Source organism: Priestia sp. FSL H7-0729 (genome assembly GCF_038005685.1).
In the GTDB taxonomy this organism is placed as follows: domain Bacteria; phylum Bacillota; class Bacilli; order Paenibacillales; family Paenibacillaceae; genus Paenibacillus.
Genome location: NZ_JBBOTQ010000017.1, coordinates 1 through 105,696, shown reverse-complemented (window position 1 = coordinate 105,696; position 105,696 = coordinate 1). Strand labels below are relative to the sequence as shown.

The 105,696-nt window shown below is 46.3% G+C and carries 108 protein-coding genes and 2 other annotated features; of the genes, 12 read left to right on the top strand and 96 right to left on the bottom strand.

Annotated features, from left to right (window positions below):
- The 9 genes from MHH93_RS25435 to leuC all read right to left on the bottom strand — a co-directional run.
- On the bottom strand, positions 1-1,450 hold a 1,450-nt coding region (locus MHH93_RS25435; protein WP_500056281.1), incomplete at its 3' end, for a dynamin family protein.
- Positions 1,451-1,757: 307 nt separating this feature from the next.
- Positions 1,758-2,030 carry a hypothetical protein gene (locus tag MHH93_RS25430; RefSeq protein ID WP_017687779.1) on the bottom strand — a complete coding sequence of 91 codons (273 nt, stop codon included), beginning with the start codon at positions 2,028-2,030 and terminating at the stop codon, positions 1,758-1,760.
- A gap of 23 nt (positions 2,031-2,053) precedes the next feature.
- Positions 2,054-2,749, bottom strand: coding sequence for an endonuclease III (nth, locus tag MHH93_RS25425; RefSeq protein WP_253438436.1), 696 nt, complete (start codon positions 2,747-2,749; stop codon positions 2,054-2,056).
- Between the two features lie 163 nt (positions 2,750-2,912).
- Positions 2,913-5,651, bottom strand: a complete 2,739-nt coding sequence (locus MHH93_RS25420) for an S-layer homology domain-containing protein (RefSeq protein ID WP_500056280.1) — start codon at positions 5,649-5,651, stop codon at positions 2,913-2,915.
- Positions 5,652-5,723: 72 nt separating this feature from the next.
- On the bottom strand, positions 5,724-6,401 hold the full coding sequence (locus MHH93_RS25415; protein ID WP_500056279.1) for a GerMN domain-containing protein: 678 nt from the start codon (positions 6,399-6,401) through the stop codon (positions 5,724-5,726).
- A gap of 35 nt (positions 6,402-6,436) precedes the next feature.
- Entirely contained in the window at positions 6,437-7,846 is a 1,410-nt protein-coding gene (locus MHH93_RS25410) for an N-acetylmuramoyl-L-alanine amidase family protein (RefSeq protein WP_500056278.1), read from the bottom strand.
- Positions 7,847-8,105: 259 nt separating this feature from the next.
- Positions 8,106-9,512, bottom strand: coding sequence for an N-acetylmuramoyl-L-alanine amidase family protein (locus MHH93_RS25405; protein ID WP_500056277.1), 1,407 nt, complete (start codon positions 9,510-9,512; stop codon positions 8,106-8,108).
- 409 nt (positions 9,513-9,921) lie between these two features.
- On the bottom strand, positions 9,922-10,524 hold the full coding sequence (leuD, locus tag MHH93_RS25400; protein WP_500056276.1) for a 3-isopropylmalate dehydratase small subunit: 603 nt from the start codon (positions 10,522-10,524) through the stop codon (positions 9,922-9,924).
- Between the two features lie 31 nt (positions 10,525-10,555).
- Positions 10,556-11,977 (bottom strand): 3-isopropylmalate dehydratase large subunit, encoded by a 1,422-nt coding sequence (gene leuC / locus MHH93_RS25395; protein ID WP_253442662.1) that lies wholly within the window; start codon positions 11,975-11,977, stop codon positions 10,556-10,558.
- A gap of 376 nt (positions 11,978-12,353) precedes the next feature.
- On the opposite strand from leuC, the gene MHH93_RS25390 reads away from it, so the two are divergent.
- Complete coding sequence (locus tag MHH93_RS25390) at positions 12,354-13,274, top strand: LysR family transcriptional regulator (RefSeq protein WP_500056275.1); 921 nt, start codon at positions 12,354-12,356, stop codon at positions 13,272-13,274.
- A 510-nt stretch (positions 13,275-13,784) separates the two neighbouring features.
- Here MHH93_RS25390 and MHH93_RS25385 read toward each other — a convergent pair.
- The 3 genes from MHH93_RS25385 to MHH93_RS25375 all read right to left on the bottom strand — a co-directional run bounded on the left by MHH93_RS25385 (position 13,785) and on the right by MHH93_RS25375 (position 17,523).
- Positions 13,785-14,606 carry a carbon-nitrogen family hydrolase gene (locus tag MHH93_RS25385; RefSeq protein WP_500056274.1) on the bottom strand — a complete coding sequence of 274 codons (822 nt, stop codon included), beginning with the start codon at positions 14,604-14,606 and terminating at the stop codon, positions 13,785-13,787.
- Positions 14,607-14,679: 73 nt separating this feature from the next.
- Complete coding sequence (locus MHH93_RS25380) at positions 14,680-16,302, bottom strand: ABC transporter substrate-binding protein (protein ID WP_500056273.1); 1,623 nt, start codon at positions 16,300-16,302, stop codon at positions 14,680-14,682.
- A gap of 201 nt (positions 16,303-16,503) precedes the next feature.
- Positions 16,504-17,523, bottom strand: a complete 1,020-nt coding sequence (locus MHH93_RS25375; protein WP_500056272.1) for an ABC transporter substrate-binding protein — start codon at positions 17,521-17,523, stop codon at positions 16,504-16,506.
- A 260-nt stretch (positions 17,524-17,783) separates the two neighbouring features.
- On the opposite strand from MHH93_RS25375, the gene MHH93_RS25370 reads away from it, so the two are divergent.
- The 7 genes from MHH93_RS25370 to MHH93_RS25340 all read left to right on the top strand — a co-directional run bounded on the left by MHH93_RS25370 (position 17,784) and on the right by MHH93_RS25340 (position 25,432).
- Positions 17,784-18,992 (top strand): pyridoxal phosphate-dependent aminotransferase, encoded by a 1,209-nt coding sequence (locus MHH93_RS25370; protein WP_500056271.1) that lies wholly within the window; start codon positions 17,784-17,786, stop codon positions 18,990-18,992.
- Between the two features lie 64 nt (positions 18,993-19,056).
- Positions 19,057-19,271 (top strand) — a binding site (T-box leader).
- Between the two features lie 82 nt (positions 19,272-19,353).
- Positions 19,354-20,457: a glutamate 5-kinase gene (gene proB / locus MHH93_RS25365; protein WP_500056270.1), complete on the top strand. Its 1,104-nt coding sequence runs from the start codon at positions 19,354-19,356 to the stop codon at positions 20,455-20,457.
- 277 nt (positions 20,458-20,734) lie between these two features.
- Positions 20,735-21,982, top strand: coding sequence for a glutamate-5-semialdehyde dehydrogenase (locus tag MHH93_RS25360; RefSeq protein WP_500056269.1), 1,248 nt, complete (start codon positions 20,735-20,737; stop codon positions 21,980-21,982).
- A 36-nt stretch (positions 21,983-22,018) separates the two neighbouring features.
- Positions 22,019-22,885, top strand: a complete 867-nt coding sequence (gene proC, locus MHH93_RS25355; RefSeq protein ID WP_500056268.1) for a pyrroline-5-carboxylate reductase — start codon at positions 22,019-22,021, stop codon at positions 22,883-22,885.
- Positions 22,878-24,101, top strand: coding sequence for a 2,3-diketo-5-methylthiopentyl-1-phosphate enolase (locus MHH93_RS25350; protein WP_500056267.1), 1,224 nt, complete (start codon positions 22,878-22,880; stop codon positions 24,099-24,101). The genes proC and MHH93_RS25350 overlap by 8 nt, the downstream gene beginning before the upstream one ends.
- On the top strand, positions 24,098-24,775 hold the full coding sequence (locus MHH93_RS25345) for a 2-hydroxy-3-keto-5-methylthiopentenyl-1-phosphate phosphatase (protein ID WP_500056266.1): 678 nt from the start codon (positions 24,098-24,100) through the stop codon (positions 24,773-24,775). The genes MHH93_RS25350 and MHH93_RS25345 overlap by 4 nt, the downstream gene beginning before the upstream one ends.
- Positions 24,776-24,778: 3 nt before the next feature.
- Complete coding sequence (locus MHH93_RS25340; RefSeq protein ID WP_133385324.1) at positions 24,779-25,432, top strand: methylthioribulose 1-phosphate dehydratase; 654 nt, start codon at positions 24,779-24,781, stop codon at positions 25,430-25,432.
- A gap of 152 nt (positions 25,433-25,584) precedes the next feature.
- Here the strand turns inward: MHH93_RS25340 and MHH93_RS25335 are convergent, their stop codons facing one another.
- The 25 genes from MHH93_RS25335 to MHH93_RS25215 all read right to left on the bottom strand — a co-directional run bounded on the left by MHH93_RS25335 (position 25,585) and on the right by MHH93_RS25215 (position 50,245).
- The gene (locus tag MHH93_RS25335; RefSeq protein ID WP_500056265.1) at positions 25,585-26,880 is read right to left on the bottom strand and encodes a multi-tm2 domain protein; all 1,296 of its coding nucleotides are present in this window, start codon (positions 26,878-26,880) and stop codon (positions 25,585-25,587) included.
- Positions 26,881-26,908: 28 nt separating this feature from the next.
- The gene (locus MHH93_RS25330) at positions 26,909-27,361 is read right to left on the bottom strand and encodes a hypothetical protein (RefSeq protein ID WP_500056264.1); all 453 of its coding nucleotides are present in this window, start codon (positions 27,359-27,361) and stop codon (positions 26,909-26,911) included.
- The gene (locus MHH93_RS25325; protein WP_500056263.1) at positions 27,354-27,854 is read right to left on the bottom strand and encodes an RNA polymerase sigma factor; all 501 of its coding nucleotides are present in this window, start codon (positions 27,852-27,854) and stop codon (positions 27,354-27,356) included. The genes MHH93_RS25330 and MHH93_RS25325 overlap by 8 nt, the downstream gene beginning before the upstream one ends.
- A 246-nt stretch (positions 27,855-28,100) precedes the next feature.
- A complete protein-coding gene (locus MHH93_RS25320) occupies positions 28,101-28,805 on the bottom strand; it encodes a DnaD domain protein (protein ID WP_500056262.1) in 705 nt (234 codons plus the stop codon).
- Positions 28,806-28,825: 20 nt separating this feature from the next.
- On the bottom strand, positions 28,826-30,121 hold the full coding sequence (asnS, locus tag MHH93_RS25315; protein ID WP_017687752.1) for an asparagine--tRNA ligase: 1,296 nt from the start codon (positions 30,119-30,121) through the stop codon (positions 28,826-28,828).
- 101 nt (positions 30,122-30,222) lie between these two features.
- Positions 30,223-31,428 carry an acetate/propionate family kinase gene (locus tag MHH93_RS25310; RefSeq protein ID WP_036607607.1) on the bottom strand — a complete coding sequence of 402 codons (1,206 nt, stop codon included), beginning with the start codon at positions 31,426-31,428 and terminating at the stop codon, positions 30,223-30,225.
- Positions 31,425-32,297, bottom strand: a complete 873-nt coding sequence (locus MHH93_RS25305) for a 3-hydroxyacyl-CoA dehydrogenase family protein (protein ID WP_500056261.1) — start codon at positions 32,295-32,297, stop codon at positions 31,425-31,427. Before MHH93_RS25305 ends, MHH93_RS25310 begins: the two co-directional genes overlap by 4 nt.
- A 133-nt stretch (positions 32,298-32,430) precedes the next feature.
- A complete protein-coding gene (locus tag MHH93_RS25300) occupies positions 32,431-33,933 on the bottom strand; it encodes an AAA family ATPase (RefSeq protein ID WP_500056260.1) in 1,503 nt (500 codons plus the stop codon).
- The gene (locus tag MHH93_RS25295) at positions 33,926-34,453 is read right to left on the bottom strand and encodes a hypothetical protein (protein WP_500056259.1); all 528 of its coding nucleotides are present in this window, start codon (positions 34,451-34,453) and stop codon (positions 33,926-33,928) included. The genes MHH93_RS25300 and MHH93_RS25295 overlap by 8 nt, the downstream gene beginning before the upstream one ends.
- Before the next feature lie 301 nt (positions 34,454-34,754).
- Positions 34,755-35,285 carry a hypothetical protein gene (locus MHH93_RS25290; RefSeq protein ID WP_500056258.1) on the bottom strand — a complete coding sequence of 177 codons (531 nt, stop codon included), beginning with the start codon at positions 35,283-35,285 and terminating at the stop codon, positions 34,755-34,757.
- Between the two features lie 39 nt (positions 35,286-35,324).
- Positions 35,325-36,629, bottom strand: coding sequence for an amidohydrolase (locus MHH93_RS25285; protein ID WP_500056257.1), 1,305 nt, complete (start codon positions 36,627-36,629; stop codon positions 35,325-35,327).
- Entirely contained in the window at positions 36,616-37,269 is a 654-nt protein-coding gene (locus tag MHH93_RS25280) for a redox-sensing transcriptional repressor Rex (protein ID WP_500056256.1), read from the bottom strand. Before MHH93_RS25280 ends, MHH93_RS25285 begins: the two co-directional genes overlap by 14 nt.
- Positions 37,270-37,487: 218 nt before the next feature.
- Entirely contained in the window at positions 37,488-40,349 is a 2,862-nt protein-coding gene (dinG, locus tag MHH93_RS25275) for an ATP-dependent DNA helicase DinG (RefSeq protein ID WP_500056255.1), read from the bottom strand.
- A 141-nt stretch (positions 40,350-40,490) separates the two neighbouring features.
- The gene (locus MHH93_RS25270; RefSeq protein WP_500056254.1) at positions 40,491-41,138 is read right to left on the bottom strand and encodes a tetratricopeptide repeat protein; all 648 of its coding nucleotides are present in this window, start codon (positions 41,136-41,138) and stop codon (positions 40,491-40,493) included.
- Between the two features lie 93 nt (positions 41,139-41,231).
- Entirely contained in the window at positions 41,232-41,615 is a 384-nt protein-coding gene (gene panD, locus MHH93_RS25265; protein WP_017687742.1) for an aspartate 1-decarboxylase, read from the bottom strand.
- Positions 41,608-42,504 (bottom strand): pantoate--beta-alanine ligase, encoded by an 897-nt coding sequence (gene panC / locus MHH93_RS25260; RefSeq protein ID WP_500056253.1) that lies wholly within the window; start codon positions 42,502-42,504, stop codon positions 41,608-41,610. Before panC ends, panD begins: the two co-directional genes overlap by 8 nt.
- The gene (panB, locus tag MHH93_RS25255; protein WP_339307347.1) at positions 42,501-43,376 is read right to left on the bottom strand and encodes a 3-methyl-2-oxobutanoate hydroxymethyltransferase; all 876 of its coding nucleotides are present in this window, start codon (positions 43,374-43,376) and stop codon (positions 42,501-42,503) included. The genes panC and panB overlap by 4 nt, the downstream gene beginning before the upstream one ends.
- Positions 43,377-43,723: 347 nt before the next feature.
- Entirely contained in the window at positions 43,724-44,701 is a 978-nt protein-coding gene (locus MHH93_RS25250) for a biotin--[acetyl-CoA-carboxylase] ligase (protein WP_500056252.1), read from the bottom strand.
- Entirely contained in the window at positions 44,688-45,986 is a 1,299-nt protein-coding gene (locus MHH93_RS25245; protein ID WP_500056251.1) for a CCA tRNA nucleotidyltransferase, read from the bottom strand. The genes MHH93_RS25250 and MHH93_RS25245 overlap by 14 nt, the downstream gene beginning before the upstream one ends.
- Before the next feature lie 63 nt (positions 45,987-46,049).
- Positions 46,050-47,210 (bottom strand): N-acetyl-alpha-D-glucosaminyl L-malate synthase BshA, encoded by a 1,161-nt coding sequence (gene bshA / locus MHH93_RS25240; protein WP_500056250.1) that lies wholly within the window; start codon positions 47,208-47,210, stop codon positions 46,050-46,052.
- A gap of 99 nt (positions 47,211-47,309) precedes the next feature.
- Positions 47,310-48,008 carry a bacillithiol biosynthesis deacetylase BshB1 gene (gene bshB1, locus MHH93_RS25235; RefSeq protein ID WP_500056249.1) on the bottom strand — a complete coding sequence of 233 codons (699 nt, stop codon included), beginning with the start codon at positions 48,006-48,008 and terminating at the stop codon, positions 47,310-47,312.
- The gene (gene mgsA / locus MHH93_RS25230; protein WP_017687735.1) at positions 48,005-48,445 is read right to left on the bottom strand and encodes a methylglyoxal synthase; all 441 of its coding nucleotides are present in this window, start codon (positions 48,443-48,445) and stop codon (positions 48,005-48,007) included. Before mgsA ends, bshB1 begins: the two co-directional genes overlap by 4 nt.
- 12 nt (positions 48,446-48,457) lie before the next feature.
- On the bottom strand, positions 48,458-49,261 hold the full coding sequence (dapB, locus tag MHH93_RS25225) for a 4-hydroxy-tetrahydrodipicolinate reductase (RefSeq protein ID WP_500056248.1): 804 nt from the start codon (positions 49,259-49,261) through the stop codon (positions 48,458-48,460).
- Positions 49,262-49,340: 79 nt separating this feature from the next.
- Entirely contained in the window at positions 49,341-49,865 is a 525-nt protein-coding gene (locus MHH93_RS25220) for a tetratricopeptide repeat protein (protein ID WP_500056247.1), read from the bottom strand.
- A 50-nt stretch (positions 49,866-49,915) separates the two neighbouring features.
- Entirely contained in the window at positions 49,916-50,245 is a 330-nt protein-coding gene (locus tag MHH93_RS25215; RefSeq protein WP_017687732.1) for a nucleotide pyrophosphohydrolase, read from the bottom strand.
- Positions 50,246-50,418: 173 nt separating this feature from the next.
- On the opposite strand from MHH93_RS25215, the gene MHH93_RS25210 reads away from it, so the two are divergent.
- Positions 50,419-51,288, top strand: coding sequence for a YitT family protein (locus MHH93_RS25210; RefSeq protein ID WP_500056246.1), 870 nt, complete (start codon positions 50,419-50,421; stop codon positions 51,286-51,288).
- 114 nt (positions 51,289-51,402) lie between these two features.
- On the opposite strand, the gene MHH93_RS25205 is transcribed toward MHH93_RS25210, so the two are convergent.
- The 32 genes from MHH93_RS25205 to mtrB all read right to left on the bottom strand — a co-directional run bounded on the left by MHH93_RS25205 (position 51,403) and on the right by mtrB (position 79,625).
- Positions 51,403-52,272: a sporulation protein YpjB gene (locus tag MHH93_RS25205; protein WP_500056245.1), complete on the bottom strand. Its 870-nt coding sequence runs from the start codon at positions 52,270-52,272 to the stop codon at positions 51,403-51,405.
- Between the two features lie 144 nt (positions 52,273-52,416).
- A complete protein-coding gene (locus tag MHH93_RS25200; RefSeq protein WP_500056244.1) occupies positions 52,417-53,043 on the bottom strand; it encodes a DUF1405 domain-containing protein in 627 nt (208 codons plus the stop codon).
- Between the two features lie 111 nt (positions 53,044-53,154).
- Positions 53,155-54,039, bottom strand: a complete 885-nt coding sequence (locus MHH93_RS25195) for a menaquinol-cytochrome c reductase cytochrome b/c subunit (protein WP_076209928.1) — start codon at positions 54,037-54,039, stop codon at positions 53,155-53,157.
- A 22-nt stretch (positions 54,040-54,061) separates the two neighbouring features.
- Positions 54,062-54,733 (bottom strand): menaquinol-cytochrome c reductase cytochrome b subunit, encoded by a 672-nt coding sequence (gene qcrB / locus MHH93_RS25190; RefSeq protein WP_017687726.1) that lies wholly within the window; start codon positions 54,731-54,733, stop codon positions 54,062-54,064.
- 15 nt (positions 54,734-54,748) lie between these two features.
- Complete coding sequence (locus MHH93_RS25185; RefSeq protein WP_278294411.1) at positions 54,749-55,291, bottom strand: QcrA and Rieske domain-containing protein; 543 nt, start codon at positions 55,289-55,291, stop codon at positions 54,749-54,751.
- A gap of 192 nt (positions 55,292-55,483) precedes the next feature.
- Positions 55,484-55,906, bottom strand: coding sequence for a DUF2487 family protein (locus tag MHH93_RS25180; RefSeq protein WP_500056243.1), 423 nt, complete (start codon positions 55,904-55,906; stop codon positions 55,484-55,486).
- A 152-nt stretch (positions 55,907-56,058) separates the two neighbouring features.
- The gene (locus MHH93_RS25175) at positions 56,059-56,238 is read right to left on the bottom strand and encodes an IDEAL domain-containing protein (RefSeq protein ID WP_017687723.1); all 180 of its coding nucleotides are present in this window, start codon (positions 56,236-56,238) and stop codon (positions 56,059-56,061) included.
- A gap of 23 nt (positions 56,239-56,261) precedes the next feature.
- On the bottom strand, positions 56,262-56,768 hold the full coding sequence (locus MHH93_RS25170) for a gamma carbonic anhydrase family protein (RefSeq protein WP_500056242.1): 507 nt from the start codon (positions 56,766-56,768) through the stop codon (positions 56,262-56,264).
- Between the two features lie 44 nt (positions 56,769-56,812).
- Entirely contained in the window at positions 56,813-57,931 is a 1,119-nt protein-coding gene (locus tag MHH93_RS25165) for a hypothetical protein (protein WP_500056241.1), read from the bottom strand.
- Between the two features lie 275 nt (positions 57,932-58,206).
- The gene (locus tag MHH93_RS25160; protein ID WP_500056240.1) at positions 58,207-58,806 is read right to left on the bottom strand and encodes a histidine phosphatase family protein; all 600 of its coding nucleotides are present in this window, start codon (positions 58,804-58,806) and stop codon (positions 58,207-58,209) included.
- Positions 58,807-58,849: 43 nt separating this feature from the next.
- Positions 58,850-59,485: an anti-sigma factor family protein gene (locus MHH93_RS25155; protein WP_500056239.1), complete on the bottom strand. Its 636-nt coding sequence runs from the start codon at positions 59,483-59,485 to the stop codon at positions 58,850-58,852.
- The gene (locus MHH93_RS25150) at positions 59,482-60,075 is read right to left on the bottom strand and encodes an RNA polymerase sigma factor (protein WP_062835180.1); all 594 of its coding nucleotides are present in this window, start codon (positions 60,073-60,075) and stop codon (positions 59,482-59,484) included. Before MHH93_RS25150 ends, MHH93_RS25155 begins: the two co-directional genes overlap by 4 nt.
- A gap of 710 nt (positions 60,076-60,785) precedes the next feature.
- Positions 60,786-61,880 (bottom strand): prephenate dehydrogenase, encoded by a 1,095-nt coding sequence (locus MHH93_RS25145; protein ID WP_500056238.1) that lies wholly within the window; start codon positions 61,878-61,880, stop codon positions 60,786-60,788.
- Between the two features lie 26 nt (positions 61,881-61,906).
- Positions 61,907-63,007, bottom strand: a complete 1,101-nt coding sequence (gene hisC / locus MHH93_RS25140) for a histidinol-phosphate transaminase (protein ID WP_500056237.1) — start codon at positions 63,005-63,007, stop codon at positions 61,907-61,909.
- Between the two features lie 86 nt (positions 63,008-63,093).
- Positions 63,094-63,900 carry a tryptophan synthase subunit alpha gene (gene trpA, locus MHH93_RS25135; protein ID WP_500056236.1) on the bottom strand — a complete coding sequence of 269 codons (807 nt, stop codon included), beginning with the start codon at positions 63,898-63,900 and terminating at the stop codon, positions 63,094-63,096.
- A complete protein-coding gene (trpB, locus tag MHH93_RS25130; RefSeq protein WP_215076005.1) occupies positions 63,897-65,096 on the bottom strand; it encodes a tryptophan synthase subunit beta in 1,200 nt (399 codons plus the stop codon). Before trpB ends, trpA begins: the two co-directional genes overlap by 4 nt.
- A complete protein-coding gene (locus tag MHH93_RS25125; RefSeq protein WP_500056283.1) occupies positions 65,093-65,776 on the bottom strand; it encodes a phosphoribosylanthranilate isomerase in 684 nt (227 codons plus the stop codon). The genes trpB and MHH93_RS25125 overlap by 4 nt, the downstream gene beginning before the upstream one ends.
- Before the next feature lie 53 nt (positions 65,777-65,829).
- Positions 65,830-66,618 (bottom strand): indole-3-glycerol phosphate synthase TrpC, encoded by a 789-nt coding sequence (trpC, locus tag MHH93_RS25120; RefSeq protein ID WP_500056235.1) that lies wholly within the window; start codon positions 66,616-66,618, stop codon positions 65,830-65,832.
- Positions 66,608-67,648 (bottom strand): anthranilate phosphoribosyltransferase, encoded by a 1,041-nt coding sequence (gene trpD, locus MHH93_RS25115; protein ID WP_500056282.1) that lies wholly within the window; start codon positions 67,646-67,648, stop codon positions 66,608-66,610. The genes trpC and trpD overlap by 11 nt, the downstream gene beginning before the upstream one ends.
- Before the next feature lie 68 nt (positions 67,649-67,716).
- Positions 67,717-69,285, bottom strand: a complete 1,569-nt coding sequence (gene trpE / locus MHH93_RS25110; protein WP_500056234.1) for an anthranilate synthase component I — start codon at positions 69,283-69,285, stop codon at positions 67,717-67,719.
- Positions 69,286-69,976: 691 nt separating this feature from the next.
- Complete coding sequence (gene aroH / locus MHH93_RS25105) at positions 69,977-70,354, bottom strand: chorismate mutase (RefSeq protein ID WP_047843558.1); 378 nt, start codon at positions 70,352-70,354, stop codon at positions 69,977-69,979.
- A 5-nt stretch (positions 70,355-70,359) separates the two neighbouring features.
- Positions 70,360-71,454, bottom strand: a complete 1,095-nt coding sequence (gene aroB / locus MHH93_RS25100) for a 3-dehydroquinate synthase (RefSeq protein WP_500056233.1) — start codon at positions 71,452-71,454, stop codon at positions 70,360-70,362.
- Position 71,455: 1 nt separating this feature from the next.
- A complete protein-coding gene (gene aroC, locus MHH93_RS25095; protein WP_500056232.1) occupies positions 71,456-72,625 on the bottom strand; it encodes a chorismate synthase in 1,170 nt (389 codons plus the stop codon).
- Between the two features lie 178 nt (positions 72,626-72,803).
- Positions 72,804-73,598 carry a CheR family methyltransferase gene (locus tag MHH93_RS25090; RefSeq protein ID WP_339307322.1) on the bottom strand — a complete coding sequence of 265 codons (795 nt, stop codon included), beginning with the start codon at positions 73,596-73,598 and terminating at the stop codon, positions 72,804-72,806.
- A 25-nt stretch (positions 73,599-73,623) separates the two neighbouring features.
- The gene (gene ndk, locus MHH93_RS25085; protein WP_500056231.1) at positions 73,624-74,067 is read right to left on the bottom strand and encodes a nucleoside-diphosphate kinase; all 444 of its coding nucleotides are present in this window, start codon (positions 74,065-74,067) and stop codon (positions 73,624-73,626) included.
- 154 nt (positions 74,068-74,221) lie between these two features.
- Positions 74,222-75,196, bottom strand: a complete 975-nt coding sequence (locus MHH93_RS25080) for a polyprenyl synthetase family protein (RefSeq protein WP_017687703.1) — start codon at positions 75,194-75,196, stop codon at positions 74,222-74,224.
- Between the two features lie 345 nt (positions 75,197-75,541).
- Positions 75,542-76,162: a UbiX family flavin prenyltransferase gene (locus tag MHH93_RS25075; protein WP_017687702.1), complete on the bottom strand. Its 621-nt coding sequence runs from the start codon at positions 76,160-76,162 to the stop codon at positions 75,542-75,544.
- Complete coding sequence (locus MHH93_RS25070) at positions 76,163-77,029, bottom strand: UbiA-like polyprenyltransferase (RefSeq protein WP_500056230.1); 867 nt, start codon at positions 77,027-77,029, stop codon at positions 76,163-76,165.
- Entirely contained in the window at positions 77,022-77,750 is a 729-nt protein-coding gene (locus MHH93_RS25065; RefSeq protein WP_421886674.1) for a demethylmenaquinone methyltransferase, read from the bottom strand. The genes MHH93_RS25070 and MHH93_RS25065 overlap by 8 nt, the downstream gene beginning before the upstream one ends.
- A 15-nt stretch (positions 77,751-77,765) precedes the next feature.
- Positions 77,766-78,629, bottom strand: coding sequence for a heptaprenyl diphosphate synthase component 1 (locus MHH93_RS25060; protein ID WP_500056229.1), 864 nt, complete (start codon positions 78,627-78,629; stop codon positions 77,766-77,768).
- Positions 78,630-78,730: 101 nt separating this feature from the next.
- The gene (locus MHH93_RS25055; protein WP_500056228.1) at positions 78,731-79,282 is read right to left on the bottom strand and encodes a hypothetical protein; all 552 of its coding nucleotides are present in this window, start codon (positions 79,280-79,282) and stop codon (positions 78,731-78,733) included.
- 121 nt (positions 79,283-79,403) lie between these two features.
- Entirely contained in the window at positions 79,404-79,625 is a 222-nt protein-coding gene (mtrB, locus tag MHH93_RS25050; RefSeq protein ID WP_017687697.1) for a trp RNA-binding attenuation protein MtrB, read from the bottom strand.
- Between the two features lie 147 nt (positions 79,626-79,772).
- Between mtrB and MHH93_RS25045 the strand changes: the two genes are divergently transcribed.
- Positions 79,773-79,934: a hypothetical protein gene (locus tag MHH93_RS25045; protein ID WP_500056227.1), complete on the top strand. Its 162-nt coding sequence runs from the start codon at positions 79,773-79,775 to the stop codon at positions 79,932-79,934.
- Positions 79,935-80,000: 66 nt separating this feature from the next.
- Here MHH93_RS25045 and hbs read toward each other — a convergent pair whose 3' ends face one another.
- From hbs to MHH93_RS24930, 23 genes are all read right to left on the bottom strand, one after another.
- A complete protein-coding gene (hbs, locus tag MHH93_RS25040; RefSeq protein WP_024630670.1) occupies positions 80,001-80,273 on the bottom strand; it encodes a non-specific DNA-binding protein Hbs in 273 nt (90 codons plus the stop codon).
- 217 nt (positions 80,274-80,490) lie between these two features.
- The gene (locus tag MHH93_RS25035; RefSeq protein WP_062835197.1) at positions 80,491-81,477 is read right to left on the bottom strand and encodes an ABC transporter permease; all 987 of its coding nucleotides are present in this window, start codon (positions 81,475-81,477) and stop codon (positions 80,491-80,493) included.
- Positions 81,474-82,991, bottom strand: a complete 1,518-nt coding sequence (locus MHH93_RS25030) for a sugar ABC transporter ATP-binding protein (protein WP_500056226.1) — start codon at positions 82,989-82,991, stop codon at positions 81,474-81,476. The genes MHH93_RS25035 and MHH93_RS25030 overlap by 4 nt, the downstream gene beginning before the upstream one ends.
- 114 nt (positions 82,992-83,105) lie before the next feature.
- Positions 83,106-84,203, bottom strand: a complete 1,098-nt coding sequence (locus tag MHH93_RS25025) for a sugar ABC transporter substrate-binding protein (RefSeq protein WP_500056225.1) — start codon at positions 84,201-84,203, stop codon at positions 83,106-83,108.
- A gap of 217 nt (positions 84,204-84,420) precedes the next feature.
- A complete protein-coding gene (spoIVA, locus tag MHH93_RS25020) occupies positions 84,421-85,899 on the bottom strand; it encodes a stage IV sporulation protein A (RefSeq protein WP_091018048.1) in 1,479 nt (492 codons plus the stop codon).
- 454 nt (positions 85,900-86,353) lie between these two features.
- Positions 86,354-87,133 carry a YphF family lipoprotein gene (locus MHH93_RS25015; RefSeq protein ID WP_500056224.1) on the bottom strand — a complete coding sequence of 260 codons (780 nt, stop codon included), beginning with the start codon at positions 87,131-87,133 and terminating at the stop codon, positions 86,354-86,356.
- A 27-nt stretch (positions 87,134-87,160) separates the two neighbouring features.
- Positions 87,161-87,511: a 2Fe-2S iron-sulfur cluster-binding protein gene (locus MHH93_RS25010; protein WP_442032111.1), complete on the bottom strand. Its 351-nt coding sequence runs from the start codon at positions 87,509-87,511 to the stop codon at positions 87,161-87,163.
- 17 nt (positions 87,512-87,528) lie between these two features.
- Positions 87,529-88,146: a hypothetical protein gene (locus MHH93_RS25005; RefSeq protein ID WP_500056223.1), complete on the bottom strand. Its 618-nt coding sequence runs from the start codon at positions 88,144-88,146 to the stop codon at positions 87,529-87,531.
- 83 nt (positions 88,147-88,229) lie between these two features.
- A complete protein-coding gene (locus tag MHH93_RS25000; RefSeq protein ID WP_500056222.1) occupies positions 88,230-88,409 on the bottom strand; it encodes a DUF2768 family protein in 180 nt (59 codons plus the stop codon).
- Positions 88,410-88,582: 173 nt separating this feature from the next.
- The gene (locus tag MHH93_RS24995) at positions 88,583-88,858 is read right to left on the bottom strand and encodes a stage VI sporulation protein F (RefSeq protein WP_500056221.1); all 276 of its coding nucleotides are present in this window, start codon (positions 88,856-88,858) and stop codon (positions 88,583-88,585) included.
- 102 nt (positions 88,859-88,960) lie between these two features.
- Complete coding sequence (locus MHH93_RS24990; protein ID WP_500056220.1) at positions 88,961-90,001, bottom strand: NAD(P)H-dependent glycerol-3-phosphate dehydrogenase; 1,041 nt, start codon at positions 89,999-90,001, stop codon at positions 88,961-88,963.
- Positions 89,994-90,617 (bottom strand): glycerol-3-phosphate 1-O-acyltransferase PlsY, encoded by a 624-nt coding sequence (plsY, locus tag MHH93_RS24985; RefSeq protein WP_500056219.1) that lies wholly within the window; start codon positions 90,615-90,617, stop codon positions 89,994-89,996. Before plsY ends, MHH93_RS24990 begins: the two co-directional genes overlap by 8 nt.
- Positions 90,618-90,628: 11 nt before the next feature.
- Positions 90,629-91,951: a ribosome biogenesis GTPase Der gene (gene der, locus MHH93_RS24980; RefSeq protein WP_500056218.1), complete on the bottom strand. Its 1,323-nt coding sequence runs from the start codon at positions 91,949-91,951 to the stop codon at positions 90,629-90,631.
- Positions 91,952-92,136: 185 nt separating this feature from the next.
- Entirely contained in the window at positions 92,137-93,351 is a 1,215-nt protein-coding gene (gene rpsA, locus MHH93_RS24975) for a 30S ribosomal protein S1 (protein ID WP_062835205.1), read from the bottom strand.
- A gap of 142 nt (positions 93,352-93,493) precedes the next feature.
- Positions 93,494-94,081, bottom strand: a complete 588-nt coding sequence (locus MHH93_RS24970) for a lysophospholipid acyltransferase family protein (RefSeq protein ID WP_433744824.1) — start codon at positions 94,079-94,081, stop codon at positions 93,494-93,496.
- Complete coding sequence (gene cmk, locus MHH93_RS24965; protein WP_091028913.1) at positions 94,078-94,782, bottom strand: (d)CMP kinase; 705 nt, start codon at positions 94,780-94,782, stop codon at positions 94,078-94,080. The genes MHH93_RS24970 and cmk overlap by 4 nt, the downstream gene beginning before the upstream one ends.
- 103 nt (positions 94,783-94,885) lie before the next feature.
- Entirely contained in the window at positions 94,886-95,110 is a 225-nt protein-coding gene (locus MHH93_RS24960) for a hypothetical protein (RefSeq protein WP_500056217.1), read from the bottom strand.
- Between the two features lie 64 nt (positions 95,111-95,174).
- A complete protein-coding gene (locus tag MHH93_RS24955) occupies positions 95,175-95,828 on the bottom strand; it encodes a flagellar brake protein (protein ID WP_500056216.1) in 654 nt (217 codons plus the stop codon).
- A gap of 148 nt (positions 95,829-95,976) precedes the next feature.
- Entirely contained in the window at positions 95,977-97,323 is a 1,347-nt protein-coding gene (gene ypeB, locus MHH93_RS24950) for a germination protein YpeB (RefSeq protein ID WP_500056215.1), read from the bottom strand.
- 121 nt (positions 97,324-97,444) lie between these two features.
- Entirely contained in the window at positions 97,445-97,615 is a 171-nt protein-coding gene (locus MHH93_RS24945; protein ID WP_165980215.1) for a hypothetical protein, read from the bottom strand.
- 113 nt (positions 97,616-97,728) lie between these two features.
- Positions 97,729-98,424, bottom strand: a complete 696-nt coding sequence (prsW, locus tag MHH93_RS24940; RefSeq protein WP_500056214.1) for a glutamic-type intramembrane protease PrsW — start codon at positions 98,422-98,424, stop codon at positions 97,729-97,731.
- 43 nt (positions 98,425-98,467) lie between these two features.
- Positions 98,468-99,082, bottom strand: coding sequence for a genetic competence negative regulator (locus tag MHH93_RS24935; protein ID WP_076209900.1), 615 nt, complete (start codon positions 99,080-99,082; stop codon positions 98,468-98,470).
- A gap of 187 nt (positions 99,083-99,269) precedes the next feature.
- On the bottom strand, positions 99,270-99,623 hold the full coding sequence (locus tag MHH93_RS24930; protein WP_500056213.1) for a hypothetical protein: 354 nt from the start codon (positions 99,621-99,623) through the stop codon (positions 99,270-99,272).
- A gap of 94 nt (positions 99,624-99,717) precedes the next feature.
- Between MHH93_RS24930 and MHH93_RS24925 the strand changes: the two genes are divergently transcribed.
- Positions 99,718-100,614, top strand: a complete 897-nt coding sequence (locus MHH93_RS24925) for a polysaccharide deacetylase family protein (RefSeq protein WP_500056212.1) — start codon at positions 99,718-99,720, stop codon at positions 100,612-100,614.
- A gap of 45 nt (positions 100,615-100,659) precedes the next feature.
- Here MHH93_RS24925 and MHH93_RS24920 read toward each other — a convergent pair whose 3' ends face one another.
- Genes MHH93_RS24920 through MHH93_RS24910 form a run of 3 tightly spaced genes read right to left on the bottom strand, consistent with a single transcriptional unit; the run spans position 100,660 to position 102,529 of the window.
- A complete protein-coding gene (locus MHH93_RS24920; RefSeq protein WP_500056211.1) occupies positions 100,660-101,460 on the bottom strand; it encodes a metallophosphoesterase in 801 nt (266 codons plus the stop codon).
- A 26-nt stretch (positions 101,461-101,486) separates the two neighbouring features.
- Complete coding sequence (locus MHH93_RS24915) at positions 101,487-101,939, bottom strand: hypothetical protein (protein ID WP_500056210.1); 453 nt, start codon at positions 101,937-101,939, stop codon at positions 101,487-101,489.
- On the bottom strand, positions 101,936-102,529 hold the full coding sequence (locus MHH93_RS24910; RefSeq protein WP_500056209.1) for a CPBP family intramembrane glutamic endopeptidase: 594 nt from the start codon (positions 102,527-102,529) through the stop codon (positions 101,936-101,938). The genes MHH93_RS24915 and MHH93_RS24910 overlap by 4 nt, the downstream gene beginning before the upstream one ends.
- A 335-nt stretch (positions 102,530-102,864) precedes the next feature.
- Positions 102,865-103,095: a binding site (T-box leader), on the top strand.
- Positions 103,096-103,294: 199 nt separating this feature from the next.
- On the opposite strand from MHH93_RS24910, the gene serA reads away from it, so the two are divergent.
- Positions 103,295-104,890: a phosphoglycerate dehydrogenase gene (gene serA, locus MHH93_RS24905; protein ID WP_500056208.1), complete on the top strand. Its 1,596-nt coding sequence runs from the start codon at positions 103,295-103,297 to the stop codon at positions 104,888-104,890.
- Between the two features lie 115 nt (positions 104,891-105,005).
- On the opposite strand, the gene MHH93_RS24900 is transcribed toward serA, so the two are convergent.
- The coding region (locus MHH93_RS24900) for a BclA C-terminal domain-containing protein (RefSeq protein ID WP_500056207.1) at positions 105,006-105,696 on the bottom strand (691 nt) is incomplete at its 5' end.

Here is a 105,696-nt window from a genome sequence, read left to right as displayed (position 1 = left end):
GCATGCGGTCGGCCAGCATCATGGCCGACCTGCGATAGCGGGCCTCAATCTCGCCCCGCACATCTTTACTGAACTGGATCACATACTCTGGAGATACCTCAGCACTGGCACTGCGTTTCATCTCCAATAGTGCTTCATCCACAGCAGGAAGCTCCGTATTGAGCGCCTGCTCCCACTCAGCTCCCCATAGCTGATGGGATTCACCTAACTGCCTCAGCATCGTACGAATATGTACTTCCACTTGTCCGGAAGCCTGATCCTGTAATAACCGCACCAGCTCAGAAGCACGGCGTTGCTTTTCCTGTTCGGTTTTGCCGCCTGAGAATAATAAGCCTACCCTGAAACCCGGTTTGCGGCTCTCCAAATAGGCAGCAGCCGACGTACGAATATCCGCAGGAGTAAGATTTGCATTCGCCAGAAGTGGCTCAAGCTCTGCCCGGAATTTCTCACGCACTCGCGAAGGTCCGGTAAGAATGTCTTCTGCTTGTTGATCGAGAAGCTCCAGCTCCCGTTCCAAGCGTTCAATTCCTTCCTTGCCACCGATCTCATCCAGCAGAGATTGTTCTTCATCCTCACGTTTCTCCGCTTCTCTCGTCAGGTGCTGCTCCGTTACATGACTGGCCGAACTTGCCAAACTGTGCGTAATTAACGCTTCCTTCTCTTGCCTCATGTGTCCAATGAGTTCCGGTAACATATCCCACTGGTTGTAGCGATGCTCCTTGTCACGGAGGGAAGTAAACAACAATCCGTCATATCTCACTTCCCAGGCTGCAAATATAGCTTCGACCCCTTCGGTATATTGTTCAAAAGAAAGCTCACGTTCCCGATGCTTGTCGATCTGGTTCACGATCAAAAACAATGGTTTGCCCCAATCCGACAGACTTTTGGCAAATGAAAGATTCGTCTCAGACTGAACATGATTATAGTCCATAACATAGAAGACCACATCCGCAAGATGTAGCGCGGAATGGGTCGCGAGGCTGTGTCCACGATCTGTTGAATCCACACCTGGTGTATCCAGCAGAACAGCATCATCTTTCAGCAGTGGAATATCATCCCATACCTCAATGGAGCTGTAGGCTCCCCCATTTTTGCAATACGCCTCCAATTCCTCTGGAGAAACTTCAAGTGTTCCAGCTCCATTGTCAGCGCTTACGTTTGGCGTAGTATAGATGAGCGCTCTCGGCTTACCATTGCGTATGGATACGACATTCGCACTTGTTGGCACTGGACTTGAAGGCAGTACCCGTTTACCGCACAAACTGTTGATGAGACTCGATTTGCCTGCAGAGAAATGACCACAGAACGCAATCGTCAGATGTTTCGTTTCTGCCTTGCTGATTAAATCCGTTAAAGCCTGTACAGCCGTATGGTCCCCTGTCTGCTCCATTGCTTCCCGCAGCGGAAGCAGAGGTTTGGCCATTTCTTTTGGGTAATCTGTTCTGGACATGACTGGCCTTCCCCCTGGCTCCTCTAATTTGACATCCGTTTCGATGTCTATCTCTTTTACCACATTTATTTTAACATTATCATGTTTAAATTTGAACGGTTGGAATCGAATATACATGACACCTACATTGCTTATATAAAAAAATAAAACCGAACAAGTCGGTTTTATCTTTAATAAGGTCTATTCTATATTGGGCATTTATCAAAATGCTTACGCCAAGTGTCTGTTGCATGAATGCGATGCGATCACTTTAACCAAAACGATCCTCATGACATTAACACAACAGACCTTACAGTATAATTACTTCTTAGGAAACTGCATTCTCCATGGAAGGCAGCAAGATTTCAAATACTTGTCCATGTTGCAGAATTGTAATGTCTCTGCCTTTGTCTCTCATAACCACAACTTCTGGTTTAACGGACATACGCTCCAGATAGTGTTCAGGCACGTCACCAGAATGGCTTACTGTGATACCTTCTACTTCTTTTTCTTCATTTTCAGCCATTTCCTGTTCAACGATTTGTTCAAAAATATCGGAGAAGGCCTCAAAATTGTCAGTGTACACGGAAATGCATTTCATGATTATTCATCCTTTTCTGCTCATTAATTTATTTTTCGTTTTCGGGTGATGACACGTTCCTTATCTTTCCTGATTTGGGACGTTTTCATACGTTTTTTTCCTTCCCTGCATATGTCCAGCAATGGACAGATATGACACGCAGGGTTCTGTGCCTTGCAATGGTAGCGTCCAAAAAATATAAATCGGTGGTGAGTTAAAGTCCACTCATCCCGAGGTACGCGCTTCATTAGTTTCTTTTCGACTTCAAGTACGGAGTCATCCCAACCTGCAAGCGCCAGCCGCTTGGATACACGTTCAACATGAGTATCTACCGCAATTGCTGGTACACCAAACGCATTGGAAACAACTACATTCGCGGTTTTCCGCCCGACACCTGGTAGTGTCACAAGCTGATCATGTTCCTGCGGTACATCACCGCCATACTGCTCTATTAGAATTCGGCACATGTTCTGAATATGCTTGGCCTTGTTTCGGTACAAACCGATTCGCCGAATATCCTGTTCCAACTCTTCGAGAGGAACCGCCAGATAATCTGCCGGGCTTCTGTACTTCTGGAACAAATCTGCGGTTACCTTGTTCACCGTTTCATCAGTGCACTGGGCAGACAAAAGGACAGCTACCGTCAATTCAAATGCATTGCTGTGATTTAATTCGCAATGTGCATCAGGAAACATTGCTTCCATAGTTTCGAGTATATGCCTAACCGTCGCTGCATTCATGAAGAGCTACCTCCCACAAAATGACTCCACTCTGCGGAGCCTTACTTCGAAGCTTCATCCGAATACTTTGCGGGGACCTCAAAAAGCTTGCAAAAAAAACGTCTTGATGCGGGAAAGATCCCGTATCAAGACGGTCATTCTTTTGATCCTCGAAAAGAAACGATTACTGTTTTTGAATCTCCATAATAACATTGTTCAGGAGATACAATACAATATTATCATTATCTCTGAGAGATTGCACGCTTAAAGTATTGTCACCCTGGTGAACAAATACACTTGATCCGAGTGCAAAACGATAGTTTGTGTCTGTTGTCGTCTCCCGTTTAACCAGGATCTGGTTACCCACGCCATCATAAGACCAGAATTGTTTGCTCATGACAGTTAGTACTCTGAAGCGTGTGGAATTATCCGTATCTTTTGTCATTTCCACACGATCTCCAACCGTAAGACTAGTCAATGAAGTTAATGTGGAGCCAGATTTTACGACTTTAACAGAACCGCTAACAGGCACGGTTTCAGTCTGGCCGTTAAACTGCTTGAGTGTTACGGATGAAGCATCCACTGCTGTAACTTCAGCCAACGTACGCTTCACGACTTGAACAGCTTTTGGCGTAGCTCCTTCAAACGTCACATTAATCAGGTTGCCTGCTGTCAGCTGTGAAGGCGTGATCGTCTGACCACTCTCTCCTGTCAGTACCGCTTGATCCACGTAGAACTGACTTGTCAACAGATCTGATTTTACTCGAATACGACTATTTGCTTCCAAGGCAACCACTTCGAATTGAGCCACGGTGTTCAGTGCAACCTTCTGCACTACATCCTGATTTGCTCCAAGCGTTATGGTAACTTTGTCACCAATCTTCAAATCTCCCAGACTCGCGCCGGATTTGTTATACATCTCAACTGTAGGAACCGTAGAATAAGGCACTGTAATCGTCTGATTACCGGACAGCAAACTGATTTTCTTGCCAGAAGTATCAATGTTGCTGATCGTACCTTCGTACTTGTAAATCACTTTTACGGACAATGCACGTGTTCCCACATATGTCAGATCCAATTTGCGACCATCGTTTAAGAGTGATTCCAGACCAGACAATGTAGGTTTGGTCGTATTGTAGTCCAGTTTAGTCTTATCATCCAATGTAAATACAAACGGTTTTTTGTTGTTGTCTAGTACGGTAAGTACCTTTGTTTTGCTGTTGTAAGATACAACCGTTACTCCGTTCATAGGTTCCATCTGGCGTCCAATGACCTGAATACGCGTTACTTGGTCATCAGCGTTTAATGTTAACTCCACCTGATCCCCGTTCGTTGCATCCGTGATGAGATCATTCAGAGTTGCATCCTGAATGCCATTGATAATAACTTCCGGCTTTTCAGTCAGCAGTTTCGCCTCCAGTGAACCCCCTTCACGTTTGAACGTTACCGTGGATTGGTTACCACCAATTTCAACCAATGTTCCACGCACAGATTGCTCCACACCTTGAGATAATACGATCGTTTGCAGAACACTGTCCTTAACGGTGTATTTCACGGCACTGCCGGCTTTGAGATCAGCCACTGACAGGATACGGTTCTGATATGTGATAAGCAGATTGTCATTGTATGCAAACTGCTCGGTAGCACCCGCTGCATTGACAAGTTTAATGGTTTTGCCAGAAGTAGATACTTCAGCGACTACGCCATTGTCACTCTTGTTCACAATACCGGATTTCACACGAATAGCGACTGTTTTTTTATCAGCCGAGAACGTCTCACGCTGTACTTCAATGACGCTATCTGCCGTAATATCGGACAGTTTGATTGCATTACCATTCTGATCGATGAATGCAGTTGCCTCATCATAACTGTACGTTTCGTAATTTTCGCCTACAAAGATACCTATCTTGTTACCAGATAATGAACGTGCAAATGTACCTTCAACGCTCTCCACCTGTGGTGTAGCATCAACCACTTCCACATAGGAAGCCCCACCTGCCGAACCCACAACCATAACTTTTGTATATAGTTTCACATCTGTGGATGATGCACGCGTCTCACTGTCTTTCGTAAAGTAAGGCGTACTGCTGTTCACTGCGAAGTTAACGGCTTTGCCGTCCACAACCAGCGTGATCTGCCCATCTTTCAATCCAGTCACATAACCCGTGGAAGTGTTCGGATATTTAGTATCCGTTAACGATTCGCCACGACTGAAAAAGGTAGCGAGTTGAGCACGGGTTACGGAACCGGTTGGATTGAATTTGTTTCCTTCCACACCTTTGGCCAGATCCAGGCTAACAGCCAGATTGACATAACCTTTACCACTGTCGGAGATATCTGCATTATCAGCAAATCCGGTAGATTGATTGTTTTGCGCTTTCGCTTCAGCATCCTTGTCCAATGAGCGGATTAACAATTTCGTAATCCATTCCCGTGAAGCCGGCTTTTGCCCCCATGATGTCTTGGATACATCCACCGTTGATTCTTCCGTCTTGTCAATCAGTCCCAGTTGAAGTGCCAGCGCGACATATGGCTTGAAATAATTTCCCACTTCCATGTTTGTCGGTAATGCCGCAGCCGTGTCGGTATTCAACTGGCCCTCTTGATTCATAAAACGGATTGCCATCGTTACAGCTTCTTGCTGTGTTACCGCGTCTCCTGGACGGAACAGGCCGTTGTTACCGAGAAGAATGCCTTGATATGCCAGTTTGTACACATGTTTCTCAGCCCAGTATCCGACCTTGATGTCACTGAACAAACCAGTTGGTGCAGCCGTATTCGTTACTGCAGAAGTCTGACCCTGCCCCGTTTCTGTTGATTCTGCTGCCATGGCAGCTCCGCCGGCGCTAAGGGCCATCATGCCTGCAAGCACGGCTGATACTACTTTTTTAGAGTGTGATGAATTGTTATATTTAAAAGTCACCTATGATTCCCCTCTCTCATGTAAAACGACCCATATTCCGTGGATTCACGGTACAACAGCCTGCTGTACAGCCTATTCGGATCTTGTCATTGGATGTTCAAGATCCACATGGCCCATCAGACTCTCAGTCTGCTGACCATCCACCAGTAAATCAAGTGATTTTACTTCATCAAACTGGAAGAACGTTTGTTTCAGAGCATCCATGGCAAATACTTCTCCACCTGCTCCAAGACGTGCCGTATCTGGCATATGAATATCCAGGGTAAGAGCTCCATCCTTGAACTGAACAGACTTCAATTCAATTTCTTTAGACCACAGAGGAACAAGTTTATTGTCCTTGCTCTGCTGCAGTGATTCAAAGGCAGCCTTATATTTGGCATCATCCGATGCGTAAGAAATCTCTGCCGAAGCTTTGTGCAACTCCAGTTCTTCTTCATCCGTATAGAATACAGTGATCGTTTTCTTTTCATTACTTTCGGAAGTTGCTGGCGTCTGTGTAGACGTTTCGCTTGGCGGAGTAGTTGTAGTCGTTTCCTCCGAACTGCCTTCCGTGGATTCTGTTGGTGTTGTGTTCTCTTCTGGTTCAGCAGTTACCGGTTCGGTAATTGTTTCGCCTTCAACCTCGGTCACATTGTTTTCAGTTCCTGCACCTTGCGTCTGATTCGGAGCAGCTGTTGGCTTGCTTCCACATCCAGCAGCAACTGCCATAACCGTTACCAGCAAAGCTGCAATCCATATTTTCTTTTTCATTCTAACTCCGCCTCCTCAACATAAGGGCTTGCCCCTTATTTAATTCCCAGATACTCCTTGATTCCTGCAACGATACCTTTGGCAACACTGTTCTGGAAACTCTCCGTAAACAGGGCTGCTTCGTCGCTCTTATTGCTGAGGAATCCACCTTCCAGCAGAACTGCTGGCATTGTCGTTTCACGGGTTACATGGAGACTCGCCGTTTTCACTCCACGATCTTTCAGTCCAGAAGACTGCAGAAGATACTTGTGCATCACTGTAGCAAGTGCTTTGCTGTTGGAGCGTGTATAGAATGTCTCTACACCGTTCGCAGCAGCAGGGCCACTGTTAGCATGAATGGAGATGAAGATATCCGCTTTTATGTCCTGTGCAATTTTCACACGTTCTTTCAATGCCAAAAATGTATCATCGCTGCGCGTTAACACAACGTCAATTTTGGATTCTTTTTTCAACAAGGCTTCCACTTTCAGAGCCATTGCCAGATTGAAGTCTTTTTCACGTTTACCCGTTACACCGATTGCCCCAGGATCCTGATCTCCGTGACCTGCATCGATAACGACAACTTTCTTGCCATTATTACCAACCGGAGGAGCAGGTGTACCACTTTGATTGTCGAGGTTAATCATAACCAGTCCGGAATCATTTTGCACACTGTACCCTTTTGAACTGGACAGATCGATTACAAAACGAATTGTAGATGGACTGTTGCTGTATAACGAATAACGAATCTTCGACACATCCGGATAGCCGCTAACGACGAGTTGTCCATTCTGGTTGCTGTCTAGAGCCTGTCCTTCACTGAACGAATCAGCAAATGCGGTATTCGGCAAGTCTATAACGATTCGATCTGGTCCTGTCATCGTGAAGACGTTCGGCTTCGTACTTCCGCTTGTTGCAATCATGAAGCGGTTGTCGCTGAAGCTGATGCCGTTCACCAGTACAAGACCTTCCTGATCCGATCCTCCGCCTTCATTGCCAGAGTTCGGAGGTGTGGTTGTCCCGTTTCCGGAACCTGAATTCTGGGTAACTAATGTTACCGTCTTCGTGGTATTGTTCCAACCCACCTTAAGACCCATTTCCTCACCAATAAATCGGAGAGGTACGAGCGTAGTACCATTTTTAACGAGTGGCGGGGCATCCAGGTTTACGTTACTGCCGTTCACCGTTGCCGTCTTCTGTCCAACAATCATCTGCATGGCAGTGTTGTCTTTGCTGATAGTCACCGTTTGTGTTTGCTGCTTCCACTCCACGCTATATCCAAGATTTTCGGACACAACCCGGATCGGAACCATCACCTTACTGTTAATAATTTCCGCTTTTGCATCCGATGGCTGTACGATTTCTTTTCCGTCTAGGATAATTTTCGTGTCTGTTGCTGCGTGACTATAGCCCGGGAATACGAGCCCAAAGACAAATAACAGTACCAAAAAACCGAACTTCTTCATCCTTCACCCCTACCATTCTCATATTTTTTTGCCGCATGTTGTCATTTTCCAACTCCGACTGACCGTTTGGGCATTACCAGACACCTATTAGACGCCCCTCGCTCTCAAAAGTTGCGAATATATTCCAACATAACAGAAAAAAAAACGTTGTCAGATCAAGCTTTTTTTACATTTTAATGTCTTATTTTTTCCTTATTTATCAAATATACATCTCTAAACACCGTACTACTCTTACCTTCATGTTTGCGCACAATTCACTTTAGAGTCCCAAAAATTCAACAATTCCGTCCACAATCGCCTGAGCACATTTGTCCTGGTATTCTTCTGTAAGCATGACTGCTTCATCTGAAGGATTACTTAAAAAACCTAATTCAAGTAACACAGCAGGCATGGTTGTTTCACGGGTCACATGTAGACTAGCCGTTTTAACTCCACGATCCTTGAGTCCTGTTATCGGCAAGACATATTTGTGAAGAGTATCAGCCAAGGTCTTGCTTTCCTTGCGACTGTATAGCGTTTCAACGCCGTTAGGTACGGGTGTTGTGAATTTGTTTCCATGAATGGACACAAAAACATCTGCCTTATTCAATTCAGCAATATCCACTCGCTGTTTGAGTGAAAGCTCTGTATCATCCTGGCGTGTAATGACTGTTTGAATATTTGAGTATTGTTGAAGGATCGCCTGTACCTTCAGCCCTACAACCAGATTGAAATCCTTCTCATAAGCTCCTGACAAACTTACTGCACCCGATTGACGACCACCATGTCCTGGATCAATGACCACAACGGTTTTGCCATCATTCGTAGGTACTGCCGGTTGGCTTGTGGGTTCTCCATTCGTTGCTGTCAGGTCAACAAGCAAGACATTGTTGTCTCCAACAGACCATTTGGCTGTAGCCGTCTGATTCAGATCCAGAACTACACGCACGGTAGAAGGCGATTTACTGAACATGGCATACCTGACTTTGGAAACTAATGATGAATCCGTAACTATAATCTGTCCACTGCCATCCGCGTTAGAGGCTTGTCCCTGAATGAATTCCTGAGAGAATGTAGCTGCAGGTAGATCAACTATAATACGGTCTGGCCCGCCTATACTGGATACTTTGGGACTGATATTCCCGTTTGTTGCTACAATCAACCGATCTCCGCTGAAGGTGATCCCTTGAAGCTCTGTCAGACCATCCGGGACGGGAGCCTCGACGGGGTCACTGTCACCTTCGGTTCCGACTACGGGAGGAACACTAAATAGGCTTACTGTCTTGGTTCCATTGTCCCAACCAACACGCAGACCCATGCCTTCCCCGACAAAGCGTAACGGAACAAGCGTCGTTCCCTGTTTGATCAGTGGAGGCGAATCCAGATTCACCACGTTTCCATTCACTGTAGCTGCATCTTTGCCAGCCGTCATTTGAATTGTGCTGTTTCCTTTTTGAACTTGGACTGACTGAGTTGCCTTCTCCCACTTCACCTTATAACCCAGATTCTCCGATACAATTCGAATCGGAACCATGACCGTCTTTCCGATATTTTCGGCAGGTGCTCCCGTCTGCTGGTTAATGGTTACACCGTCGAGTACAATCGAGGTTGTGGTGTCTGCATGGGCCATGACTGGAAATAAACATAGGAACAGAAGAAAAACGATTGCTGCCGACCATTTTTTCATACCTCATCCACCATTCTTATTGTCTTTTGAACATCCGACCTGATTCTCTGCAGCGTAACATCAATGGCGCTATGTAACCTTCCATAATCTACTAATCAGTTTATCAGATATTGTCCCTTCATCCGGTTACAACGTTGTCATATTCAGTCGGAAATAAGATAAAAAAGCAGATCACAATCAAGAACATCATCTCTTTTACATGAATGTGTATCGATTTCGTATCCATGATGTCATATATTGAAGATATTACGTGTTGAAGTATTTTATCAAGAAAGATCCGGAGTTCTATGTATAGATGACTCATTAAGATATTTTAGCTTCTGAAATTACAAAAAAGCTTCTGTCTCATCCATAGGGACAAGGTCCCTTTGGCGAGGCAGAAGCTTTCTGCTGTAAGCTAATTTAGCGATTAACCGAACAGTTTTGCCGCATGGCGTTGCTCATACGCAGCGATTTCGTCATCATGTTGAAGAGTGAGACCGATATCGTCAAGTCCTTGCAAAAGGAATTGACGACGATGCTCATCCAGATCAAAATCGATATGCAGTCCGTATGCATCGGTAATCGTTTTGTCTTCCAGATTTACATTCATCTCATAGCCTTCATGTGTAGCTGTACGTTGGAACAAGTCTTCCACTTGCTCTTCTGACAACTTGATTGGCAAGATCCCGTTCTTAAAGCAGTTATTATAGAAGATATCTGCAAAAGATGGAGCGATGACACAACGGAATCCATAGTCCATAATTGCCCATGGCGCATGCTCACGGGAAGATCCACAGCCAAAGTTGGCACGTGAGATCAGGATGGATGCCCCTTCATAACGAGGTTTGTTCATTTCGAAGGAGGCATTATTGTTACCCTCTTCATCAAAACGCCATTCGTAGAACAAAAATTGTCCAAATCCGGTACGTTCAATCCGTTTCAGGAACTGTTTCGGAATGATTGCGTCTGTATCTACATTGACCCGGTCTACCGGTGCAACGATGCCTTGTAATGTTTTGAATTCTTCCATATTAAACGTTCTCCCTTCTGTCTGTTATAGATTAGATCGCTGCTTCCGTTTTGAAATTCCAGTCCCGTACGTCCACAAAGTGACCCTTAACCGCTGCTGCTGCTGCCATTGCTGGAGATACCAGATGTGTACGTCCTCCGCGTCCTTGACGTCCTTCAAAGTTACGGTTGGACGTTGAAGCACAACGTTGTCCTGGCTTCAATACATCCGGGTTCATTGCCAGACACATGCTGCATCCCGCATCACGCCATTCAAAGCCGGCTTCCGTAAAGATTTTATCCAAACCTTCTTGTTCTGCTTGGATTTTAACTCGTCCTGAACCTGGTACAACAATTGCTGTAACCTGACTGGATACCGTGTGACCTTTAGCCACTTTTGCAGCTGCACGCAGATCTTCGATCCGACCATTGGTGCAAGAACCGATAAATACATAGTCAATTGGAATCTCGGCAATTGGTGTTCCCGGCTCAAGTCCCATATATTCAAGCGCTTTTTCAGCCGCTTTGCGTTCGTTTTCGGTAGGCAATTCAGCCGGAACAGGAACTTTCGAAGAAATGTCGGTTCCCATGCCAGGGCTTGTTCCCCAAGTTACTTGTGGAATCAATGTTTCCACATCGATTTCAACCACATGGTCGAACTCTGCACCTTCATCGGTTACAAGCTGTTTCCAGCCTGCTACGGCCTCATCGAACTTCGCACCCGCTGGTACGTATTCACGTCCACGCAGATATTCGAATGTTGTTTCGTCCGGAGCGATCAATCCGGCTCTTGCTCCACCTTCGATGGACATGTTGCAAACCGTCATACGCTCTTCCATGCTCAATTCACGGATGGATTCACCTGTGTACTCGATAACATAACCTGTTGCAAAGTCTGTACCGTATTTGGCAATGACTGCAAGGATCATATCCTTCGCGGTTACACCCGGGTTACGTTTGCCGACAAAACGAACTTCCATTGTTTTAGCTTTCGCTTGTTGCAAACATTGAGTCGCCATAACGTGTTCAACTTCACTTGTTCCAATCCCGAATGCTAGTGCGCCAAACGCACCGTGTGTGGATGTATGACTGTCACCACATACAATCGTTTTACCCGGGTGAGTCAGACCCAGTTCAGGTCCCATAACGTGCACAACGCCTTGATCAACCGTGTCCAGATCATACAACTTCACGCCGAAATCACGGCAGTTTTGCGAAAGTGTATCAATTTGTTGTTTGGAGATTGGATCTGTAATGTTGAAGCGGTCTTTGGTTGGAACGTTGTGGTCCATTGTTGCAAATGTCAGCTCAGGGCGACGAACTTTACGTCCACTCAGACGAAGTCCTTCAAATGCCTGCGGAGAAGTTACTTCGTGCACCAGATGCAGATCGATATACAGAATGCTTGGTTTGCCTTCTTCTTGATGAATTACATGATTTTCCCAAATTTTCTCAAACATCGTTTTTTTACTCATCATTTTCACCTCATCATAAGTTCGGTCCTTGGAAGAGCCTCTGTTGGCTTTAAAAAGTGAAGCTCTTGAATGACATAAATATATCACCCTGTCCTTCATTGTTCCAAGATATAATATCTATAGATGTAATAGGTTTAACCTATAATAAGAGAAAGGCAAATAAACCACTGCTCATCGCAGAGGTTTAAATTGATAACAATTATCATTATCATATAAGTCTTATAGTACGTTCCCGCTTCGTCGCTGTCAATGTTTTTATACAAAATAAAGAAGTCGCCTCTTAATAATTGAGTTCACCGTTAGTTCCGGCATAGACAATGATTTCTTTATCTATAGTGATATAATGATGGCATAACGAAAGGAATGACCAATGACGATGGAATTCAGACAACTTCAATATACGCTGCAAATCGCGGCCGAACGCAATTTCTCCCGGGCAGCAGAAAAACTGCATATTGCCCAACCTTCATTAAGCCAGCAATTATCCAAATTGGAAAAAGAATTGGGAGTACTGCTGTTTCAGCGTAATACGAGTACCGTAGAGTTAACCCATGCAGGTGTCACGTTTGTCGAGCAAGCCCAGAAGATCGTAGATGCCATGGAGTTATTGCGTCAGGAAATGTCAGACATCTCCCAGCTTCGCAAAGGTAAAGTCGTTGTGGGCAGCATGCCGATCACAGGTTCACATCTTCTCCCACACGTACTTCCTGCATTCCAGCAAGCGTATCCCGAGATTGAAGTCACCTTGTTGGAAGACTCCGGGCTTACCCTTGAGAAATTGACAGCAAGCGGCAAAGCTGATCTGAGTCTGCTATCTCTTCCTTTACAAGAACCAAGCTTGTCTTATGTAACTATTGGCGAAGAACGGATTGATCTGGCGGTTCCCCCCAATCACCCTCTGGCACGCAGGGCAGATCCGGAGAATCCGCTTCCTGTGCGAATTGAAGAGCTTCGCGATGAACCCTTTGTTTTATTGAAAAAAGGACAGGGATTCCGCAAACTTACATTTGACCTCTGTGAGCAAGCCGGTTTTGATCCCCAGGTTGTGTTCGAGAGCACCAATATTGAAACCGTTCAGTCACTGGTCGCCACCGGGATGGGCATTACACTGGTTCCACGCTTCATTGCCCGTGCACCGCGCAGTGAATTTGTACCTGTGTACGTGCCGCTTGCAGAGCCAACGCCCAGCAGAACACTTGTTGTGGCTTATCGTCAAGGAAGAGTACTGTCGAAGGCAGCCGAAGCATTCATTCATACGTTTCAACAAACTGTGACTGAATTGTCAAAGGGAGACTAAGTAATTACTCCTGTATGTATCGGGACATTTAACACTGAACCAAAACAAAGGCTTGACCCTTATGGGCCAAGCCTTTGTTTTATACTCGTTTCCTGAATCCGCAGGATAGAGTTCTTACATCGCAATCACAGTAACTGGTTAGAGTACAATGTTGCTTGTTAAGTTGTTTAGCTTTAATGCTAATTTATAGTGTTAATGTAGAAACGTACATAAGAAAACTTCATGTGTGGCGGTTTATTTTCGCAAATTACGATCGCTTGTCAGCCTGTTTTGCTGATTCATGACACGGCCTTCGTCCTGAACAGTTGAATCAGGCGGTGATAGCCCTCCTGCTCCATTCTTTAAGAATGCCCTTAAGTGATCTTCCCTTGTGTTATCCTGTTCCAGTCTCCTGAGCGTATCTTTCACATGGTTGTCCATTGATTGATCATCTCCTTGGTAACGGGATAGTTATCATTACCCGTGTCCTGGAAGAATAAACACTTTTTCTGCAGAATTTATTTCACTTTTTTATTTATCGCCAAAATAAACGCCAGGTCGACGGTCTTCAAACACGGGAATACGCCCGCGAACCTCATCTACCAGGGAAGGGCGAATGATTCCGGTCACGATCTCTTCCCCTTCGCCACCTTCAGCCACAATCTCACCCCACGGATCAATGATGAGAGAATGTCCGAAAAACTCGGTGTCTCCCCCTTTTCCCACACGGTTACAGGCAATCACATACATCTGATTCTCAATCGCTCGTGCCGTAAGCAATGTACGCCAGTGGTGCAGACGAGGGTTCGGCCATTCGGCCGGTACAATCAATGCCTTGGCACCATTTAACGCAAGAGTGCGGGCAAGTTCCGGGAACCGGATGTCGTAACAGATCGAAGCACCCGCAGTAAGACCGTTCTGCAATTCAAAAATTTCAGGTTCCGCACCAGGCTGTAAATATTTCTCCTCGTCCATCAGACGGAACAAATGTAATTTATCGTACCGAGTGACCTGTTTTCCTTCAGTATCATACGCGTACATTGTATTGTATATTTGACCATCCCGTTTCTCAGCAATTGAACCGCCAACGATGGAAATTTGATGTTTTTGAGCAAAAGCAGACAGCCATTCCCGAGATTTCTGGCCTTCCGGGTCAGCGAGTTCATGAATTTGCGTCAAGGCGTATCCGGTATTCCACATCTCAGGCAGCACAGCCAGCCCCAGATCCGGATATTGTTCTACCGCACGCTCAAGCAACGATTGCATATGTTTATGATTAGCCTCAGGGTCTCCGAGCTGAATATCACCCTGAATCAGGGCTACGCGCATTTCTCCCTGTTGTTGTTCTGTCATGACAAGCACTCCTCTGAACCGTAATACCTGCTATCATAGCTTGATCCTCTTGAAGTCTGCAAGCCTGTTTTTGTTATGAACTTGCACACAATAACTCAGGCAGCAGGGTCAGCAATCGATCGCCCGTGAGTGCATCACCCACATTCCAGATCGACTCCTCCACAGCATACACCCGTCCATTCTGCACAGCCGGAAGGACTTGCCAACTGGGACTTTTCATAAGCTTCTCTGTAGCCTTTCTTGCCACGGCTTCCTCAGCCAGCATAACAAATACATGATCTCCCGCATACTGACGTACCGCTTCAGCTGAAATTTCCTTGTAGGCTCTGCCTGCCGCAAGTGCTTCCTTCACTTTGGTAACCGGCTTGAACCCCATCGGATGGTATAGCAATGGCGCCAGCCCGATATTGCCCATAACAAATAATCGTGCACCCCGATGGTATGTAAATACGGAAGCCGTTTCCCCCTTTTTAATCGCTGTATGGATCTTCGCCCACATCTCTTCCGTTCTCTTTTCATAGGAGGTTAGCCACTGTTCAGCCTGCGGTTGTCTGCCAAACCAGTTGCCCAATCTGTGCATTCGCTCTTTCAACATGGCATGTGAATTATAAGCGAGTGTTGGTGCAATGCGAGAAAGTTGTTCATATTGCTGTTCGTTGTTGCTATCAAAGATAATCAAATCCGGCTTCATGATAACAGCGGCTTCCACATTAACCGGAGCAACCGCGTCATAGGTCTGATCTCCCAATATCGAAATGCCCAACATCAGCAGATCTCCAGCTGAATCTCCGTAAAACATAATTCGCTCCGGGTTTACTGGAATATTCACATCATGACCCAACCAATCTTGTACCAACGTTTGCTGCTGAATAGATCTGTCATATTGACGAGGAGATAATCCAGTCATTTGGCGAAAACGCCTGCTGAAATAATACTCATCCTTAAACCCCACACGACTCGCGATATCCCGAAGTGGTTCATCCGATTTGCGAAGCCATTCCTTGGCATGTCTGATGCGTACATGATTTACATAATCAAGCGGCTTCTGACCCGTGAGTTGTCTGAAAAGAGTCGTAAATTGTACAGGTCTGATCTCCGCAAGACGTGCCAGTTTCTGTACAGTGATCTCTTCAGCATAATGGTCGTCCACATACTGAATCGTACTGTGTAGTCTTGCTTCCATACTCTGTTCCGTCTTCGGAGAGGTGTACCGGGTAATGATCATCTCCATCCATTTTTGGAACTGTGTATTCAAATGACTGTATTCGGCATCTGTTTTATAATTCTGAATGACATACATCTGCTCCAGTAATCCACTTAACGGAGCATAGGGATAACCATTCAATTGGTTTCTATGCTCAAATACAGAACGGGTAAAGAGCTCGGGATCACCCGTCAACAGATGAATAACATCATAATCCATTATGATATAATTCAATTCCAAATTATTACGATGTTCAATCTGGTAACCCTCTCCCGGAGAAAGCGGATAAACACATCCCGTAGTAAACGGATACTGTTCATGTCCTATATATAAACGCCCATCCCCTTCTTCACAGATCAGGAAGGCATGTTTCTCGCAAGCAACTTCCAGCATCACCTGTTCAGGTGGTTCAATTCGACGTATCAGATGATCCAGCCGAAACATGAATGCTGAAAAGAACAACGCTCCCCCATCGGCATCCAAAGCCTGCATGTCGGTTCACCTCGTTTTTCTAAAATGAGAATAATTATCAATCATTCTGTATGGTCTGATTATAAGCGAGCGATTGTTAATAATCCAGATATGAGTTTAATCAGCAAAAAAGAGCGTTCAACGAAATGTTGAAGGCCCCTTTCACTTTTTTATAACTGCATTACTTAAAGGTGTTACTGCTGCCTCACTAGCTCGTCACCATTATTGAATCATCTGTTTTGGCAGCTCTTGTAACAGCCACTCTCTGGAAAGAGCATCACTAGAAGCTTTTACGATATTAAAACGATATACTTTTCCTTCTTTCACCGCAGGCAGGTTCTTCCAGATTGTACTATCCAGCAATTCCTTGGTGGATTGCTTCGCATCGTCGGTCACAGGATCCAGAATAAATATTCGATCACCGGCAAATTCAGATAATTTTTCAGTCGAAATCTCTACAAATCCCATGCCTTCATCCAATACTTTCTGGATTTCCGCGGTTGGCTTCAGCCCGTCTTTTCCATATAACAACTGTGGCAATCCTGCACCCGCCATGACAAACAGACGATTCCCGGGATACATGGTGAATACCGAAGCAGTCTCCCCTTCTTTCAATCCGTTCTCATGAAGTTGCGTCCACATCTCTTCTGTTGCTTTTTGATGAGCCGTAATCCAATCCTCCGCTTCTTGCTTCTTATTCAACAAATCGCCAAGGATACGCATGCGATCTTCTATTAAACCAAACGAATCAAATGTAACTGTGGGTGCAACCTTTGCGATCTGATCATATTGCCCCTCGTCACTGTTTGAGAAAATGATCAGATCGGGATTCAGGTCTAACGCCTTTTCCACACTGATCGGAAATCCTACGTCTTCTGCCTGAGCAATCTGATCATCAAATACGGTTCCCTCTTGACGAAGTATGCCAACAGGAACAACACCAAGCGCGAGCAGATCCCCTGTAACTTCTCCATGATAGATAACTCGCTTCGGATTTACAGGAACCTCAACCTCATGGCCAGTCCAATCTTTGAATACCCGGGTCTCACCCTCATTCGTTGTCTCTTCCGTTGCAGTTTGTTCCTGATTGGTTGCCTTTCCCTCAGCCTGAGTTTCTGTGGTTGCTTTGGAATCATCTGCGCCAGCAACAGGTGTTGCAGCCTGATTTCCACAAGCCAGTAGCAGGATGGATAACCATGTGATCGTTAATAATACTCCCGTATTTCGTATGCCCTTTTTCATTTCTATTTCTCCCCCTATATCATGTGCGTTGTGCTAGAATTTAATGATATTGATTATCATTATCGGATATTATCATAAAACATGGCTTCTCTCAGCTCAATGGACAAAACGAAATGAGCACTTTCAGTTTTGTACAATACTCCGCTCTTTGCTCCTTTGTACTGTATATTCAAGTGTATTTCCCTCTATACAGCTCGGGATTGGCGTGATAAATTAATGAGAACTATTTGCCATTTTTAATAACCGGAGTGATGAAGCTAATGACCCATTCAGACCATATAACTGCTCGTTCAGCCTTTACGATACCGACTTCTGATGTAATGACACAGCTGCCAACGCAATTTTTTGCTACCCTTGTTCAAAATGTAAATCGTGAAATCGCAAATGGACATGATGTGATCAATCTGGGGCAGGGGAACCCGGATACACCTACACCTCCTCATATTGTGAAAACAATGCAAGAGTCGGCAGAAAATCCTCTCTACCACAAATACTCCCCTTTTAGAGGGCACTCTTTCCTGAAGGAAGCTGTCGCCAAACGTTATAAGGAAGATTACAATGTTGATCTTGATCCCGAGACTGAAGTAGCCATTCTGTTCGGAGGCAAAACAGGACTGGTTCAGTTACCTCAGGTCCTGCTTAACCCCGGTGACACCGTTCTCGTTCCAGATCCAGGCTACCCGGACTACTGGTCTGGTGTTGCACTCGCGAAAGCAAACATGTCATTTATGCCTTTGCTGGAGTCCAATGCTTTCCTGCCGGATTACGAAGCAGTTACAGCCGAAGATCGGGAGAAAGCCAAGCTGATGTTCCTCAACTATCCCAACAACCCAACATCAGCAACAGCTCCACTGTCCTTCTACGAAGACACGGTTGAATTCGCCATTCAAAATCAAATCGTCGTTGCCAGTGATTTTGCTTACGGAGCGATAGGGTTCGACGGGCATCGTCCCGTAAGTTTCTTACAAGCCCCTGGTGCCAAAGAAGTAGGCATTGAGTTCTATACGTTATCCAAAACGTACAATATGGCTGGATGGCGTGTTGGATTCGCACTCGGTAATGCAGAGATTGTTTCTAAAATCAATCTGCTTCAGGATCACATCTATGTCAGTCTTTTCGGTGGAATTCAGGCTGCGGCAACGGAAGCACTTACAGGCTCTCAGGAATGTGTCTCTTCCCTGGTTTCACGTTATGAATCCCGTCGCAATGCCTTTTATGATGCGCTGTCTTCCATTGGCTGGCAAGCTTCGAAACCGGCAGGTTCGTTCTTCAGCTGGTTGCCTGTACCTGCAGGTTATACCTCTGCTTCATTTGCGGACTTGTTGCTGCGGGAAGCCAAGGTGGCAGTCGCCCCAGGTGTCGGTTTTGGTTCACATGGTGAAGGCTATGTCCGCGCAGGACTGCTCAGTGATGAAAACCGATTACGCGAAGCTGTGGAACGGATTGGCAAGCTGAACTTATTCAAGTAATTTACAGGACGATAACCCCTTTGCATATGCCAAGTTTCCATGGTATGTTATAAGAAATATTGAACGAAACGTGATGACGGGACCAGTAAGAGAATATCAGTCGCGCACAGAGAGTAAATTCCACCCTGCTGAAAGAATTTACCGCGGCTCTTCTCTGAAACCTACCCCTGAGCGGCCTGTTACGTACAGGACAGTGCCTTCTGTTACAGGGCATGAAGCCGGATGATCTGATCATCAATAAAGGTGGTACCGCGGAAGTAACGAACTTTCGTCCTTTTTAACTAAAGGGCGGGAGTTTTTTTTGTACCCGCTAAAGCCTGCTCCAGAAGCACGTATTAATCATGTTTAAGGAAGTGAAACCATGACTTCACGTATTGTAGTTAAGATTGGAAGCAGCTCGCTTACCACGGAAGAAGGCGGTCTGGATCGCAGTTCGATTACTTTTTTTGCCGGAGAGATTGCCGCATTGGCTGATCAGGGTCATGAAGTACTTCTGGTCACCTCTGGAGCGGTAGCTGCCGGATTCAGGGAGATCGGTTACCCTCAGCGCCCTAAACTTCTGCATGAGAAACAAGCGGCAGCGGCGGTTGGGCAGGCATTATTGATGCAAGCATATCAACAGGCTTTTGCAGCGCACCGCGTTACTACGGCACAAATCCTGTTAACCCGTACAGACTTTCACAGTCGTAAACGTATGGGAAATGCAGGCATGACCGTAGAAGAACTGCTCAAACAGCGAGTGATTCCGATTTTCAATGAGAATGATACCGTATCGGTGGACGAATTGAAATTTGGGAATAACGATCTGTTGTCAGCATTGGTTGCGAACCTGGTGAAGGCACAGCATCTGATCATCCTTACGGATACCAATGGGTTGTACACCGCTGACCCGCGTAAAGATCCGTCTGCCGTACGCTACGACCGTATCCCTGAAATCACGGCTGAGATCTACGCTTTTGCTGGAGGCTCAGGTTCATCGGTTGGCACAGGCGGAATGCGATCCAAAGTCGATGCAGCCAAGGTTGCTACACGCGGAGGCGTGCCCGTATTTGTAGGAAGTGTGAAAGAACCTGGAGATATGCAACGGGCTGTTGATGGCACGGGTAAAGGTACTTACTTTGAGACACGACTCGCTTCACTATCCCGTAAAAAGCAGTGGCTTGGCTTCATGTCTACTCCGCTGGGAACCGTCGTTGTGGATGATGGTGCTGAAGAGGCCCTGGTTCATGGAGGGCACAGTCTTCTGCCTGTAGGGGTCAAACGCGTACTGGGAACGTTTCATGCCGGAGACGTCGTAGAAGTCATTGGACTGGATGAAACCTTGCTTGGTCGAGGTATTGTCAATTATGATGATGACCAGCTTCGACTCATCGCAGGACTTCCCAGTGGCGAAGTGATGAAACAACTTGCTAGTATCCACAGGCTCGAGGTTATTCATAGAGACGAGTGGATTACGTTAAAATAAACATGAAGCTATACTAAGTTAAACTAATCATTTACACGTAACGGAGAGGACAGAAAAAATCTGAAAAAGCGGAGCCTTCGCCTAAAAGCTTTCTGAAAGAAAGCTACATCGGAAGCATACGCTTATCCCCGGATTTTCCCTTTAGAAAAGGGAATCAAAAAAATCTGGGGGTAACAGCGATTGGAAGGTTATTCTGTCATCGTAGTGTCTGTGTGAATAATCTTTAGTCCAACATGAGGTTAAAACTTTAACTTTATATATATGAGGAGGAATTACGATGAGTGAAGTCAGAGAAAAAGCCAGCAAAGCTCAAGCCACGGTTACACAGCTGAACCGATTAAATACTGAACAGAAAAATGCGGCACTTCGTGTCATGGCCGATGCATTGATTACGGAGACGGATTCCATCATTGTGGCAAACGCTGAAGATCTCGAACGCGGCAGAGAGCAAGGCACGCCGGAATCCATGCTGGATCGACTCGCACTTAATAAGGAACGTATCGCAGGCATTGCCGAAGGACTACGTCAGATTGCAGATCTGCCTGATCCTGTCGGTGAAGTATTGGAGACATTCACACGCCCCAACGGATTGCATATCGAAAAGTTAAGAGTGCCTATTGGTCTAATCGGTATCATCTACGAAGCTCGTCCTAATGTCACCGTAGACGCAGCCGGACTATGCCTCAAAACAGGTAATGCAGTGCTTCTGCGCGGCGGCTCCTCTGCCCTGTCCTCCAATCGCAAAATTGTAGAGGTTCTGCATCATGCACTGGCAACGACAGCCATGCCTGCCGACTCACTGCAACTGGTTGAAGATGCGGACCGTGCTTCCGTAGATGAAATGCTCAAACTGAACGGATTGCTGGACGTTATTATTCCACGCGGCGGGGCCTCTCTTATTCGTAATGTGGTTGCCAATGCGACCGTACCTGTGATTGAAACCGGAGCAGGCATCTGTCATACCTATGTGGATGAATCAGCTGATCCCTTGATGGCAACCGAAATTGCCATCAATGCCAAGGCACAACGCCCATCCGTATGTAACTCCATGGAGACGTTATTGCTGCATGCCGCATACGCGGAAGAGCACCTACCTGCTCTTGCCGAGCAATTCCGTGAGGCGAGTGTGGTCTTGAAAGGTTGCGACACGGTGCGCCGTCTTGTCCCTACCGCCCTTGAGGCAACCGAGGAAGACTATGCGACCGAGTACAATGATTATATTTTAAATATTCGTGTGGTTGAGAACCTAGACGAAGCCATGCAGCACATCGCTCATTACGGAACCAAACATTCCGAGTGTATCGTAACCCGGGATACAGCCCATGCAGAGCGCTTCATGCATGATGTGGATGCAGCAGCCGTCTACCATAACGCATCCACACGTTTCACGGACGGGTTCGAATTTGGCTATGGAGCCGAGATCGGGATCAGCACCCAGAAACTGCATGCACGTGGACCGATGGGGCTGCCAGCACTGACATCAACCAAATATCGTATTACAGGCAATGGACAGATTCGTCAATAATATATCAGTACCAGTTATATAGGAGGAACGATAAATATGAGTCAAGAGCAGCAGACGTTACTACAACAAAAGATTACTTTCCACGGAGCAGGCGCGATGGCTGAAGCCATCGTGCGCGGACTGATCTCCCGCCTAGTCGTTCGTCCTCAGGATATTACGATGCTGAACCGCAGCAACCAGAAACGTCAGGAGGAGCTCCGTACCCGTTATGCAGTACATACCGGAACGGCCTCACAATCTCTGGACCATCTTGCCTCCACTCCGGTCATTGTACTGTGTATGAAACCCAAAGATGCTGCCGCAGCGTTGCGCGAACTGGGTCCGTTGTTATCACCTGATCAACTGATCGTATCTGTCATTGCCGGGTTATCGATCCGCACGATGCAATCCTTGCTCGGACGTAAACAGCCAATTGCCAGAACCATGCCGAATACATCCAGTACCATCGGACTTGGTGCAACCGGACTTGCCTTCTCTGCGGAAATTACGGATGAGCAGCGCAGTACGGTGATGACCATGTTTGAAGCGGTCGGAATCGTAACCATTGTACCTGAGGATAAACTCGAAGTACTCACAGGCATTTCCGGAAGCGGCCCTGCTTATGTATACTATTTAATGGAGGCCATGATTGCCGCAGGTATTCGTGGTGGCTTATCCAGTCAGCAATCTCGTGATCTCACTGTTCAGACGGTGCTCGGCGCGTCACGCATGGTACAGCAAACCGGTTTGGAGCCGATGAAGCTTCGCAGTGATGTGACATCCCCGGGAGGGGCAACACAAGCAGCACTGAAGACGCTGGACGAAGGTGATTTCTTTGAAAATGTAATCGCTGCCGTCAACCGCTGTGCAGAGCGCTCACGGGAGATGGGAGCTGCTTTGGAAGGAGATTTAAAAAATGAATAACATGTGCACAGCCACATATCGTCTGCATGATGATCGTGCAGACTTTCGCAAGAAGGCCGAGTCCATTGCAATCGGCATGACCGTGGGTAGCTGGACAGAGTTGCCACAAGCTCAGCGTGAAGCGATGCAGAAACATCTGGGTGAAGTAATCAGCGTAGAAGTAAATGAAGCTGAAGGAATGGCTGCGGGTGAGCGTTACGCTGACATTACCATCGGCTATCCTGATGTCAACTTTAGCCGTGATATTCCTGCCCTGCTCGTGACGGTCTTTGGCAAAATCTCAATGGATGGCCGAATTAAACTTACCAAGCTTGGTTTCTCGGATGGTTTCCTAAGTGCATTCCCGGGGCCCAAGTTTGGACTGAATGGTGTTCGTGATCTGCTTGGTGTACATGATCGTCCACTGTTAATGAGTATCTTCAAATCAGTTATTGGGCTAAATGCAGATGAACTGCGTGAACAATTTATTCGTCAGGCTCTTGGTGGCGTTGATCTGATCAAGGACGATGAGATTCTGTTCGAGAATAAATTGACACCTATCGAAAAAAGAGTCGAAGTCTGCATGAAAGCTGCCGAACAGGCACGCCAGGAGACAGGCAAGAAGCTACTGTATGCAACCAACCTCACAGGACCTACATCTCGTCTGAAGCAGCAGGCTGAACGTGCCATTGGCGCAGGAGCGAATGCATTGTTATTCAACGTATTGTCCTACGGATATGATGTCCTGCATGAACTCAGCAGTGATCCTGATATTAATGTGCCGATTATGGCTCACCCTGCTCTTGCAGGTGCATTGTACCCTTCACCACATTATGGCATCTCGGCTTCGGTTGTACTTGGCCAGTTGATGCGTCTTGCGGGCGCCGATCTGGTGCTCTTCCCTTCTCCATATGGCTCGGTAACGATGCCGAAGGAAGAAAATATGGCGATCACGGAGCAATTACTGACAGCTGATCTGCCTGTACGAACCAGTATGCCAGTGCCTTCAGCCGGCATCCATCCAGGCCTTGTACCGCTCATTTTGCGCGACTTTGGTACAGATGTCATCGTTAATGCTGGTGGCGGTATTCATGGACATCCTATGGGCACTGAGGCAGGCGGACGTGCATTCCTGCAGGCGATTGAGGCAGCTCAGCGTTCCATTCCACTCGCGCAATATGCAACCGAGCATCCGGAGCTGAAAAGCGCCTTGGACCTGTGGGGTGGCGAACGATGAGAAGTGATAAGAAAACAGTCATCTTCTGTGACTTTGACGGTACGATTACCCTCTCGGACAATATTGTCGCGATCATGAAACATTTCAAGCCTGAGGGCATTGAAGCGATTATGAAAGATACGATTGAGCAGAACATCTCGCTGCGTGAAGGGGTTGGAGCCATGTTCGCTCTGTTGCCTGCATCGCAGAAAGACGAAATTGTCGAATTTGTGCTTGGACAAGCGGGCATTCGTGAAGGGTTCAGCGAATTTCTTGACTATGTTCGCGGCGAAGGGATTGAATTCAATGTGACCAGCGGTGGTATGGACTTCTTTATCGAACCCTTACTGGCGCCCTTTGATATCCCTCAGGATCATGTCTATTGCAACGGCGCTGACTTCTCTGGTGAAACCATCCGGATTGAATGGCCGCATCCCTGCCAGCCTCCTTGTGAGAACGGCTGCGGCATGTGCAAAACAACCGTGATTCGTACATTCCCGGCAGAACAATACAATCGTATCCTCATCGGAGACAGTCTGACGGATTTCGAAGGTGCCAAAATAGCGGATATGGTCTACTCCCGTTCCATCCTGACGGACAAGTGCATAGAACTTGGTGTGGACCATGTACCATTCGCAACCTTTTACGATATCATCGAAGATATGAAACAGAAGCAAACACAAGGAGTGCTGTAAACGATGGGCTTTGAAAAGATTACATTGGAACACAAACGCCAGGTCCTTGAAGAGCTGGCTGATATTAAAGCATTGTTCGCCAGTCGTAACTGGTTCCCTGGAACAAGTGGCAATCTGTCGATGCGTGTAGGAGATTTTGACCCGGAGCAATTTTATTTTGCGGTTACTGCCTCAGGCAAAGACAAATCTCTACGTACACCGGAAGACTTTCTTTTTGTGGACAAACACGGCAAAGCAATTGAGACAACTACGTTGAAACCAAGTGCCGAAACGTTAATTCACTGTGAAATCTATCGTTTGACCGGCTGCGGTGCTGTATTCCACGTGCATACCGTGTTCAACAACCTGATCAGTGAATTCTTTGGAGCAGATGGACACGTACCGATTCAGGGCATCGAACTAATTAAGGCTTTCAACATTTGGGAAGAAAATGCGGAGATTCGTGTACCGGTTCTGCCTAACTTTGCAGATATTCCTTCCATTGCTGAATTGGTACCGGATGTTCTTGATGCCAAAGTGCCAGGAATCTTGCTTCGTAATCACGGCATATATGCGTGGGGCAAAGATGCTTTTGAAGCAAAACGTCATCTGGAAGCTTTCGAATTCCTGTTCGAAGTAATGTACCGTCAGCTTCTGCTGAAGGGTGCTACGAAATAGCATTCATTTATTACAAATCAAAGCTGCACAACCAAAAACACGCCACAGGCAGGTATACATAGCCCTTGGCGTGTTTTTTTGTTTGTGGGATAACAGTGATTGAAAGGTTGCTCTGTCATCGTAATATCAGTGTAACTATTCTTTAAGTCACTCTACAGTCGATCATCCCGATCCTTGAATAAAAAGAGGCTATCTGCTTGATCTTCATTCCGATGAACCGCATGATTTGTGCCCGCACCCCGTTGCTTGCCAAACAGCAGTTTCAAACCGCCAAAAATGAGCAGCAAGGATACAATGACGGTGTTCAAATAGGAACGGATCTCATACGTCATAAATGCATTAGGGAACAGCTCATTCAGCTGTGGAATGACAAGCCGGATTGCCAGGTAATAGAGACCCAACGCTGCGATCCCGAATCCAATCAGACGCTGATGTCGGGCCCAATCCTTGAAGATTGGTTGATCAACCAATGGCTCACGTCCATAACGACTCGAGCACTGTAGCCCATCAAAGAAGCTGTAGAACCAGATCAACGGAATCATGAAAAGGAACACCGATAAATGAAGCAGGTCCAGCACATAGATGCTTGCAAGGAACAGGAACATTAATTGCATGCCTCTTTTTTGCAATCCCAGATAGAGGTGGCCTGCACCTGGAAAAGCGGATAGCAGCGTTGCAAGCACTTTGCTGCGTCTACCGGCTACTCTGCCCATTTCCAATTCTTCGAATAAGGTCCGATCCTGCAGCACCTCACCAGCCTGCTTACGATGGACATGCTGCACTGCGTCAAACATGCAGTATACCCAAATTACAGGCAGTATGAGCAGGAACATTAAAAACACCGATTCATTGGTGATTGAGGCCACAAAAACCATCATGGCAAATGAACCAAAAAACGCCATCAGGAATGATAAACCGCGATGTAACAGTCCAAGATGAAGATGTCCCAATCCTGGAACAAATGAGAGCAAAATGGTGAAGAAGCGTTCACCCTCAGTGCCTTTTCGATACATCGGTTGGCCATAAACACCCTCATGGTGACCATATTCACTACCTGGATGCTGATGCAGCTCATCTTCCTTCGTATGTTCCATAGGCCCTTGCTGACCCATGTATGCTCCCTGGTAGGCTGGTCCTTGTTGTGGTCCGTAGTGCGCTCCGTATCCCCTGTAATGAGCATCACGAGCAGAAGGAGCACGGAGTAGAACAATAATCATGTCCAGCATACTGATTCCCCAGAAGAAAGCCGAAAAAATGGCACCAATAATCAATAAATCATGTTCAGCAAGCAGCATTGCCAGCATGAATGAACCAACAGCTGTTCCAAAAAAAAGCAATGGGTAGATTACGGCTCTTGCGGCTCGACCCCAATACATAAAACCGAGACCGGGTATCAGGTTTAATAGAAATGCGAGTAATTTGTTACGATCTGAGTGCACAGTCGTCATCCTTTCTTTTCAGGCAATGCGAAACTATTTATGGTTTAGGCTTGAGGTTATCCAGCCATGAAGTGGCTGCCTCCGTCCATTTCTCGGTAAATGACCCTCTGTGGTCGCCATCCTGGAACTTGTGATATGGTGCTACCTTGTCAAAAAGTCCAGACGAGAGGAAGATCAATGTCAAACAGGCCGCTACCGCGTAATGGAACACTTTATGTTCAAGCCAGCGCCGGTTTCGTCCAGCACGGGATTGGCGTTGTACCTTGGGTGATTGAATGCCCTCAATCCGATGCATGACTGAATCCGCAAACCCTGTTGGGTCATGTAGCAGAGGCAGCTCTCCATGGATACCGAGTGCTTCCAAATAACTGTCCATCGCATCCGGATCTTCCATCAAAAGCTGTTCCATTTGGTTCGCTTGAGTTTCACTCATGTGGCCTTCGATATAATCAGTCCATTGCGCAGCGGTATACTTCTCCTGTTTACTCACGCCATTCATCCTCCTTCCAATGTTTTCGAATCCACTGCCGTGCACGATACAAGCGGGATTCCACAGTCTTCACAGCCACCTGTGCATCACTGGCAATCTGCTCATAATTTTTTTCGCTTAGATAATACGCAGTGATAATGTCACGGTGCTGAGCAGGCAACTGATTAATTCGTTCACGAAGTTGATCCTGACGTTCCTCACGAACGAGACGGGTAAGAACGTCTTCATCCCGTCCGGGCATGTTTATTATTTTTTCTTCTCCACCCAGATCCTCAGCCGTTCGTCTGCCCAGCTTACGTTTGGCATCAATCGCTTTGTGAAAGGCAATTCGGGTTAACCACGTTTTGAAACCTTCGGATCGGTAGTCGGGGAGAGACTTATACATCTGTATGAACGCCTCCTGAGCTGCATCCTGTGCTTCCTGATCGTTCCTAAGCACGGAATAGGCAACATGGTATACATGCTGGCTATACTTATCAATCAGAGTACGCATCTGCGATGTATCTCCTTGACGGATTTGTTCGATTACGCGCGCTTCATCAATAACTCTCCCCTCCTCTCCAATACAATAGACGACAGCTTGTGTGTTAACCCCTGCGTAATCCATCATTTTTTTGCAAAACAACGTCAATTCATTGCCTGAAAGGTTGATTTCGCTGTTCACTCATCTATTCTGTATCCAAAAAAAACAGGCACAGAATGACTTCTGGCCTGTTTGTTGTGCCTGTCTACACTTGAATTAACGTCCACCATTACGAAACCTCTGCGTGTAAGCCTTCGCATCTTGAACGGTCTTGACACGATTACGGCTCCACTCAAGCAGTATTCGATCGATATACCGGAAATGTACTTTGCCTGCAAAAACCGCTTCCTTCAGAGCCATTAGAATCAATTCCTCTTGGTAACGGTCCTGATCCAACCAGCTGGATATCGTCTCACACTCCATTGGAGAGAGCGGACGTCCGAATTCTTTTTCAAAAATGGAGAACATGTTCCGTTCTTCCTCTTCTTTTTGAACACTGTTCGAATCTTGACGTGCTGTACTGCTGCTCAGCTGCTCCGCACGGAATGCGGCTACTTCTTCCGCAGTGCACGCTGCAAGCTTGGCATATAATCCATGTAAGTCATATCGCTCGTACTGGATGTCACGTTCCTCGTCACGATGCTCGTCAATAGCGATATATCCATCCCTCATCAGACGTTGCAACATTCTGGCAATGCCTTCAGGTCCAAGTCCCATACGCGCCGCAAGCTCTTCAAGCGTGGGAAACTCATTGAACTCTGCCTGACGGAACCCTAGCAGTTGAATCAGAAGAAGCACTTCTGCATCTGATAGGCCAAGCTGGTGATAAAAACGTAACAAGGCATACGGCAGATGGGCTGTACCCGAAGTCATGCCATAAGCAGCTCCATCCAACCAAGCTTTCGATGTAGTGTCTTCCATAGACGCTCCACGGTTAAGCATTAAGGGTACAGACGATAGAGCATACGTGGGAATGCGATTGTTTCACGTACATGATCCAATCCACAGATCCATGCTACCGTCCGCTCCAATCCCAGACCGAAACCGGAGTGAGGAACCGATCCGTATTTACGCAAATCCAGATACCATTGGTAAGCTTCATCCGAGAGATTGTGTTCCTCAAAACGTTGTTGCATCAATTCCGGATCATCAATACGCTGCGAACCACCAATAATCTCTCCGTAGCCTTCTGGTGCAATCATATCCGCACAGAGAACAACTTCTGGACGATTCGGATCTGGTTTCATATAGAACGCCTTGATTCCAGCAGGGTAATGTGTGATAAAGACTGGTGTATTGTACTTCTCAGCAATCGCTGTTTCGTGCGGTGCACCGAAGTCTTCTCCCCAAGGAATATCAAAGCCTTGTCCATGCAGGAACTCAATTGCTTCATCATACGTAATTCGCGGGAATGGCGCTACGATGCCTTCGAGCTTGGATACGTCACGACCGATGGATTCCAGTTCTGCACGACAGTTTTTCACCACGGATTGAACGACATGAGCGATAAACTTCTCTTGTACGCGCAGACTTTCCTCGTGATCTACAAATGCCATTTCCGGCTCAATCATCCAGAACTCAATCAGATGACGACGTGTTTTGGATTTCTCAGCACGGAATGTTGGGCCAAATGAATATACCTTACCCAGCGCCATGGCTGCTGCTTCCATGTACAATTGACCACTTTGCGTCAGATAAGCATCTTCATCAAAGTATTTGATGTGGAACAGGTTCGTCGTTCCTTCCGCAGACGATGGTGTCAGAATCGGAGGATCAACTTGTGTGAATCCGTTACCATCAAAGAACTGCTGAACAGCGCGAATAATCTCTGCACGAATCACCATAACGGCACGTTGCTTCGTGGAACGAAGCCATAGATGACGATGGTCCATCAAGAAATCAACACCGTGCTCTTTAGGTGTAATGGGATAGTTTTCAGTCAGGTGAATGATCTCAACCCCTGTAACAGTCATCTCGTAACCGGATGCACTGCGAGGTTCTTCACGAATGATACCTGTAACGTACAAAGAGCTTTCTTGCGTCAGGCTCTTGGCATTGTTCCAGATCTCTTCACTAACTTCACTTTTCACAACAACCCCTTGGATATATCCGGTTCCATCACGCAGCTGCAAAAACTGAATTTTACCGCTGGAACGTTTGTTGTTAATCCAGGCACCGATTGTTACGGTTTCGCCCACATGCTCGTTCACATTACGAATTACACAATTCGTATTCATGCCCATATCTCCCCTTGGTTCCTGAATTTGAAAATGCAGCGGGCAGGCTTATGCCTGTCCTCTGCACTTCCTTGTCATTCTATATTTACTTTACAGTTAGATTACTGAGAATTCAATACGATTCGGTGTGTATCGCGTGCAATGACCAATTCTTCGTTAGTTGGCACAACGAGAACTTCCACTTTGGAATTCGCTGTTGTGATCCGGCGTGGTTCGCCAGAACGAATGGCATTCAGCGCTTCATCCAATTCAACACCCAGATAGGTGAGTTGCTCACATACTTTTTGGCGAAGAACAACGGAGTTCTCACCTACACCAGCTGTAAACACAATCACATCTACACCGTTCATAGCTGCTGCATATGAACCGATGTATTTACGCAGACGGTATTCGTACATCTCGAAAGCAAGTGTGGAGTTAGCATCGCCATTCTCCATACCTTCCGTAATCTCACGCATGTCACTGCTGATTCCGGAGATGGCAAGCAATCCACTGTGTTTGTTCAGCATGGAGTTCACTTCGCTTACGCTCAGTTCTTCCTTGTTCATGACATAAGGTACGATGGCTGGGTCAAGGTCACCAGAACGCGTTCCCATCATCAGACCTTCAAGTGGAGTCATACCCATGGAAGTATCCACGGACACGCCACCTTTAACTGCTGTTACACTACCACCGTTACCGACGTGGCATGTGATAATTTTCAGATCTTCCACTGGACGATCCAGATACTCAGCAGCAGCTTTGCTTACGAAATCATGGGAAGTACCATGAGCGCCGTAGCGACGTACTTTATATTTTTTGTAAAGTACGCGCGGAATTGCATACAGATATGCTTTTTCCGGCATGGTTTGATGGAACGCTGTATCAAATACCATAACCTGTGGCACACCCGGCATATTGGCTTCAGCCGCACGAATACCCATCATTGCTGCAGGGTTATGAAGTGGAGCCAAGTCGAACAAACGACGAATTTCAGCTTTGGCTGCATCATCTACCAGAGCAGATTCTTTAAATGCTTCACCACCGTGAACAACGCGGTGTCCAACAGCTTGAATTTCACTTACAGAATCCAGTACACCATTTTCTTTGTGAGTCAAAATATCGATGACTTTACGGATTGCTGTTGTGTGTTCCAGAATTTCACTAACTTCTGTAACATCCTCACGGCCTGTCGGTTTGTGCGTCAGAATGGAGGAATCCATTCCGATCCGCTCTACCAGACCTTTAGCCAGGACAGATTCGTCAGTCATGTTATACAGTTGATATTTGAGCGAGGAACTCCCCGCATTAATTACGAGTACTTTCACAGTCGGTCACCATCCTTGTCGTACTTGAAGAATCCTTCACCTGTTTTGACACCCAGGTGTCCTGCACGCACCATTTTCTTCAGGACCGTGGAAGGACGATATTTCAATTCTCCGAATTCACGGAACATTCTTTCGAGTGCAGCTTCAACAGAATCCAATCCGAAACGGTCAGCCATTTCAAGTGGTCCATGTTGGAAGTTGTATCCGATGCGCATTGCATCATCGATATCTTCAGCAGATGCAACACCTTCTTGTAATACATGCAACGCTTCGTTAATCAACAGACAGATCAGACGGGAAGTTACGAATCCAGGGGATTCATAGATCATGACTCCTTTTTTGTCCGCTACTTCTTCTACAAAACGTCTGGTCTCTTCGAATGTTGAATCCGAAGTTTTCAGTCCACGAATAATCTCTACAAGATCAACCCGGGATACCGGGTGAATAAAGTGCATACCAATAACACGCTCTGGGTATTTGGTCGAGCTTGCAAGCTCGGTCAAACTCAGCGTGGATGTATTACTTGCCAGAATGACATTGCTTGGACATACTTGGTCCAGTTGACTGAATACTGCTTTTTTCGCATCCAGATCTTCTGAAATCGTCTCAATGACCATGTCGCAAGTTCCAAGTTCAGCCAAATGAGCTACCTTGGTAATACGGGAAAGAATCAATTTCTTCTCCGCTTTGGTAATCGCCCATTTCTCCAGTTGTTTATCCAAATTGGTTTCGATCATGTTATATGCATGATCCAGCTTTTGTGTTGTATGCTCCACGAGAAGCACATCAAGTCCTTTGGCTGCGAGCATCTGGGAAATACCTTGCCCCATCGTACCGCCGCCGACAACTCCTATTTTTTTGAAAAACATGGTTCTGCTCCATCCTTTCGGTTCTCTATTTCTCTATTGTACCCTGTTCGCCGAAAATTACAAATTTCGACCCAACATATAATAATATCTTAGCACGAGTGAAATGTAAAAAAAAATAACCAGCATAAATAAATTATGCTGGTAAAAGGGCACTGTCACGAAATTGACAACGAAATTGTTCGCCAGATAATACTTCTTCACGAATCAAGATGTCGAGTGAATTGTCGAAAATTGTCCGTTGTTCTTCAAGCAACCGTTTTGTCTGTTCCATCAGTTCTTGCAAAATTAATTTATTCTCTCGCATGAGTTCCTCGGTTGTGACCATATCCATGTTCACAATCCCAAGAGAAGTCAACCCGGAAGCCATCATCGTTTGCACCACATTGGTAGCCTGATCGAAGTCATTGCGTGAACCTGTCGAACGTCCACCATAGTACATTTCCTCCGCAGCTGCCCCTCCGAGTGCAATCATGATCTGTTCTTCCAGAAAGCGCTTCGTATAAAGAAATTGTTCCTGTTGCGGGTTATGACGAACATATCCGAGAGCCTGCCCACGGGGACTAAGCGCTACCTGGCTAACACTGCCTGGACGAACAAGTTCAGCCATAATGGCATGTCCCAATTCATGGATGGCGACCCTTTTCTTCTCTTCCACACTGGACTCACGGTCTGTCTTCTCACCCATCATAACTTTATCAATAGCCAGAGACAAATGCCGTTGTTCTATGTGTAACAGCCCATCCCGCATGGCGTATATCGCTGCTTCGTTCATCACACTTTCAAGCTGCGCACCGGAGAAACCATACGATTCTTCGGCTGTCTTCTCCAGATTCAATTCCTTCATCAGAGGTTTATTCACCGCATGCAGTTCCAAAATATGCTTTCTGCCTTTCTTGTCAGGCAAGTCTACTTGAATGTGGCGGTCAAAACGTCCTGGACGAGTCAGTGCGCTATCCAGCATTTCTTTGCGGTTCGTTGCAGCAATAACCAGTATTCTTGGCGTATCGGAAGAATAGATTCCATCCATTTCCGTCAAGAGCTGGTTCAGCGTCTGATCATACTCACGCTGTTGTCCACCCTCACGTTTACCTCCGATGACATCAATCTCATCGATAAATATAATGGCATTTTCTTTATTTTCCTTGGTAGCACGGGTTCTCGCATCCTTGAACAAATCCCGAATTCTGCTGGCACCTACGCCGACATACATTTCCACAAACTCACTGCCCGATGCAGCAACGAAAACAGAATCGGTGTAATGCGCAGCCGCTTTGGCCATCAACGTTTTTCCTGTCCCTGGAGGGCCTGTCAGCAGAATCCCTTTTAACGGGCGAATCCCGAACTTGCGGATTTCTTCATGTTTGATGAGAAAATCAAGCGCTTCACGCAATTCCTGCTTGGCACTGTCCTGACCACCAATTTCTTCAAAAGTAAGCTTAGAAGGACCTTTTTTCTTCCGTTTACGCTCCTGTGCAGCACCTACGGTAATCCCGCCACGCATTTGCATCATGAACAACAAAGCTCCAACAAACACCGCTGCAATTAGAATCGGAACAATATTAACACCAGTAAAAGCAAGAAAAATAATCAACACGGGGACAAATCCAATGGCAATTTCTTTGGTCCACTTAGGCATTAGGCCACACTCCTATCTGACCGGGCACACGCGGCAGAATAATAAACTTGCTGGCATCTCCGTCTCTGAGACTGACATATACATTGTTGTCATCCATCGCTGTATTTACCTTTATTCCATTCGTAGCCATCTTCGACAATGTTGGTGTAATCTCGGTGTACTGTTTGTTCTCCATCGCCTGAGCTACGGTAAACATCGCATCACCCCACCAACTTTCCAGTGCTTCACTGGAATGATCCACAACATCCAACTTGAGTGAACGGGTTCCAATCAAGGTCTGTCCTTCTTTGTGAATATATTGGACCAGTCTGCCCAAATCAACATCAGGTTTCAGATCGAGTTTCAATTGTACGTCATTGCGGTTAATAGTTAATTGAACGTCATTGACTCCATCGTACTGGGTAACCATTTTTTCAATCGGATTCTGCAAAGCCACCTGACGATACACAAACCAACCTCCAAACAACACAACGGCTGAAATGACGGCAGTTAAAGCAATAGGCAATACTTTTAGCTTCAAGTGAATTACCCCTCCCAGATTTTGGCCCAACCTACTGGCTTATTGGTATATACGAATATGTGCACATTGACTCCTGCGAGAATTTCGACAGGTTTATTTGTTTATGAATGTAACTTTGAGTACATATCTGAGTATATCACATCGTATATACAATTTCGAAGGCGAAAATATGAATAAATTATTAATTTTAACTATTTAAATCAAAACTGTTCACAGGCAACACAAAGAACCGGTTCAGTCGGATATCCGTCTGCCGGTTCTTTCATCTCTATGATTCTCTAGCTAAGTTACTCTATCGGTTCTAACTGTTCGGGAGTGTATAGACCAAGTCCACCTGTTCTCCATTGCTAAAACGATAAAACCGATAGTGGTTATGCGTACCGTCTTTATAATACACTTGCCACACATATATTCCATTCACAACACCGGGCATGATTCGTTTAATCTCACCGGCAGGAACTTCGGAGCCAAAGCGATTGCGTATCTGTGCTTCGGACATGCCATTCTGCAGCAGCTCACTGTGTATAGCGTTAGCACCCTTAGCGGGTTGATTGTTTGCATCGAATTTAACCCAGACCATAACATCCTGGTTATCCTTATTTTTGCCGGTCAGGGTCCAGTAGATGTTGTCAGAGCCTTCTTTATCTCCCCAGATGTACTTACGCAATTCATCATGAGATGTAATGCCCAGTTGCTCCTGTGCTGCCTGTATGGCGAGCGCTTCTTCCTTGCGTTGGTCCTGTGTGACATACACGTAATAACGCTGAAGTCCAAACAGAATCAGAACCAGTGCAAGCAGCGAAATCCATATCCACTTCTTTTTTTTCTTCAAAAGCCGAACTTCCTTTCCCTATGATGCTCTGCAATGCAATTAACGAGCAAGCAAACCATCAAATGCCAATTGAGACTCACGCAAAATGCGCTCTTCATCCAGCGTCAGACATTCGCCATGTTTAACCACTTGTTTACCGTCCACCCATACGTGCTCCACATCTTTGGCAGAGGCCGAATAGATCGTATGTGAGATCAGGTCTGTATGTGGGTAGAAGTGTGCCTGTTCAATGTCCAGGGCGATGAAATCAGCCTTCATGCCTACCTGAAGCGCTCCGGTGTTGTTCAGGAAGATGGATTTAGCACCATATGAAGTTCCGAGTAGTAACGCTTCGCCCGCTGGCACGGCCGTCGGGTCACCAGACACACCTTTGTGGATCAATGCAGCCAATCTCATTTCCTCAAACATATCCAAGTTGTTGTTGCTTGCCGGTCCGTCTGTTCCGAGTGACACCGTAACTCCTGCTTTCAGCAGTGCTGGTACCCGCGCAACACCGGAAGCAAGTTTCAGGTTACTTCCCGGGTTATGGGATACAGCCACATCATGGCGGGCCAAAATTTCAATCTCTTCATCATTCAGATGCACCGCATGTGCAACCAGGGATGGACGGGAGAAAAAGCCCAGTTTCTCCAGATGTGCCACAGGACGCAGTCCATAGTCTGTAACGTTCTGTTCCACTTCACGCAGCGTTTCCGACATATGTGTATGCAGAGGAAGGTTAAGGTCATTTGCGACCTGTACAAGCTTCTCTATGTAGTCAGGAGGGCATGTATATGGTGCGTGTGGTGAGATTACGGTTGTGATGCGACCATCTGCCTGTCCATTCCACTCACGTGCAAACGCTGCCGACTCCTCCAGTTTCCGCAATTGCTCTTCTTCCGAACACAGCCCGATTACACCACGTGCCAGTGCTGCTCTAACGCCGGATTGTTCCACCACTTTGGCAACTTGATCCATGTGATCATACATGTCCAGGAAAGCTGTAGTTCCACCTTTCAACATTTCAAGCACAGATAGCGAAGTTCCCCAGTATACGTCTTCTGAAGTCATTTTCGCTTCCATCGGCCACATTTTTTCTTGCAACCATACTTGCAACGCCAGATCATCTCCGTGCCCTCTAAGCAATGACATCGCTGCATGACCATGCGTATTGATCAGACCCGGCAGGAAGAACAATCCTTTTCCATCCACTTTGGTACAATTCTCGTCTCCATCCGGCAATGTCTCACCAATATGCACAATCTTGTCATTCTCGACAACCATGTATCCTTGAACTACATTCCAAGTTGCGCCTTCATTCACGGCAAATTTGCCGTTGTGGATTACCCATCTATTTGTTGTCATCTTGCTCGTCGTCCTTTCCAGTCTCCAAGTAATAGGCCAAACTTAGCAGATCCGTTGTAAAGTCAGCATGGTGAATGCGGATGTGCGGCGGTGTTTTTAGAATAGTTGGTGCAAAATTAAGTATCGCTTCGATTCCGGATTCAATCAGCTGATCAGCTACATTTTGGGCTTCCGTATCCGGAACGGTAATAATCCCGATGCGGATGTTATCCGTTTTAACCGCTTCCGTTAATTCGTTCATTGGTTTTACCTTCAAACTGTTGATTTGACTACCAATCTTCGGTCCATATGCATCGAATACAGCAACAATCTTCATGTTGTCTTTCAGATATGCGTTGTAGTTGGACAAGGCCTGTCCGAGGTTACCCGCGCCTACCAGAGCTACATTGATTTGCTGATCGATTTTGAGAATGTGACGAATCTTCTCGATCAAATAGGAAACATCATACCCGATCCCTTTACGACCAAAATCACCGAAATAAGCCAGGTCTTTTCGAATTTGGGCCGGATTCAGATCCAGCCGCTGTCCAAGCTCTTGAGAAGAAACAGTAGCCACCTCACGCTGATGTAACTCGCTCAAATAGCGCAAGTATACAGGCAGACGTCGTACCACCGCTTCCGAAATTTTATCCGATTTCATTTTTGCTCCCCCTTACCAAGCCTACAATAAAATAATAGATGAAAAGATGAGCATTCTGTATAAACTCAGAGATAGATGTGACATTTTATACAGAATGCTCCTTGTAATTTAGGTTATAAGTTCTTACGTGCAACTGCTTTAATCGGATACGGAAATATCTAATAAAGTTTAACGCCAATCGATCATGTCATGCAATGATATAACGAAAAAAACAACCATTATTCTTGTTCATTAGCAGATTTTTCTAACCACTCGGTAATTCGTGGAACCATCTGCTCCGTGAGCATATGCTCCATTTTTGGACCAGGTAATGAATATAAAAAGAATTTACCATAGTACGCTTCAATCACCCGAGTATCATAAACAATGACAATACCTCTGTCCTTCGCTGTACGCACCAATCGGCCAAATCCTTGCTTGAAACGTATGACCGCTTGTGGCACGGACAGTTTCATGAACGGATTTTTCTTTTGTTCCTGAAGCAACTCACTCTTGGCTTCCACCAAAGGATGATTCGGCGGCTGGAAAGGCAGGCGCACAATAGCGAGACAGGTCAGTGCTTCTCCCGGGATATCTACACCCTCCCAGAAGCTGCTGGTGCCCAGAAGTACCGTAGCTTTGGCATCCTGGAACCTGCGAGTCAACTTGGAGCGGCTTCCACTGTCCACACCTTGGCCCAACAACGAGATGTCATTACCAGACAGTGCCTCTTTCAGCGGATCATAGACCTGTCGCAGCATCTTGTATGAAGTAAACAGAACCATCATGCGTCCACGCGTGGCAATTGCGGTCTCTGCGAGTGACTGCACCAGCATATTGACAAAGTGCGCATCACCCACACTGCCCTTCACACTCGGGAAATCACGCGGAATTACGAGAAGCGCCTGATCGCGATAATTGAATGGTGACGGTAGCATCGACGTTAACAGCCGGTTATTCTCAGAGGCTTCCTGTAAGCCAAGCTGCTCAATCATGAACTGGAATGACTTATCCACGGAGAGTGTAGCCGATGTAAGCACAACGCTTTTCTTTTTATCAAAAAACAAATCCTTAAGTTGTGCACTGACATCTACAGGTACGGCATACAGTTGAAGCGATTTACTGCGGAACTGACCGCTGGCTTCCATCCAGTACACCGTTTTCGCATCATCCATACGCATGAAGAAACGCAGATTCTCCTTCAATGTGGTCAGATCTTTCAGCAGTCCTGTAATGTCCGTGATCAGACTATCTGATTGATAATCATCCTGATCCTCTTTCACCTCAAGCAGCAATTTGTCCCCTTTGCGAACCAGATCACCCAGAGTTACATAGATCTGATTCTCCAGATCCTGCAACTCCTGCCATTTTGCAGGTTTTTGAGAGGCCTTTAGACGCAGTGAAAATTGCCCTGTCTCGCCTGGTGAAGCATCACTTCGTTCAGGCAACAGACCGAACAGGGCATCACTCATTCGATCCCACAGTTCTTTAACCTCAACCGCCAGCGGGAACATCTGATCCACCATGGAGCCCCATTGCGCCGAATTCTCATGCCCGGATAACTGCGAACGAAGCATAGGCAGTTGTCCATTACGACTGTCTTTAAACAGACGGGTCAGGGTATGAACCAACGTGAAATATTTCATATGCATTCCAAGATGCTTACCCGCTACATCCTCGAGATGATGGGCCTCATCGATCACAAGACTCTCATAGGCTGGCAACAGCTGATGCGCTGCTTTCACATCCGTAAACAGTTTGGAGTGATTGGTAATGACGATATCAGACAACCCGGCCTCATGTTTGGCGCGATGATAGAAACATTTGCGGAACCATGGGCAGGATCTTCCCAGACATGACTCGGATTCGCTCTGTACCGTTTCCCAGAAGTCGCCTCCGCGTCCGCTAAGGTTAAGCTCCTCATCATCTCCAGTTTCGGTCTGTGTAAGCCAAACGATCATCTGAGCGGCTGTGAAATAATCCTCTTTGGGTGTGGCAAATTCACGTTTATTGATTTTGTGTTCAAATTTGCGCAGGCACAGGTAATGTCCACGTCCCTTGAATACAGCAGCCTTAAACGGAAACGGAACCACTTGGGTCAGCATTGGAATGTCCCGCTCTCTCAATTGCTCCTGCAGATTGATCGTATGCGTGCTGACCATGACTTTCTGTTCTTGCTTCACACTTTCGTAAATAGCAGGTAACAGATAACCCAGAGATTTACCGGTACCCGTTCCAGCTTCGATCAAGAGATGTTTCTCTTCATCCAGGGCTTGCCTTACACTGCTGAACATCTGAGTTTGCGCTTCACGCTCTTCGTAGTGATCCAGCGTATCCTTCAGGTTCTCCCGAACCTGGTCCATGAATTGTTCGAAGGTTACACCTTCGAGGGGATTGCCCTCCCGCTCATCACGTGGTGCACCAATATCAGTCCAATCGCTTACATTCAGAGCAAGCTGCCGATAATAGGTGTGTCCATCGAGATCCTGGATCGGCTCTGCTTCCTTCTCACTGCGCATCCCGTCCAGGAACCAGCCTAAGTCACTGTCTTCTGGTGCAAACAGGTCACTGAGGCGCTGAATCGTTATGAGCGGTAGTTCCTTTAACTCATCCAGACACTTGAGCAGCACATAGGCTGTCGCCAGTGCATCACTGTCTGCCTGATGAGGGCGATCATGTTGAAATCCAAATTCAGAAGACACATAACCGAGTTGATAAGAACCCAGTGATGGGAACGTAATCTTCAGAAAATCAATAGTATCCAGAATACGGCCAGTGAACGGCAGATAACCGCAACGGTCAAGAGCATTCTGCAAAAAGTGAAAATCAAAAGCGACGTTGTGTCCAACAAGCACTACATCGTTAAGTAGCGGAACCATCTCCATCATCATCTCTTCGAGTGAAGGAGCGTCCGCCACATCTTCATCGGTAATACCCGTTAACCCCGAAATAAACGGGGGAATCGGGACACCAGGGTTCACATAAGAACTATATATTTGAGTTATGCTGTTGTCATGATCTATGATGGCAAGTCCGGCCTGTATAATCTCACCGTCGGACTGCGTGCCGGTTGTTTCGAAATCCAATACGGCAAATTTCATTGCAATGTACGATCCCTTCCATTCAGTCTATGTTACAGCATAGCAAAAAAAAGGGGATTTGAAAATTAACTGACAAAAAAGCGGTGTCCCCGCCGCTATGCCAAAGGAGGGAACACCGTTTTTTTGTCGCCGAATTCCCGCTTAATGAAGGGTCGTCAGCTGATTAGCATATTGCAATTTTCCCCTGTTCAACCTGCATGCTTCCATGTTGTACAGTGGTTCGGTCAATGTCGGGTCATACTGAAGGGCCTGTGCAAAAAGTGAACATGCAGCCTCCGGATTCGCAAGCTTTGCTTGAATACAGCCTAGGGCATTACATACAAGCCCCTTCAAGCGAGGTGAACCCTTAAGGTACATGATCTGCTGCAAATGTGTCCCTGCTTCCGCCATTTGTTCCAGATTCAGATATGCGAGTGCCAGGTAAAAACGAGTCAATGCACTCTCCGGATGGTCGGTCACAACCCGGGAGAATTGCATGATCGCCTGCGAATACATCTGTAATTTGAAATAGCCCTGACCTCGACTGAAACATTCCAGATGGAGTTCAGGCAGAGCAGTAACAGCTTCCTGTTCCGGTTCAAGGGAAGCAGGCTTATCCATCTCCCGCTCCCTCACCTGGCTCATCTTTTCTTCAAACATCAGCCATTCATCCAGCATTCCGTCACTCATCCGCTTAAGCAAGTTCCACTTTTGCAGCAATTCTTGTTTGTTCAGGCCTTCAGCGGAAGGATAGCTCTTGATAATTTCATCTAACATGTCGTTCATTTCTGCGAAAACATGCTGGAACATCGTTGCATCCCCACCCTTGAAAAAATGGATTAGTGCAGTGACCTGTACTCATTTTTTGCTTCAAGGGCCGATTTCATTCTCCTTACCAGTCGATTACATAATTGTTGCGTGGACTTCCTGCTTCATGGTTTGTACAGGTTTATTCTGTCCATCTACAAATACAACGGTTGGTTTGTGAGTATTTGCCTCTTCTTGCGACATCATGGCATAAGAAATGATAATGACGTTGTCTCCAGGTTGCACCAGGCGTGCAGCTGCGCCGTTTAGACAGATAACCCCGCTTCCGCGCGGTCCTGGAATCACATAAGTTTCCAGACGTGCACCATTGTTGTTGTTCACAATTTGCACTTTCTCGTTTTCCATCAAGTCGGATGTTTCCATCAAGTCTTCATCTATGGTAATGCTACCCACATAGTTCAAGTTGGCTTCCGTTACCGTAGCGCGGTGAATTTTGGATTTCATGAGTGTTCTAAACATGGGACAGTACCTCCGATTTTTGCAACCTTATATTGTCAATCAATCTTGTTTTTCCGAATTTCACCGCAAGTGCAATGAGCAGATCGTCACGTCCTTGAACCTCTTCCTGATCTGCGAGCGGCACCAGACTTGGAAAAGCCTGAATCTCAGCATAGTCGATCACTGCAAGCGATGAGGTTGCAATCTGCTCGCGCAGAATACGACGGATATCTGCAGCGTTTATAGCTATACCCGTATCTGCGGCTTCCTGAGCTGCGCGCAGTGCCTTCGACAGGACCAACGCCTGTGTACGCTGTTCTGCGCTAAGATAGACATTACGTGAACTGAGAGCAAGACCATCCTCTTCGCGGACAATGGGACAGGGAACAATTTCTACAGGCATATTCAAATCATTCACCATCTGTTGAATGACCGCAACTTGCTGAGCGTCTTTCATGCCAAAAAATGCACGCTGTGGTTGTACAATGTTGAAGAGCTTGGAGACTACAGTCGTTACTCCGTCAAAATGTCCTGGACGGGAAGCACCACATAGACGCTCTGTCAATTGTGAAACAGATACCGTCGTCTGTGTTGCCTGTGGATACATCTCTTCAACTGAGGGAATAAATACGATATCCACTCCTTGTGAACGTGCTGTTTCCACATCTCTGGCTTCATCCCGCGGATAACTGTCAAAATCTTCATTAGGGCCAAATTGAATCGGATTAACAAATATGCTTAATACCACGATATCGCTCTGTTGTCTGGCTGCTTGCATCAAGCTTGCATGACCTTGATGTAGATACCCCATTGTCGGTACCAGACCTACAACGGACGCATTGGATCGAATCGCTTGACGCTTCAAGCTTAGCTCCTGTCTTAACTCTGCGATTGTCCGTATTACTTTCATGAGTTACTTCCCACCTTTTCCTTGCGTTGTCCATACAATTGATCCAGAACACCATCCGCAGCATTGAATACATGCTCTTCGGCCGGGAACGAACGATCTTTAACTTCTTTTACGTAAGCTTCGATGCTGGTTCTGATTAATGTACCTACATCTCCATAGGTTTTGACAAAACGTTTGGGCGTATACGGAGAGGCGTACTGAACCACATCGTGGAATACCAGTACCTGACCGTCACAGCCTCGTCCTGCACCAATCCCGATGGTAGGGATGGACAGTTCCTCCGAGATCGCCCGAGCAACTTCTTCCGTAACCAGTTCAAGCACAATGCCGAAGGCGCCTGCAGCTTCCAAAGCTTTGGCTTCGTCCATCAGACGCTTCGCATCCGCTGCATCCTTGCCCTGAATGCGGTAACCACCAATCTGATTAACCGATTGAGGTGTCAGACCGATATGTCCAAGAACAGGCACGCCTGCTTGCACAACGGCTCTCACGGTGTCCGCTATTTCGACTCCACCTTCCATTTTAACCGCATGGGCATGCCCCTCTTGCATCAGTCGACGTACGCCCTTAAGCGTCTCATCCACACTGCCATGATAAGTCATAAAAGGCATATCAGCCACGATAAACGTTTTTTCAGCCCCGCGTACGACGGAACGTGTATGATACACCATGTCGTCGATGGTCACCGGAAGCGTTGAGTTATAACCCAGCACTACATTGCCAAGTGAATCGCCAACCAGGATCAAATCGATACCTGCTTCCTCTGCGAGGAGTGCTGTAGGATAATCGTAAGCCGTGATCATGCTAAGCGGCACACCATCCTGCTTGTATTTTTTCATTTTCACAATATTCATCGCTTGTTTGTTTGCCATTTTCTCTCATGGCTCCTTTCTTCTTTTCAAATAAAACGCAACAAAAAAACCTTTTAGTTTTCCACTAAAAAGTCCCGAAAAGTCAAAAAAGAGTCACTTGCGATCGTCCCTTCTGTCTCGGTCCTCTTCGGCTCAGAGCAGAATCCAACAACTCACTTAAACGTATTTCATTCTTGCATTGCGATCTGCTTATTACAAAAACACATCAAAGCAGAACAAAGGTTACTGTTACGGGAGTGCAATTCGGTCTGCATTAGCCGATATCGCCTCACGAACACAGTATACCAAAGTTCTGCTCAAACTTCACGTCTTATGTTCATTTTACCAGTGAAAATTCGACAAATTGTTTATGATTTCCAGGAAATCTCACCAGAGATGATTAGTGTGTGCTCTCCATCATGCTTCTCCACGATAAGTGCCCCAGAAGGGTCAAGACCGACAGCCTTCCCTTCAATGACGCCATGAGGATTCGTCACTGTAATCTCTCGATTCATCGATACAGACAGGGCCTCCCATAGAGCTGAGATCACACCAAATCCTTCTTTTTGGTACAAATAATACAACTGTTCCAGCTCGGTTAAAATGGCAGCCGTAAGCTTGGTCCGATCAATGGGTTGCCCCGTCTCCATCTTGAGCGAAGTAGCGATTGTGGTCAAATCTTCCGGATAATCCTCGGGATCAAAGTTTACGTCAACACCTATACCTGCAATGCAGTATCTGACTTCATGATCTTCCACCGTGGATTCAAGCAGTATTCCACATACCTTGCGTCCATCAATTAACAGATCATTAGGCCACTTGATGCCCGCATCAGCTCCTGTGCAAGCTCGCACCGCACGACATACAGCCACCCCTGTTAACAGCGTTAGCTGAGGCGTGTGCTGAAGCGGTAAATCAGGACGCAACAGGACGCTCATCCAGATTCCTTTACCCGGAGGAGAGAACCACTTTCGCCCGAAACGTCCTCTGCCTCCCGTTTGTTCTTCCGCAATGACCACAGCACCTTCTCCCTGCCCCTGCTCAGCTAACTTCAGAACATCCCCTTGCGTAGACAAGGTCGAGGTCAGCAGAACAGCCTTACGGCCAAATACGGTTGTATCCAGCGCCAATTGGAGGGCAGTAGCGTCAATGCTATCCGGCTTCGTCACCAGACGGTACCCTTTGCGGGACACAGCTTCAAACTCATAACCCATGTCTCGCAACTTGTTCACATGTTTCCACACAGCAGTCCGACTGATGGACAGATGACGGCTAATCTCTTCACCCGATACGAATCGTCCTTCTGCATTTAATAACATATGTAACAGATCTTCATGCTTGGTCATCTTGAACCACCCGCTTCACTTCTGCACTTAGCGCTTCATGTTGATTCGCTATCGTTCCAATTGCCGTCTCTCTTAACAAATGTTTCATCAGTTGACCCAGCCACGGCCCGCCTTTACGCTGCACCATTTGCAACACTTGTTCGCCAGTGATGTCCAGCCCCTTCAAGTCATGCACAGGGATCGATTGACTCCATTGGGCTGCAAGTTCTTGAACCAAAGCAGTCTGCATTTCTGCCTGTTCGGACTGATTCCGCCATTCTGCTGGCAGTACAGACTGTATTCGAAGCCAATCATCCGCAGCCTGAACACCACAAGCCAAAACAGTAACGATCCAATCCGAACGGAGACTGACCGTATCCTTCTGCTCCTGAACGGAAGTATGAATCAACTGCTCCACCTGAAGGACGCCTGTTATACGAGAACGATGTTCATTGGAGAATGTCCACTGACGTAATAATACATCCGCTTCATCCTTGCTATAACTGCCAGCTATCAAAATGAGTGACCAGCGGAGCATCACATACTCACCTGACAGCTGTTCCAGATCGGATAACAACGTCTTGTTGAATCGGGCCGAGCTTACCGGCGCTTTGATATGCGCAAGCGCATTACTTCTGTATAACAGTTCCAACCCTCTTAATGGATGCGGTCCCGACATCATTTTTACCATCTCGGTCCGTACACGTTCCATCGCTATGTGTTGAAGCAGGTCCTTCTGCCTTATTAGACCTTTCCACGTATTATGAGCAATTTTGAAATCGAATACCGATGCAAACCGGACACAGCGTAGCATCCGCAGTGCATCTTCACCAAATCGTTCCATCGCAGAACCTACACATCTGACTCGCTCTTCCTTAATATCTGTCTGTCCACCGAACGGGTCAACAATTGTCCCGGTGACGCCCATGGCAAGAGCGTTCATCGTGAAGTCACGCCGCTGTAAATCTTCCTTGATATCCTGAACAAACTGCACTGCAGCAGGTCTGCGGTTATCCTGATATTCGGATTCTGTCCGAAACGTGGTCACTTCGAAGTAATAACTGCCTGAACGCACCGTGACCGTTCCATGTTGCAAACCTGTAGGAATACAGTCATCGAACAATTCCATGACTTGCTGGGGAGAAGCAGATGTCGTGATATCCATATCGTCTACAACTCGTTCCAGCAATTCGTCACGAACACAACCACCTACCCAATATGCCTTGTAGCCGTGTTTATTTAAAGTTGTGAGTACATTTTCACTTTGAATTGCCATTTCACGATCAACCTGTGTCCATTGAACCACCACATATCACCTCTTCTCTTGCCTGTTGTGGTATGCACAGTATCATTTCGTCAAAAAATTTGATTAACCGCAAACTGGCTTCAAGTTCGGAACTTCTCTTCCAAGCACGCGGTAATAAATCTGTTCATATTCATGCCGAATGGCATCATTGCAAAAGTCATGATGTGCGCGCTGAAGACACGCCTCCCTGAACTCCGCAGCCAAACGTTCATCTGTTAACAAACGGATGGTGTTCTCAGCCATGGATTGGGTATCTCCGATCGCGGATAAGTAACCCGTCTTGCCATGTAAGACCAATTCCGGAATTCCTCCAGCCTGTGAACCGATCGTGGGTACGCCGCAAGCCATCGCTTCGAGCGCCACAAGTCCGAAACTTTCCTTCTCCGATGGAAGCATCAACACGTCAGCCATGGAGATGACCTGAGCAATATCATCCTGTTTGCCAAGGAAATGAACCTTATCATTTAAGCCGAGATCATTAATCTTCCATTGCATCTTCGGCAAATCTGGCCCTTCACCTACAAATAACAGTTTGGCTGGAACCTGCTCCTGTACCTGACGGAAGACCTCCACCACATCCTGGGTTCTCTTCACCGGTCGGAAGTTGGAAATGTGCATTAATATTTTTTCATCGGGCGCAGCAAAGTCTCTTCGCAGACTGGCTGCATCCCGCGGATAATATATTCGTTTGTCAATAAAATTATAGGTTAGATCGATTGGACGCTGAATATCCAGCAATTCAACCGTTTCCCGAATTAAATCTTTGGATACCGCAGTGACCGCGTCACTTTCATTAATGGCAAGTCGAATCAGATCCTTCAGAGATTCATCTTGAGCCAGAACCGTAATATCCGTTCCATGTAACGTGGTAACTACTTTCAGGCCTTCCCCTACCATCTGTTTCGCGAGAAAGGCACATACGGCGTGTGGTACGGCATAATGAACATGCAGCAGATCCAGCTGCTGAGACTTAGCAACCTGAGCCATCTTCGTTGCCAATGACAGATCATACGGAGGGTAACGGAAAACATAATAATCATTTACTTCAACTTCGTGATAAAAAATATTCTTCTGGAACGTACCCAGTCTGAACGGAATACTGTTGGCAATAAAATGAACCTGATGCCCCTGTTCTGCAAGCAATTTGCCCAGCTCCGTTGCAACAACGCCAGACCCGCCGAGGGACGGATAACAGGTGATGCCGATTTTTAGCTTTTTATCCATCCTGTGGACGCTCCTTTGATCTCCCGCTTCATGCAGGTTGATATAATGCACCATGTTAATGAAACCCTTCGTTTCATTAAACGTAAAATGTGAAATCGTTTATTGGGCACCCGAGCCAAATTGATGAATGACGTAAGGTGTAATTGTAGCAAAACCTTCTGCAAACGGGATGAGACTGCGCTGCCCTAGCAAGGAATCACGGGCTCTTACACGTTCAATATACCCTTGATTCAATGGCGTCGAGACCGCTCCGTCTCCCAGTTCGAATTGGGAACGATAAGAGAGCAATGAAGTTTCTTTTTGCTCATAGTGTTCCGTAATATCGACAATCAAATCCGTAGGCCCGATGTCATTAATAAAGTAAAAATAAAGTTCCTTCACCTGCACGGCAGGCATGTCCGACATGTAGTTGCGAAGTTTGGCGTTAAATACAGCCTCCTGCACAAGCTTACTGCAGTTGACATGATCCGGATGACGATCTTCCCAATACGGAGCAAATACCATCCGAGGGGCATGACGCCGTATCTCAGCCGTTACTGCCTGTACATGTTCAGGAGTAAGATACAAGCCACGGTCAGGAAGCCCCAGATTCGTTCGACACGAAAGACCGAGGACGCGGGAGGCTTGCTCCGCTTCCTCGGTTCTGCGCTCTACTGTTCCGTTGGAGGACATCTCAGCACGAGTCAGATCACACACGCCTACTTTCAAGCCAGCAGCGGTATGTTTAGCAATCGTTCCACCCATACCAATCTCCGCATCATCCGCATGTGCTCCAAAGATGAGAATATCCAGACTCATTCGGAATCACCTGAATTCAATCCAGCCTCCGGCTTGTATTTATGTACCAGCTCTCTCCAGGCAAAATCGCCACGATCCAGTGCCTTAACCAGAATCTCAGCGGTTGCGATATTCGTGGCAAGTGGAATTCCCTGCACATCACAAAGACGTAACAATGCATTGATATCCGGCTCGTGAGGTTGTGCCATCAGTGGATCTCGCAGGAATATAATCAGATCCATCTCATTTTGTGCAACCAAAGCTCCAATCTGCTGATCTCCACCCAATGGGCCTGATTCGAATCGATGAATCTTCAGAGATGTTCCTTCCATAATACGAAGGCCTGTGGTTCCTGTAGAATATAATTGATGGTCCGTAAAAACAGGCTCATATGCTGTCACGAAATTAACCATCTCTTCTTTTTTACGATCATGGGCGATAAATGCTATTTTCAACATGACAATCTCCTTTTAGTCGATAAAGTGGTCAAATCCGTAGATCATTCCTGTATATTCCATAACCTTTTGCACACCAATCTTAACACCAGGCATATAACCTGCGCGCTCGTAGGAGTCATGCCGAATTTTGAGTGACTGTCCATAGTCTCCGAAAACAACTTCCTGTTGTGCGAATACGCCAGGCAATCGTACACTGTGGATTCGGAAGCCGTTGTAATAACCGCCACGCGATCCTTCGATCGTTTCTTCCTCATTCGGGTTACCCTGACGAAGTTCTTCCCGATTGGCAGCAATAAGTTCAGCCGTTTTGATCGCTGTTCCGGAAGGAGCATCCAGCTTCTGGTCCCCGTGATATTCGATAATCTCCACATTCGGCATATGTTTGGCAGCCTGTGCTGCGAATCGCATCATCAGAATGGCACCGATCGAAAAGTTAGGCGCAATAAGCCCTCCAATTCCTTTGTCCTGGCACTGCTTGTCCAACTGTTCAATCTGCTCCGGCGTAAAGCCGGTAACACCCATGACAGGTCTAACCCCATGACGAATCGCAATCTCGGTATGTGCAAACGCATATTGCGGCACTGTAAAATCAACCATAACCTGAGGTTTTGTTTCGGCAAACGCCATTTCGATATCATCAGTCACCAGCACCCCACACTCCGGCAAACCAACTAGGGTTCCTGCATCCGTGCCTGCTCCGGAGCGGTTGACAGCCGCTGCAAGCTCCAATTCCGGGTCCTGAAGTACCAATTTCACAACTTCACGGCCCATTCGGCCAGCCGCTCCGACCACGGCAACTCTAATTACTTCACTCATATTGACTGCATCTCCTCACTATGTTAGATCATTTCGTTGAATCCATTTCAATTCGAAAGAAATCTTTGCAATTGAATTCTTATTGAATGGATTTCATACGTTGCTTGATTTCCTGTAACAACTGATGCAGCTGCTCATTCTGCGGGTCGAGTAAAATGGCCTCACGGAGCGCCTGAATTGCATAGTCAAATTCATTCAAATCACTGTAAGCCAGCGCAAGCATCACATGAGCTTCCACGGAGAGCGGATCAAGTCTGACCGCTTCTTGCAGAAGCGTTGACGCTTCCACATAACGCTCCTGTGTTGCAATCCCTGCCTGCTCCAACAGCAACTTCGCTCTGGAGGTCAATTGTTTCGCTTCCAAGGTCTGCAGATGCAAAATATACTCTTCTGTTCCTGGCGACAATTCAACCGCCTTACGTGCAAATTCAAGCGCCGGAACCAGATGTTTGCTGCGGGCGTGAGTAATGGAACAGCGATAATATAGTTCCGCATGTTTTGGATGAGCGTGAATGGCTGACTCGAACCAACGAATCGCCTGCTCAAAATCATTTTGCAATATACAGCGGTAAGCCTGCTGCATATATTCTTCCGGTTTCATCATTAAGCTGACCCTCCCCGATCGGGTGATGGTACAGCATATGTAATCTACGCCTAATCGGTGTTTTTGGGAGTCCACCGATTGGCATCGCGGGTGTTAAATTTATGCATGACTTTGTCATGCGCCTCAGCTAGATCAATGCCCAGTGAGTTCGCAAAACAAATCGTGATAAATAAAATATCTCCAAGCTCAAGTTCAATGGAATTGGCTGCTTCGGAAGATTTCTTTGGCTTCTCGCCAAACTCATGATTCACTTCCCTGGCAAGCTCCCCAACCTCTTCAGACATCCGGGCCAACATGGCCAGAGGACTGAAATACCCCTCCTTGAACTGGGAGATATACTGATCAACCTCACGCTGCATTTCTGCGATGCTTTTCTCCATGAGAACGGATTCTCCTTTTGAAATGATGTCGTATTTGTTCCTAATAATATCAGTTATTTAGATTCACTTCCACCATCATCAGCGACAAATCATTTTTAAAGAATCAATAAACAGGTATACTAGGATGGGAATGATTGCTTCTTCATTCTAATTTATATACAGCGAGGGATCTTATGAGCACTGCCAAAACCTGGGTTCAAGTTAAACTGGTACTTCCCATCCTGTTGGGTACAGCCTTATATGCCTTTGGGCTCCTCTATTTTATTATCCCTAACCAGCTCATGGAAGGTGGCCTCACCGGGGTTACCGTGCTGATCAATTATGCTTTCGGCATCTCACCTTCTCTAACGACCTTGATTCTTAATGTCCCCCTATTTCTGATCGGGCTCAAAATTTTGGGCGGCAGACAGATGATCTATACGGGTGTCGGAATCGGGGCATTGACCGTTTTTCTATGGTTGTTTGAGAAGTTGATTCATCTGGGCTGGATTGAACCATTACATACCGAGAATGACTTGCTGTTAGCAGCACTATATGCAGGTGTCACCCTTGGAGCCGGTCTTGGCATCGTATTTCGTTGGGGTGGAACGACGGGCGGTTCAGACATCATTGCTCGTATTCTCAACCGTAAGTATGGCTGGAGTATGGGACGAGTACTACTGGGCATCGATTTTGTCATTATCGGGCTCTCGCTCATCTACATCCCCAAAGAAAAAATTCTGTATACGCTCGTAGCCGTATTCATCGCTTCCAAAGTCATCGACTTTATTCAGGAAGGTGCCTATTCTGCCCGGGCATTTATGATCATTAGTGACCATGCACCCGAGATTGCGGATCAGATCACACGGGATATGGATCGTGGCGTTACCCTCATTCCAGCCATTGGCGCATACTCTAAACAGGCCAAACACATGGCCTACTGTGTGATCTCCAGGCAAGAGTTCCGGCGTCTGCAGACTATTGTACGTTCCATAGACCCCAGAGCTTTTGTCATCATCAGTGATGTTCACGATGTACATGGAGAAGGTTTCAAAGAAAGCTGACATGCTGTAGAAACTACAAAAAGTCCTCTTTTCACATGAAGAGCCGTTACCGTGGCTGTTTATGCGAAAGAGGTCTTTTTTATACAAATATACCACGATCACGTTTATATCCAATTAGCGCCGAAAGGGAAAAATCCCCTGCTGCTGTGCACGATATTTACGATATCCGGCGTAACTTAGCGTCGCCACAATGACCGAACTTATCAGCAGCCCGGCTGCCCTGCGATCGGGACCTTGTACAAACGGTACAAAGGCACTCTCGTCCTTCTCGCGACCAAATAACTGGTTCACCAGTTCCTCCCCGTGGCCCACCATGCTCTTTAACTGAGCCAGATCAGGCTGCTTTGCAGCGGTAAGCCCTTTGGTATGAGATAACCAAGCGTCCATCTGAGCAATTTCATACGGTTCACGTCGAATAAGAGCGGCAGGACGTATCGTCTCATAATGCTCCTCCAAAACGGTGTAGCGATTTGCTAGCACAGCCGCAGTTTGCCCTTGATTTGTAGCAGCGGATAAAGCGTCCAGATCATTTTTTACGATTTTATAATACTGCAGCCATAAAGGCTTGGTTGGATTTGCGAGACTATCTGCTGCAAGCCTGAGTTTGGCAGAGGACTGTTGAAGAGAAGCATCGTCATTCTTCACCTTCACTACGGCTTGTTTCACTTCAACTATGGTTTCGGACAATGCGTGAATACCCTCGACTGTTGTTTGTCCCTCAAAAGAGATATGCTCCAGACTTTTACTGATACGCAGAATGCTGCCTCTCACTTCTTCAATATTATTCTCGAGTGCCTGTCGATACAATATGGCTGCTTCCTCATTCAGTTGTGCAATTGAATTGCTTGTGGACACTTGCTGATCTGAATTCGAATTTAATGCTTCACTTTGCGCGGTTACACGATATGCTAAGTTCGTCCAAAGCAGCAGAGCCATGAACGATACCACCAATAAGCCCGTTTTGATCCCCAACGTTCTCTTCATGGACATCCCTCCCACCACCAATGTATGGCGGGGGACAGTTCGTTAGAACAAGCAGAAGAGGATTCCGTGCCCACTCGATATGTGACACAGAAAAAGCCGCTAAAATAGCGACTCTTCATGAGACATGTTATTCACTGTATGAGGTCAGGTACGTCTTGCCTGTCTTAAGGTTAGCCACGCACACAGAATACTCACCAGCGTCAGCCCGAAAGTGAAATTACGCACACCATCTACATGATCATAGAGGGAACCCGGTAACCAAGGGTAAATATCATATGTATAATCCATTGTATCGTTCAACAGCGTCCAGAGACCTGCAACGACAAGAGCAGCCCATCGGAAGCCGAAAAAGCGTACATAAATCAGAGCTTCAATCGCCATTGCACTATGCGAAGCAATCAACATCCAGTCTTGCCAGTGCTGTGTACCACCTTGCATCCAGCCAGCGAAAATAATGGATACGGCCCACACGCCATATTTCACAGATGTGACCACAGCAAGCGCCTGAATTACATGTCCGATCCGTTTGATAACAATGGACCGTGGTGGGTACAAGATCCATAGCAACGCTAAAGTAAAAAACAAACTCGCTGTTGGACTATCTGGCACAAATACGATCTGCCACACCGGCTGCTCAGCCAGCGTCAATTTCATTTGCTCTCCGTACCAGATGTATCCGTATACCGTTCCTACCGCATTACACCAAAATAATAGCCACAGGAAATAACGATTGGTTAGAAATTCCCTACTCCAGAAATACGATAAAGCCACATTCCCTGCCCCTTCCTTCATAACATATTGCGCACGATACAGTGCTGTCCAAAAAACACTTCAAAAAAACCTGACCGCATAAACGATCAGGTTTCATTGGTTATTTCGATTTTACTGTTCTGCTTTCTGTTTCGCAAGCCATTCGGTCAGATGAGTAATCTCTTCATCCGTTACACCTTGAGCAATAGCATTATTGTACTGAGGCTGCATTGCATTGTAGCCTTCTTTGATAATGGTCAGAATCTCTTCCTGGCTGTGCTTGTCACCCACACCCCGAAGTGAAGGTCCACTTGCGCCCTTCATATCAGCCGCATGGCAGCCGATACATCCAGCCTTTTTGTACGTTTCCATTGCAGGATCATCCTGTTCCACGATCGCAACTTCTTCTTGCTGTCCAGGTGCATTGGAAACGGGTGGGAGCCCCTGTTCACGCCTCTCCAGCGCTTCTTCTTCACGCTGAATATGTTCAGGCTTCTGTCCACTTGCTTCCAACTCATGCTCGTAGTGAGTCCACGCTACATTCGTCAAGTAGAATACAGAAATGACAGACAAAATCATCAGTGATGAAGCAATGGGGCGTTTATAGAAACGCCGCTCCTTGCCTGTGTCCAGGAAGGGTGCCAGCAGCAAAGCTCCGAAAGCGACTCCGCTGACCCCCAGTACCCCGAGCAGAACGTAATCGCCCGATGCGTATGGATACTTCAAGTACTGATAGAGAAAAAGGAAGTACCAGTCCGGCATGGGGATTACGGATGCGCTTGGATTGGCCGGATACCCCAATGGTGCAGGTTCTGAGATCGTTAGAACCAGAATCCCCACCAATACAACGACACCAACCATCCATTCTTTCAGCAGGAAGTTGGGAATAAAGGCTTCTGATTTGCCGGGATACGCCGTGTAATCAGGAGGGGTAATGAAGCCCGCCCCTTTACGGACCCGTGAATCACCGACAAAGATAACCTTTTCCTCATCATCCTTCTTATGTCCGTGAGCCATTGCGATTCCTCCCTTCTTTCGTTTATAGTGGTCCCGAAATGCCCTGTCTGCGGATCATGATAAAGTGTCCGACCAGAAGCACCAGAAGCACAGCGGGGAGGAAGAATACGTGCAGGGCAAAGAATCGGGTTAGTGTCTGTGCACCGACAATCGTACCGCCTTGCAGGAATTCTTTAATAATCGGACCCAACCAGGGAACCGTATTGGCAATCTCCAGTGTTACTTTTGTTGCAAAATAGGCTTTGTTATCCCATGGCAACAAGTATCCTGTCAACCCCAGGCCCAACATGACGAAAAAGATCAGCATGCCGACAACCCAGTTCATTTCACGCGGTGCCTTGTAAGAGCCTGTAAAGAACACACGCATCGTATGTAAGAACATCATTACGATAACCAGACTGGCTCCCCAGTGGTGCATGCCGCGAACAATTTGGCCGAAGGCTACTTTGGTCTGCAGGTACTCCACACTTGCGTAGGCATTGATAATATCAGGTACGTAATACATGGTCAGGAACATGCCTGACAGAATCTGAATAACGGTAATAAAGAACGTCAATCCACCAAAGCAGTATACGAATGCGGAAAAGTGATGAGCCGGATTTACATGCTCTGGAACTTCATGATCCGCAACGTCCCGCCAGATTGGCGTGATGTCGAGACGTTCGTCAATCCAGTCATAGACATTTTTAAACATCTGCGTTCACGCCTCCTAATTCACTCGGGTGTTCGGAACAATGTCGCCCAGATATACCCAACCCTGTTCTTCCTTGACTACGTACTCATCCAGCGGTTTGGGGGCTACGGCAAGATTCTTCCCTTCCTTGTCATAGTGCGCGCCATGGCAGGGGCAATGATACTCATCAGGGTACTGCTTGTCACTATTCCAGCCTACTGTACATCCTAGATGTTTACAGATAGGTGAGAGTGCATAGATTTTCCCCTGCTCGTCTTTGCGAATCCACGCCACTAACGATGCATTACTCAGATACCAACCATCCTGTTGTTTAAGTTCAAAGGTAAATTCTTGAGGCTCGTTCGTAATTTTGCTGATTTCAGCTACTTTGACAGAGGTGCCTTCCCCCTTATGTTGCAATATCGGGTCCACCGCAAAACGGACCATAGGAAGGATTGCACCGGCGGCCATGTAGGCTGTAGCTCCACCAAGCGTGTACGTCAAGAACTGCCTGCGTGACATCTCCATGCGGCTTGGCAATTTCAATGAAGCTTCGTGGTCGTCATGCTCACTGCTCATACTGTCTCCAACCCCCTTTTTCAGCCAACTCTCTCAAACGTTTTCATTTTCATAAATTCCACGACTTACTAGAACATACATAATCATATAGTAGCCCTAGAACACCGTCAAGAATTTGTCACACATTTTTAAGGTTCAATTGTAAGCGTTATTAAAAAAATGTTGTAAAATTGTCACATTTGTGGCCGAAAACTACTTTTTCCACAACTCTCGTATTTTTTCCCCTACAAATCTCGCAATTCCCTCTTCTCCAACCGTATGAGTTAACACAGATCGACTCAAAACGAGATCAGCAGATGGAATTTCCACCCCATCCAAATGACCATCTGATGACATAATAACCACATATTTGAATCCTGAAGATTTAAGCTGTGCAGACAAGGAATTTAATGTCATTGACAATTCCGGATTAGCATAATGAAAGGCTGGATAAGTCATGATTCTCCCTTTGAAAGGAATCTCGACCAGATCCAGAAAATCTCTCAGCTGCTCCAATGCCTCGGTAACTTCAACCGGCGACTGCTCACCATTAAGAGCTGTGTATGGAATAAGGCATGTATCCAGATAGAGTTGCAGTTCAGCCCAGCTGTCTTGAGTCATCTCACTGAATTTCAATTCCCTATATCCCCTCTCTATCCATTTTATTCCCATATTATATATGAGCATATCTTATAAATCCAGACATTCATTGTGAAATTTCACATATCAAAAAAGGAAACACGCGTCTGCGCATTCCCTTTTATCTCAGAAAGGATATATGTTGCCCATCAGTTTATGGTCCTCAGTTCATCCGTCAGACTCCGGAAAGCTACTTCGTCTCCGGTAGCTAACGCTTTATCGATTTCCAAATAGAGCTTCTCGCTGCGCTGCTTGCGAAGCGCTTCGTCCCACACCATCTCAGCTGCCAGCCCCAACATGACTTCATACGTAACTTTCATTTTATCCAATAGGATGCACCTCCAAAACGGATTTAAGAGCTCCTATATTCTATTCCTTTGGTGACATAACCCAGTGAAGTTCTGGACATCCGCTCCAGATCGGCATCAGTCAGCTCACGTATCACTTTGGCAGGTGTCCCCAAAGCAAGAGTATAGGGCGGAATTTTACTATTCTCGGTAACAACAGAACCGGCTCCAATCAGCGTATATTCGCCAATGTCGGCTCCATTCAACAGAATGGCTCCCATGCCGATTAATGATCCTGTTCCAATCCGACAACCATGAATGATCGCTGTATGCCCTACGGAAACATCATCTCCCACAATTAAAGGTTGATCCGTATTCACATGCCCGACAACGTTATCTTGAATATTACAGCGCTTTCCAATGATTATAGGAGCCAAATCAGCCCGCAGGACTGCATTGAACCAGACGGAAGACTCTTCTCCCATTCTCAAATCACCGATCAGTTTAGCACCTTCAGCCATATATACCGAAGGGTGTAACTGAGGCTGTAAACCTTTGTATGGAATTATCATTAGTATCACTCCTTAATTTGGGAGTGATTTTAGCAACTTGTCCTTCACTTGTCAAACATAATAGGTGTGATGTCTCCTGTAATGGAGCGACAGGATGCTGCAAGACGTGAACCCCAGGCTGTCATTTGTATCGTCCGGCCTTCCTCATGTTCCCCAATTCGGACCATGCCAAGATGCAACATCATTTTAACAATTCTGTTATCATAGATGGCCTCCGCCGTATCATAATAGAACGGCTGTATGAATGGACCAATCTGACGAAACAGCGACTCGGAGGTCGACCATTCCTGAGCACATTCGCCTGTCCAATACACAATAGAGGACAGATTGGGAATAGCACCTTTATACAATCTTAACCAAAACCTAAATAGCTGTATCATTTCGGCTGTTTTCTCAGCCCCCAACTTGTCTTCTCCAGCTGATGATAGCTTCAGCATGCCTTGCTCCTCACGAACCAGCCGATGGTGAAATGCATAGTCATAGAGAAGAGCGAAACGATCCGGGTAATCCTTAAACGAACGGCCATATCCGAATCTCCATCCACCTTTGCCCACCAATTCCTCAGTAATGTGCAAATGCTCCATAATCTGCTGTTGAGAGCGTCGGTACATCATACCTTCGGCGTTAAGGGCAATTTCGTGCTGCTGGACAAACTGCAGGAATAACTTGAGATCATCCGCTAAGAGATGATACTCATCCCGATACATAGGCGGTTCCGTTGTTTGGATGATCCCTGCACGCAGATGTGAGGATAACACATCCCTGAATCTTAATTTCAGATCCTGTGGCACCTGATACAAATACCTGGTCTGCTGCGTTGTCCCATTGAACAACCATCCACTCTTATTGAAGCGAACGATGAGATCACGTGGACTCGCGCCAGCCTCACTCTCCTTTTTGTCCATCGATTGACGGGCTATGGCAATGAGTTCTTCCATACCATAATACTGGCGAGGATCAAACAACAAGTTGTTCAAAAAGCGCTGATCTGCTTGATTCAGTTGACGTACCTGCTGCTCAAAAAAGGGTCTGCTGCCCAATGTAGTGAGAATACTCTGGATGAGTTCATGTTTGGAATTGGGCTTGCATTCACATTGGTAATAGTCTGCTATTCGATTAAGCTGGCCAATATCGGCAAAAGTAAGCATATCCGCTAGATTCATGGGTCCATCGCCTCGCCCGTTAACTACTTCGACTACTGATTCGGAGCCTGAAATAGTTTGGTTTTGTAAACATCGTTGACGGAATTCCCATAATCTAAACCTCTTTTTGGAAATCTTTTATGTGTGAATCAATTTCATAATAGCTTTAGTGAGTTATGAAATTGATTTGTTAATCATACTATGCCTCAAGTTGGTCAATCAGAAGAAAAATGAGAGGTTTGAAATCATATAAAACCTTTATCCCCCATAGAACGCAAAAAAACAACCCAAGTTGATTACTCAGGTTGTTTCGCTGTGTCCAAAGACAGATGTCGTGTGCAATTATATAACAGCGGACTCCAGTCATCACGTTCCTTTTCCAGGATCGTCAATGACAGGTTCCCAATTCGTTCTGTGTACCGATCTTTAAACAAGGCTGTTAACAGGTTGGCCAGAAAAGCTCCGTGAGTGACAATGAGTACGTTTTGGTCTGGATAGGCAGACCATAGATCTTCCAGAAATGCTAGTGCACGAATCTGGATATCCGCGATCTGCTCCTGTCCCAAGTCCAATGTCTCCCAGGATTTGCCCCAACGGGCAACCCGTTCTTCTGAAGTCAGACCTTCAATCTGACCAAAAGCCCTTTCTTTCAACCGTGCGTCCGGCTCAAGCATAGGTACATTCAACAGTTTAGAGATAATCTCCCCTGTTTCCTGTGCCCGCGATAATCCACTTGTGATGATATAGTCCCACTGGTATTCTTCCGTCAACAGACGTCTTCCCAGGCGCTCTGCCTGTTCACGACCTTCCCCATTCAGAGGTATATCTGTCTGCCCCTGTATACGGCCTGCCGCATTCCAGTCTGTAAGACCGTGACGAATAAGCCCGATTCGCACTTACATCCCTCATTTCTCCACACGGCGAACGAAAGGTTATTACCTATGCACTCGCACTTTGTTTACGTTTATTCGTTGTTCGATGCATACGTCCTAGAGAAAATAAAGCCATACCTATTGCAAGTAAAGACAGGGCCATCCAATACTGAGGATAAGCAGGTCCCATGCTCACAACAAAAGGTTCCATAATACTTCCTCTATCCGCTCCAGTCATGTCGTACTGATACAATCCAGATGACGAAGGTGCGCTTCCGGCAACCCCTGTCTCCAGAATACCCGTAGCAACAACTTGGGTTTGCTCAGCTTCTGATACATCTGGCTTAAACATTGCCATGTACAGAAAGCTACATAAAAAAATAGCCAGGAACGCGGCAATCCACAAAGACATGTGCTTGCGGATCGCAGCAGAGAAACGATTAACCTTTGCCTCTTCCGGCAATAACCATGGAGACTCCGCATAGATCCGGTCCATAACGTTACGGTTCACTCTCTCTGCCTGTTGTTCTGTCACTGGAACCGGGATGCTGTGCAGCAAGATCTGGGCTTCTTCCCAGACCTCAAACTGCTCGGAGCACTCTTCACAACCAGCGAGATGAGCATGAAATGCAATCCGCTGAGGATGATTTTCCGGCAAGTCCCAGACCAGTGCAAACAGTTCCTGGGCATCATTGCAATTCATCGGTTCTTCATCCCTTCATATGGCTCGTACACCGGTTCGAAGAAATAAGGTTCCAATTGAGTTTTTACGCTTGATCTTGCTCTGAATAATAGCGATTTCACAGAACTGACGCTCTGCCCAAGAATATTCGCAATCTCCTGGTAGTCTAGTTGATCATACTCACGGAGTATAATCGCAGAACGTTGCTTCTCCGGCAAGTTGTTAATCGCATCTCTAACCAGCATCACCCGCTCGCTGCGCAGAACAGCATACTCCGGTGCATTCTCCGAAGGAGCAACGGGAACGATCCCGCTCTCTTCAAGTGGGACATTTCCGCTGCGCTGTTTGCGAAGCTCACTCAGTACCGTATTTCTCGCAATGGTATATAACCAGGTTGAGAATGAGGCATCCACCTCACGGAAAGAGTGCAGACTGCGGAACGCCTTATAGAAAGTCTCAGAACAGAGATCTTCCGCAAGCAGCTCCATATTGGAACTTTTCAACATATGATATACGAAAGCCAGTATTTTACGCTGATAACGACTCATCAGCTCGGAATATAACTCCAGGTTACCTTCCTTGATCTCTCGAATCAACTGGGAATCCGTCATTTGAGTGCGACCCCTCCTCGCCCATCCATGTGCTTCTCCCCGTTCGACTCTATCCATGTATTACCGAACAGGCACAAAAAAGTTGCGGTTTTCACCGCATATAAACAGCGTTCAGCACCATAACTGGCCTTCCCGCCAAATTCCCCTATGTAATGGCAATTTCCCCAACGTTTCTACATTAACAGTATTTATTGTACAACGGTCTGCATCATCCTGGCAAATCCATTGCTGTCCACAAAACCCGACCTGTCATTCATATGCAGTCATTTTCACGTTCATGACTTCATTTAGAGCCTTTTTGGTAAGCCTTTCATATATAGACGCATGATATACGGAAAAGGTTACAAAAATGTGATATTTTTTTTTGATTTCAGGCTCTCAAAAAAAAGGGTTATTATCCTAAATTACCGAAATATATAATTAATTCAAACAATTTTATTTAAAGTGTTGACAAAATGAAAACGTATACATATAATAAGGGTACAGTATGGTTTCTCTCCACTCCTATCCAATAACTGTATTGCTCCACGTGAGCAATGGCCGCTTTTGTAAGCGGTCTTTTTTTGTCTTCAAAAAGGAATTACCTCTAGTTTAGAGGTTAATATTTGCATTCATCTTTTATATATCGCCCTCTTTGATTTCTGAGGAAATTCATATAACAACTCCAATACAACTCCACAAAAAAGAGGGCTTTCGCCCCCTTTCTCGTGTTATACCCACACCTGATAGCCTAAGGAATCCAATAATGTCTTAGCTCGTTCCATATCTTCTTCCTGACGGAAAGACAGACGCATAATACCAGGCACATCCACCCGGTTTTCGATAATCTCCAAGTTGCTCAGGTTGATGTCATTCGCCCCAAGCTCAGTTGCGATCTTACCAATCATACCCGGTGCATCCTGGACATCCGTATACAGATCAAATAACGGCGAAATCATGCCTTTGCGTCTTTCAGGCAAGACACTACGGAACTCACGAGCCTGCCGGAATGCTTCCTCTATGCCTTCACCGTTCTTATGCTCCAGCATATCCGTGAAGGCCGTCATCTGACTATTCCAGTCCTTAAGCAAGCCCAGCAGTACATCACGGTTGCTAAGCAAGATGTCTCTCCACACAATCGCATCACTGGACGCAATCCGGGTAATATCCCGGAAACCACCTGCAGCCAGCATTTTATACAACGGATTCGACTCATTATATTCGCGCACCTGATTCACCAGCGCTACAGCAATAACATGTGGCAGATGACTAATCGCCCCCACGATGTCATCGTGCAGCAGTGGCTCCACACGCACGATCTGTGCCCGCGTATACGCAAGCAGCTCAGACAACCTGCTGTAAGCCTCCTCAGGTACATGTTCTGAAGGGGTTAAGACATAGTATGCATTCTCAAACAACACGGCTGAGGCCGCATCCACACCTGCACGCTCCGACCCTGCCATAGGATGACCACCAATGAAGTAAGCGTTAGTCAGCCGGACATGTTCGGCACAAGCAGCAATGGAAGCTTTAGTACTTCCTACGTCCGTGATGATACATCCTTTTTTCAATGGTAGCTTGGAGAGCTTCTCGAAATAGGATTCAAGCAAACCTACGGGAACGCACAAAAAAATAAAGTCGGCATCCTCTACCGCTTCTTCCAGAGAGAGCGTAGCATTATCCACTACACCGCTCGCTATGTACTTGTCCTTCAGTTCATCCAAGTGGGCATAGCCCATCACGGTTACACCTGGCTTGCCTTTGAAGCAAAGCGCAAGTGAACCGCCGATGAGTCCTACACCAATCATTGCAATTTTTAGTTTCATGGGTCCTCACTCTTTCATCGCCAGTATTAAGGGCGTGCTACCGCCTTCTCAGCCAGCGTGTTCTCCAGTGCCGTGACGAATGCACGGTTCTGTTCTGATGTTCCGACGGACACACGAATGTAAGTTGGGTATACGTGGAATCCCGGGCGAACGATAATGCCTTGTTTGAGCAAGGATTGGAATGCCGTTGCCGAAGGCATATTCAGATCAACCATAATGAAATTACCCTGTGAAGGGAAATATGACAATCCGAGCCGTGTAAATTCATTTTGCAGGAAATCCCGATCCGTTGCATTCCGCTTCGCGCACTCTTGAACAAAATCCTGATCCAGTAGTGCAGCGGTTGCCGCAACCTGTCCAAAACGGGAAGTGTTAAACGGCTCGCGTACACGGTTAATCAGATCAATAATTTCGGGACGTGCAATGCCGTACCCGATCCGAAGCGAAGCCAAACCGTAAATTTTGGAGAATGTCCGCAGAATGACCAAGTTCGGAAACCGTTCGATCAATGATATGCTTTGCGGATATGCTTCATCGGTTACAAATTCATAATAAGCTTCGTCCAGTATGACCATCACATGAGCAGGCACGCGGTCCATAAAGGCTGTAAGTTCCTGCTCGGAGATAATTGTACCTGTGGGATTATTCGGATTACACACCCAGACTGCTTTCGTTTTGTCGTTGATTTGCGCAAGCATCGCGCTCAGATCATGCGTTCCATCTTTCAGAGGCACTTCGATGGTAACGGCACCCTCAATATCGGCATTGCTTTTGTATACGGAGAATGTCTGATCTGCCATAATGGTCTCGTCACCCGGCAAGAAGAAAGCTCTCGTGATCAAAGCAATAATCTCATCGGAACCACAACCAAATATTAAGTTATTCCGTTCAACACCAAGATGCTTGGCAAGAACTCTTGTCAGCTCAACCGAGCTACCATCTGGGTATATGCTTATGTTAGTCATTTCTCTCGTAATGGCTTCCAGGGCGGCAGGAGAACTGCCGTATGGGTTTTCGTTGGAGGCCAGTTTGATGACTTGTTCAAGCCCCAGTTCACGTTTCACTTCTTCAATCGGTTTGCCCGGTTGGTACACAGGCAGATTGACAATCTGGGATTTCGGTTTCAACCCGACCGCCTCCTGTTATTGAAATAATGTTAGACACGAATCAGCGTGCACCTCATGTGTCCAAAGGATGTACTTTCAGGACATCTCTATCCCTTTAATTGTGCCACAAAGTTGCGAATTTGCAACAGTCCCTCTGCACGCGTGTCCGGATTTCCAAGCAGAGGAATCGCGTCTTCCACCTGACGGACGATGGCACTACCTACAACAACGCCATCGCAGATGCGGGAGAAATGTGCCACCTGCTCATGACTGGAGATACCGAAACCTACCGCTACAGGGACGTCTGTCAGACTTTTCACCGTCTCAATGAAGCTTTCTACGCCATCAAAGAAAGAAGCTCTCTCTCCGGTTACCCCAAGGGATGATACACAATAGATAAAGCCACTTGCTCCATTCACAATCCGCTCAATCCGGGCATTAGATGTAGGTGCAACAAGCGGCACCAGATGTACACCGGCACGATTAGCACGTTGTCGCATCTCTTCAGCTTCCTCAATTGGAAGGTCCGGAATGATCATGCCACTAATATCGTGTTTGACCAATTCTTCAAAGAATACATCCAATCCGGTCTGCAATACCGGATTATAATAGGTGAACAGCACAAACGGCAGTTTTACGCCTGCGTTACGAGCTTTTGCTGCGGTTTCCATAACCCTACGGATAGTAATCTGGCTTTTCAGCGCACGTTCGGAAGCACGCTGAATGACTGGGCCATCTGCAAGTGGATCGGAATAAGGAACACCCAGTTCCAAAATATCCGCTCCGGCCTGCTCAAGCTCCTTGATGATATCGATCGTTGTATCCACATCCGGGTCTCCCACGGTTAAGAATGGAATAAGTGCCGTGCGATTCTGTTGCTTCAATTGCTGGAAGGTCTGGTCCATCAGATTCATCCCAAGTCACCTCCCGTGTATTTCATGATCGATTCAACGTCCTTGTCTCCACGTCCCGACAGACAAATGACTACAATATCATCTGCTGTAAGTTCAGGCGCCAGTTTGACAACTTGGGCAACCGCATGTGCAGACTCCAGAGCAGGAATAATTCCTTCCGTCCGACATAGGAGTTGCAGTGCATCCAGTGCTTCCTGATCCGTGATCGGTACATATTTTGCCCGTTCAATATCCTTGAGATAGGAATGCTCCGGACCAACACCCGGATAATCAAGTCCGGCCGAGATGGAATGCGCTGGCTGAACCTGTCCATACTCATCCTGCAACAAGTAACTCATGGATCCCTGGAATACACCATGCGTACCTTTGGTCATCGTCGCAGCGTGATACTCGGTATCCACCCCTTTGCCTGCGGCTTCAACGCCAACAAGCTTCACATCCTGGTCACCGATAAATGGATAGAACATGCCGATCGCATTACTTCCTCCACCGACAGCTGCTACAATTACATCCGGCAAACGTCCTTCGATCTCCTGAATCTGACGACGAGTCTCATCACCAATCACACGTTGGAAATTCCGTACCATCATCGGATATGGATGAGGTCCAACCACTGAACCAAGCACATAGAACGTATCCTCCACATTGCTGACCCAGTAGCGTAGCGCTTCATTACCAGCATCCTTCAGTGTCCGTGTTCCGGACGTCACCGGAATCACTTCTGCTCCGAGCAGCTTCATCCTGAATACGTTTAACTGCTGACGCTCTGTATCTTCTTCGCCCATAAATACTTTGCATTCCAGTCCAAGCAATGCGGCTACGGTTGCGGTTGCAACGCCATGTTGACCTGCACCCGTTTCGGCAATAACTTTCTTTTTGCCCATCCGTTTGGCAAGCAGACCTTGTCCAATGGCGTTATTAATTTTGTGCGCGCCTGTATGATTGAGATCTTCACGTTTCAGATAAATTTTCGGTCCGCCCAAGCGGCGTGACAATTGCTCTGCATGATACAATGGCGTTTCACGTCCAGAATACTCGCTCAGCAGATAGTTCAGTTCCTTGTTGAATTCCTCATCTTCAGAGAAGTGGCTATATGCCTCCTCCAACTCAATAAGTGCGTTCATTAGTGTCTCAGGTACAAAGCGGCCTCCGAAGTGACCGAAACGCCCGTGTTGATCCGGCAATTGATGTGTCATGCCTGCTTCACCCTTTCTACAAATGCTGTAATTTTGGCAATATCCTTAACACCTTCAGTCTCAACGCCGCTGGATACATCGACGCCGAAAGGTGCATATGTCTGTATTAGTTCTTGTACATTGTCCGGCTGCAAACCTCCTGCAATGAACAGAGCAATTTCGCGCCTTTTCGCCCATTCCGCATAGGCAGGGATTCGCTCCCAGGCAAACGTTTCCCCGGAGCCCCCTCCATATAAAGGATCATGGGTATCGAGCAATATCGCATCAACGAATTTATCGTAAGCATCAAGAGCCCTTATGGCTGCATCATCAGCTTCCGGACCCGTTTCACCTTTGGGAAAAGAAAAAACCTTGAATACTTCGGCATTCCACCGTTGCTTAACTTCATGACAGAATTCAGCAGACTCCTGTCCATGCAGTTGAATAACATCCAGGTGAGCAATCTCCATAATGTGTTCCAACTCTTCGAGCGTAGGATTCACAAATACACCTGCAAGCTTCGGCCGATCATAGGTAGACCATTCGAACAACACCGTTCTTAATGCAGCAGCCTGCTCGGGTTCGATTCGGCGGCGTGATTTGGCAAAAACAACACCAATGTAATCCACAGGCAAGTTTATCATCGATTTTAGCACTTCAACGTCCTGAAGTCCACATATTTTTACGGCCGCTGGCAGCAGGTTTCTCCGTTCTGACATACTGTCGCCTGTGCCATCATGTATGGAAGTATTCATCATCTGGGTCCCATCAGATCAGTTACAGCCGCCTCGACATCATCCTTGCGCATGAGATGCTCCCCTACGAGAATGCCATGAACACCGGCCTGGATCAGAGGTACTGTTGATTCTGGACCATCGATACCACTTTCGCTAATCAAGGTGACGCCACTTGGAATCAATTCCATCAAATCCAGTGTTGTGTTCAGACTAGTTTCGAAAGTTTTCAAATTCCGATTGTTAATACCTACAAGTGTTGCTTGTGGAATCGCCAAGACCTGCTCCAGTTCTGTTCGATCATGGACTTCAATCAAGGCATCCAGCCCCAAACTTTTGGCAAATTCCAGATATTGACGAATCTGTTCAGGTGTCAGAATACTGGCAATCAGCAATATCGCATCCGCACCCAGTAATCTTGCCTCGGCAATTTGTCGTTCATCTATAATAAAATCCTTGCGTAATAGCGGAATATTCACCGCTTGATGAATCGCCTGCAAGTACTCGTTGCTCCCTTGAAAATACGATACATCCGTTAATACGGAGATGCAGTCTGCACCCGCTCGCTCATAAGCAGCAGCAATTTCTACCGGATGAAAATCCGGGCGAATTAACCCTTTGGATGGCGAAGCCTTCTTCACTTCAGCAATAAGGCCGAGTTTGCGATTGCGTTTGCTTGATAATGCCTGTTCAAACCCCCGGGTTGCGGGGAGTTGTTCGATTTTTTGGATAGCCTCATCCATGCGAAATGTCTGTGCCAATACTTCTACTTCTTTATGTTTGGTTGCAACGATTCGATCAAGATACATGACTGTACGCCTCCGTTGTATGAATTAACTGTTCAAGCTTCCCGGCAGCTTTGCCCGAATCTACCGCTTCTGCGGCGAGTGTCACCCCTTCAGCAATGCTATCTGCAAGACCAGATACATAGATGCACGCTCCGGCGTTCAACAGAACGACATCACGGTAGGCACTTTGCTCACCCTGGAAGATCCTTTTAATTATTTCGGCATTCTGTGCCGCATCTCCTCCAAGTACCGCTTCGAGCGGATGCAGAGACAAGCCCATATCACGTGGATCAATATCATAGGTGTGCACTTGACCATTGCGAAGTTCAGATACCTGAGTCGGCGCTGAGATACTGATTTCATCCAGACCATCATGACTAGCTACGACCAACGCTCTTTTGAGACCAAGACGTTTCAGTACTTCAGCGATCATAGGTGTCCGGGAACGATCATACAGGCCAAGCAATTGGCGATCAGCTCCCGCAGGATTGGTTAATGGTCCGAGCATATTGAAAATGGTTCGCACACCCAGTTCTTTCCTCGGTCCTGCCGCATGTCGCATGGAAGGGTGATATACCTGGGCAAAACAGAAGCAGATTCCGATATCATCCAGACATTGTCTGGCCTGTTCTCCGTTCAGATGGATATTTACACCGAGTGCCTCTAATACATCTGCACTACCCGCTTTGCCTGAAGCAGAACGGTTGCCATGTTTGGCGACCCGCACTGAAACAGCCGAAGCAATGATGGCGGATGCTGTTGAGATATTAAATTTATGAATTCCCGATCCGCCTGTTCCACAAGTGTCCAGCAAACCGCTGCCATCGGTGAGAATTCGTCCGCCCTGACCACGCATGGCTTCAGCAAATCCGGTGATCTCATCCACCGTTTCTCCCTTCATTCGCATTGCCATTAACAAACCTCCGATTTGAGCCGGCGTTGCCTCACCTCTCATAATCGAATACATCAAATCTCGCGCTTCGGCTTGTTCCAGATGGCTGCCCTCCAAAATCTTCGCCAAACCATTCTTCATGCCATCCTCGCGAGTAATCTCAGCAATCGGGGTTACAGGGTTCTCATTCATTATCGGGTTTATGTTCATCTCCGGTCTCTCCTCTCTCAGTTCTTAGCGGCCGCTGGTGTGACAAAGTAATCTGCATTGGCCAGTCTCAACGTTCTGTCTTTTTCTTTGGCAGGAAACATGGCTTCTGCTGTTCGAATCGCTTTGAGCAATGCTTTGGCTTTATTAACCGTTTCCTCATATTCATTCTCCGGCACAGAATCCCATACGATTCCTGCTCCCGCCTGTACATATGCTTTTCCTTTTTTGAAAATAATCGTACGGATCGTAATACAGGAGTCCATGTTACCCGAGAATCCAAGGTATCCGATTGCTCCCGCATAAGCACCCCGTGCCTCTTTCTCCAGTTCTGCAATAATCTCCATTGCCCGCAGTTTCGGTGCACCGGATACGGTACCCGCTGGCAAGCATGAGAGAAACGCATCGAAGAAATCTTTGTCTTCCCTAAGCTCGCCCGTAACGTTGGATACCATATGCATTACGTGAGAATACCGTTCAATCTCCATGAACATGTCACACTTCACACTGCCGAAGCTGGATACCCGGCCCAGATCGTTTCGGCCCAAATCAACCAGCATCAGATGCTCCGCACGTTCTTTCTCATCCTGGAGCAGATCAGCAGCGAGTGCACGATCTTCCGCTTCGGTTGCCCCCCTTGGACGTGTGCCTGCAATTGGTCGTGTCTCCACACGATTTCCGTCCACCTTAACCAGTGCTTCAGGCGAAGTACCCACGATTATCTCATCATCCATTTTGAGGTAGTACATATAAGGCGATGGATTCAGGGTCCGAAGCACACGATACACGTGAAGCGGAGAAACTTCCGTATCAATATGGAAACGCTGGGATAATACCACTTGAAAAATATCACCTGCGCGAATGTAATCTTTGGCTTGCTCCACATTACCGATAAATTGCTCCTTCGTGAGGTTGGAGCGAATATCCCCCAGTTCAACGTCTCCCGGAATGGAACGCGGATTCAGGTTCTCCCCTGGTCCTTGCTGTTGCAAACGTTCTGCGGCCTGCTCCAGCTTCTCCGAAGTCACTGCATACGCTTGACGGATCTCGTCATCCGTTGCACCGTCTTTGACGTGTACATTGCCGACAAGCAACATCTGCTGCTTCACATGGTCAAACACGATAATCTGGTCACAGAACATAAAGCGAATGTCATCCATATTCAGGTCATCCAGCGCGTGAGCTGGAAGCTTCTCATAATAGGACAGCAGATCGTATCCGAAGAACCCAATTGCCCCACCTGTGAATGGTGGCAGTTCATCATCTTTCGGACTGCGGTACTTACGCAACAATGCTTTGAGTTCTTCAATCGGTTTGCCTGGCAATTCACGGGTCTTCCCTGCTTCTTCTACAACGATCCGGCCTTTCTTCGCCGAAATCATTAGGAACGGATCTGTACCGATGAACGAGTATCTCGCCCATTGAATACCACCCTCTACACTTTCCAGCAGGAATGCCCGGTCGTTGTCAGCATAACGGCGGAATATTCGAATCGGGGTCTCCATGTCTGCCAGAATCCGTTTGACCACGGGAATCAGATTATACTCATTCGACATTTTCAGTACTTGATTAACGTTTGGCGTTATCATCAGATCACGTCCTTTCAGATTTAGGTAAGTTCAACTAAAGATTGTTTACACTGAGCACTTCGATGACAGAACAACCTTCGGATCACTGTTATCCCCAGATTTTTTTGATTCCCTTTCAAAAGGGAAAATCCGGTGATAAATGTGAACGCTCCGCTTCTTCAGGTTATTTCTGTCCTCTCCGTTTTTGTGTAAAAAGTTTAATTGAACCTATAGGGGTAGTAGAAATGTTATATGTACAAAAAAACCTCTACCATCAGGTAGAGGTTTGGTTATAAGCTGTATTTAACAGGGTGATGTTTCATAAATAACAAGTCCCTATACTTCGCTCTCGGATTATTCACAGGTCGCTGAATGGATGCATCTAATCTCATCCAATTTGGGAAATAAATCAGTTATAACACTTCAACTACTCCATCCGATATTAGTAAATACGGGAAAGTGCATTGATCGTGTTTGTACCAAAATATATCAAAACAAAAAATGTCCTATGACAAATTTGTTTGCCCTGTTCCTGTTACACCTTCCGTAGCACGACGTACCGTGAATCAGTTGACCGGTTTCTGTTGCCCCGGTTACCACCCACTGGACTCTGCTATATACTCAACTAGCTCAGCTGCTCTCAGCTCAATCTCTACTCTACTCAACTGGTTCTCACTATACATCATTATGTTCCGTTTGACAACCCACTTACTTAAGAGCCAGAAGGTGCTGCCAAATCCGGACGTAATGCCTGTGCACCGTTCAGATACACATGGTTGATTTCATTCTGAGCTTTGTTCGTATTCACATGCACCATGAAACGAATGCACTGTGCCAAGGCACCTTTAACAGGAACTTCCAGCGCACACATCAGTGGTACAAGCTCCCAGCCATCCAGCTGGCGGATAGCTTTTGCCGGAAAAGCAGCATCCAGATCTCCAGTTAACGTAATCCACACACTGCAGATATCTTCTGGTTGGATCTCATTGCGATCCACGATCTCCTGCAGCAATACAGCCGTTTCCTTCAAAATCTGTTCTTCGTTGTTCTGCGTGACTGTTGTAGCCCCGCGAATTCCCCGTGTGACCATTGCTGTTATTCTCCCTTCCTGAGCATTTCAATGACGTCCCGAACTGCCGACACAGGTACGTCCTTCACAATTCTTGCAGCCCCAATCCGATCAGGAATGATGAACACCATATGACCTTCACGGAATTTTTTGTCATGCATCATCGCTTCCATTAATGCATCCGTGTCCAGATGAGCAGGCATCGTTGTTGGAAGGCGAAGTGAATGCAACATGCGGACCGTATCTTCATAGAGTCCTGCTGGAGCACCAAGCTTCTCACCAAGCAATGCCGATCCAGCCATACCAATCGATATCGCTTCTCCGTGCAGGAATTCTCCATATCCGGCAATCGCTTCAATGGCATGACCAATCGTATGTCCCAAGTTCAACAATGCACGTTCTCCATTTTCACGTTCGTCTCTGGATACAATCTCTGCCTTAATACCACACCCGCGCTCCAAGCCGTATCCCAGTGCTTCCGGATTAAGCGCAAGCAACTCTTCCGCATGCTCCTCACACCAATGTGCAAAAGCCTCATCACGGATCAGCCCGTGCTTCAGCATCTCTGACAACCCTGCCGATACATCTCGTGGCGGCAAGGATTGAAGGGTATCCACATCATAGAGTACAAGCTCGGGCTGGTGGAATGCACCGATCATATTTTTGGCCAGCGGATGATTGACAGCTACCTTGCCGCCCACACTGCTGTCATGAGCCAAAATTGTTGTAGGTACTTGAACAAACTTGATTCCACGCATATATGTAGCGGCAACAAAGCCAGCCAGATCACCTACGACACCACCACCTAGGGCAAGAATCGCAGAACTCCGATCCAGTTTGCCTTCGATCGCGGCGGTCATCATATCCTGATACACCGAAAGGGATTTCGATGTTTCACCAGAGGGTACAACCGCTGATACGACTGTATAACCAGCCGTACGCAGCGTTTGCTCCAAACCTGACAAGTATTTGGGAGCCACATTTTCATCGGTAATAATGAGTAACGGACTTTTTTTGGTCAAGCCATATTGCTCAAAATATTGAGGGGCTTGAGCCAGCAGGCCGCTACCAATCAGAATCGGATATGAGCGTTCCTCCAACTGTACCGTCAGCTGACGCATATTAGTAATTCTCCAGCTGAGCGTTATAGCTTGCAACATTAGCACGGATCTCTTCTATGGAATCCCCGCCGAATTTCTCCAGGAATGCCTTGGCAATTTCCCACGCTACAACATGCTCCATCACCACACTTGCTGCTGGTACAGCACAAGCGTCCGAGCGCTCAACCTGAGCCGTAAATGCCTCTTTCGTATCAATGTCCACACTTTGCAGTGGCTTATACAACGTTGGGATTGGCTTCATCACACCGCGTACAACCACCGGCATACCGTTCGTCATACCGCCTTCAAATCCGCCCAGACGGTTGGTTGCCCGGTGGTAGCCGCGCTCATCCGTATGCATGATTTCATCATGTACCTGTGACCCCCGAATGACTCCGGCTTCGAATCCGATACCAATCTCTACACCTTTGAATGCATTAATGGACATTACGCCTTGTGCGATTCGTGCATCCAGCTTGCGATCGTATTGAACATAACTGCCAAGACCAATTGGCACCCCTTCAACAATACATTCCACGATTCCTCCGATGGAATCGCCTTCTTGTTTAATCTGGTCGATGTAGGCTTCCATCTTCTTCTCTGTCTCAGCATCCGTGACACGTACAGAGGAAGCTTCTGTCACTGCGATCAATTCATCAATCGGAAGGTCCTGATACGGAGCTTCGATCTCTCCAATACGAAGTACACGTCCAGCTACCTTGATTCCAAATTCAGCCAGGAATTGACGTGCAATGGCACCACATGCCACACGTACCGTTGTCTCACGTGCACTGGAGCGCTCCAGAACGTTACGCAAGTCTTTGAGATTATACTTGAGTCCACCGTTCAGATCAGCGTGCCCCGGACGAGGACGATGAACGCGACGTTTCTCTTCGTCACTGCCTTCAATCGGCTCAATATTCATAATATTCTGCCAATGTTTCCAGTCATTATTTTGAACAACTAGCGCTACCGGAGCACCTGTTGTATATCCGTGACGGATACCACCAACGAAATTCGCCTGATCTTTCTCGATCTGCATCCGGCGTCCACGGCCATATCCCTTTTGGCGGCGGTGAAGCTGGAAGTTCAGTTCTTCAAAATCAATCGTCAAATTACTTGGCAATCCTTCAATAATAGCGGTTAATTGGGGTCCGTGCGTCTCCCCTGCGGTTAAATAGCGTAAACTCATAATACGTTCCCCCTTTAAACTGTTAAACTTCACATTGCTAAAATCCCATAATTTCTTTGCTTATTATAGTATAGCTGACCGGCTTTGACAAGAAAGTCGGCTCTTTCTTGTACTTGGTATACAAATAACCGCCTGAACACATGTACATGTGCTTCAGACGGCTGAACAACCATTATCATTATTTTTTCCGATAGAAAAATGTCTCTGCTGTCTCCAGACCATATTGTCCCGGCGAGAAGATCTGTTCCGTACTGCCCACAAACAAAATACCACCTGGACGCAAACTTGCTGCAAATTTGTGATACAACAGGTTTTTGGCTTCCTCGGTAAAATAGATCATGACATTCCGGCACACAATCAGATCGTATCCATCGTCAAAACGGTCCACGAGCAAATTTTGTTTCATGAACTTGATCGAATTTTTGAGTTGTTCATCAATACGGTATACCAAGCCATCTTGCTTGAAGTAACGGTTCGCCGTTTCCTTTGGCACATCCTTAAGTGAGCGTTCCATATAACGCCCTTCTTTGGCTTTGGCCAAAGCACCTTCATCCAGATCACTTGCCGTAATCGAGCTTTCCTTCAAAATTCCCATCGTGTCCAGGATCATGGCGAGTGTATAAGGTTCTTCACCTGTTGAACAGGCTGCACTCCAGACCTTCACACGACGCTTGGAGCCCAGCAACTCAGGCAGGATCTCGTCCCGCAGCACTTCCCAACGATTGGGATTACGCCAGAATTCCGACACGTTAATGGTCATACGATCAAGGAACTCGTAGAACAATGATTTATCTTTCTGCATAGCATCAAAAAAGTTAGAAAATGTATGAAACCCGTTTTTGTTGCGAAGTGTGGTCAGCCTTCTTTTCATCTGGCCTTCCTTGTATTGAGCAAGATCAATGCCTGTGCTCTCTTTGATTTTACGAATGAATCCGGTGTAATCCGGGTCTAGTAGTTGTTCTTGCTCCAGCATCGTGTATCACCCTTTTGGCTAATAATTACAACCAGGCTGCGATGCTCTTGTCGTAAACCACCAGTTCATCTGAAGAAAAGAAATTGGCTGCTTCACGGGAAGCACTTTCCGGTGAATCTGCCCCATGAATCAGATTATGTGGTGTGTGGCTGGCAAAGTCTCCACGAATGGTACCCGGAGCCGCTTCCTTCACATTGGTTTTTCCGATGACAATGCGCGCAAGCGCCACAATGTCGTCCCCTTCCCACACCATGGCAAATACAGGCCCAGATGTGATAAAACGAACCAGATCATCGAAAAACGGTTTGCCCTCATGTTCAGCATAATGGCGTTTTGCCTGATCCTCAGACATCTGCACCAATTTGCCTGCCACCAACTTAAATCCTTTGTCTTCCAGACGGCTAATAATACGACCGATCAATCCACGCTGCACACCATCCGGCTTCACCATCAAAAATGTACGATCCATCAGCTCACTCCTCACTCACGGTTCAAAGTTAATCACTATGTAAACGCAATCCCTCTGATTGTAACATACATGTCCAAATCCTCCCAATGAGGAATCTCACAAGTCTGTTCATCTTTTGGTATGAGCGATCTGAGAGTCGAAGATCATACAATGTTTAATGCGTACGTTTAACCACAAAATGAGCGATATCACGCAGGTTTTTGGTCGTCTTGATGTTAGGTAGCTGATCGAGAGCATCGAGCGCTTTCTTCATATATCGGTCAGCAAGGGCTTCTGCTTTAGCAATTCCTTGACTTTGGCGAATCATTCCAATTGCATCCGATGCACTTGCCCGTCCTTCTTCATGCTGGACACGGGAAATCTCCTTAAGCAAAGGTTCCCGCAGATCAGATTCTTCTAGGGCATAAAGTACAGGAAGAGTGATATTCCCTTGCTTCATGTCACTGCCAGGTGGCTTGCCAAGTTGTTTCTCGGTACCTACCAGATCAAGTACATCATCTTGAATCTGGAAAGCCATCCCCACATTGTATCCGTACGTATACAGTAGGGAAGATACATGCTCAGGCGCACGTGTAGCCAATGCCCCTAACTGACAGCTGACCGCAATGAGAAGTGCCGTTTTACGGCGAATACGCAGCAGATAGTTACGAACACTTTGTCCTGTATTGAAAAAGTCGCGAATTTGCTCCATTTCACCAATAGACATCTGTACCATGGCTTTAGCAAGAATACGATGAATAGCTGGATCGGATAATCCGGCAGTCATTTCAAGTGCCTTACCGTAGATATAGTCCCCAGTGTACATGGCAATCCGATTATCCCATTTTGACTTCACCGTGGGTTTGCCTCGGCGTGTCTCCGCATTATCAATCACATCATCGTGAACGAGGGACGCGGAATGAATCAGTTCCAGCGGAACCGCAACCAGTTTCAGACGTTCAATGTCATATGTACCAAATTTCCCGCCAAGTAACACAAAAACGGGCCGCAACCGTTTTCCTCCTGCTTTGAGCAAATGTAGTGACGTTTCGCTCAGCAGCTTCTGTTCTCCTCGAACACTGCGATACAACTCTTTCTCAATGTAATCCATGTCCTTTTTTAACAACCCGAAAATGTCCAATAGTTTCATTCGTTCACCCGTATCAGCGTATTGTCAGTCCATAAATCCATGCTTACCTTCCCCTCCAGCAAGTCGGGCCTGCAGGCATTACGAAAAACCCGGCTTACCGTTCTTGCTTGTGTTTGTCTATAAGGTAATCTAACGTAATCTTCTTCTCCAAATGTCATGGTCGACACCCGGGAATTAAACTCTGCGGCTTATTCTGAAACAAAATACAGAAGTTGCCGGAGCATGGGTCAAGACTGTGGTTCATGAAGACTCACCATCAGCACTCACCAATACCCCGGGATTCGGGGGACAAATAAACCGAGCAACACTTTGGCAAAAAAAACAGCCTTGTATCGAACTCAGTCTTTATCCCCGTTCATCCGGTTCTCCCCATCTTGTAAACAGTTGATGCGGGATGCGTAAGCTATCCAGCACTTTCCCCACGAGAAACAGAATCAACTCATCCATCGTCTGAGGTTTGTAATAAAAAGCAGGCATAGCCGGTATCATTCGTACACCAAGACGAGAAAGCTTCAGCATGTTCTCCAGATGGATTGCATGAAGCGGCGTCTCACGTGGTACGAGGATCAATGTTCTTCCCTCTTTCATCATCACATCAGCTGCACGGGACATCAGATTATCCGACGATCCCTGCGCGATGGACGAAAGAGTTCCCATAGAACACGGCATGATAATCATGCCGTCGGCCAGATAAGAACCACTTGCAATGGAGGCCCCTATATCACTCACAGGATGATAGATCAGAGAACCGGCGCGGTTGCCGAATTTTTCTTCCAGCACCGCGTCCCGATTCGTCACATCCCAGTCCAATTCTTCTTTCAATACACGCCACCCTGCATTGGATATGACCAGATGAACGTTATATTCCAAATCAAGCAGTGTTTCAATTAATCGAATGCCGTATATGCTGCCACTCGCTCCGGTAATTCCGACAACTAGTCGTTTATTGTCCGGCTGCTGCACCATTTATTTCACCGCCAGATCAATCAGAGTGAACGTAAATACAATTAAGCTAAGCAAACTGTTCATGGTAAAAAATGCAGTTTGAACACGGCTCATATCATTAGGCGATACAATATAATGTTGATAGAAAAGAATACCATACGTTACCAACATACCTGCACCATACCACCAGCTCAGATCTGTTATCAATAATAAAACAAGAAAACCAACTGCAGTAATCACATGGAAGAACTTAGCGATCTGCAATGATTTGACCAAACCAAAACGGGAAGGTATCGAATGAAGGCCTTCTCCTTGATCGAATTCCAGATCCTGACACGCATAGATAATATCAAAGCCCGCTGTCCAGAACACAATCGTAACGTACAGCACAATCGCTGTCCAATCCATCGTACCCGTTACAGCTACCCAGCCACCAAGTGGCGCCAAACCAATCGTCATCCCAAGAACAATATGGCATAACCAGGTGAATCGTTTGGTATACGAGTACAGTACCAGCATAAACACAGCAATAGGCAACAGCTGCATGGATAATACATTAAGATTGGATGAGGCCCAGAATAACAATATAAATGAGATAATGACAAATATAACAACTTCCCCATTTTTCAACAGTCCTGCAGGGATCGCTCTCATCGCAGTACGCGGATTTCTGCCATCAATTGCTTGGTCAATAATCCGGTTCAAACCGAATGCTGCACTACGTGCGCCTACCATCGCAAGCAATACCCACATGATCTGCATCCAGCTTGGGAAGGTATCATTCACTACCATGGAGCCGAGAATGGCCCCCATAAATGCAAAGGGTAAAGCAAAAAGCGTGTGTTCAATCTTGATCATTTCTAAAAAGATGCGAATTTTCCTAAACATGCTGATTCTCCTTGGTTCCAATATGCAGTGCCGCGATACCTCCGGTCAGAGGGTAGGCCTGCACTTGCTGTAATCCAGTTTCTTCAAAAATGTCTGCCAGTTCCTTTCTTCCCGGGAAAATGGCAAGTGAGTCCGGCAGCCATTTGTACTGCTCAAAACTTTTAGCAAACACTTTGGCAAGATTCGGTAAAACCTTCTCAAAATAAAAATAATAAATGCCTTTGAACGGCTGCCATGTTGGCTTGGACAACTCCAGACATACAACCATACCGCCCGGTTTGACCACACGTTTCATCTCAGACAACACTTGTCTGAGATCAGGTACATTGCGAAGCCCAAATCCAATGGTCACATAGTCAAATGAATTGTCTTCAAAAGGAAGTGACATGGCATTCCCCTGTGTCAGGGTAATCTGCTTCTGACGTTGCACCGCATTAATCTTCGTCTGGCCGACCTCCAGCATGTTGCTGCTGAAATCAAGTCCGTGCATGTGCCCCGTTTCACTTGCCTCTGCCATAGCGAGCGTCCAGTCACATGTGCCGCAGCACAAATCAAGACCGGTGTCGCCTTTGGACATATTCATCTTTTTCATGGTGAATTTGCGCCAAGCCTTATGCCTGCGGAAACTTAGAATATCATTCATGACATCATATTTCCCGGCTATACTCTGAAAAACCGAATGGACATATTCTTCTTTCGGTTTGGTCTCTCCGCTCCCCATTCGTCTGTCTCCCCCTCAATCTTCCCTGACTGCCGCATGTGAAGGCTGCAAATATGCCAAGTAAGGCTCAAGAATTGCATGGATCTCATGCAAACCCATCCGTCCTTCCTCGTCTTGCAACAACAGTTGAATGCGGTGTGTACACTCGCGAAGCTTGTCCAGCAAAACCTCGCCAACCCTATGCTTCAGCACCATAGCGTTCCATGCACGTGCATCCGTTTCAGACTGACGCAACACATTGCGCTCATCGTCATTACCATGCTCGTAAATGTGCCAGTATGCATAGCTGTGAAAATATTGTTTTTCGTCATTCATTCGCTTCAGTTCTTCCACGATCGTTTCGCACGAGCTGAATTCGGTCAACAGGCTGTTCCATAATGACTCTTCGTTATTTTGAATCATGCCTGTAAATGAAAGAAACAGCTGCATCCTCAGCTGTACCGTTTCACGCAAGTATTCGTCAGCCGTAACGAGAAGCTTCTTCATCCGTTCATACAGCGTCATCTTGCGTGCGTTCACTTCGGATACAGCACCACTGAGTTTGCCAATCATTTCAATTCTGCCCGCTTGGGCAAGCAATTGATAAAAACGGCTACTTAAATAATCTCCGGCGAGTACATTCAACTGGCGTGAACGCATCTCCTGCTCTCTTCGCTCACCGGAAAGGGTATCGATTCGATCATGCGTATCCATGGCCAACTGAACGAGCGAAGTTGCAAGAGCATATAACTCTTGATGCACCTTTTCGTCTGTGCGACCCACAAATACCTGCAACAGACGTGCCCGGCTATCCGGAAATGATGGGATTTCCGTATGTTGTCGAATCATGTCGTAATCCGTATATTTCTTTGCTAGTTGGGGTACGCGATATGAATTCATTCTCAGCCTCCGAGCCTTAACATTGTTAAACCATTTCTGCACTACAATCTTATATATTATAGCATATGTTGATCGGGCACGCACTGAATCCTGCTATTCTATTACCCCTGACTTGTCATTTCGAACTGCTTCTTCCAGAGTTCGGTCTCCATCAAATGAAACCAGTCCTTCAATTCATTTGAAAAGGTCGCACTTTTCCAGTTCCGTAATGTGTCAATCGCATACAGGGGCCACTCTCCACGCCGAATGTCAGCAGCAAGCAACAGATGTCGTTTATGCATCCATTCATCTTCTGCCATCACACGCAGCAGCACCTGATCCACGTTATCCAGACTACGAAAGCCCAGATCTGCCACAGCTGCCATGTTCTCATAGATTTCAGTGTAACTTGTACCCGTTCCTTTAACTTTGAGGTCCAGCCTCAAAATGGACTGTTTCCATTCCACTCTTGCAATAGGTGTAGATAGTTTCATGGAACTTAGCACATCAACCAGATTATCATTCGTTAATTGAACTGGATGATGTGATGCAGAGGCAGGCTGTACGTTTTCCCCACCCCATGTACGCATATGTAAGTTTTGGATCGCAACTAGCAGAAAGACCGCCGCAACCGTTGCCAGCATTGAAGCAGTAACAATCATCCGCGGTTTCATATACGCCTCCCTGCCTTTACCTGTTAGTGTAGTCTGTCCGGTAAAGGCTCATACCTCATTGTACAATGAAAAAAAGCAGGCTATGCCTGCAATCTTCACTTGAATGTACACAATCTGTCCATTACTCCGATTCAATCTGTCCATGCTTGGTAATCAGCGTGGCTTTTCCCCGGATTTTAATAGCTGAAGTATGAGTGGTAAATTGGGCAAACATCACTTCACCCTTGTCCAATTTCTCGGTGTGGTGAAAACGTGTATCCTGACCTCGGGTTAATCCGATCACCTGGACACCATTTTCCTCTGCCTTAATTACAATATAATCATTGCCGGTTGGATGATCCATCACGCATGTCCCCTTCTCTCGTTCGATAGCGTTAATGATGATTAAGATTGTTTCATTTGTCAACCTGCGCCTTATACGAATATACCGCAAGAATCCGTTACCCTCGGGTCATACTACAGTTGTATAGCCACAGAAAGGAGAATCTGCATGAAGTACACCCCTGCCGCACTTACAGACGAGCATCTTCAACAGTTAAAAGAAATCGAACAGCATCTGTCTGCAGCTGCTGGCGAAGAACTGATACTCGTTGCTTATACTGGGCAAAAGGATGCCCCTCCGTACTCGGATAGCCGCAAGGATCATCATTAAAGGGCAAAAGAAAAGGCCGTGAACAAGTCACGGTCTTTTTGTCGACATATGGAATATGTAGAAATCTTATTTAATTCCGTCTTTGAGCGCTTTACCTGGTTTGAATGCAGGAATTTTGCTCGCAGGAATTTCGATTTCTTCACCTGTTTGCGGGTTGCGTCCTTTACGTGCAGAGCGCTCGCGAACTTCGAAGTTCCCAAAACCAACCAATTGTACTTTATCTCCGCTTTGAAGAGCCTCAGAGATTGCTTCGAATACGGCATCAACCGCTTTCGTTACATCTTTCTTGGACAATTCAGTCGCTTCGGATACGTGTGTAATCAAGTCTGATTTGTTCATTTGTTTTTCACCTCCTGTATCAATGTCCTGAATGTTATACTGTGTTTCCGTTTTAAAGCGAAATATACGTTCATACGCAAAAAATCTACGTACATCTTGAGCGATGAACACAAATCTCCGCCTGCGGTCAACAGTCATTTTCGGCAGAATGTCGTCTGAAACCACGGGCATTTCAGACGCCGAACAAATTTCATACTAATACAGACAGCCCACAATTTCAAGTCCGGTTGCGGTTTAAGACGTAAAATGTAACCGCCAGGGCAAGCACGAGAACCCCACCTTTTACAATATCATGCGTGAAATACTGTACGTTCATCATCGTTAAGCCGTTCACAAGAACACCAATCAGAACCGACCCGATGAAGGTTCCAATGACATTCGGTTTACCCGCGCCGAACACAGAGAAACCGACAAATACCGCAGCTACGGATTCCATTAACAACGGTGATCCCGCATCAATCTGCCCTGATCCCACTTTGGAAGCATAGATAATACCACCGATTGCTGCAAACACTCCAGCAGCTACATAAGCGAGTGTACGCACCTTTTTCACCTTGATTCCAGACAAACGTGCAGCTTCCTCATTACCGCCTGTAATGTACATCTGGCGCCCATATTTCGTATATGTCAAAAAGATATGCACACCTATTACCGCAATAAGCAGCAGGATAACCGATATCGGCATACCGAGCCATTTACCCTGCCCTATAAGCAGAAATGTCGGGTCCATCTCTCCCGCAGCTTTGCTCCCATCAGGGAACTGCATATGATTGTAAATGGTATATCCCTGTGCATACGTCTTGTGAATACCTCCGATGATGTACATCGTGGCAAGGGTCGCCAGCAAATCGGGAATACGTAATTTTACAATGAGCAAAGCGTTAAGCAAACCAATAACAGCCCCGATAATCAGTGGCACGATAATGACGATCGCTAACGGTTGTTGATACCATATCATTAACGAAGCTGTAACAACGGTGGTCAAAGAGACCGTCGCCCCTACCGAAAGATCAAATCCATCAACAATGAGAGATAACGTAACACCGATCGCTACAAACGTAACGATTGAAATCGAGCCCAAAATATCGGTCAAGTTACTGTACGTAAAGAAATAAGGCAATTTAATGCCGAAAAATGCGATAACACCAATAATGACTATAATCGCCCCGTAACGGAACGCAAAATCCAGTGATTTATCCTTCATGATTGCACCTCTTGTCCACCGCTTGCATAGTATAGCAGCTGTTCTTGATTAGTCTCGCCTCGTTTGAACTCTTTCACGATAACACCCTCGCACATGACAGCGATTCGGTCGCCAATTCCCATGCCTTCATCCAGTTCACAGGTGAAATAGATAACGCCCTTGCCCGCCAAAGCCAGTTCATTGATGATGCGGAAAATGTCACTTTTCGCCCCAATATCTACGCCTTTGGTTGGCTCATCAAATATAAATACATCCGCATCCGCATTAAGCCACTTACCAATGGCTACCTTCTGCTGATTACCACCGCTTAGGTATTTCACTTCCTGCTTCACTGACGATGTTTTAATTCCGAGCTGTTTCACCAATGACTCCGCATTCAGACGTTCCCGTTTGCGGCTTACGAAACCTAATGTACTGATACGGCTTAGCAAAGGCAGACTTAGATTCCGTTCGACGTTCTCCTGAATCAGGATTCCTTGTTTACGTCGCTCCTCCGGTACAGAAACAATCCCCAGAGCCGCCGCATCCGCAGGCTGAGACAGACGGAGATTACGGTTGTTAAGCCGAATCTCGCCTCCCTCCAACCGATCTGCACCAATAAGCAAACGAGAGCTTTCCGTTTTACCCGCGCCTACCAGACCTACCACAGCGAGGACTTCACCTCGGCGTACAGAAAGGTCAACACCCTTGACCTTCACTCCACGCCGAAGCCCACGCGCTTCCAACAGCAGCTCCCCCACGGGTGCTTCCGTCTTCGGGAACTCTTCTTCAAATGGTTTGCCTAACATCTGAGTAACCAGATCGTTGATTGTCAGTCCCTTTGTTTCACCGGTAAATACATGTTGCCCATCTCTCATAACCGTAACGCGATCACAGTGACCCGTCACTTCAGCAAGACGATGGGTAATGAAAATGCAGGCTACGCCCCGTTCCTTCAACAGATGAACAATGCGGAAAAATGCATCCGTTTCTTCCTGACTCAGCGGTGCAGTAGGTTCGTCAAAAATGATGACCTTGGCATCCTGAATCAAAATCCGTGCCAGCAGTAGCATCTGTTTTTCTGCAAGCGTCAGATCAGCCACTTTTTGGTGAACGGATATGTCCGCCCCTAATTGTGTCAACGCCTCAACCGCACGCTGTTGCAGCTTTCGCGGACTTTTCCACCAACCCCCGGCAGGTGAAGCCAGCTGATCCAACATAATGTTCTCTGCGGCCGTCAGCTGTGGTACCAGTGCCGCATCCACTTCCTGATAGACACAGTGAATCCCGCTTGCCTTCGCGTCTCCCGGAGAACTTAAATGAAGCGCTTGTCCACTCAGCTGAATCGTACCCTGATCTAATGGGTAAGCACCGGACAAAATCTTCATTAACGTGCTCTTTCCGGCACCATTGGCACCCAGCAGCGCATGAATCTCCCCGCCTTTTACAGAGAAATCTACATCCTTCAGTGCAGGAATACCTGAAAACTGCTTGTGGATGTGTTCCATTTGAAGCAGAATCGGTGCAGTGCTCATGATGTTAACCTCCAATCGTTCCCTCTCGGGAGCATCCCTTTTTCCATCCAGACTATACATATCTTCATTATGTTTGAAAAAAGCGCGCCTTGCGGCGCGCTTCCCATACGCTGCTTATTTAGCAGTAATTCCGTATTCACTCATCCAGTCCTTGATTCCTTGTGTGCTGCCACCCCATCCTTCAACGAACTCTGACAACTCCGAAGTGGAGATTTGTTTATCCGGCAAAGCTTCACGTTGAACATAGACCGGGTTAAGCACAACTGAATCTTCTGTCTCGTCCCCGTTCAGTTTCTGATAAGCATAACGTACTTGGACGCGACCAATATCCGTTGGATCAACAGCAGCGGAAGCAACCCAAGGGTTTTTCGGGTCCTGAATCATTTGCAGATCCTCGTCACTCATATCAATACCATACACTTTGATCTCGTCACGTCCGGCTTGTTGAATGGCACGTGCTGCACCTTTAGCGAACTCATCCCATGCAGTCCATACAGCTGTAATCTCACCTTTGGGATACTGCTTGAGAATAGCTTCCATTTTGGCTTGTGTATCCAGTGCCGGATTCTGTGCAGAACCGAATGTAGCTATTTCCTTGATGTCCGGATTTGTTTTCATGAATTCACCGTATGCAATCTGACGGCGTTCCATCGGTGCAAAACCAGCTACCCATACTTTGACAATATTGCCTTGTCCATTGATATCTTTTTTCATTTGCTCCAGCGTCAGCTCAGCCATCTTCTGGTCATCCTGTGACAGGACTGTAGCTCCCGGAACGCTAATAGCTGCGTCGAATACAACTACTGGGATGTTCTGTTCTACTGCCTTCTTCACGCCTGGCTCTAATAGGGAATCGCCGTGATCCGTGAGAATGGCATCGAATTTCTGGTTAATTGCGCTATCAAGCAAGGATACCATCTTCGCTTTGTCATTATCGGCAACAAACGTTGTCAGTTCTCCACCGAATTTTTCGATTTCTTCTTTGACACCTTGTACATATTGCTGCGAGAAGGTACCTGTATTAAATTCCATAATAAGTGCAATTCGTTTACCGCTTAGAGGGCCTGTAACTGCTTCCGTTTTTGGCGTATCATCTGATGCACCTGAAGCTGGAGTTGCTGCCGGTTCTTTTTTGATTCCGCAAGCGGACAGCGCCAATGTAAATACTAATAACACACTCAACCATACCCATTTTGTCTCTTTTCTTTTCATCTCTGTCTCCCCCTGTCCACTCTCTGTGATCTCGATCACAATAGTTGAATATTAATATAACGGCTAATCCCTAGTATGTAAATGGGTTTTAGCAATTTAAAGCTAAAAACCGCTAAGTTTTTTCGAAAGCACTATTCTTCCTATCCATTTCATCCAAAATAAAGAAATCAAATAAAAAAGACCGCGAGGGGATTTCCCCTTACGGTCTTTTGATGTCTTACAGAATGATAGCGATCAGGCCACCGGAACCTTCGTTAATAATTCTTCCCAGCGTCTCTTGCAATTTGTATCTTGCATTATCCGGCATCATGGCAATCTTGCCCTGAATTCCTTCTCGCACGATGGAGTGCAGTGAACGGCCAAACATGTCTGAATCCCATACCTTGATTGGATCGTTCTCGAAGTCCTGCATCAGGTATCTCACCAGTTCCTCACTTTGTTTCTCCGTACCGATGATTGGAGCGAACTCCGATTCCACATCAACCCGGATCATATGAATGGACGGTGCCGTAGCTTTCAGACGTACGCCAAATTTGGTGCCCTGACGAATGAGCTCAGGTTCATCCAGAGCCATCTCGGCAAGAGATGGAGCAGCAATGCCGTATCCGGTCGTTTTGACCATCTCCAGCGCTTCTGCGAAGCGGTCGTATTCTCTCTTCGCATGCGAGAATTCCTGCATCAATTGCAGCAGATGATCCTTGCCGCGAATCTCGATGCCAACCACTTCCACGAGAATCTGATCATACAGCTCATCCGGCGCGTACAGGTCAATTTCGGCTACACCCTGCCCCATATTCATGCCACTTAGGCCCGCACGATCAATGAATTCATACTCCATGAACTGAGCAACAACCCGATCCACATCACGAAGTCTGCGAATATCCTTAACGGTATCCCGTACGGAGTTTTCGTAGTTGCTACGCAGCCAGTGAGTCTCATTGAGTACCATAACCCAGCTCGGCAAGTTTACATTCACTTCATGCACAGGGAACTCATAGAGCACTTCACGAAGTACACCCGTCACATCATCTTCCGTCATGGTCGCTGCACTGAGTGTCATCACCGGAATGTCGTATTTGGCAGCAAGCTCACTACGCAATTGCAGGGCTTCTTCACTGCGAGGACGAGTGGAGTTGATGACCAAGACAAACGGTTTACCCACTTCTTTTAATTCAGCAATGACCCGTTCTTCAGATTCCACATAGGAACTGCGGGCAATTTCGGCAATGGTGCCGTCTGTTGTGACCACAACACCCAGTGTAGAATGCTCCTGAATGACTTTGCGAGTCCCAATCTCTGCGGCTTCCTGAAACGGAATTGGCTCTTCGAACCAAGGTGTGGAGATCATGCGTGGACCATTCTCATCCTCGTATCCCTTGGCTCCTTCCACCGCATAACCTACACAATCCACCAAACGTACATTGACATCCAGCCCTTCGGCCACCTTGATCTGGACTGCGTTATTCGGTACGAATTTCGGTTCCGTAGTCATGATGGTTTTACCTGCTGCACTTTGTGGAAGTTCATCCACTGCACGGGCACGATCAGCCTCGCTTGTGATGTTAGGCAATACGATCGTTTCCATGAATCGTTTAATAAATGTTGATTTACCCGTCCGGACTGCGCCGACAACCCCGAGATAAATATCCCCTCCGGTCCGCTCAGCTATGTCCTTAAAAATGTCCACTTTCTCCAATGAAATCCCCTCCCTAAATTACTCCGAAGGAAAAATGCTAAAGAGCATCCGCTTCGTTTTTTCAATCAGAAGACTGAAATCCCTGCAACGGTAGAGCCGCCTTTGTGAGTGCCCGGAAGTCGTCCGCCGCCGAACGTTGCATTCTGATGAAACCGGCGAGAGCGGCGTTAACTCGTACATGCAATTGGACTAGTATCATCTTATGTATCCGTATGCGGCAATATGACGCGTATTTTTGTTTTTTTATCTTATGGTGATGACATTAGGAGAATCCCCCGATCTCGGACTGCGCGTCTTTATTTCAATCTACTTTATGTGATCCGCGAAGTTTTTATGACGGTTACTGCTCACAATGACAAAAGAAAAAAGAGATGTTCCTGATTTGGAATATCTCTTTTTGAACCATTAGAAGCATGGGGGTCATACAGTTAGACCATATGAATGGCAACCAGGCTTATTTTATCGGCTGTGCAACTGGAGCATTATTTTGCCAAGTGTAGAAAACAGATTTTACAGGTACGAAGTAAGAGTGCTCCAACAGCAAATCCCGAACATCTTCAGTTTCTGCTGGAGACACATCAGACTTCTCCACGGCCTGCATAATGTCAAAAGCATAATCCACATAGACCTTGCCTTCGTCATCCATCATAAAAGGTAACGCCTGACCCGAATATACACTATTCAACGTAATGGAAGGATTGCCTGCCTGTGCAGCCTGATCCATATCAACAGCATATAACCCCGGATACAGTTCGTCCCCACTTGGCAGCTTATTGTTATGTACGGACTTATATTGATCAACCATTCGCTGTACATCATTAACTTTCTGCACGGTCAGAAGATCCATTACTCTAACAGTGGGATTCACTTCTTCATTCTGAATTAGGAAGTAAGCGCTACCACCATTTTCAAAAGCGGTTCCCGGTATTTCATCCAGATACCCCAGTTGCTTCAACTTGGGCAGATCCACTCTGAACTTTTCATATTTTGGCGTTTCCATATCTGCATTGATGATTGGCAAAATCCCCTCATCTTGCTGGAATACTTCTATCGCGTTCTGGATACGGCTCACGCTTTCCCGATAGGCTACCTTAGGGTCCGAATTGCTCTGCGATGGATACATACAACCACTTGCTATAAAAGCAAACAACAGGAATAACAGCAGACCGCCCATCTGATGCGTCAGACGCTGCCGTCCGTTTCCTTCCTCACATTTCGGCTTGTTCCTAATCATCTGTGTCCTCCTTGAATAACACTTATCTCAGAACCAGTCATCTTCCTGTTGCTGACGTTCCAGTTGTTTCCGAATGGCTGCCTTCAGCGGGTCCTCTGGGACATGAACCGATAGAGATCCACACACCTTGGCCTGACAGGACAGTCGTGTACCTGCTTCCAACAGTGAACCCAGCTTGCGCTTTTCTGCATCCGTTGGTGGATACAGTTCCGCCCTATATTCTTCGTCCACATTCACTTTGCACATCAGGCAAGCCGCTTTACCGTCACATCGGGTCGTAATCTTAACTCCGGCACGTCGTGCTGCATGCAGAAGTGTTGCCCCTGGTTTGAGCACGATTGATTTGTTCATGGGTAAAAAAGTAACTTTGTAATCCATCATTTTCCTCCCTCAACCTACTGGGGCCATGTAAAGCCAACAAGGTCTTCCACTTCGGTTCTGAAGCGGCTTGTCCATACATTCTGTTGACTCAAAAGCATCATTATAGGTTGGTGTACATGTGGTTGCTGACGCATCTGTGACGCAATGGGTACATAACGATCTTCACGACCTCGCAGCAGGTTAAACAACAGCTCATGCGCAAGCGGCATCAGTCGCAGGGTATATGAACCCACTTGTGCTACTGGTGCATGCGGAGCAAGCACATGTTCAATCTCGATACGGTACCAACTTTTGCGAGCCCATACTTCGAAACCTCCCACCAGTTCCAGCGCACATTCACCTACCTGATAGTGACTTAACAGAGAAGCATACGGTCCTGTTTTATCCACTGCAGGCTCGTCAAGTACTTCCCCCGGAGCAATTCGGTGAAGTTCCTTAGCTGCTGCAACATCAGCATAAATATCAATATCTCTTGGAGCTTGTTGTAACTCTACCCCCTGAAGCAGCAACCCGCAGCTCCCTCCAAGCAACCATGTCTGTGGCTGTGTGTTCCAGGCTTTGGCCGTTTCCAGCAAAGCCGCGTGTAATTCCGGATAACGCTCAGTCCGACCCTCCGTATCATGCGGCCCCATAGGCTCACACTCCCCTCATCCGTGTTCAATGTGTCAGTTCTTATGATGTGCTTATGCGGATGTTATCCTTCAGGCATAGGAAATCAGGTCAGAGAAGCGATTCCACCGAACAAGCCAATCAGCATAATTAAAAATGCAATTAAGGAAAGAACCCCCCGCACTATACCTTTTGTTTTGGCACGAGCAAACGTAATCAGGAATACAGATAGTCCCATAATGAGGATGGCTACCAATGACAGCCACATCTTGTCCATTGCGCTCATAATCCAGCAGTCTCCCCTTCAGTCCAATATTCATCACTGACACTGTGACAATTGCAACCATTATAACACGAAATTCAGCTCAACTTTCCAAAAAAAAGACAAAAAAGCAAGCCGACAGGAGCCGACTCGTCTTTTTGTCTTACTGGATCACCTGCACAAGCAGGCGTGATCTATTATTTTTTCATCAACATTTTCATTAACGATTCCATACTGCTCGGATTCAATCCGCTTTTCTTGACCGCACTCACAATATCCTTAACCGTATCCTCAGATACCGGAACTTTCGCCATGGCGGATACTTGTTTGATCAATTGTCGCAACTGAGCTTCATTCTGAATCGTCGTTGGTTTCACCGTGCTAGCCAATTTTTTGACGGCACCTTCTGTTATTGTTTTACCCGTTTTCTTGTTGATTGCATTCAGCGCATCTTTAGAAATGTTGTTACCCATTCGTCTCCCCTCCTCCGGCAATACTCATGTGTATAATATGAGTCCGCTACAGAAAAGGTGAATAAGCTTCTTATTTCACAAGGTACTTTAAGCTGATTACAATCAGGAGTGCCACTGTTCCCAGGTTTCAAGCTTCATGACTTCCATTTCAGTCTTCGGGTCACGTCCCATCAAGGCTTCAACCGCATCACGCGGCTGTCTCTCCTGGAATAAAACGTGATATAACTGGTCCGCAATCGGCATTTGCACGCCATATTTTTGCGAGATGAAATAGGCAGCTTGCGTAGTTCGAATGCCCTCTACCACCATGCCCATGGATTTCAGGACATCATCCAGCTTCTGTCCCTGGCCCAACATGGAACCTGCTCTCCAGTTCCGGCTGTGCTGACTTGTAGCCGTTACAACCAGATCTCCGATTCCAGCCAGTCCCGAAAACGTTAGCGGATTTGCTCCCATTTCAACACCGATACGTGTGATCTCTGCCAGACCGCGTGTTAGCAAAGCAGCTTTGGCATTATCACCGAATTGAAGACCATCCGACATGCCTGCACCAAGAGCAATGATATTTTTGAATGCACCTGCCAGCTCAACACCGAGCATATCCCGATTCGTATAAACCCGGAAATAGGCATTCATAAACAAAGCTTGAGCAGCTTCGGCAGATGACTTATCCAGTGAAGCTACAACCACAGTAGTCGGACATCTCTTCACGACTTCTTCCGCATGGCTTGGTCCAGATAGAACAACAACCCGGCCTTCTTCACATTCAAGTTCTTCTGAAATGACTGTGGACATCCGTTTCAAGCTTTCTGTCTCGAAACCTTTGGTTGCATGAATGACTAACATCTCAGGCTTATAATAAGCCTTAAGCTGGTTCGTAACTGCACGCATAGCTGAAGAAGGCGCAACAATTAACACAGCTATAGCGCCTTCCACTGCCGCTTCCATATCACTTGTTGCTTGAATCCGTGGTGAAAGCTCCGCATCCGGAAGATAGCGAGTATTGGTGTGCTTGTGATTGATTTCGTTAGCCTGGTCTTCACCACGTGTCCACATCATCACGTCCAACTGATTGGCAGCGAGTACACTGGCCAGAGCCGTTCCCCAGCTCCCAGCGACCAGAACAGCAACTTTTTTAGACAACTCGTTTACCCCCTCCAGGGTTTTTCGATCCCAATTTATTTTCCTGTCCTTTGGCGAGCTTCGCAATATTGGTACGATGTCTCCAGAACGCAAACAGACAAATAATCAGACTCCCCCAGAAGATATTCATGGAATATCCGGGTAATACCAAGATAAAGATGGGTGTAAATGCTACAAAAATCAGGGACCCCAATGAAACATATCGTGTCAATACAATAGACAGAATAGCGATCACCCCAGCACATAACGCAGGTAGGAAAGCAAGACTCACCAGAACACCAATGGCTGTAGCAATCCCTTTTCCTCCACGAAAATGGAAGTAAAGCGGCCAGTTATGTCCTGCAATGGCAGCTATACCACTGAGTGCAGGAATCCATGCAGAACCGTCGCTGAGCCAGATTCCAATCCATACTGCTGCAATACCCTTAAGCACATCAAGTAGCAGAACAGCAATTGCCGGTCCTTTACCCAAAATACGCAACGTATTGGTAGCTCCTGCGTTTCCGCTTCCGTGCTGACGAATATCGATCCCCCGTATCGCTTTTGCAAGGAGGACACTAAAGCTGATTGAACCGAGCAGATAACTCAGTACAATCGCTGCGATTTGTAAAATCACACACTTCTCCCCTAACTTTCGTCGGACTTCTTCCGAGTAAATATGCGAATTGGTGTTCCTTCGAAATCAAACGCTGCACGGATTTTATTCTCCAGATAGCGCTCGTAAGAGAAGTGCATCAACTCAGGGTCGTTCACAAAAATAACCATGGTCGGCGGTTTAACTGCAACCTGAGTCACATAGTTAATTCTCATTCTCCGTCCTTTATCTGTTGGCGGAGGGTTAATGGCAACAGCATCAGATACCACGTCGTTAAGCAGATGTGTCTGCACACGTAACGAATGTTGCTCTGCTACACGTTGCACAACCGGCAACAGTTTTTGTAAGCGTTGTTTTGTGAGGGCTGACAAGAATACAACCGGAGCATAAGTCATAAACAGGAAATGATCCCGAATTTTTCTCTCAAACTCTTTCATCGTTTTGTCATGCTTCTCTACCACGTCCCATTTGTTCACGACAAACAATGACGCTTTGCCCGCTTCGAATGCATATCCTGCAATATGCTTGTCCTGTTCAATAATGCCTTCTTCGCCATTAATGACAATCAGAACAACATCTGCTCGCTCAATCGCACGCATCGCACGCATTACACTATATTTCTCAGTTGTTTCATATACTTTACCACGCTTACGCATACCTGCTGTATCAATCAACACGTAACGTTGGCCGTCTTTTTCAAAAGGTGTATCAATCGCATCCCGGGTCGTTCCAGCCACATCACTTACAATAACACGCTCTTCTCCCAGAATAGCGTTCACCAGTGAAGATTTACCGACATTAGGACGTCCGATCAGAGCTACACGAATGACATCTTCATCGTAAGTCTCTTCCTCAAGATCTGGCAACTTCTCCACAATAGCATCAAGCAAATCACCTACACCAGTACCGTGACTTCCGGATACGCCGATGGGATCACCGAATCCAAATCCATAAAACTCATAAATGAGCTCACTTCGTCCGATATTATCCACTTTGTTAACGGCTACAACAATAGGCTTACCTGAGCGGTAGAGCATCTCTGCTACCTCTTCATCCGATTGCGTAATTCCTGCTTTTGCATCACACATGAATACAATAACATCCGCTTCTTCAATAGCGAGCTCTGCTTGCATCCGAATCGATTTTAAGATTACATCTTCACCATCAATTTCAATACCACCTGTATCAATAATACTAAATGGTTTACCGTTCCATTCACCGATTCCATATATGCGGTCACGGGTAATGCCCGGCTTGTCTTCCACAATGGCCAGTCTGTCGCCGATGATCCGATTAAAAATGGTGGATTTACCCACGTTCGGTCGTCCGACAATTGCCACAACGGGTCTTGCCATACATTCCACTCCTCCTGTCCATACTTACGATACTCATCATAGCAAAAAAGATATGTCTTGGCTAACGTTTCATGCCAAATTACTCGCAATAAAAACAATCGGCGAACCCGCCTTGGGCTCGCCGATCTTGCTTTTGTTATTCAGCAAAATATGCAGTATATAACTTAGAACCATGCATTGTTAACTTATTTGAATTTGCTGAGTTTGTCACCAAACAGTTCGCCGAGCGTAGTGCTCATTCCTTGATTGTTCAAGGAAACGTTTGGATTGTTGATTTCTTCACGCGGAGCGTTGTTTCTAGCTGGACGCTCTGATTTTTGTGGTTGAGCAGGAGCTTCTTCAGTTTCTTTGATGCTCAAGCTTACACGTTGCTCAGAAGGGTTCATGTCCAAGATTTTAACTTGAACTTCTTGTCCTTCTTTCAGCACTTCATGAGGCGTGCCGATGTGTTTGTGGGAGATTTGCGAAATATGCACAAGTCCCTCAACACCAGGAGCGATTTCAACAAATGCACCGAAGTCGACCAGACGTTTTACAACACCTGTTACGATATCGCTGGAATTGAATTTTTCGCTAGCTGTTTCCCAAGGACCTGGTTGAACAGCTTTCATGCTCAGGCTGATTTTGCCTTTTTCAGGGTCAACTTTCAGCACTTTCACACTAACTTTGTCACCTTCAGACAGTACGTCGGATGGTTTTTCAACGTGTGTCCAAGCCAGCTCGGATACGTGAACCAAACCGTCAACTCCGCCTACATCAACGAATGCTCCGAATTGAGTCAAACGTTGTACAGTACCTTCGATGACTTGACCTTCTTGCAAACCAGCCATTACTGTAGCTTTGTTTGCTTCGAATTCTTGCTCCAATACGTCTTTTTGGGAAAGGATCACTTTGTTGTTCTCACGGTCGATCTCTTTCACTTTAACACGCAGTGTGCGTCCTTTGTAGTCGCTGAAGTCTTCAACGAAATGGCGTTCAACCATGGAAGCCGGGATAAATCCGCGTACGCCCACGTCTGCTACCAGACCGCCTTTAACAACATCACCTACAACAACTTCGAATACGTCTTGGTCTTCAAAATGCTTTTGCAATTGATCCCATGCGTTTTCGCTGTCGATTGCACGTTTGGACAGAACGAGTTTTTCTTTCTCGTCGTCGATGCTAAGAACTTTAGCTTCAACTTCTTGTCCAACTTCTACTGCATCAGACGCGCTGTCAACATGCAATGAAGACAGTTCACGAATTGGAATGACACCGTCATATTTATATCCAATGCTCACATAGGCTTGGTTATCTTCCAATTTGACGATGGTTCCTTTTACGGTATCTCCTTTTTTCAAGGAAACGAACTGATCCAACTCATCTTGGGTTGCTTCTTGATTTTTCATTTCTTCCGACATGTCAAATACCCTCCTCAATTCAAAAACCCCATTATATTCAAACCTGCCTATAGCAGAGTTCAAAACACTTTCATCACTGAGTGCTCAAACTTTAGTCTCCCTCAAAAATATGGAAACATGCACTCAGCTACCGACGAAGCCATTACTTGCTTGGCACGCCCGTTTGCACCATTTCGTTAATCTTGGACATAATCTTTTCAGTCGCCTTCTCCAGAGCTTCTCCAGAAGGGTCTTCCTTGAACTCGTCCAAATTCACTGGTGCTCCATATACAACTTTCATCTTACGAAAAACCTTGTAGTTACCGATAATAGCAGTAGGAATAACTGTAGCGCCACTGCGGAGAGCAAAACTCGCTGCCCCTTTTTTGCCGATACCTCCATCATTGTGACGGCTTCCCGAGGGGAAGATCCCAAGCACTTGACCATCACGCAAAATATTGAGTGAGGTTTTGATGGATTCCTTGCTGACACCTCCACGTTTCACGGGGAAAGCGCCCACGGCTTTAATAATTCGGCCGAGTACCGGAATTTCAAACAATTCGCTTTTGGCCATGAAACGCACCTGCCGACGAATTTTGATACCAACGGTTGGAGGATCGAAGTTACTAATATGATTGGAACATAAAAGTACGCCGCCTTCTTTCGGGATATTCTCCCGTCCAACGGCCTCCAAGCGGAAAAGAATGGTGTAAATGATCCGCAGTAATGTGCTGCAAAATGTGTAAATCATAGACCGATCTCTCCTCTGACCATTGTGCAATAAGATACGATTTTGTCAACCACTTCATGAATGTTCATCTCCGTCGTATCAAGGACGATAGCATCCTCAGCACAACGCAACGGGGAAATTTCCCGATTCTCATCCAATCTGTCACGGGTGGCAATGTCTCGCTCCAGCTGTTGCAACGTCAGTCCTTCAGAGGGGTCCAGTTCTTTGAAGCGGCGAAGCGCACGCTCTTCCACACTGGCAGTCATGAAGATTTTCACTTCCGCATCGGGCAGTACTGTCGTTCCGATATCGCGTCCATCCATGACGACGCCCTTGCGCAAAGCCATTTGCCGCTGAGTATCCACTAATTGCGTACGCAGCCCCTCGATTTGCGCATATCGGGACACGATTCCCGTCACTTCACGGGAGCGGATTTCCGAGGTTACTTCTTCCCCATTACAGAACACTTTCTGTCCGTCGGGATCCGGTTGTAAATCAATGACCAGCTTTTGGGCTTCCTGAAGTACCTGTGTCACTTCTTCCGGCGCAATATCTTTCCGAAGCATGTGCAAGGTTACCGCACGGTACATTGCGCCTGTATCGACGTATACATACGCGAGCGCCTCTGCAACCAATCGGGCCACCGTGCTTTTCCCGGCACCGGCAGGTCCGTCAATTGCAACGTTCATTTTCCCGTTCTCTGATGTGTTCTGGCTTGCCAACGGGGCATTCCTCCTCAAACGATAAACCTCAATAAAAAAACAGGCATTGCCTGCATCGTGAAAATTATACCACACTCTACACATGGATGCAAAAACAGACAAATCACGGATGTTCGTAATCTTTTAGCGACCGGACTTGAATAGGTGTACCTTCCAGACGGTCAATCGTGGTCAAATTCTTTTTGAAGCCTGGTACCAACAGCAGTAATTGATACACCACAAGCAGGATTAGAAGGGCTGTAATCAGCATCGTAACCATTCGTTCCATTCGCCTGGAGAAAACATAATAAAGCCGTTCATATCTGCGGGTTGCATGACGATGATTCATGGGTAATTCCTCCGTTTTTTACATTACGGTGCCCGCAGTTCCCTCTATTTATGCCACAACATTCCTATTTCGTGCGATAGTCCAGTTGCCGTTCGAAACAAAACTTGATGATTTTCTGGCGCTCCGAATCTGAGATCTGCACAAATTTCAGCATGCATAGCTGTCTGCCGGTTTCCAGGGTTTTGATCCGCACAACTTCAGCTTCAAAATTCACATGTTCAATGATTGAATTCCGGTATGGAACAAGCAACCAGCATTTCAATTTTTGATCTTCAGCTATTGAAAACCCCGTTTCGCCGTATATGGACAATCCACCGCCACCGATATCTTCAGTCAATCCAACGGCACGGGTCAGATCTTCACTCTGGATGGCCAATTCGAGGTTTGCATGAACACGAAGAAAGCTGCGACGTTGTATTTTGGAAATATCACTCGGAAGAGGTTTACGGATACGAACAAGACGAACCACATCTTCTTCAAATCCTGTAACAAAGGTATTAAAATAATGACGCACTCCATCCTCCGTAATATATGAAATAGACAATTCCTCTCCGAAAAAGAGCCTTTTCAGACGGCTGCTTCCTTGTTGCATCGGGACCTCGATCAGAAAACTGCTGTCATCCATATCTGCGATGCGTGATTTGTACTCTTTGTGTTCCTCTTTTTCATCAGCTGAAGCAATCTGGATGTATAAAATTTCATTTATTTTCGGAAACAAGCTGTTCACCGCCACTTTATGTATTTATCTTCGTATGTACAAGGACTATTATACCATGACCTTTCTCACATTGAACAAGAAAAAAACAGACCACATCGTGGTCTGCCGCAATTATTCGCTCAACTTAAAATTGAGTTTATCCATCTTTTTATGAGGTTGCATTAACCGGTTTGATCTCTTCTACCGCTTCTTCTATTCCTGTATTCGCATTAATGTATATCCGGTAACGTGAACCGTTTATTTTGCCTCCGAATTCATAACACAGCACTTCTTTGCTGTAATCATTCTCAATCAGGGATTTGCGTACATAATTTTCTTCAAAATCCGAGTTGAGCTTTTGACGTGCCTGTTGCTCTGTAAGTGTAGCCTTCGGAATTTTTCGCTTGTCATTATGTTCATACACAAAGTCACTCGCCTGAAATCCAGTTACTTCTCCTGTATCCAGTCCTACACGAACGGACATTTTCTCGGGATAGATCAAGGTGTCCCCTTGCTTACGCACATAAGTAAGGTTACCCAGATTACCGAATTCATCGTAATTTACGGCTTTCATATCTTTGTAGCCTTTATTCGTGAGAAATTGCTCTGCTTTTGCCATGGCATCCTGACGAGATACTTTTTTGGTTCCAATCGGACGAGTATCACTGTAAGAGATGAGCATCCCCCCATTACGTGTGAAATCCATCATCAGTTTACCATTGTTGGAATGATCAACTGTCGCAGTATACGATTCCCAGTCCGTTCCTTTACCGTTCTCCTGCACTTTGATTTTGCTACTGTCTGCATCAGAGAATTTTGCAGCCTTGCTCTGAATCTGTTCTTTGGTCACTGGCAACCCGTCCAGTTTCTTGACTGTTCTTTTTGCGTAGATATTGGATACAGAAGGCCCCCAATCAAGTTCCGGGTATTCCTGCACCTTTTTGTTCACCGTACGAAACCCATCAACAATCGTGTTGTCCATGGTTTGCTCTTGTGTTGCCATGGCAGTCTCCGCGTCCATCCAGCGCAAACGGTCCGTTAGCACTTTCTGCTGAACATCTTTCAAATTCTTGGTAATTTCAGATGAATTTTGATACAGCTTTTTCAAGTTGCCCATTTCCTTCTCATTTAACGGCTCGTTCGTCAAGTCACGCATCGACGCCCGATAAGCAAAATTGGAAATACGCGAGAGAAACTCCTCTGTCTCGTTAAAAGGCAGCATGGTGAGCGGCAGTTGGTTGATCTCATTCTGCGCTTCACTGGTGAGTCGCCATACATTCATCAAACCTTTGCGATGCATCCCCTGTGATGTGGAGTGAACCGCCAAGGTGTTGCCAATCTCCGAATGTAATTTATCCATATGAAAAGATAAATCGTGAAAGGCACGCTGATATTGGTTCTCCGCTTTAATCAGAATCGCATTCTTCTCCTGATTCTCCTGATAGCCCCACACGAGCGCACCGACCAGCAGAACCGCAAATATCGGAAACATAACTGAACTTAAACGTTTATACATCGGTAGAGTCTCCTTTCTTCTAAACCACTACCTCTATTGTGGATCGAAGAAAGATCTCTTATGCATGCGATTTCCAGTCCTTACACAAGCAGGCTGCTAAAGTACCGTTTGGACCCTCCTTTTAATTCAACTGGATCCCGGTTGCCATACCCTCTTCTTCAATTTCAAACTGGTCTCTGTTATCACAGAGGCACTGCTTGAATCCCGTCTCAATCCGGCCCCGTTCTTTCTTGCCTCGTAACGTAAAACGTTCGCCACATTGTTTGCATCTGATTTTAATTTTAATTCTCATCACAACGATCTCCGTTTCTGTTGGTCATTCCCCGGGAGTTTAACCGTAAAATAAAAACACACCGGAGCCATAGGCGCAATATGCGCTTTATGTCCACCAGTGTGTCCGTATTTTTATAATTTAACCTCTTCCTCCCGCTTCACAAAACGAAAAGGAGAACGATTATTGGCACGTGTTATTTTCCCCATTGCCCCGTACCATAGGCCCGCCATCAGTGGCGCAACAAACCACAACCAATGATTCACCATGGTGTTCATGATGACATCGTACAATGCGTGCCAGAAAAAAGGTAACGCAAGCGAAAGAAACAAGTACCACTGCTTTTTCTTACCACCGATAAACTTGGCCTTGCCCATGTAATAACCCATAATTACCGCAAACATGGCATGACCTGAAACAGGAAGCAGTGCTCGGAAGAACATGGCTGAGACGGATGCATTCCCCGCAAAGGCATACAACACATTCTCCACTGTGGCAAATCCAAGTGAAACAGCAACTGCATATAAGATCCCGTCATACGGCTCATCAAATTCGGTGTGATTATAGATGATATGATAAAGTACGAACCATTTGACGAATTCTTCCACGCCACCTGAGATCAGAATGGACTCAACATAAGGATTATCCCCGAGCCACAACATCATACCACGCTGAATGATCATCACGGGCAGTACCATCAGAATCCCCATGAGGAAAACCCGCAATACCATATGAAGTGGCTCATAATCATAACGGTCTTTCAGGTAAAAGTATGTTAACAAGGCGAGACCCGGAGCAACTGCTGCCGCTAAGACCGAAAACAAAAGCACCGAAATTCCCTCCTCTGACTAAAGACGCGATTACAACTAGAGATTAATCCTGGCGTTTGAAGTGGGTGCAGATAACATCAATCGCTTGTGCAGGAATAACAACCTTACCATACTCTTCCATAACTGCAGGAGTCACGGATGAGCCTTCACCAAATTCAGCAAGCAAAGCAATCAATGCCGCATGTTTGGTGGAATCCACCTCATCTGGCTCCAAATGCAAGAACCACTTGTCTTTATAAGAATAAAGTCTCCCAGCATCCGTAACATGCTGACGCAACATATGTGCAGCTTCAATGAGCACTTCAAAGTCCTTGAACGCATAAACGATGGAATCGCTTTGCTCGAGTGTAACTTCCATTTCATATACTTCTTCAGGAAGATCATCTTCATGACCTGAACCATATTGTTGCGGATCATATTTTCCACGTGTGACAATGACAACCATCCCTTGAGCGGGAAGTGCGAATACTTCGACAGCAAGTGGACCTGTGGCATCAAATCCTAGTTCGGAATAGGCCTGATCCATCATTTCAGTGAACAGTTCATGAACCTTAGGTATTTCCTGCCACATATCTTCTTTTTGTATTCCGCGCTCGCTCAGATCGTCAAAGGTCAGGAAAATCCGTATCTTATCGTGACTTAGTCGTTCTATTTTCATACAGGATCTCCCCTTTATAAGCAAGTCTTATAACAGATTATGAAGCACAAAACAATATGTGCTGAAAATAAATCTATGTAGTTATGTTATCATTTTATACCTCTAAATGCACGAAGTAAAATCGACAAAAAAAGAATCATTCCACAGCAAATCAAGACTGTGGATGATTCTTATTGGAGGTTTTGGTTTATAAACCCGGTACTGTTGTGTTTGTTTGGCTTAAAATTTGCTCAACTTCATGCTTCACATCCGGATTGGTGCGTATAAAATCTTTAAGCATGCTCATATTCGCTTCTTTTTCCTGCGGTGTGATTGTTCTTGCGCTTTTTGCTGCTGGAGCTTTGTGAGATTCACCATGTTGATTTTGCTTGCTTGTGAACCCATCCATACCCGGGAAAGTCATCTCCATCATCTTATGTTTTGCCTGATCCATCATGTTACGTGACGAACCTGATGACATCATGGGCAATCTGCCTTTGGACAGCCATGAACTAGCTGCAACACCAATGACAATGCCCCAAAAAAAGGATGACGTCTTCATTACACCAACCTCCTTCAAGTGTTAAAATCATACTTAGTGTTTGCGGTAGTGAGCGATCTCATTCCGCATAAATACAGGAAAGCGAGTTGAAATCATGTTTAAACATACCGCCGCATTGATTATAGCTGCAAGTTTGCTGCTATCAGCCTGTGGGGCAGCGGAAGAAAAAACATCAGATCATTCGGCGCCAATGAGCGAACCCACGACCACAACTCAAGAAGAGCAAATGAATTCTAACCCTACTGAATCAGAAGAACCCGAAACGGGGGTGACCGACCCTTCAATGGGCGAAAGCGCTGCGACAGAAAAAGAGTCCGAACCTTCGAAGCAGGTTTCATCAGAAGTGAATGTAGAAAAGACGTATCATATGAATGAAAATTATTATATTAAGCCGAATGATGACAAGAGCTCTAGCAAAGTGGTCTTGTTAACCTTTGATGACGGACCAAAAGAAGAAAAAATGATCACATCACTAATCGACACATTAGATAAACATAACGCTAAAGCGATATTTTTCGTCAATGGCTATCGGGTGAAAAGTCATCCGGAATTGCTCAAACTCATACATGAACGGGATCAGATTGTAGGCAATCATGCCTGGGATCATGAGGATCTCCAAAAAATGTCTAACGCTGAGGCAGCAAAGCAGGTTACAGATGTCCAAGAAATAGTGAAAGACACCATCGGTGAAGAGCCGCAATTTTTCCGCCCACCTTTTGGATCGGGGAATGATGCACTGAAGGCTACTGTGAAGAAAAATGGCATGTTATATATGACGTGGTCTAATGGTTCACTGGATTGGGATAAAAGCACCAAAAACAAACCGGAAAAAGTCATTCAAAATGTACTAGACCAGTTAAATCCAGGGAGCAATATTCTGATGCATGAATTGCCATGGACGGTTGAAGCATTGGATGAATTGTTGACCAAGCTCAAAAAGAAAGGCTATTCCTTTGTCGATCCGCGTACTATTGAGCTGGAAGCTCGTTGAATCATAATTCTCGCATTAAAGTTGAAACAGCCTTGATCCATTGGATCAAGGCTGTTTCACTGTGAGTGCTTTTTCCGTGGGCACTCTTAACGTAATGATATGCATCTCCGCAGGACAACCTAGGCGTAGAGGAAGATGATTCGTACCGTATCCTCTGCTAACCAGCATTTTACCTTCCTGATGAACATCCTCCGGGCCACGCTTCAAGAAGTACCACCCATTCGAAATAGGGCGATACGCTTTGCTCAGGAACACAGGTCCAAAAAAAGGTAATACCAATTGTCCACCATGTGTATGACCGCTCAAGATAAGATCTGCATTTTGCTCCAGACGTAGGGCCTGCAAAGGATCATGGACGATGGCAATTTTGCATAAACGGTTGCCTAGCTGCTTGAGTAGTGCATCCCCCTGTTTGGAGCGATAGTCAATACCGATCAGGCTTACTCTATCGTTGCCCCTATGCAGATATACGACGTTATCCTGAAGGAGCTGAATGCCTGATTCCCTAAGAATTCTAGCTAGTTGAGCGGTACCAGCCCGCTTGTCATGGTTTCCATACACTGTAAAAGAAGGAGCAATGTTGGATAAGAGTCTCATATTATGTCTAACGAGAGACCAAGAGATTCCTTTTTCCGCAACGTCACCACCGATCAGAACCCAATCCACCTTATTCTTAAAGTGTTCCAGATCCTTCTGCTTCAGCTTGCGTTTGTGAGTGTCGGAGATGTACAAAATCATAGCCCCGTTAAAGGATGTCGGCAGATGAGGCACTTCAACCTCTTCTTCAATCACTTGATGAATATGGGCTTCACGCCACATATGAAAGAGCGGTAAAATTCCTATCAAAATAACTACTCCTGTAAGTAATAACATTACCACGGCAAAGGGAGGAACGTATTCAAAGCGGGTGCCCCTTCTATCCCCCACCAAACCAGACTAATCGTTAGCAGGACAAAAATAAATATGAGTGAATTGACAAACCTTTTGCTCAATTTTAATCGACGTGAAGGATGTAATTCCGTCCGTGTAGGAAGAGAACCCGCTTCGGGAATCGTTTCCTCCGTTGCTTGAGGCGTTTTTTTGGAGCGAGATGGTGCTCTTTGTGGTAGTACCGGACTTTCCAGTTTTTCTGTGTAAGGCTTGCGCTGTGATCTAGGTAAAGAAACGGAAGTAATTGGTGTGATTCCGCCAACCTCAGCAGCAGCTGCCGTTTCAGCAACGATGCTTACTTGAGAAGCCACCTGACGCTCGGATGTCTCTTTTTTATCCGATTGACGATGGCGCTGACTGCCATATGTCTTCATTCTACTTAATGGCTGATTCATGATCCCCTCCGAAAACGTATCGCTAATCCGGACACCAAATCAATAATAAAGTGACATAATATAGGCGCCCATAATGTGCCGGATTGCATGTAAATCCAACCCAATCCATAACTTGAGACAAACACCCAGCCTGTTGGAATCCAGTGGCGCAAGTAACGAATGTGGATCACTGCAAATAAAATACTTGTCCAGTAAGGACCGATGGCATGTTGAATGGCTCCACGGAATAATAATTCCTCACACACAGCAACAATGGCTGCAATACATACAATGTGCCAGATCGGACGCCCACGGAACAACAACTCGTTAATTCCACCGTCATCCATGCTTTCCTGAGGTATAACATACGACAGTACCAAGTCCATGACAAGCATAATGCCAGCAAGACCAAGACCCCACCATATGAATTGGTAATTGTCAGGCCATGCGAATACATCCAACAAGTTTCGTTTTTGCAACAAGACCCACACAACTCCGATAATAAGTGTCAGACCTTGTGTAAAGTATAGATTGATTAAAAGCAAACGCTCGGTGAGCTGCTGTGGCTCAGCCTTCTGAATTTTGAACTTGGGAAACTTGAATTTTTTCATCGGATGCGTCTGTCCTCTTGAGTTAAATTTGATGGATAACAATTACGTTGTCCAATCGGATAGTATACTAAATGATAGCCAAAAAACCAAATTGGTTCAAGGCCTGCCCCAAGTCCTGGTTTTGTGTCCGTGCCATTACTTCATTAAAGCAGTGAAATCCGGTTCGCTAAACAGCACATATTCCATCTTCTTGTGGTAGGTATAGTAACTATTGTATTGTTTATGGCGACTTACTTTTCGCGTGAATCGAAAGACATCTGCAAAACAATTTAAAACATTTAAGCCTATTGACATGCTCATGTCAGCCATGATACATTATGAAAAAATTAGTCACGTTAAACACGATGATGGAAAAAAGACGTTGCTTCGTCTTACAGAGAGCCGATGGTAGGTGTGAATCGGTGGCAGGCAAATGGTCTTGAGCGCTCCTGAGTTATTGCATTGAAATTGGAGTAGGTGCAATCGGTTTAGACCCGTTATCCTCTTCGGTCTTCATTGACCGCTAAGACTGTCGTTGCGAAACGGCGGTGAATTAGGGTGGTACCACGACAACTCTCGTCCCTTATTGCGCAAGCAGTATGTGGATTGAGAGTTTTTTGATTTATTTTAAAGGATATCTGTGGAATCACTCTATTTGTTTCACCTTCCCCCTCTGCTGCGACACCGCGTTGTTGGGCGGAAGAATTAATCTGGTTTTAAGGAATACCTCTTCGCTGAGGTCAAACCTTGACGATATAGATACACATACCTAAGGAGGAAGAAACCATGTACAAAGTGTTAGTGTCGGACCCAATCAGTGATCTAGGTATCCAGCAACTGGTGGATGCAAATGATGTTGTTGTTGAGAAGAAAACCGGTCTTAGTGAAGATGAACTTGTTGCCATTATTGGTGATTATGATGCCCTTTTGGTTCGCAGCCAGACTCGTGTCACAGATCGTATTATGACGGCTGGTACAAACCTTAAAGTAATCGGACGTGCAGGTGTTGGTGTAGATAACATTGATCTGGAAGCCGCTACACAGCGAGGCATCATCGTTATCAACGCACCTGACGGAAATACCATTACAACTTGTGAGCACACGTTTGCCATGATGATGGCATTGGCTCGACACATTCCTCAAGCTTACGCCAAGACTATTCAAGGTACGTGGGATCGCAAAACCTTCCTGGGTGTGGAATTAAGAAATAAAACGCTGGGTGTATTGGGTATGGGACGGATCGGTAGTGAAGTTGCCAAGCGCGCCAAAGCATTCGGAATGGACATTCTTGCTTACGACCCGTTCCTCACGGAGGAGCGTGCTGAGAAACTGCAAGTGAAACTGGCTTCTGTGGATGATATCATTCGAAATGCGGACTTCATGACCGTCCACACGCCATTAACACCGGAAACACGCCACATGATTTCACGTCCACAATTCGAAGTTATGAAAAAAGGCATGCGTATCATCAACTGTGCCCGTGGTGGTGTAGTTGACGAGATGGCGCTTGTGGAAGCAATTGATGAAGGCATTGTTGCGGGAGCTGCATTTGATGTATTCGAAAGTGAACCACCTGCTCCGGACCATCCATTCCTGAATCATCCTAGCATCATCGTCACACCTCACCTTGGGGCATCCACTGTTGAGGCACAAGAAAACGTAGCGATTGACGTATCCGAACAAGTTCTTCATATTTTGCGCAATGAACCGTTCAAGAACGCAGTTAACATGCCGGCTGTTGCACCAACCGTGATGAACAAGTTGCAGCCTTACTTCAAACTGGGTGAAACGTTAGGGAGTTTTGCAGCACAGATTACACAAAATGCAGTGCAGGAGATTCGGATCGATTATGCTGGTGAACTTTCTGAAGTAGATACATCTCCTCTTACGCGTTACATTGTGAAGGGTATTCTAGCCAGACATTTGGGTGGGGAAGCCAATATCGTCAATTCGATGCATTTGGCTAAAATCCGTGATCTGAATGTCGTTGTAAGCCAAACCTCCGCAACCAAAGGATTCACTAACCTGATTACCGTAACATTGGTTACAACTCAGGATGCTGAGGAACGCCGTGTAGCGGGTACACTCCTTGCAGGTTATGGAGAGCGTATCGTTCGTCTGGATAAATTCCCGGTAGATATCGCTCCGGAAAGTCATCAAATCTTGATCTCACATAACGATAAACCAGGTATTATCGGTCGTGTAGGCACACTGCTTGGACAAAATGAGGTCAACATTGCATCCATGCAGGTTGGACGTAAAATTATCGGTGGTGCAGCAATCATGATTCTGACCGTAGATAAAGCTGTTCCAAAAGATGTGCTCGTGCAGCTTGCTGCGTTGCCTGAGATTAATACTGCTGTTGAGATCGTGCTAGAATAATCAAACGTTATCTTAAAGGTAAAAAAAGACGGGGCCCTCGTGGTTCCCGTCTTTTTTTGTTGGAACGATACTGATTTCCGTTTCTTTTGCTCACGAGGGAAACAGTCTTGAGCGATTAACTTAACTGAATAATGTTTAGTGTGGATCCAGGAGGAGAAAGAATAGCTGTACCAACAAGCCCAAATAGTTGTAACTGTATTGTTGAACCCGCGGTAACGGTAATTATAAAGTCAGATTGGAGCTGACTGAGAGAAAGTACTGGAGATACTACACTCGCTGGAATTGCTGTTCCGTTAAGTAAAACTCGAGATTGAATAGCAAGTGCAGCTGTCAGATTTATTTTGTATGAGATGTAGTAACGACCTGCATTGGCAAGTGTGAAGGTATCATTTGTCCCATTGATGGTTATACCTGTTCCAATATTTTGGTTATTAGGTAACGGAACAAGTGTACCGCCAAGTATTACAACAATCGTACCAGTAGTATTCTCAGCAAAAGCCGAGTTAGATGTTACAGATGTTCCGGTTGCACCGGTGGCTCCTGTCGATCCTGTGCTTCCGGTTGCACCAACTCCGGTGGATCCGGTAACCCCTGTCGCTCCGGTCACACCTGCGAGTCCCGTCGCTCCGGTTTCACCCGTGGCACCTGTTAGTCCCGTACTGCCGGTTACGCCAACTCCAGTCGCTCCAGTAACCCCTGTCGTACCGGTCACACCTGCGAGTCCCGTCGCTCCTGTTTCACCCGTGGCACCCGTTAATCCCGTACTGCCGGTTACGCCAACTCCAGTCGCTCCAGTAACCCCTGTC

Excerpts from the sequence above, each read along its gene's own strand:
- panB (WP_339307347.1), bottom strand. The coding sequence starts at position 43,376 with ATGGCAAACAAACAAGCGATGAATATTGTGAAAATGAAAAAATACAAG.
- MHH93_RS25000 (WP_500056222.1), bottom strand. The coding sequence starts at position 88,409 with ATGAGCGCAATGGACAAGATGTGGCTGTCATTGGTAGCCATCCTCATT.
- MHH93_RS24935 (WP_076209900.1), bottom strand. The coding sequence starts at position 99,082 with ATGAAAATAGAACGACTAAGTCACGATAAGATACGGATTTTCCTGACC.
- MHH93_RS25155 (WP_500056239.1), bottom strand. The coding sequence starts at position 59,485 with ATGAATTGCAATGATGCCCAGGAACTGTTTGCACTGGTCTGGGACTTG.
- MHH93_RS25195 (WP_076209928.1), bottom strand. The coding sequence starts at position 54,039 with ATGGCTCACGGACATAAGAAGGATGATGAGGAAAAGGTTATCTTTGTC.
- MHH93_RS25390 (WP_500056275.1), top strand. The coding sequence starts at position 12,354 with ATGGAATTCAGACAACTTCAATATACGCTGCAAATCGCGGCCGAACGC.
- hbs (WP_024630670.1), bottom strand. The coding sequence starts at position 80,273 with ATGAACAAATCAGACTTGATTACACACGTATCCGAAGCGACTGAATTG.
- panD (WP_017687742.1), bottom strand. The coding sequence starts at position 41,615 with ATGTTTAGAACACTCATGAAATCCAAAATTCACCGCGCTACGGTAACG.
- qcrB (WP_017687726.1), bottom strand. The coding sequence starts at position 54,733 with ATGTTTAAAAATGTCTATGACTGGATTGACGAACGTCTCGACATCACG.
- MHH93_RS25055 (WP_500056228.1), bottom strand. The coding sequence starts at position 79,282 with ATGAAACCGCGGATGATTGTTACTGCTTCAATGCTGGCAACGGTTGCG.
- MHH93_RS25045 (WP_500056227.1), top strand. The coding sequence starts at position 79,773 with ATGAAGTACACCCCTGCCGCACTTACAGACGAGCATCTTCAACAGTTA.
- proB (WP_500056270.1), top strand. The coding sequence starts at position 19,354 with ATGACTTCACGTATTGTAGTTAAGATTGGAAGCAGCTCGCTTACCACG.
- aroB (WP_500056233.1), bottom strand. The coding sequence starts at position 71,454 with ATGCGTCAGCTGACGGTACAGTTGGAGGAACGCTCATATCCGATTCTG.
- MHH93_RS25215 (WP_017687732.1), bottom strand. The coding sequence starts at position 50,245 with ATGGAGAAAAGCATCGCAGAAATGCAGCGTGAGGTTGATCAGTATATC.
- MHH93_RS24995 (WP_500056221.1), bottom strand. The coding sequence starts at position 88,858 with ATGGGTAACAACATTTCTAAAGATGCGCTGAATGCAATCAACAAGAAA.
- trpB (WP_215076005.1), bottom strand. The coding sequence starts at position 65,096 with ATGACACATCAATTGCCGGATCAACACGGGCGTTTCGGTCACTTCGGA.
- MHH93_RS25210 (WP_500056246.1), top strand. The coding sequence starts at position 50,419 with ATGAGCACTGCCAAAACCTGGGTTCAAGTTAAACTGGTACTTCCCATC.
- MHH93_RS25015 (WP_500056224.1), bottom strand. The coding sequence starts at position 87,133 with ATGATTAGGAACAAGCCGAAATGTGAGGAAGGAAACGGACGGCAGCGT.
- aroH (WP_047843558.1), bottom strand. The coding sequence starts at position 70,354 with ATGGTCACACGGGGAATTCGCGGGGCTACAACAGTCACGCAGAACAAC.
- dapB (WP_500056248.1), bottom strand. The coding sequence starts at position 49,261 with ATGAGTGAAGTAATTAGAGTTGCCGTGGTCGGAGCGGCTGGCCGAATG.
- MHH93_RS25025 (WP_500056225.1), bottom strand. The coding sequence starts at position 84,203 with ATGAAAAGAAAAGAGACAAAATGGGTATGGTTGAGTGTGTTATTAGTA.
- MHH93_RS25065 (WP_421886674.1), bottom strand. The coding sequence starts at position 77,750 with ATGGGGAGCGGAGAGACCAAACCGAAAGAAGAATATGTCCATTCGGTT.
- MHH93_RS25280 (WP_500056256.1), bottom strand. The coding sequence starts at position 37,269 with ATGAAATCGGATAAAATTTCGGAAGCGGTGGTACGACGTCTGCCTGTA.
- der (WP_500056218.1), bottom strand. The coding sequence starts at position 91,951 with ATGGCAAGACCCGTTGTGGCAATTGTCGGACGACCGAACGTGGGTAAA.
- MHH93_RS24945 (WP_165980215.1), bottom strand. The coding sequence starts at position 97,615 with ATGAGAATTAAAATTAAAATCAGATGCAAACAATGTGGCGAACGTTTT.
- MHH93_RS25090 (WP_339307322.1), bottom strand. The coding sequence starts at position 73,598 with ATGCTGGAGCAAGAACAACTACTAGACCCGGATTACACCGGATTCATT.
- bshB1 (WP_500056249.1), bottom strand. The coding sequence starts at position 48,008 with ATGAGTCTGGATATTCTCATCTTTGGAGCACATGCGGATGATGCGGAG.
- mtrB (WP_017687697.1), bottom strand. The coding sequence starts at position 79,625 with ATGGATCATCCAACCGGCAATGATTATATTGTAATTAAGGCAGAGGAA.
- MHH93_RS25165 (WP_500056241.1), bottom strand. The coding sequence starts at position 57,931 with ATGAATCTAGCGGATATGCTTACTTTTGCCGATATTGGCCAGCTTAAT.
- MHH93_RS25375 (WP_500056272.1), bottom strand. The coding sequence starts at position 17,523 with ATGAAAAAGGGCATACGAAATACGGGAGTATTATTAACGATCACATGG.
- MHH93_RS24915 (WP_500056210.1), bottom strand. The coding sequence starts at position 101,939 with ATGAATCAGCCATTAAGTAGAATGAAGACATATGGCAGTCAGCGCCAT.
- ndk (WP_500056231.1), bottom strand. The coding sequence starts at position 74,067 with ATGGATCGTACATTTTTGATGGTGAAGCCGGATGGTGTGCAGCGTGGA.
- MHH93_RS24970 (WP_433744824.1), bottom strand. The coding sequence starts at position 94,081 with ATGATTTACACATTTTGCAGCACATTACTGCGGATCATTTACACCATT.
- MHH93_RS24925 (WP_500056212.1), top strand. The coding sequence starts at position 99,718 with ATGTTTAAACATACCGCCGCATTGATTATAGCTGCAAGTTTGCTGCTA.
- panC (WP_500056253.1), bottom strand. The coding sequence starts at position 42,504 with ATGAAAGTAATACGGACAATCGCAGAGTTAAGACAGGAGCTAAGCTTG.
- MHH93_RS25380 (WP_500056273.1), bottom strand. The coding sequence starts at position 16,302 with ATGCAGGCTTTGGATGCCGATGGGGGAGCGTTGTTCTTTTCAGCATTC.
- MHH93_RS25340 (WP_133385324.1), top strand. The coding sequence starts at position 24,779 with ATGGGCTTTGAAAAGATTACATTGGAACACAAACGCCAGGTCCTTGAA.
- MHH93_RS25385 (WP_500056274.1), bottom strand. The coding sequence starts at position 14,606 with ATGACAGAACAACAACAGGGAGAAATGCGCGTAGCCCTGATTCAGGGT.
- MHH93_RS25270 (WP_500056254.1), bottom strand. The coding sequence starts at position 41,138 with ATGTTCCAGCATGTTTTCGCAGAAATGAACGACATGTTAGATGAAATT.
- MHH93_RS25325 (WP_500056263.1), bottom strand. The coding sequence starts at position 27,854 with ATGCGTACTCTGATTGATAAGTATAGCCAGCATGTATACCATGTTGCC.
- MHH93_RS25075 (WP_017687702.1), bottom strand. The coding sequence starts at position 76,162 with ATGGTGCAGCAGCCGGACAATAAACGACTAGTTGTCGGAATTACCGGA.
- MHH93_RS25305 (WP_500056261.1), bottom strand. The coding sequence starts at position 32,297 with ATGTTTTTCAAAAAAATAGGAGTTGTCGGCGGCGGTACGATGGGGCAA.
- dinG (WP_500056255.1), bottom strand. The coding sequence starts at position 40,349 with ATGAAATTTGCCGTATTGGATTTCGAAACAACCGGCACGCAGTCCGAC.
- MHH93_RS25410 (WP_500056278.1), bottom strand. The coding sequence starts at position 7,846 with ATGAAGAAGTTCGGTTTTTTGGTACTGTTATTTGTCTTTGGGCTCGTA.
- leuD (WP_500056276.1), bottom strand. The coding sequence starts at position 10,524 with ATGGAAGAATTCAAAACATTACAAGGCATCGTTGCACCGGTAGACCGG.
- MHH93_RS25030 (WP_500056226.1), bottom strand. The coding sequence starts at position 82,991 with ATGAGCACTGCACCGATTCTGCTTCAAATGGAACACATCCACAAGCAG.
- MHH93_RS24960 (WP_500056217.1), bottom strand. The coding sequence starts at position 95,110 with ATGAATCATCGTCATGCAACCCGCAGATATGAACGGCTTTATTATGTT.
- trpE (WP_500056234.1), bottom strand. The coding sequence starts at position 69,285 with ATGATAACGCCAAACGTTAATCAAGTACTGAAAATGTCGAATGAGTAT.
- MHH93_RS25360 (WP_500056269.1), top strand. The coding sequence starts at position 20,735 with ATGAGTGAAGTCAGAGAAAAAGCCAGCAAAGCTCAAGCCACGGTTACA.
- MHH93_RS25345 (WP_500056266.1), top strand. The coding sequence starts at position 24,098 with ATGAGAAGTGATAAGAAAACAGTCATCTTCTGTGACTTTGACGGTACG.
- MHH93_RS24910 (WP_500056209.1), bottom strand. The coding sequence starts at position 102,529 with ATGAAAAAATTCAAGTTTCCCAAGTTCAAAATTCAGAAGGCTGAGCCA.
- MHH93_RS25150 (WP_062835180.1), bottom strand. The coding sequence starts at position 60,075 with ATGACGGATTCCCAGTTGATTCGAGAGATCAAGGAAGGTAACCTGGAG.
- MHH93_RS25430 (WP_017687779.1), bottom strand. The coding sequence starts at position 2,030 with ATGAAATGCATTTCCGTGTACACTGACAATTTTGAGGCCTTCTCCGAT.
- mgsA (WP_017687735.1), bottom strand. The coding sequence starts at position 48,445 with ATGTTGAAAATAGCATTTATCGCCCATGATCGTAAAAAAGAAGAGATG.
- MHH93_RS25035 (WP_062835197.1), bottom strand. The coding sequence starts at position 81,477 with ATGAAGGATAAATCACTGGATTTTGCGTTCCGTTACGGGGCGATTATA.
- MHH93_RS25205 (WP_500056245.1), bottom strand. The coding sequence starts at position 52,272 with ATGAAGAGAACGTTGGGGATCAAAACGGGCTTATTGGTGGTATCGTTC.
- MHH93_RS25060 (WP_500056229.1), bottom strand. The coding sequence starts at position 78,629 with ATGAATTCATATCGCGTACCCCAACTAGCAAAGAAATATACGGATTAC.
- MHH93_RS25320 (WP_500056262.1), bottom strand. The coding sequence starts at position 28,805 with ATGGAAGACACTACATCGAAAGCTTGGTTGGATGGAGCTGCTTATGGC.
- bshA (WP_500056250.1), bottom strand. The coding sequence starts at position 47,210 with ATGGATAAAAAGCTAAAAATCGGCATCACCTGTTATCCGTCCCTCGGC.
- serA (WP_500056208.1), top strand. The coding sequence starts at position 103,295 with ATGTACAAAGTGTTAGTGTCGGACCCAATCAGTGATCTAGGTATCCAG.
- MHH93_RS25170 (WP_500056242.1), bottom strand. The coding sequence starts at position 56,768 with ATGATAATTCCATACAAAGGTTTACAGCCTCAGTTACACCCTTCGGTA.
- MHH93_RS25080 (WP_017687703.1), bottom strand. The coding sequence starts at position 75,196 with ATGAAACTATTGGACATTTTCGGGTTGTTAAAAAAGGACATGGATTAC.
- MHH93_RS25145 (WP_500056238.1), bottom strand. The coding sequence starts at position 61,880 with ATGAAACTAAAAATTGCAATGATTGGTGTAGGACTCATCGGCGGTTCA.
- aroC (WP_500056232.1), bottom strand. The coding sequence starts at position 72,625 with ATGAGTTTACGCTATTTAACCGCAGGGGAGACGCACGGACCCCAATTA.
- MHH93_RS25405 (WP_500056277.1), bottom strand. The coding sequence starts at position 9,512 with ATGAAAAAATGGTCGGCAGCAATCGTTTTTCTTCTGTTCCTATGTTTA.
- MHH93_RS25185 (WP_278294411.1), bottom strand. The coding sequence starts at position 55,291 with ATGAGCAGTGAGCATGACGACCACGAAGCTTCATTGAAATTGCCAAGC.
- trpA (WP_500056236.1), bottom strand. The coding sequence starts at position 63,900 with ATGAATCTGATGGACCAGACCTTCCAGCAATTGAAGCAACAGAATCGC.
- MHH93_RS25350 (WP_500056267.1), top strand. The coding sequence starts at position 22,878 with ATGAATAACATGTGCACAGCCACATATCGTCTGCATGATGATCGTGCA.
- MHH93_RS25220 (WP_500056247.1), bottom strand. The coding sequence starts at position 49,865 with ATGATGAAACCGGAAGAATATATGCAGCAGGCTTACCGCTGTATATTG.
- MHH93_RS25070 (WP_500056230.1), bottom strand. The coding sequence starts at position 77,029 with ATGTTTAGGAAAATTCGCATCTTTTTAGAAATGATCAAGATTGAACAC.
- MHH93_RS24930 (WP_500056213.1), bottom strand. The coding sequence starts at position 99,623 with ATGAAGACGTCATCCTTTTTTTGGGGCATTGTCATTGGTGTTGCAGCT.
- MHH93_RS25335 (WP_500056265.1), bottom strand. The coding sequence starts at position 26,880 with ATGACGACTGTGCACTCAGATCGTAACAAATTACTCGCATTTCTATTA.
- proC (WP_500056268.1), top strand. The coding sequence starts at position 22,019 with ATGAGTCAAGAGCAGCAGACGTTACTACAACAAAAGATTACTTTCCAC.
- MHH93_RS25300 (WP_500056260.1), bottom strand. The coding sequence starts at position 33,933 with ATGCCTAAGTGGACCAAAGAAATTGCCATTGGATTTGTCCCCGTGTTG.
- MHH93_RS25005 (WP_500056223.1), bottom strand. The coding sequence starts at position 88,146 with ATGGGGCCGCATGATACGGAGGGTCGGACTGAGCGTTATCCGGAATTA.
- MHH93_RS25415 (WP_500056279.1), bottom strand. The coding sequence starts at position 6,401 with ATGAAAAAGAAAATATGGATTGCAGCTTTGCTGGTAACGGTTATGGCA.
- rpsA (WP_062835205.1), bottom strand. The coding sequence starts at position 93,351 with ATGTCGGAAGAAATGAAAAATCAAGAAGCAACCCAAGATGAGTTGGAT.
- asnS (WP_017687752.1), bottom strand. The coding sequence starts at position 30,121 with ATGAATACGAATTGTGTAATTCGTAATGTGAACGAGCATGTGGGCGAA.
- MHH93_RS25250 (WP_500056252.1), bottom strand. The coding sequence starts at position 44,701 with ATGACCAAGCATGAAGATCTGTTACATATGTTATTAAATGCAGAAGGA.
- MHH93_RS25370 (WP_500056271.1), top strand. The coding sequence starts at position 17,784 with ATGACCCATTCAGACCATATAACTGCTCGTTCAGCCTTTACGATACCG.
- trpC (WP_500056235.1), bottom strand. The coding sequence starts at position 66,618 with ATGTATCTTGATCGAATCGTTGCAACCAAACATAAAGAAGTAGAAGTA.
- leuC (WP_253442662.1), bottom strand. The coding sequence starts at position 11,977 with ATGAGTAAAAAAACGATGTTTGAGAAAATTTGGGAAAATCATGTAATT.
- MHH93_RS25285 (WP_500056257.1), bottom strand. The coding sequence starts at position 36,629 with ATGACAACAAATAGATGGGTAATCCACAACGGCAAATTTGCCGTGAAT.
- MHH93_RS25010 (WP_442032111.1), bottom strand. The coding sequence starts at position 87,511 with ATGGATTACAAAGTTACTTTTTTACCCATGAACAAATCAATCGTGCTC.
- ypeB (WP_500056215.1), bottom strand. The coding sequence starts at position 97,323 with ATGTATAAACGTTTAAGTTCAGTTATGTTTCCGATATTTGCGGTTCTG.
- nth (WP_253438436.1), bottom strand. The coding sequence starts at position 2,749 with ATGAATGCAGCGACGGTTAGGCATATACTCGAAACTATGGAAGCAATG.